Source organism: Microbispora siamensis (genome assembly GCF_016863095.1).
Taxonomy (GTDB): Bacteria; Actinomycetota; Actinomycetes; order Streptosporangiales; family Streptosporangiaceae; genus Microbispora; species Microbispora siamensis.
The window spans coordinates 1-115,343 of the sequence record NZ_BOOF01000009.1 but is presented as its reverse complement, the minus strand read 5'-3'; the positions used below and the strand labels follow the sequence as shown (position 1 = coordinate 115,343).

Genomic DNA, 115,343 nt, shown 5'->3' with positions numbered 1-115,343 from the left:
GCGTCAAATGTGGCTTTTGTAGCGGCGATGCGGTCACTTATCGCCAAATTTCGCCTCGGTCGCGCGAAGAAGCTCACGACCGCGCGTTCCGATCCGCTCTCCCCCGGGCTCGGCCCGTTAACTCGTTGCCGGGTCGCGGGGACGGGCGGCAGGCTGGGCGGATGCTGATCCGACGGGAGAACCCCGGCGACGTCGAGGCCGTCCGCGCGGTCGTCGCCGCCGCCTTCGCGCCCTACGAGGCGGCCCGCAACCCCGACCGGCCGGACGGACTGCCGGTCGAGGTGACGTTGCTCGACGAACTGCGCGCCGACCCCGGCTGGCTGCCGGAGCTGTCGCTCGTCGCACCGGCGCCGGACGGCGGGATCGCGGGGCACGTCGTCTGCACGAGGGCCCACGTGGGGACCGTGCCCGTGCTCGGGCTCGGCCCGCTGGCCGTGCACCCCGCCCACCAGCGGCGGGGCGTGGGCTCGGCGCTCGTGCACGCCGTGCTCGGGGCGGCCGAGGCGCTCGGGGAGCCGCTGGTCGCGCTGGTGGGCAGCCCCGCCTACTACGCGCGCTTCGGCTTCGAGCACTCCGAGACGTACGGCGTGACGGCGCCGGACCCGGGGTGGGGCGAGTTCTTCCAGGTCCGGGTGTTCGAGCGGCCGGTCCCGCCGCCGGCCGGGCCTTTCGCCTACGCGGAGCCCTTTTCCAGGGTTGACGAGGGTTGATCGGTATGACATTCAGCTCTGGTGAAGAAGATCCTGACGTGGCTCGTGCTCGTCGCCATGGTGACCGGCTGCCAGGGCACGGCCGAGTCCGCGGCGCCGCCGCCCGTCCGTTCCCCGGCCGCGGCCACGGTCGTCTCCCAGGAGGCCGTGGACGGACGGACGGACAGACTCGTGATCGACTCCCCGGCCGCGGGCGGGCGGCGCTCGGTGTGGGTGCTGAAGCCTGAGGCGTGGAAGCCGGGTTCCACCGGCTGGCGCGCGCTGTACCTGCTGCACGGCTGCTGCGCCGGCGGCGGCTGGGACTGGCTCAGGACAGGCGAGGTGGCCCGGCTGACCGCCCGCCTCGACGCCGTCGTCATCGTCCCCGAGGGCGGTTCGATGGGCTGGTACGCCGACTGGCGCGACGGCCCCGCCTGGGAGACGTTCCACATGACCGAGGTGCCCCGCCTGGTCGAGCCGCGGTACGGCGTCGGGACGCGCCGCGCGGTCGCCGGTTTCTCCATGGGCGGCCTCGGCGCGTTCGTCTACGCCGCCCGGCATCCGGGTGTGTTCGAGGCCGCGGCGTCGTTCTCCGGGGTGCTCGACACTCGCGAGGACGTCCCCGGATACCGGGCGTTCATGGCGGACAACGGCGTGGACACCGAGGACCTGTGGGGCGACCCGAGCGCCTGGCCGGAGCACAATCCCGCCGACCTCGTCGGGCGGCTGAAGGGCGTGCGCCTCTACGCGTCCTCGGGCGACGGCGAGCCCGGCCCGCTGGACCACGGGGACGGCCCGGCCGATCGCACCGAGGCCGCGATCATGCGGCAGAACCTCGACTTCGCCAAGGCCGCGGAGAAGGCCGGGGTGCCGGTGACGACGGATTTCTACGGAAACGGCACCCACACCTGGCCGTACTGGATACGTTCGTTCGAACGCGCGCTGCCGCTTCTCCTACCCTGAGACCCGTGACTCCTCCGCTCCCTGAAGGGAGCGGCTTCTCGCTGGGCCGCTTCCGCAGCGTCGCGAAGGGCAAGCCCTGCCCTGAGAATGTTCTTGGCCGCGTTCACGTCGGCGTGCGCGGTATGCCCGCACACCATGCAGCGGAAGGCAGCTTGGGTGACACGGTTCTCCTTCGCGACGCGGCCGCATCGGGCGCACGTGCGGGAGGTGTTGACAGGGTTCACCGCGATCAATTCACGACCGGCGCTTTCAGCCTTGTGCGCGAGGACCTGCAGGAACACCCCCCAACCCGCGTCGAGGATGCTTCGGTTGAGGCCGGACTTCTGTGCGACGTTCCGGCCGGGCTGCTCGACCGTGCCGGACGCACTGCGGGTCATGTTCGCGATCCGCAGATCCTCATGCACGATCACGTCGTAGCCGCGGACGAGGCGGCCGGCGGACCCGGCCAGGTGGCGCGGGTTGTCCAGGTGATCGCCGTCACTGGTCGTGGCCAGCGACGCTACGCCCATGTCCAGGCCGACGGCTGCGCCCGTCTGCCGAAGCGGCTCGGCGGGTACGTCGTCACAGGAAAGGATCACATACCAGCGGGCGCCTTCCCGCTTGACGCTGATCGTCTTCACCCGGCCCTTGACGGGGCGGTGCTGATGCACCCGCACGTGGCCGATGCCCTGAAGGCGGACGAACGTCGCCGTGGGGTGCTCGGACTGGGAGTCCCACCGGCAGCCGTCGCCGTCCTTGGGCCATTCCACGGTGTCGAACCAGCCGCGCCCCTTGAAACGGGGGAAACCAGGCACGCGCCCCTCATGGACCCGGGCGAAGAACGCACGGAACGCCTTGTCCAACCGCCGCAGCGTGGCCTGCTGGGAGGAGAACGACCACTGGCCCTGACCCTCGGCGTCATCGGCGCGGATGTGCTTGAGGTCCGCCGACTGGTCGCCGTACCGAACCGTCACACCCGCCTTGCGATAGGCGGTCCGCCGGTGCTCCAAGGCGGCGTTGTAAAGCTGCCGGTGATCTTCCAGGCAGGCGGCGAGCGCGGCAGCCTGCTTGGCCGTGGGGCGCAGCAGGAACTTGTACGACCTACGCACGGCCGCCTCCCTTGGGAAGGCGCTCGTACTGCGTCTGGATGTACCGCTGCACCGTCTCGGCTGGCACCGCGCCGACGGTGGCCACAAAGGAGGACCTCGACCACAACGTGGGCAACTGCGAGCGCAGGCGGGCGAACTCGGCGCGCAGGTGGTGGGAGTTGAAGCCCTTGAACTGGTTGGCCGCGTACGACGGCGAGCTTTTGCGCGACTTGACGAACAACAGCTCGCGGTCGGGCATCACCTCAAGCGCCACGATCTCCCAGCCGTTCGCTCGCCTTGGCGCGCATCAGCTCCTCCAGGCGCGCCTTCACCCGGCCACCGAGGACCGGGCGGCGGTACTTCGGGCACCGCACGACGTGGCACCCGAGGTTGTATCCCGTGCCGGGGTAGGTGCGGACCTGGCGAGTCACACGATCATTATCACAGCACTGTCTGTCCAACCGCAGGTGAAAGGCATCCGCAATGAGCCCAGAGAGAAGAACAGTCAGGGACGGCGTTCCCCCGTCGTCTGAAGGCGCCGGTCCCCTGCAGAGGTTCTGATGGGACGGGCCAATGACGAGGCAGCCGCGGCGCTGCAGGAGTACGCCGAGCTTTTCGCGCTGAACGGCGGAGACGCCTTCCGCGTGCGCAGCTACCAGAAGGCGGCCAAGTCGATCGCGGGATTCCCCGGGGATCTCGGAGAGACCGACGTGCGGTCGATCCCGGGCGTGGGCGAGGCGATCGCCAAGAAGGTCGAGGAGTTCCTCCAGCGCGGCAGCTTCCGCCAGCTCGACGACCTGCGGGGCAAGGTGCCCGAGGGCGTGCGCAGGCTGACCCGGATTCCCTCGCTCGGCCCGAAGAAGGCGCTGTTCCTGTTCCAGGAGCTCGGCATCGACTCCCCCGGCGCGCTGGCCGACGCGATCAGGGCCGGGCGCCTGAAGGGCCTGCGCGGCTTCGGCGCCAAGACCGAGGAGAACCTGCTCAAGGGCATCGAGCACATGGAGCGGTCGGGCGATCGGGTGCACCTCGGCATCGCGACGGATCTCGCGGAGCGAGTCATCGCCTCGCTGCCCGCCGACCGGATCGCCTTCGCCGGGTCGCTGCGCCGGATGAGCGAGACGATCGGCGACATCGACATCCTCGCCGTCGGCGACCCCGCCCTGATGGAGCTGTTCGCGCGGCAGCCGTACGTCACCGAGATCGTCGCGAAGGGCGAGCGCAAGACCTCGGTCAGGACCGACCGCGGCCTCCAGGTCGACCTGCGGCTGATCCCCGCCGAGTCGTGGGGCGCGGCCATGATCTACTTCACCGGAAGCAAGGAGCACAACGTCCGCATCCGGGAGATGGCGGTCAAGAAGGGCTGGAAGCTGTCGGAGTACGGCCTGTTCGACGGCGACCGGCTCATCGCCTCCGAGACCGAGGAGGAGATCTACCAGGCGCTCGGCATGGCGTGGGTGCACCCGGCGCTGCGCGAGGACGGCGGCGAGGTCGAGGCCGCGCTGCGGGGCGAGCTGCCGCGCCTGGTCGAGCTGCACGACCTGCGGGGCGACCTGCACACCCACACCGACCTCACCGACGGGATCGCCTCACTGGAGGACATGGTGGCCGCCGCCGCGATGCGCGGCTACTCCTACTACGCGGTGACCGACCACGCGCCCGACCTGGTCATGCAGCGGATGACCCTCGACAAGGCCCTCGCCCAGCGCGCCCGCATCGCCGAGCTGCAGGCGAGATATCCGGACATGCGGCTGCTGCACGGCAGCGAGCTGAACATCGCCCCGGACGGCTCGGTGGACTGGCCGGCCGAGGTGCTGGCCGGATTCGACGTCTGCGTCGCGTCGGTGCACTCGCACTTCACCCAGTCGCGGGAGGAGATGACCCGCCGTTTCATCGCGGCGTGCGAGAACCCGCACGTCCACGTCATCGGCCACCCCACGACGCGGAAGATCGGCAAGCGGCCGCCGGTGGACGCGGACTGGGACGCGGTGTTCCGCGCCGCCGCCAGGACCGGCACGATCATGGAGATCGACTCCTACCCCGACCGGGCCGACCTGCCCTCCGACCTCGTACGGCTCGCGCGTCACCACGGCGTGAAGTTCTCCATCGACAGCGACTCCCACGCCGTCCCGCATCTGGCCCACCAGAGGTTCGGCGTGGGCATCGCGCAGCGGGCCTGGCTCACCCCGGACGACGTGGTGAACACCTGGCCCCTCGACCGCCTGCTCGCCCACCTGGGCAGGGGCTGACCTCACAGCTCCCCGTCTCATAGATCCCGGAGCATCGCGCGCAGCATGGTCACGGTGTCGCGGGCCGACTCGGCCTGCACGCTGAGGTCGTTCATCACCGCCGTGTAGTCGTCCACGTCCTCCTGCTTGTCGAGGTACAGCGCGCTGCTGAGCTGTTCGAGGTAGACGACGTCGGGCAGGTCGGGCTCGGCGAACCGCAGGATGGTGAACGGACCGCCCACGGCGGGGTGACCACCGGCCCGGAAGGGCAGGATCTGCAGGGTGACGTCCGGACGCGCGGCGGCCTCGATCAGGTGCTCGATCTGGCGGCGCTGCACGGCCCGGCCGCCCAGGGGACGGCGCAGCGCCGACTCGTCCACCACCGACCACAGCCGGGGGCCGTCGGCCTGGTCCAGGAGCCGCTGACGCCGCATGCGCAGGCCGACGCGGCGCTCGACGTCGTGCTCGGGCGTCCCGCGATGCCGCAGCCGGATCGCCGCGCGCGCGTAGTCCTCGGTCTGCAACAGGCTGTGCACGAACTGGACCTCGTACGTGCGGATGGTGGCCGCCGCCTCCTCCAGCCCGACGTAGACCTCGAACCAGCCGGGCAGCAGGTCGTTGTACTGGTGCCACCAGCCGGGGGTGCCGGCCTGCTCGGCGAGCGCCAGCATCGTCTCGCGTTCGCCGCTGTCGACGACGCCGTACAGGGTGAGCAGGTCGGTCACGTCGCGCCGTTTGAAGGGGGTGCGGCCCAGCTCCAGCCGGCAGATCTTGGAGGTGGAGGCGCGGATGGCGTGCCCGGCCTGCTCGCGGGTGATGTTCCTGGCCTCGCGGAGCCGGCGCAGCTGGGCCCCGAGCATCATGCGCACCACCGTCGGCCCGCCCCGCGGCTGAACCGGCAGTCCGTCCGGAGAAGTCGCCGCCTCCGGTCGAGCCGAGATCATCCCTGTCCTCCCCGATACGGGTCTCGCCGGCGCCGGCCGTACGCCGACGCCTCCGGGACGGGATGGTATCGGGGTGAACGCGACCGTAATCGTGCTTTCAACCCAGGCCGATGTGTTGCGTGCCGGGGCTTGATCGGAAAGGATGGGCGCGACGCGCGATCTGCCACGAGCGGAGATCACTGACGCGGGTGCGGTCGTCTCTCCGTTCCGACCACTCCGAGGCCCCCATGAGTGACACCCCTCCCGCCGACGATCCCGGCGTCCGCAGGATCGACAGCAGCGTGCCGCACTCGGCTCGCGTCTGGAACTACTTCCTCGGCGGCAAGGACCACTACCCCGTCGACAGAGAGGCGGGGGAACGGATCCGCGCCGTCTTCCCCGGGATGGTGGACATCGCCCGCCAGTCCCGGCAGATGCTCGTGCGCACCGTCGGATACCTCGCCGGTGAGGCGGGGATCCGCCAGTTCCTGGACATCGGCACGGGTCTGCCCACCGTCGACAACACCCACGAGGTCGCCCAGCGGCTGGCCCCGGCGTCCCGGATCGTCTACGTCGACAACGACCCCCTGGTGCTGGTGCACGCCCAGGCGCTGCTGACCAGCACGCCCGAGGGGGCCACCGACTACATCGAGGCCGACGTGCGCGACCCCGGCCGCATCCTGCGGGAGGCGGCCAGGACGCTCGACTTCGAACGCCCGACCGCGCTGATGCTGATGGGCATCCTCGGCCTGGTGGCGGACTACGACGAGGCGCGGGACATCGTGAGCCGGCTGCTGGCGGCCCTGCCCTCGGGCAGTTATCTCGCGCTCTACGACGGCTCCGACACCGACCCGGCGTACGTCGAGGCGCTCGGCCGCTACAACGCGGGCAGCGGCGCCACCCCCTACACGCCGCGAAGCCCCGAGCAGATCGAGGGCTACTTCACCGGCCTGGAACTGCTCGAACCCGGCATCGTCTCGGTGTCGCGGTGGCGGTCGGAGGACAACCCGTGGGGCGAGCCCCGCGAGGTGGCCTGCTTCGGCGGCGTCGCGCGCAAACTCTAGCCCGGAGGCACCTCTCGGACGACGCCGGTTCCCCCTGCGCCGGTCACGGGCGCGCCTGAACATCCCCCGGCGGCACGTGGGAGAAATGCGGCGGTAACGCGGCGCGGCGATGATGGTCACGGTGCGCAGGCGGGTGATTATCGTGCGCCAGGGATCGCCGCGGGTGTGCGGCTCCCGGCGACGGCTCCCGGCGCCGGGGCCGCATCCCAGGTGGCGGTCCCGGGCGGCGGGACCGGCCGCGGACCGGCGGATCGGGCGGCGTGAGCGGGAGGATGACGAGATGCGCCAGTTGACGGCACTCGACGCGCAGTTCCTGAGCGTGGAGTCGGCGACGACCGCGGCCCATGTGGCGGGTGTCGCCATACTCGACCCGTCGACCTCGCCCTCCGGAGCCCTGACCAGGGAGGCCCTGCTCGCCCTGCTGCGCGAGCGGCTGCACCTCGCCCCACCGCTGCGGATGCGGCTGGCCGACGTGCCCTTTGGGCTCGACCGGCCGTACTGGCTGGACGACCCGGACGTGGACCTCGACGCGCACGTGCACGAGACCACCCTCCCGGCGCCCGGCGGGGAACGGGAACTGGCGGCGTACGTGGCGGGCGTCCACGCGCGGCGGCTCGACCGCGGGCGGCCGCTATGGGAGGCGCACCTCATCCACGGCCTGGAGGGCGGCCGATGCGCCCTCTACACCAAGGTGCACCACTGTGCGATCGACGGCGTGTCGGGCTCGGAGATCCTGACCGCGCTGCTCGACCCGTCACCGCAGCCGCGCCGGGTGGAGGCGCCCCCGGTCCCGGCGTCGCCGCAGCCGCCCGGACTGCTCACGATGCTCGCCGGGGCGATCACCCGGTCGATCGTCCAGCCGGTGGAGACGCTGTGCTCGCTGGCCCGCGCCGCCGCCGACCTGGACACGATCCCGGTGGTGGCGGCGCTGCCCGACGCCCGGCTCGTGGCCCAGGCCGCCCGCGCGCTCGCGGGAGACTCGCGCCCACTGCCCGAGACGCCGCCGCTGGTCGCGCCGCGCACGCCGTTCAACGGCCCGATCTCCGGCACGAGGGAGGTCGCCCTCGGCTCGGCGCCGCTGGCGGAGGTCAGGAGGGTGGCCAGGGCCTTCGGCATGGGCCCGAACGACGTGGTGATGACGCTGTGCGCCTCGGCGCTGCGGCGCTGGCTGCTCGCCCACGACGCGCTGCCCGACCGGCCACTGGTGGCGGCCGTGCCGGTGGCGTTGCGCTCCCCGGGCGCGAGCGGGTCGTCCCGGGACGCCGCGGACGGGCGGGTCGGCAACCGGATCTCGGCGATGATCACGCCGCTTGCCACGGACGTCGCCTCCCCCAGGGAGCGCCTGACGGCCGTCCGCTCGACGCTGGCCGCCGCCAAGCGGCGCTTCGCCGTCTCCCACCGCACCTGGCTGGACGACGTGTGCGCGATGGTGCCGAACGCCTTCGCGGCGCTGGCCACGCCGGTGGTCTTCCGCCTCGCCGGGGTGGCGGGGGCGGGCGTCAACCTCATCGTGTCGAACGTGCCCGGTCCCCGCCTGCCGTTGTACCTGTGCGGCGCCCGGATGCTCGCCTACCACCCTCTGTCGGTGGTCACCGACGCCACCGGGGGGATCAGCATCACCTGCGCGTCGTACGACGGGCGGCTGGACTTCGGCGTCGTCGCCTGCCCGACCCGGTTGCCGGACGTCTGGAGCATGATCGGCCACCTGCGCGAGGCGATGGACGAACTCCTGGCCCTGCTCGACGACTCCCCGCACGATGCGGCCCCGCAGGGCGACGCGGCTGCCGTACGGCCCCTGGAGGAGCGGGAGGAGATGGTCCCCGCCTGACGACCGCCCGGGGTCGCGCCGGAGGCGCGCGAGACAGGCGCGCCGGGAAGGGGTGCGGCCCGCGTCAGTGCAGGGCGTTGGCGATCAGTTCGGCGACCGCGTCGGGGTCGATGTGATGGCCGGTGAGCAGGCAGATGCTCTCCTGGTACAGCAGGACCGCGGCGAAGGTCGCGGCGGCGGCCTCCAGCCGGGCGGCGTCGCCGCGCCCGCCCGGCAGGGCGAGCTCCAGGGCGAACCTGGCCCGGCGGATGATCTCGGTGTTCAGGCGGCCCAGGCGCTCCCGTACGGACAGGTGGGTGTCGGCCTCCCGGAACAGGATGCGCCGCATCGCGGGGGACGCGTGCAGCGGCAGCCTGCGGGCGAGCCGTGACAGCGCGCCGGCCGCGTCGCCGGGGACCGCCTCGACCTCCTCCTCGATCACCACGGTCCGCTCGTCCACCAGCGAGATCAGTACGTCGATCTTGCGGGGGAAGTAGTGGAAGACCAGGCCCTTGGGCACGCCGGCGAGTTCGGCGATGCGCGCGGTCGGCGTGGCCTCGTAGCCGCCGCCCGCGAACAGTTCCTCGGCGGCGTCGAGGATGCGCGTGCGGGCGTCGCCGTCGGGCGGCTGCTTCCTTCTCCGCGAGCGCGACCACGCCTTGGCGGTCTGGAGAGGGCTGTCCACGGACCGAACCATAACCAGAGTGGGTGCCCCAACACCATGACGCGAGGGACAGGGCAGGCATACGCCCGGCCGGCGACCGGGCGTATATGAGTGCGCCGGCTCCCCGGCGGCGGTGGGTGGCACCGCCGGGAAACCGGCGACGTGTGGCCGGGAGCCGGCGTCAGTGACCCGTGGCCCGCTCGGCGCCGAGGCCGGTGAGCGAGCGGACCTCGATCTCGGCGTACTTCGACGCGTTGTACTCCTTGCTCAGGATCGTGCCGAGGTAGCCGCACAGGAAGCCGATCGGGATCGAGAAGATGCCCGGGTTCGACAGCGGGATCAGGTGGAAGTCCATCTCGGGGCGCATCGCCGTCGGCGAGCCGGAGACGACCGGGGAGAAGATCACCAGCACCACGGCGGAGATCAGGCCGCCGTAGATGGCCGAGACCGCGCCCGCCGTGTTGAACCTCTTCCAGAACAGGCTGTAGAGGATCGCCGGCAGGTTGCCCGACGCGGCGACCGCGAAGGCCAGCGACACGAGGAAGGCCACGTTGAGCGACTGGGCGAAGATGCTCAGCGCGATCGCGATCGCGCCGATCACGAACGCGGCGACGCGGGCGACCACGACCTCCTGGCGCTCGGTGGCGGCGCCCCGCTTGAACACGTGGGCGTACAGGTCGTGGGCGAAGCTGGAGGAGGACGCGAGGGTCAGGCCCGCGACCACCGCGAGGATCGTGGCGAACGCGACCGCCGCGATGACCGCCAGCAGGACGGTGCCGCCGACGTCGCCGAAGATGTCCTGGCCCACCTTCTGGGCGAGCAGCGGGGCCGCCGTGTTGCCGGCCTTGTCGGCCGCGGCGATCGTCTTCGACCCCACCAGGGCGGCGGCGCCGAAGCCGAGCACCAGCGTCAGCAGGTAGAACACGCCGATGATGCCGATGCCCCACAGGACCGACTTGCGGGCGTCCCTGGCGGTCGGCACCGTGTAGAAGCGGATGAGGACGTGCGGCAGGCCGGCGGTGCCGAGCACCAGCGCGAGGCCGAGGCTGATCAGGTCGATCTTGCCCCAGGTCCCCTGCGCGGCGGTGCCGTACTTGAGGCCCGCGTTGAGGAAGGCGTCGCCCTTGCCGCTCTGGGTGGCGGCGTCGCCGAGCAGCCCGGACAGGTTGAAGCCGAACTTGCCGAGCACCAGCAGGGTGATCAGCGCGGCCCCGACCATCAGCATGACGGCCTTGACGATCTGCACCCAGGTGGTGCCCTTCATGCCGCCGAACACGACGTAGATGATCATCAGCAGGCCGACCGCGATGATCGTCCAGACCTTGCCCGCCTGGGAGTGGACGCCGAGCAGCAGGCCGACGAGCGCGCCCGCGCCGACCATCTGCGCGAGCAGATAGAAGATGCTGACGACGATCGTGGACACGCCGGCCGCCGTACGGACAGGGCGCGGCGACATCCGGAACGCGAGCACGTCGGCCATCGTGTACTTGCCGGAGTTGCGCATCAGCTCGGCGACGAGCAGCAGCGCGACCAGCCAGGCGACGAGGAAGCCGATCGAGTAGAGGAAGCCGTCGTAGCCCGACAGCGCGATGATGCCGGCGATGCCGAGGAACGACGCGGCCGACATGTAGTCGCCGCCGATCGCCAGGCCGTTCTGCAGGCCGCTGAACGACCGGCCGCCGGCGTAGAAGTCCGCCGCGCTCTTGGTGTTGCGGCTGGCCCAGAACGTGATCGCCAGCGTGAGGGCGACGAAGACCAGGAAGAGGATCGTGGACAGCGTCTCGTGACTCACTTGGCGCCCTCCCCGACCTCGTCGCGGCTCTCGGTCGCGCCGCGCAGTTCGTCGGCGATCGGGTCGAGCTTGGCCGCCGCGTGCCGCGAGTACGCCCACGCGATCAGGAACGTCGACACGAACTGCAGCACACCGAAGACCAGGGCGACGTTGATGTTGCCGAACAACTTGGTGCCCATGAAGTCCCGGGCGAAGCCGGACAACACGACGTAGAGCAGGTACCACACCAGGAAGGCGATGGTCATGGGGAAGGCCCAGGACCGGTAGCGGCGGCGCAGCTCCTGGAACTGCTCACCCGCTTGTATACGCTCGTAGACCGATGGATCGTGCTGGACGGTCACAAGATCTCCTTCGGCAAGTGATCTGGATCACTTCAACGTAGGAGCGCGTCGTGTCCGCCGACGAGTCCCGGGGGCCGCCGAGTCGCCCAGCCGTACCGCCCGCTCGTTCACATGGCGCATCGGTGCGACGAGTGGTCGGTTGTACGCGCCGAGCGGTCACGCACCGCGTTACATGAAACGCGCCGCGCACGCGAACAACAGGACTACATGAAACGCGGTCGCCAGTCGCCCCGGTCGACGTTCAGCGTCTCCGGCGTGTGCAGGCGGACCATCGTGCGCGCCACGCCGCGCGGCACTCTCGACGGCGTCAGCAGCGACACCACCACCATGACCGTGAACGACACGGGCACCGTCCAGGCCGCCGGCTCCGCCAGCAGCGACCCCGCCCACCCGGTGTGCGGGCCGCCGATGATCGTGATCGCCACCGCCGCGCAGGCCAGCCCTCCCCCGGCCAGCAGCCCGGCCATCGCCCCCGCCGTCGTCAGCCTGCGCCACCAGATGCCGAGCACGAGCAGCGGGCAGAACGACGAGGCGGCCACGGCGAACGCCAGCCCCACCACGGTCGCCACCGGCAGCGACCTGGCCACGCCCGCGAGCGCGAACGGCACGAGCACCGCGAGCACGGTCGCGACGCGGAACGCGCGCACCCCGCCGCGCAGGATGTCCTGCGCGATCACCCCGGCGACCGACACCGTCAGGCCCGACGAGGTCGACAGGAACGCCGCGAACGCCCCCGCGGTCACCAGCGCGGTCAGGAACTGGCCCACCGGCCCGCCCACCAGCCGCCCCGGCAGCGCGATGACCACGGTGTCGCTCTCCGGCATGCCGTAGACGTGGCCGAGGTAGCCGTACACCGCGGGCATCAGGTAGAAGGCGCCGAGCAGCGTCAGGACGACGAGCGTGGTGCGGCGGGCGGCCCGGCCGTCCGGGTTGGTGTAGAAGCGGACGAGCACGTGCGGCAGCCCCATCGTCCCGAGGAACGTCGCCAGGATCAGCGAGTACGTCTCGTAGACCGGGTGGTCGCGGCCGTGGAGCGGCAGCACCCACTCGTCGCCCGGGGCGAGCCCCGGCCTTCCGTCGGACCACCAGGCCACCAGCATGAACGCCAGCGGCACCGCCAGCGCGGTCAGCTTCAGCCAGTACTGGAACGCCTGGACGAACGTGATCGACCGCATGCCGCCCGACAGCACGTTGGTCGCGACCACCACCGCCACCAGCAGGCTGCCCGTCCACGGCGGCGCCCCGGTGATCGTACGGAAGACCAGCCCGGCGCTCTGGAACTGCGGCATGAGGTACAGCCAGCCGATCAGCACGACGAGCACGCTCGACAGCCGCCGCACCGCCATCGACTCCAGCCGCGCCTCGGCGAAGTCGGGCAGCGTGTAGGCCCCCGACCGCCGCAGCGGCGCCGACACCAGCACCAGCAGCACGAGGTAGCCGCCCGTCCAGCCGACCGGCAGCCACAGCATGTCCGCGCCGAAGGTGAGGATCAGCCCCGCGATGCCGAGGAAGGAGGCCGCCGACAGGTACTCCCCGCCGATGGCCGAGGCGTTCCACAGAGGCGAGACCGTGCGGGAGGCGACGTAGAAGTCCGACGTCGTGCGGGACACCCGGATGCCGAACGCGCCGATGAGGACGGTCGCCAGCATCACCAGGACGACCGCGGCGATCTGGCTCACCGGCGCACGTCCACGAGGTCGGCGAAGTCGCGCTCGTTGCGCTCGGCCTGCCGCACGTACAGCCAGGCGCCCCCGACGAGCGCGGGGTAGATCAGCCCCGCGAGCACGACCCACGGCAGCGGCAGCCCGAACAGCTCGGCCGCGCGCAGCTCCGGCGCCAGCAGGAACAGCAGCGGCAACCCGCCCACGACGCAGGCCAGCAGGCTGCACACGAACAACGCCAGGCGGAACTGGGTCCGCACCAGGGAGCCCATGTAGACCTCGCCCAGGCGGGTCTGCTCGTCGATCTCCCGGGTGAGCGGGTGCCGTGGCCTGCGGGCCGCCGCCGTGCGCGGGCTGGTCACCACCACCCTGCGGGGCTTTCCGGTCGTCGCCGCCCCCTCGCCCTGTCCGCGCGTGCCGGCCGCCGCCGCCCTGCGGGGCTTGCCGGTCATCGCGCCCTCACCGTCCGCTCATCGGGTCTGGCCCCTGCGGGCCCGGCGGACGAGCAGGTCGCGCAGCTCCCGGGTGTGGCGGCGGCTCACCGGGATCTCGGTGTCCCCCACCCGCACCACGCACTTGCCCGAGTCGATGTGCAGCTCGTCGATGTGCTTGACCGCGACGAGGTGGCTGCGGTGGACGCGCAGGAACCCGGCCGAGGCCCAGCGTTCCTCCAGCGTGGCCAGCGGGATGCGGACCAGGTGGCTGCCGGTCGCCGTGTGCAGCCGCGCGTAGTCGCCCTGCGCCTCGACGTAGCGCACCTCGGTGCTCGCCACGAACCGGGTGACGCCGCCCAGCTCGACCGGGATCGTGTCCGCCTGCGGCCCATCCCCAGGATCGCCCCGGCTGCCGCACACCCGGCGGATCGCCTCGGCCAGCCGCTCCGGCCGTACGGGCTTGAGCAGGTAGTCCTCGGCCTTCAGCTCGAAGGCGTCCACGGCGTGGTCCTCGTACGCCGTCACGAAAACGATCTTCGGGGGGCGGGTGAACTGGGTCAGCAGCCGGCCCAGCACCACCCCGTCGAGCCCGCGCATGCGGATGTCGAGGAAGACCGCGTCCACCGGTTTGCCGTCCGCGATGGCGCGGTCGAGTAGCCGGAGCGCGGCGGCCCCGTCGCGGGCGGTGAGCACGTCGCCGATGCGGGGATCCGCGCGCAGCAGGTAGGCGACGTCCTCCAGCGCGGGCTGCTCGTCGTCCACCGCCAGAACCCGCAGACCGCTCACGATCACCCCTTTCACCGACCGATCCCCTAGAGAGTGATGACCGGAACGTGCGGAAGTCAACGCCTCCCCATCACGACCGCATCACGGCTGGGATCGCGGCGAGCCTGAGGTCAGCCCGAACGGCGGCGGAGCAGCGCCCCCGGATCGAGCGTCACCCGGAACGGCTCGTCGATCGTCACCGGCACACCCACCCGCACGTCGTGCCGCTCGCGATATTCCCCCGCGGCGAGCTCGAAGACGATGAGGCGCGGCTCCGGCTGGTCGAGGCGGACCACCCAGTAGAAGGGAATGCCGATGCTCGCGTAGACCTGACGCTTGGTGATCATGTCACGGGTGATCGCGTCCTTGCCGGTGATCTCGGTGGCGATCAGGACGTCCTTCCCCTTGAGCAGGTCGTGGCCCCCCTCGACCAGCTTGCCCGACACGGTGACGAGGTCGGGGCTGCGGTAGCCGGGCAGCGGACCTGGGACGTCGACGTCGACCGGCCCGATGGTGATCAAGTCCAGCCCGGCGTCCTCGGCCGCGTCATCGAGGATGCGCATGAGCCGGTTGGCGACGTACTGATGCTCGGGTGCGGGGGAGTTCATGACCAGGAGGTTCCCGTCCTCGATCTCGTACCGGAATCCTTCTGGCAGGTCGCGCGTGTCGTCCCGGGTCCACGGGTAAAGCGTCCAGTGCTGGCCGAACTCGATCGTCACGCTCATCAGCTTAGAACCTCCGGGCAATGGGCGGCCTGACCAGTGCGAACACTAGCCGTAATCACATGGATACGCACAGCTTTTCGAAAGGTCAGGAGCGACTCGCCGGGGTGGTGCTCACACCTGGACTCCGGGCTGGTATTTGGGGATCCGCACGGTGACCTTGGTGCCGGCGCCCTCGCCGGTCTCCACCACCAGGCCGTACTCGTCGCCGTAGACCTGGCGCAGCCGCTCGTCCACGTTGGCCACACCGATGCCGCCCGCGCCGGAGCGGTCCTCCCCGGCGAGCACCCGCCGCAGCCGTTCGGGGTCCATGCCGACGCCGTCGTCCTCGACGGTGATGCCGCACTCCGCGCCCGCGTCCTCGGCGACGATCGTGATGCGGCCCACCCCCGGCTTGGCCTCCAGGCCGTGCCGTACGGCGTTCTCCACCAGCGGCTGCAGGCACAGGAACGGCACGGCCACGGGCAGCACCTCCGGCGCGATGCGCAGCGTGACCTGGAGCTGGTCGCCGAACCTGGCCCGCTCGAGCGTGAGGTAGCGGTCGATCGAGCGCAGTTCCTCGGCCAGCGTGGTGAAGTCGCCGTGCCGCCGGAAGGAGTAGCGGGTGAAGTCGGCGAACTCCAGCAGCAGCTCCCTGGCCCGCTCGGGGTCGGTGCGGACGAACGACGCGATGGTAGTCAGCGAGTTGTAGATGAAGTGGGGTGAGATCTGCGCCCGCAGCGCCCGGACCTCCGCCTCCATCAGCATCGTCCGGGAGCGGTCGAGCTCGGCCAGCTCCAGCTGGGAGTCGACCCACCGCGCGACCTCCTGCGCCGCCCGCACGAGCCCGGCCGAGGCGTGGTCGCCGTACGCCGCGAGCGAGCCGACGACGCGGTCGTCGGTGGTGAGCGGCACGACGACGGCATGCCTGACGGGGCACTCGGGCCGCGGGCAGTCGAGCGCGAGCACCTGGGTGCGGCCGTCCTTCAGCGTCTCCGCGGCGTGCTCGAACGCCTCGGCCGCGTGGTGGTCGCCCGCGCCGTCGTAGACGAGCAGCTCCTCGCCGTTGGTGATGGCGATGGCCGGGGAGCCGAGCAGCTCGCGCAGGTGCCGTGACGCCTTGAGTGCCCCGGCCTGGGTCAGCCCGGCGCGCAGCGGCGGCGCGGCCAGCGACGCGGTGTGCAGCGTCTCGAACGTCGCCCGCTCGGCGGGGCTGCTGCCGAGGTCCCGTCGGCCGCGCAGCACCCGCCACAGCACGACGGCCGGCACGGCGACGAGGACGGCGACGACGAGCGCGGTGACGACCGGTTCCACGCCGCCGCAGCCTACTCCCGAGCCGGGTGGGGACGACGCGCCCGGCCCCCAGGGGCGATCGGAGGGAAGGGCGCGGCGGGCCTACCGGTCGGAGGTCAGGTGGACGAAGGCGGCGACGGCCTCGCCCAGCTCGCGGCCCGCGTCCTCCTGCAGGAAGTGGCCGGCGCCGGCGATGACGGGGTGGTCGAGCCCGGCCGCGCCGCGCATGGACTTCTTCAGGATCGGCGCCATCCCGCCGGTGATGGGGTCGCGGTCGGAGAACGCGACGAGGAACGGCATATCGAGGGTGACGAGAGTCTGCCAGGCGGCGCGGTTGGCGGGAGCGGCCGAGTCGTCGGGGGTGATCGGCACAAGGCCCGGCATCGCCCGCGGCCCCGCCTTGAACTCCTCCGAGGGGAACGGCGCGTCGTAGGCCCGCCGTACGGGCTCGGGCAGCGCGGTGACGCAGCCCGACTGGATGAACCGGGCGATGTCGAGCACGGGCGCCTTCTCGACGGCCTCCCGGAAGCGGTGCCACACCTCGGGCATCGGGATGTCGCCGGTCGGCAGGCCGGTGTTGGCGGCGACGACCCGGGCGAAGCGGTCCGGGTGCTCGGCCACGAGCCGCAGCCCGATCAGCCCGCCCCAGTCCTGGCCGACCAGCGTCACGCCGCGCAGGTCGAGCGAGTCGAAGGCGAGCGACCGCGTCCACTCCACGTGCCGGGCGTACGAGTGGTCCTCCGGGCGGGACGGCTTGTCCGACCGGCCGAAGCCCACCAGGTCGGGGGCGACGGCCCGGCAGCCCGCCTCGGCCAGCACGGCCATCACGTGCCGGTAGAGGAACGACCAGCTCGGCTCCCCGTGCAGCAGCAGCACCGGCGGGCCGTCCGCCGGGCCCGCCTCGACGTACGCCATGCGGGCGCCGCCGGTGACCTCGGCGTAGCGGGGTTCGTAGGAGAAGCCGGGCAGATCGGCGAAGCGCTCGTCGGGGGTGCGCAGAAAGTCCATGCCTTGGCCTTTACGTTGTAGATTCGCGGGCGGGAGGCTCGTCCAGGGCGGCGCGGATGCGGGCGGCGTAGTCCCCGATCTCGGCGTCGCCGTCGTACTTGACCCGAGGCCAGAAGAAGCCGCGCAGGCCGTCCTTGCGGTTGCGCGGCACGACGTGGACGTGCAGGTGGGGCACGCTCTGACTGATCCGGTTGTTCATCGCGACGAACGTGCCGGCCGCGCCGGTGCCCGCCTCGACCGCCCGCGCGACGGCCTGGACCCGGGCGAAGAACGGTCCGACCTCCTCCGCCGGAAGGTCCGGCAGGGTCTCGACGTGGCCCCGCGGCACGACGAGCACGTGCCCCTTGAACACCGGCCGGGTGTCGAGGAAAGCCGCCGCCACCTCGTCGTCGAGCACCACGTGGGCGGGCCGCTCCCCCGCCGCGATCTCGCAGAACACGCAGCCGTCCACGGTCACCAGCCGAGCGTGGCGTCGCCCTCGACGAGGGCCTTGGCGATGATCAGCCGCTGCACGTCGTTGGTGCCCTCCCCGATCGCCATGAGCGGCGCGTCCCGATAGAGACGCTCGACCACGAACTCCTGCGAGTAGCCGTATCCGCCGTGGACCCGCATCGCCTCCATCGTCACCCTGAGCGCCACCTCCGAGGCGAAGTACTTCGCCATCGCGGCCTCGCTGCGCACCGGCCCCGCCTCCGACCGCACGGCGGCCCAGTACGTCATGAGCCTGGCCGCCTGGATGTCGGTCGCCATGTCGGCCAGCTTGAGCTGGATCGCCTGGAAGCCGGCGATCGGCTGCCCGAACGCCTGCCGTTCGCGGGCGTAGCCCAGGGCCGCGTCGTAGGCGCACTGGGCGACGCCGACCGCCCGGGCGGCGATGTTGAGACGGCCGAGTTCGAGCGCCGACAACACCTGCTGCATGCCGCGCCCCTCAGTACCGCCGAGCAGCCGCGACGCCGGCACGCGCACGCCGTCGAGGACGACCTCGCACGTCTCGGTGCCCTTGTAGCCCAGCTTGGGCAGGTCGCGGCTGACGGTCAGGCCCTCGCTGCCCGCGTCCACCAGCAGCACCGACATCCCGCGGTGGGCGGGCGTCTCGATCGAGGTCTTCACCAGGACGGGCAGCGGGTCGGCGTGCCGCGCGTTGGTGATCCACGTCTTGGTCCCGGTGACGACGTAGTGGTCGCCGTCGCGGACCGCCCGGGTGGCGATGCCCTGCAGATCGGTGCCCGCGCCCGGCTCGGTCAGCGCGATCCCGGTGCGGCGGGCGCCGGTGGCCAGGTCGGGCAGGTAGTGGCGGCGCTGCTCCTCGGTGCCGTATCTGGCGATCATCCAGGTGGACAGGGAGTGGGAGCCGAGGATCCCCGCCACGCCCATCCAGCCCCTGGCGATCTCCTCGAAGACGAGGGCGAACGACACCCGGTCGAGGTCGAGCCCGCCGTACTCCTCCGGGACGGTCATGCCGAACAGTCCCAGTTGCGCGAACCGCCGGACGATCTCCTCCGGGTAGCGCCCGGTGCGCTCCCACTCGGACGCGACGGGGACGATCTCCTTGTCCACGAACTCCCGCAGCGTCTGCCGGAACAGCCGCTGCTCCTCGTTCAGCTCGAAGTCCACTACGCCTCCATCGGGCCGGTCTTGGCGCGCGGGAAGTACCCCTTGTCGTGCGGCGCGTCGCGCCTGTAGACCATCACCGCGCGCCGCCACGACATCACCTCGTCCCCGTCCTGGTTCAGGCCGCGGGTGCGGCAGGTGACGATGCCGGCGTACGGCCGGGACTTCGACTCGCGCTTGTCCACCACGATCGACTCGGCGTACAGCGTGTCGCCCACGAAGACCGGATGGGTCAGCCGGATCTCGTCCCAGCCGAGGTTCATCATGGCCGTCTGGCTGACGTCGATGACCGACAGCCCGAGCACGATCGCCACCGAGAGCCCCGAGTTCACGATGATCTTTCCGACCGGAGCCCGAGCGGCGAAGTGCGCGTTGAAATGGTTCTGGTTGGTGTTCATCGTCAGCAGCGTGAACCAGGTGTTGTCGGCCTCGCTGATCGTCCGGCCGAGCGGGTGCTGGTAGACGTCGCCGACCACGAAGTCCTCGTAGTAGCGCCCGATGCGGGCTTCATGGACCGTCACACCAGAATACTATTCTGGATCAGCTCGCGGCGGGGTGAGCCCGGTCCGCGCCGTCACGCGTCCTGTTCGCCGTTGTTCCATCCTCGAGATTCGGCAAAACGGCAGCGTTCCGAATTTTTCCGGACATCCGGAAACCTGGCGTCCATAGCCCGCACCTCCAACAGTGGGGATCGCTTCGCGAGGACCTCGCCGGACGCGGCGGAGTCCCGCACCCGCCTCCATCGCAGACCCGAAGAAGGAGCTTCTATGCGCCGCCGCATCGCCGCCGCCGTATTCACCGCCCTCATGTCCATCGGCATCACCGCCGCCATCACCGCGGCATCGTCCACCCCCGCCAGCGCAGACCAAATGCACTGCTGCTGACCGAACCGACACCCCCAGACTCAGACCCGGAAAAGGAGCTTCTATGCGCCGCCGCATCGCCGCCGTACTCACCGCCCTCATGTCCATCGGCATCACCGCCGCCATCACCGCGGCATCGTCCACCCCCGCCAGCGCGGACATGGTGCACTGCTGCTGAGCGGACCCGGCCCCGTCCTTTCTCCTGGTCGAGAAGGCGGGGCCTGCGCCGGCCGGGCCTCTCCCGGGTTCACGGCCGCCGCCAGTGGGCGGCGAACGCCCGGGCCGGATTCTCGACGAAGATCGCCAAGGCGACCCCCGGGCCGAGCTCCCGCTCGATCCGCGGGCGCAGGCCGCCGAGCAGGAACGGCATGCCGGGACCGTCCGCGCCGGACCGGGCCGCCGCGGTGACCGTGTCACCGCCGAGCAGGATCTGGCGGGAGTGTCCCGCGCCGGCCAGCGCCTCGAGGCAGTCCAGCAGGCGCCAGTCGCCGCCGTGATGCGCCCGCGACGGACCGTCGAACGCCAGGAACGCACCGGCCTCGGCGGCCTCCCGGTGGACGCGCGTGTCCGGGAACCGGTGCAGGTGCCCGAGGATCACGCGGCGCGGAGGGACCCCGTGCGTACGGCACAGCAGGTCGAGCACGTCCATGGCCGCGGTTCCGGCTTCCAGGTGGACGCCGATGGGCGCGTCTGTGGCGTGGTGCGCCTCGGCGGCGGCGGCCATGACGTGCCGCGCGTGGTCGTCGAGCCGATGGTAGGCGCCGGCGACCTTGATCAGGCCCGCTCTCACGGGGGCGGCGGTGAGCTCGCGGACGAACAGGCCGGCCAGCCCGCCGCGGACGCGCCGCAGCTCGTCCGGGGCGTAGTGCCTGGCCTGGTGCAGACCGGTGGCGGACACGATGTGCACGCCGGACCGCCGGGACAGGCCCGGCAACTCTTCCGCCCGCGGCCCCAAGCCCCAGGGGGTCCACTGCACCACCGCGCGCCCGCCGAGAGCGGCGAAGGCGTCGAGTTCGGCGAGCGCGGCCCCGGCGTCGTCCAGTTCCTGACCGGGCAGGGCCGGCGAGGCGAAGAACAGATGGTCGTGGGAGTCACAGACCCCCAGGTCCTCGGGCGGTATGTCCCCGAGCACGGTGCGGACGGCCGCCGTCATCGTCCGGACTCCCGCTCCGCGTCGCCGAGCGCCTCGTCGCGCAGGAGACCGAGCAGCCGGCATCCCTCCTCGCGGTCCGGGCGGGTCCGCGTCAGCCGCTCGTGCCGTTCCTGCCTCGTCGTCATGCCCCACTCCTCCTCACCGATGTAACGCTTCGAGCGTTACGTGGAGGACTGTAGTGGATGTAACGGCTGAGGCGTTACGCTGGTCTCGTGACCACGGACGACAAGCTCGCCTTCCGCTTCGACTGCGGCGCCGTCTGGCTGAACCTGCTCGCCACCACAGGCCGCACGTTCAGCGCGGCGCCGGTCGAACGGCTGGCCACTCCCGCCCGCCTGGCGGAATGGCTGGAGCGGTGCGAGCTGTCCCCGGCCCGGCCACCCGGCCAGGACGACCTGCACCGCACGTGGGCGCTGCGGGAGGCGCTGCGTACGCTCGCGCTGGCCACCGTCGAGGAGCGGCCGCCACCGGCGGACGCCGTGGCCCACCTGGCCGCCTTCCTCGGCGAGCACGACGACCCGGTCCGGCTCAGCGCGGACGACCGGCTGCGGCGCGAGCCCCCGGCGACCACGGCGCACGCCCTGGCCCGGATCGCCCGCCAGGCGGTGGACCACATGACCGGCTCCGACCGGCTGGCCCTGAAGAGCTGCCCCGAGCCCGACTGCAGGGGCGTCTTCGTCGACCCGCCGGGGCGCCGGCGCTGGTGCCCGTCCCCCGCGTGCGCGAGCCGGGGCAGGGTCCGCGCGCTGCGCGCCCGCCGCAACGCCGCCCCGGCCACCCCGTCCGCCCCGGCCGGCGCCGACGACGGCCGGACGCCGGAGCCGCGGTCATGAGAAAGGCCCGGCACGGGCCGGGCCTCTCTCAGATATCTCTCGGTCGGGGGCTTCGATACCGCGGGCGCACCGCCTACAGCGCGTCGGTTTCCTGGCGCGCTTCGCGCCGGGGCTCGGGAACCTCGCTCAGCCCTTCCTCGGGCTCGGGGTTCTTCGGGGGATCACGGGGGTCGACGTACGGCTCCGCGGGGGACTCGCCCTCGGCGATCCTCCGGCCGCGCTGGAGCTCGGCGTCGAGTTCCGCGCCGCTGAGGATGACGAGGTTCGACAGCCAGAGCCAGATGAGGAAGACGACCACGGCCGCGAGCGTGCCGTACGTCTTGTTGTAGGAGCCGAACCGCGCGACGTACAGCCCGAAGCCGGCGGACACCACGACCCAGGCCACGACGGCGAACAGGCTGCCGGGGCTGAGCCACCGCACGCCGGGCTGGCGGACGTTGGGCGCGGCGTAGTAGAGCAGGGTGATCATTCCCGCCGCGAGCAGCACGAGGACCGGCCACTTCACGATGCCCCAGACCGTCACCGCGGCGGGCCCGAGGCCGAGCAGGTTCCCCGCGATCTCGGCGAGACGGCCGGTGAAGGTGACGGCGAGCACGGAGGCCGCCATCAGGATCACCAGCAGGAGCGTCAGCCCCACCCGGAGCGGGGTCACCTTCCAGAACGGACGGCCCTCGCGGATGTCGAAGATCGCGTTAGTCGCCCGGATGAACGCTCCCATGTAGCCGGAGGCCGCCCACAGCGCGAGCAGCAGACCCGTGACGGCGAACACCCCGGCGGTGCCCTGGTGCTCCTGGACGTTGGCGAGGCCGGTCTGCAGCATCTGCTGGACCGGCCCCGGCGTCAGCGACTTGATGTTCCCGAGCAGCGGGTCGGTGGCGCTCTGCCCCAGCAGGCCGAGTATCGACACCAGCACGATGAGCCCGGGGAAGATCGAAAGGACGGCGTAGTACGTCAGCGAGGCCGCCCAGTCGGGGACGTTGTCCTCCTTGAACTCCTTGGCCGTGCGCTTGACGACTCCGATCCAGTCGCGGCGCGACAGCCTCTCCAGCGGCCCCTGCTCGTCCTCGGGGTCGGTCATCGGTGCGCGAACCTCCGCATGAGCGTGCGACGTGCCTGCGGGAACATCCGGCGACCGCCGAACATGCCGGACCGGCCGAACATGCCGCGCATGCTCGTCCCACCGAACATGCCCTTGCGGCCGAACACGCTCATGCCACGCGTTCTCTTCCCGCCGAACGTCCCCTTGCCACCGAGCGGGCCGATGCCGCCGAACCTGCTCCTGGCGCCGAACGTGCGGGCACCGCCACGCGGCATGCCGATCTTGCCGGAGGTGCCGAACATCCCCCTGCCCATGCGGGCGCTGCCGAGGCCGCGGATCCCCCGCGTGCCTGCCTTGCCGGAGATGCCCGGCTTCTGGAGCATGCCGGACACGCCGGGCCTCGCCGTACGGCCCTGGCTCCGGGTGATCCGGCGGAGCAGCAGCAGCGCGGTGCCCGCGGCTCCGGCGGCGGCGATCAGGCCGGAACGGCGCTTCGCCTGCTCGCCGACCTTGCCGGCGGCTCCGCGCAGCGGCTCCGGCGTCGCCTCGCGCACGCGGCCGGTGACACCGGCCACCCTGGTCCGCGCGGCCGCGGTCGTCGCGTGCACGCGTTCCTGCACCCGCCCCTTCACGTCGGCCTTGGCGGCCAGGGCCTCGATCGTGTCGCCGAGGTGGTCGCGGGTCCGCTCGATCTCCTGGCGGACCTCGGCGATCTCGTCGTGCCCCTTCTCCTCGTGTTCCCGTCCGGTCTCGGTGTCCCGGGCCGCGGCGACGGGCTCGGGACCGGGCCGCGACTGCCGTACGGCGTTCAGCGACTCCGGCTCGGTGACCGGCTCGGACACGTCCTGTCTGTGCACACCCACGGTCCCGGCGTTCGGCCGGGCCGCTCCGGGGTCGGTCTCGGTCATCTGCGCGCACTCTCCTTCATGACGTCGATGTCTGCTTTGAGGCTGCGCATCGCCTCGTCGGGAGTGGGCGGCGCCGCCCGGGACACCTGCTCCTTGCCCACCAGGGCGATCAGCCCGGCGAGCGCCAGCAGCGCGGCGCCTATGATCAGGGCGCTCGCCCAGGCCGGCAGCACCAGCGCGAGCGCCAGGATCGCCGTGGCCACGAGGGCTCCTCCGCCGTAGAACGCGATCAGACCCGCGGCGCCGAGCAGGCCCGCGCCCATGCCCGCGCGTTTGCCCTTGCGAGTCATTTCCAGCCGCGCCAGCCGCAGTTCGTCGCGGATCAGCCGGGAGACGTCCTCGGACAGCCGGCGGACGAGTTCGCCCGTGGACGGCGACTCCTTCTGGATGGTCATGGCCTGCCTCCCTTCCAGGGTTGGGAAGCGCCTACCCGCAGCCGAGAGCCCTAACCACGGGCCTCGCCGGGGTGAACGGCCAGGCTGTTACAGATGAAAGTTTCAGTTATGAATCAGCGCCACATCCGCCACAGGCGGGCAAAAGGCCAGCAAGGGGCCCCGGCTCACCGCCCGAGGGCGTCACCGCGTGAGGTCTCGGCAACCCGTCATTGACATACCGGGGGCCCAATCCACAATCCTGTGGTGGGAGCGCTCCCATCCTATCCGTTCAGATTCACCCTTGCCCGCATCGGCCACGAAATCCGCCACCTGGCATTTCTTCACCCGATGCTCCCACCCCCAACCCACTTTTGGAGACCCTCCTCAAATGCGAACGAGAGCTCTGAGTACGGGAGCGCTCCCACGATCGCGGAGACGCCTCGCCCTGCTGGCGGCCACCGCCGTGTCCGGCGGCCTCCTCGTCGGGCTGGCGCAGACCCCCGCGTCCGCCGCCGTGGCCTGCGACGTCCAGTACGCGCTCAACTCCTGGGGTTCCGGATCGGGCGGTTTCACGGCCAGCCTGGACATCAAGAACCTGGGCGACTCAATCAGCAGCTGGACCCTCAAGTTCGACTTCCCCAACGGGCAGAAGCTGTCGAACGGCTGGTCGGCGAACTGGAGCCAGAGCGGCGCCACCGTCACGGCCACGAACATGTCGTGGAACGGGAACCTCGGCACCGGCGCCACGACCAACATCGGGTTCCAGGGAACGTGGTCGGGCAGCAACAGCAAGCCCGCCTCGTTCTCCATCAACGGCGTGACCTGTGGGGCGACCGTCAGCCCGTCCCCGAGCCCCTCGGTCAGCCCGTCGGCGTCCCCCTCCGCGTCGCCCTCGGCGTCCCCCTCGGCGTCCCCCTCCGCCTCGCCTTCGGCGTCGCCCTCCGCGTCGCCGTCGACGAGCCCCTCGCCGGGGAACAACCAGTACATCAACAACTTCATGACGATGTACAACAAGATCCACGACCCGGCCAACGGGTACTTCTCGCCGCAGGGCGTGCCGTACCACTCGGTCGAGACGCTGCTCGTGGAGGCTCCCGACCAGGGCCACGAGACGACGTCCGAGGCGTTCAGCTACTACCTGTGGCTGGAGGCGATGTACGGCAAGATCACCGGTGACTGGACGAAGTTCAACACCGCGTGGACGACGATGGAGAAGTACATCATCCCGTCGCACGCCGACCAGCCCACCAACGACAAGTACGACGCCAGCAAGCCGGCGACGTACGCGGGTGAGTGGAACGACATCAGCCAGTACCCGTCGAAGCTGGACAACAGCGTCAGCGTCGGCAGCGACCCGATCGCGGGCGAGCTGAAGTCCGCCTACGGCACCTCCGACATCTACGGCATGCACTGGCTGCTGGACGTCGACAACACCTACGGCTACGGCCGCTGCGGCGACGGCACCACCAAGCCGGCGTACATCAACACCTACCAGCGCGGTCCAGAGGAGTCGGTCTTCGAGACCATCCCGCAGCCGTCGTGCGACACCTTCGCCTTCGGCGGCAAGAACGGGTACCTCGACCTGTTCACCGGCGACAGCAGCTACGCCAAGCAGTGGAAGTACACCAACGCGCCGGACGCCGACGCCCGCGCCGTCCAGGCCGCCTACTGGGCGCTGACCTGGGCGACCGAGCAGGGCAAGCAGTCGCAGATCTCCACCGCGGTGGCCAACGCCGCCAAGATGGGCGACTACCTGCGCTACGCGATGTACGACAAGTACTTCAAGCAGCCAGGCTGCACCAGCACCTCCTGCCCGGCGGGCACCGGCAAGAACGCGTCGAACTACCTGCTGTCCTGGTACTACGCCTGGGGCGGCGCGACCGACACCTCGGCCGGATGGGCCTGGCGCATCGGCTCCAGCCACAACCACGGCGGCTACCAGAACCCGATGGCGGCCTGGGCGCTGTCGAACGTGAACGCCCTGAAGCCCAAGGGCGCGACCGCGGTCACCGACTGGTCGACCAGCCTCACCCGCCAGCTGCAGTTCTACAAGTGGCTGCAGTCGGCCGAGGGCGCCATCGCCGGTGGCGCGACCAACAGCTGGGAGGGCCACTACGCCGCCCCGCCGTCGAACCTGCCGAAGTTCTTCGGCATGGCCTATGACTGGCAGCCGGTCTACCACGACCCGCCGTCCAACCAGTGGTTCGGCTTCCAGGCCTGGTCGATGGAGCGCGTGGCGGAGTACTACTACGCCACCGGCAACGCCGACGCCAAGGCGCTGCTCGACAAGTGGGTGACCTGGGCGCTGTCCGGCACCACCGTCAACTCCGACGGCACCTTCCAGATCCCCTCGACGCTGCGGTGGACCGGCCAGCCGGACGCCAGCTTCAGCGGCACCGGGATGCCGCCGGCCAACACCGGCCTGCACGTGAGCATCCAGGACTACACCAACGACATCGGCGTGGCCGGTTCGTACGCCAAGGTCCTGATGTTCTACGCGGCCAAGTCGGGCAACGCCCAGGCCAAGACCACGGCCAAGGCCCTGCTCGACGGCATCTGGAAGAACAACCAGGACGCCAAGGGCGTGTCGGTGGCCGAGACCCGCACCGACTACAACCGCCTCGACGACCCGATCTACGTCCCGTCCGGCTGGACCGGCAAGATGCCGAACGGCGACCCGATCAACAGCAACTCGACCTTCATCTCCATCCGGTCCTGGTACAAGAACGACCCGGACTGGCCGAAGGTCCAGTCGTACCTGAACGGTGGATCGGCTCCGGTCTTCCACTACCACCGTTTCTGGGCGCAGACCGACGTGGCCACCGCGCTCGGACAGTACGGCCTGCTCTTCCCCAACGGCTGAGCACGCCCCGTAAGCCGGGGTGCGGTGTCGCCTGACCCTTCACCGCACCCCCAGGAAGTGTCCCTCCGGGACACGGCCGAGTAAGCCGGGGCGCGGCGGCGCCTGACCCGCCGCCGCGCCCCCGACCCCCCCACCTATGTGAGGCACACCTTCATGCGGCGTACGTTCCCTGCACTGGCGGCGCTGATCATCTCCACGGCGGTCGTCCCGGCCGCTGTCCCCCAGTCGGCTTCCGCGGCCCCGGCGTTCAACTACGGCGAGGCGTTGCAGAAGTCGCTCTTCTTCTACGAGGCCCAGCAGTCCGGCACGCTGCCGTCCACCAACCGCGTCACCTGGCGCGGCGACTCGGCGCTGAACGACGGCAAGGACGCCGGCCTGGACCTGACCGGCGGCTGGTACGACGCCGGCGACCACGTCAAGTTCGGCCTGCCGATGGCGTTCAGCACGACGATGCTCGCGTGGGGCGCGGTGGACTACCGCGACGCCTACGCCTCGTCAGGGCAGCTCACCTACCTGCTGAACAGCCTGCGCTTCGTCAACGACTACTTCGTCAAGGCGCACCCCTCCCCCAACGTGCTGTACGGCCAGGTCGGCAGCGGCAACGCCGACCACGCCTGGTGGGGGGCGGCCGAGGTGCTGCCGATGAGCAGGCCCTCGTACAAGATCGACTCCTCGTGCGGCGGATCCGACCTGGCCGGTGAGACGGCGGCCGCGATGGCGGCCTCCTCGATCGTCTTCCGGCCCACCGACCCGGCGTACGCCGACAAGCTCCTCACCCACGCCAAGCAGCTGTACACGTTCGCCGACACCGTGCGGGGCAAGTACAGCGACTGCATCACCGACGCGGCCAACTTCTACAAGTCCTGGAGCGGCTACAACGACGAGCTGGTGTGGGGCGCCATCTGGCTCTACCGCGCCACCCAGGACTCCTCCTACCTCGCCAAGGCCGAGTCGTACTACGCCAACCTCGGCACCGAACCGCAGTCGACCACCAAGTCGTACAAGTGGACGATCGCCTGGGACGACAAGTCGTACGGCTGCTACGCCCTGCTGGCCAAGCTGACCGGCAAGCAGCAGTACGCCGACGACGCGAACCGCTGGCTCGACTGGTGGACGGTCGGCGTGAACGGGCAGAGGGTGAACTACTCCCCCGGCGGCCAGGCCGTGCTCGACTCGTGGGGCTCGCTCCGCTACGCCGCCAACACCGCGTTCGTCGCGCTCTACTACAGCGACTGGCTGACCGACGCCACCCGCAAGGCCCGCTACCACGACTTCGCCGTGCGGCAGATCAACTACGCGCTCGGCGACAACCCGCGCAAGTCGTCGTACGAGATCGGCTTCGGCACCAACCCGCCGCGCAACCCGCACCACCGCACCGCGCACGGCACCTGGACCAACAACCTGAACGGCGAGCCGGAGCAGAGCCGGCACATCCTGTACGGCGCGCTGGTCGGCGGCCCCAAGTCGGCCGACGACGCCTACACCGACAGCCGGGCCGACTACACGATGAACGAGGTCGCCACCGACTACAACGCCGGCTTCACCAGCGCGCTGGTGCGGCTGTACAAGGAGTACGGCGGCACGCCGCTGGCGAACTTCCCGGTCGCGGAGACCCCCGACGGCCCGGAGATCTACCTCCAGGCGGCGGTCAACGCCACCGGCCAGAACTTCACCGAGATCAAGACGCTGGTCTACAACCACTCGGCCTGGCCCGCCCGCGCGCTGACCGACGGTTCGTTCCGCTACTACTTCACCCTCGACGGCGACACGACGCCGAGCCAGATCACGCTGACGGCCAACTACAACCAGTGCAAGCCGCCGACCGGGCCCACGCAGTTCTCCGGCAAGGTCTACTACGTCACGATCGACTGCTCCGGCCAGGTCATCGCCCCGCAGGGACAGTCGGAGTCGCGGCGTGAGGTGCAGTTCCGCATCGCCAGCTCGGGTGCGTGGGACCCGTCGAACGACTGGTCGTACACCGGGGTGTCCACTACGCCGTCCACGCCGGTGACGGTGCAGAACATGACGCTGTACTCGGGATCGACCAAGATCTGGGGCAACGCGCCCGGGACCGAGCCATCCCCCTCGCCCAGCCCCTCGGTCTCGCCGTCCGCGTCCCCGTCGCCCTCGGCCAGCCCGTCGGCCTCGCCGTCCCCGTCGCCGTCCCCGTCCCCGTCGCCTTCGCCTTCGCCCAGCCCGTCGGCCTCGCCGTCGCCCAGCCCGTCGCCGGTGACGGGCAAGGCCTGCACCGCGACGTACAAGGTCACCAACTCGTGGCAGGGCGGCTTCCAGGCGGACGTCACCGTACGCAACTCCGGCACCTCGGCCGTCTCCGGCTGGACGGTGGCCTGGTCGTTCCCGAACGGCCAGACCGTCTCCCAGTTGTGGAGCGGCACCGTCAGCCAGAGCGGGTCGAACGTCACGGTGAAGAACCTGTCCTGGAACGGCAGCCTGAGCCCCGGCGCCACCACGAGCTTCGGCTTCACCGGCACCGGCTCGGGCACCGCTCCCTCGGTCATCACCTGCACCCCCGCGTAGCCCGCGCTCCCGGGCTCGCCCGAGTCGCCCGCCTTCCCCGGACGGACCCCTCTCCGGGGAAGGCGGGCATCCACGTCAGCGCCGAGAAAGGGTGAGATCGATGATCAGGAAGACGATCGCCACGGCGGCCCTGGCCCTGGCGGCCGCGGGGCTCACGGCCGCTCCGGCGTCCGCGGACTCGATCGGCTGCACGGCGACCTACACGATCACCACCGTGTGGGGCGGTTCGCAGAGCCACGGCGCGATCGCACAGGTGACCGTGCACAACAGCGGGTCGTCGGCGATCAAGGGCTGGCGCGTGTCGTTGCGATACACCGACGGCACCGTCGTCACCCAGGTAGGGGGAGCCGTGTCGCTTCCTGTGATCGGCCTGCCGGGCATCTACGCGTTCGGCAACGAGAGCTACAACGGCGACATTCCGATGGGCGGCTCGACCGCCTTCGGCCTCATGACCAGCGGGGGCGGCGACAGAGCTCCCAGCATCACCTGCACGCCCGTCTGACGCCCCGCGCGGCGGCAACCAGCCACGCCTACAAGACGATCCCCCGGGACACACTCCCGGGGGATCGTCGTCTTGCGTTATACGAACTGGACGCGACCGGACATGTCACGTCGTGACTTACCGGATCACCACGCCTCGGGAGGCAGGTTCACGTCGCCGACACGGTCGTAGATGACGGTCTCGTCCGCCAGCCTGACGACCACAACGCGGCGGGCGAGTCCCGCTCTCTCCAGTGCCTTCGCCGACTCCACGGCGTTCTTGGCGTAGTGGTAACGGTCACGGCTACCGGTGAACGGGCTCTCCCTGTCGCACCTGACCTCGTAGCGGTCATCCGGCCATGGGTGGGTAAGCCCGTCAGCAGTGCGGCGCTCGGTAGCGGTCGCGGTCATTGCACACCTCTCTTGTCGCGGAGGGACCTCCGCTCAGAAAGACCCCCCTGCCCCCCCAACGACTAAGTATTCCTCATATGCAACATTTGTTTCACAGCACCCCCTCGACAGCACCCTTTGGATTGCGGTCGAGGTCAGGAGCCCGTCCGACGGGGCCGGCGCGCGGGCAGGAACAAGACGGGGACCACGGTGAGCGCGACGACCACCAGCGTCACCCAGAACGCCGGGCGGTATCCCGAACTCCAGGTGCCGGAGACGGCGAACCACCCCAGCACCACCGCCGTCATCGCCGTCCCCGCGGCGCCGCCGGACTGCAGGCCCATGGCGTTCGCCGTCGTCGCCGCCGGAACCTGCGCATCCGGCAGCGACTGGTAGAGACTCGCCATCAGGGGCGTGCCCACGAACGCGAGCCCGACGCCCCGGACGAACAGTGCCACGACCAGCATCAGCGTCAGATCCGAGGGCGCCGGGGCGAGGGCGAAGGGAAGCGTGCCGGCCGCGACCAGGGCGAGGCCGGCGAGGACCGGCAGGCGCGCGTTGCGGGAGACGTCGGCGAGCCAGCCGGCCGGGAGCACCGCGACGAGCGTGCCCACCCCCTGTGCGGCGAAGAACCACCCGGCCTGCAACGCCGACAGGCCGCCTGCGGTCTGGAGGTACAGCGGCACCAAGAACGCCGCGGCGAAGACGAAGTGGTGGAGCAGCGACGCGGCGGCCGAGGCGGCGAACGCGCGGTCGCGGAACAGGCGCACGTCCACCACCCGCGGCCTGGTGGACCTGGCCGCCCACCCCGCGTAGGCCGCGAGCAGCCCCACCCCTGCCGTCAGGGGGAGTGCGACCTGGAGCGTGGCGACCGAGGCGGGCCCGCCGACCTGACTCAATCCGAAGACGACCGCGGTCAGCCCGCCGCTCAGGCAGATCAGCCCGCCCATGTCGATCCGCCCGGCGGCCGCCGGGTCGGGTGCCGAGGAGGGGATCACGGCGGACAGAAGGCTCGTCAGCAGCAGCAGGGGGATGCCGAGCAGGAAGATCCACCGCCACGACAGCACGTCGACGACCACTACCGCGACGACGGGCCCGGCGATGGGCGCCACCTGCACGGCCGCCGCGATCAGGGCCATGGCCCGGCCGAGCCGTTCGCGGCCGGCGACCTCCACGGCGAGGATGCGGCTCAGCGGGAGGATCATTCCGGCGCCGAGTCCCTGCAGCACCCGGAAGGCGATGAGGGCGCCGAGCGACCAGGCCAGACCGCACAGGACCGAGCCGGCCAACGACAGGACGAGCGCGGTGATCCACACCGCCTTCGCCCCGAACCGCTGAGCCAGCCATCCCGTGACGGGAATGATCATCGTCGAGGCCGGCAGGTAGGCGGTGATCACCCATTGCGCGCCCTCGTACGACCCCCCCAAGTCCCTCCAGATCGTGGGCAGGGCCGTTCCCATCATGGTGCCGTCCAGAAGCACCGTGAACCCGCCCAGCGCCAGCACCGCCGCGACGATCATCGGCGGCGCGCCGCGTCCCCGGCCGGCGGCGGCCGGGGGCGGGGAGGACGGCGGCAGCGTGCGCGGCGGCGGGACGTCGGAGGGCCGCGTCCCGTCGTACGGCGGTGAGCCTGCGCCGGGACCGGAGCGGGCGGCGGCGCGGGCGCCTTCTTCGAGCAGGGTGTCGGCGGGATGGCCGGCGCCGAGGAGGCTCAGCAGGATCTGCCGGGCGGAGGGGCGGCGGCCGGGGTCCTTGGCCAGGCAGGCGGTGAGGATCTCGCGCAACGGGCCGATCAGTGCGCCGTCGAGGGGGCCCAGGTCGGGGTCGGCGTGCAGGATGCGGTGCATGACCGCGGGGATGGAGTCCTGCCCGAACGGGGTGGCCCCGTTCGCGGCGTAGGCCATCGTGCAGGCCCAGGCGAAGACGTCGGCGGCAGGACCGACCGCCTGCCCCGCGATCTGCTCGGGCGCCATGTAGGCGGGAGTGCCCACGACCGCGCTGGACATGGTGCCGGTGGCGTCCAGCGCCCGCGCGATCCCGAAGTCGATCACCCGCGGCCCGTCCGCGCCCATGATCACGTTGCCCGGCTTGAAATCCCTGTGCACCACGCCGGCCTCGTGGATCGCCGCCAGCGCGGTCACCGTCGCGATCGCCAGCCGCTCCAGCCCGCTGCCCCGCACCGGCCCGCCCGAGGCGATCACCTCAGCCAGCGACGGCCCCGCCACGAACTCGCTGACGATGTAGGGACGATCCCCCGCCACGTCGGCGTCCAGCACCCGGGCCGTGCAGAACGCCGCGACCCTGCGCGCGTGGTCCAGCTCGGCCGCGAACCGGGCACGCGCCCGGTCGTCGCCGGCGAACCGCGCGTGCAGCAGTTTCACCGCCACCGGCTCACCGCTCGGGGCCAGGCCCTGGTAGACGGTCCCCTGGCCGCCCTCGCCGAGAAGGCCGACCAGCCGGTAGAGGCCCACCTGCCGCGGATCGTCGGTACGAAGCGCCCGTGGCCCCGCCATGTCCCCCTCCCCGTATCGGACGGGGGCGACACTACCGGAACCGATCATCACGGTCCGGATCAATCGAGAAGCTCTTTGCCCGACTCCACAGGGCCGGCGGGCAGCACCACGCGGAACGCCGTACGGCCGGGACGGCTCTCGACGTCGACGGTGCCGCCGTGCGCGGCCACCACCGCCTTGACGATCGCGAGCCCAAGGCCGCTGCCGCCCGAGGCCCGGGTGCGGGCCTTGTCGGCGCGGACGAACCGTTCGAAGATCTCGCCCTGCAGGTCCCCGGGGATGCCGGGGCCGTCGTCGGTCACGGTCAGCTCCGCCTTGTCCGGGCCGGGCACACGCAAGGCCACGGTCACGGTCGTGCCGGGCGGGGTGTGCGCACGGGCGTTGCCCAGCAGGTTGGCCACCACCTGGTGGAGCCGGTCGGGGTCGCCGGGCACGGTGACCGGCTCCTCGGGCAGGTCGAGCCTCCAGCGGTGGTCGGGCCCGTAGGCGCGGGCGTCGCCGGTGGCGTCGATGGCCAGGCGGGTCAGGTCGACCTCCTCGCGCGCCAACGGGCGGCCGGCGTCGAGCCGTGTCAGCAGCAGCAGGTCGTCCACGAGCGTGCCCATGCGGGCCGACTCGGCGTCGATGCGCTCCAGGGCGTGCCGTACGGCGCCGGGGACGGCCTCCTCGTCGCGCCGGGCGAGCTGGACGTGGGCGCGGACGGTGGCGAGCGGGGTGCGCAGTTCGTGGCTGGCGTCGGCGGCGAAGGTGCGCATCCGCTGCTCGCTGGCGTGGCGGTGGGCGAGGGCCCGGCCCACGTGGCCGAGCATGCGGTTGAAGGCCTCCCCCACCTGGCCGATCTCGGTGCGGGGGTCCTCGTCGGGCACCCCCTCGGGCAGCGCCACCTCACCGTCGGCGAGCGGCAGGCGGGCCACGCGCCGGGCCGTGGCCGCGACCCGGTCGAGCGGGCGCAGCGACAGCCTCACCCAGACGGCCCCGGCGATCCCGGTCACGAGCACGACGACGGCGAACACCCCGATCTCGGCGATCTGCAGGCGCCGCACGGTGGCGTGCACGTCGTCCAGCGGCAGGCCGGTGACGAGCAGATCCCCGTCGGGATCGCGGACGCCCGTCACCCGGTAGTCGCCGAGGCCGCCCGAGGACAGTTCCACCGTATGCCCGAGCCCGTCGGCCGGGACGGCGGCCAGCGCCTTCCGGTCCGCGGCCGACAGGACCGGGTCGGCCCGGCCCACCACTGCGGCGCCCACCTCACCGTCCCGGACGAACGCGCCCAGCGTGCCGGTCGCCTGCCCGCGCGAGTCCCCGCGCTCGCCGTACGGATTGCGCGGATATCCGTGCTCGTGCTCCTCGTGGACCAGGCTCGCCGCGAACCGCCCGGCCGTCACGGACAGCTGCTGGTCCAGCCGTTCGACCATGAACCGTTCGAGCAGGAGGGACGAGGCCGCTCCGGCCGCGGCGCAGGCGAGCACGAGCAGCACCAGCGTGCCCACCACCAGGCGGGCCCGCAGCGTCGTGGGCACCAGGCGAAGGAGGCGGCGCCGGCGCGGCGCGGCCCGGCGCGGCGGACCGGTCACGGCCGCAGGACGTATCCCACGCCCCGCACCGTGTGGATCAGCGGCCTGCGGCCGGCGTCGATCTTCTTGCGCAGGTAGCTGATGTACAGCTCGACCACGTGCGCCTGCCCGCCGAAGTCGTACGACCAGACGCGGTCGAGGATCTGCGCCTTGCTCAGCACGCGCCGGGGGTTGCGCATGAGGAAGCGCAGCAACTCGAACTCGGTCGGCGTGAGCTCGACCAGCTCCCCCTCCCGTGTCACCTCGCGGGCGTCCTCGTCCATCATCAGGTCGCCCACCACCAGCCGGTCGCCCTCGGCGCTGCGCGCCATGCCGGCGCGGCGCAGCAGCCCGCGCAGCCGGGCGAGCACCTCCTCCAGGCTGAACGGTTTGGTCACGTAGTCGTCCCCGCCCGCCGTGATGCCCGCGATGCGGTCCTCCACCGCGTCACGCGCGGTCAGGAACAGCACGCACACGTCCGGGGCCTCGGCACGCAGGCGGCGCAGCACCTCCAGCCCGTCGAAGTCGGGCAGCATCACGTCCAGCAGCACCGCGTCGGGCTGGAACTCCCGTGCCTCCTGCACGGCCGACGTCCCGTCGCCCGCCGTGCGCACCTCCCATCCCTCGTACTTCAGCACCGCGGCGAGGACCTCGACGAGGTCCGGTTCGTCGTCGACCACGAGGACGCGTACGGGGTTTCCGTCGGGGCGGACCAGACCGGGCTGGTCGTTCGAAGTCTTACGCATGATGGTTACAGGGTCCTCCCCGCTCACCGGGCCTACCCTGTGAGCCGCCTCAGAGAATCCTATGAATGGTCCGCAATCGTCCCGGTTCATAGGAAAACAAGAGGTTCGGTTGGCACGGTGGGTCGCGTGATGACGACGAGGACATCCGTGACCACCACTTTCCCGGGGACAGCGGTGACGACCGGGCACGCGCATCCGCCGCGACGGAGCGCGCGCGCCCGCCCCGAGGTCGTCCTGGCGCTCATCGCCGCGGGCGTGGTCGCGGTCATCGGCATGTGGTGGGCGAACACGCCCAGCGTCGCCGGCTTCGACGACTGGCTGACGAACGCGGGGCGCGTCACCGGGCTGCTCGCCGGATACGCGATCGCCGTGCTGCTGGCGCTGATGGCCCGGGTCCCGGCGCTGGAACGCGGCGTCGGATCCGACCGGCTCGCCCGGTGGCACTCAATGGGCGGCCGCTACGTCGTAGGCCTGGCGGTGGCGCACATGCTGCTGATCATCTGGGGCTACGCGCTGACCGACCGCACCGACGTGGTGAGCGAGACGGTGACGCTCAACCTCACCTATCCCGACGTGCTGAAGGCCACCGTCGCACTGCTGCTCCTGGTGGGCGTCGGTGTCGTCTCCGCCCGGAGGATCCGCCCGAAGCTGCGCTACGAGACCTGGTTCCACCTGCACTTCTACACCTATCTGGCGGCGTGGCTGGCCTTCGGGCACCAGCTCGCCACGGGCGCGGAGTTCGCCGTGGCCCCGGTCGCCCGCACGTCCTGGTACGTCCTCTACTGGGGGGTCGCGGCGCTGATCGTGTGGTATCGCTTCCTCACGCCCGTGCGGCTGGCCGTACGGCACCGCCTGAGGGTCTCCCGGGTGGTGCCGGAGGCTCCGGGGGTCGTCTCCGTGTACGTCACCGGGCGGCGCCTGGACCGGCTGCGGGCCGAGCCGGGCCAGTTCTTCCGCTGGCGGTTCCTGACCAGGGACCTGTGGTGGTCCCCCAACCCGTACTCGCTGTCCGCCCCGCCCGGCGCGAGCGAGATGCGGATCACGGTGAAGGACCTGGGCGACCAGAGCCGCTCTCTGGCCGGCCTGCGGCCCGGCACCCGGGTGCTCGCCGAGGGGCCGTACGGCGCGTTCACCGCGAGCGGGCGCCGGGCGCGCAAGGTGCTGCTCGTCGCGGGCGGCGTCGGCATCACGCCGCTGCGCGCGCTGTTCGAGTCGGTGCCGGCCGCCCCCGGCGACCTGACCCTCCTCTACCGTGCCCGCGGCGAACGGGACCTGGTGTTCCGCGCCGAGCTCGAGGAGATCGCCACCGCGCGCGGCGCGACCCTGCACTACTGCGTCGGCCCCCGGGCCGTGATCGGCGACCCGTTCACGCCCGCGACGCTCGCCGGGCTGGTGCCCGACCTGCCCGGCCACGAGGCGTACGTCTGCGGGCCGGCCGAGATGACGAGCGCCGTCACCGCCGCCCTGCGGGCCGCCGGGGTGCCGAAGCGCCGTATCCACCACGAATCGTTCGAGTTCTGATCGCCCTGGATGGGAGTTCCATGCGCAGAGCCATTCTGGCCGTGCTCGCGACCGCCGTCGGTCTCGTGCTGCTGCTGTCGTTCAAACCGCACGAGGTGACTCCGCTGGCCGAGCGTCCGGCCGCCGTCACCCAGGGCGGGGACTCCGGCGACAGCGTTCAGGGCGGGCAGGGGCCGGGCGACGGATTCTTCGGCCACGACCACGACGAGTTCGGCGACGGGAATGGGGACCGCTTCGGCGGGGGCTCCCCGGATTCCTCCGGTTCCGGGTCGGCGTGGACCGGGCAGGGCGCCACCGCGGGCGCCACCAGCGGCGAGAAGACCGTCACCGGCGACTCCGCCGACACCCGCTGGGGCCCCGTGCAGGTGCAGATCGTGATCTCCGGCGGGAAGCTGGCCGGGATCAAGGTGCCGGTGGCTCCCGCGAACAACCGCCGCGACCTTGAGATCAACAACGAGGCGCTCCCGATCCTCAACGAGGAGGCGCTGTCGGCGCAGTCCGCCCAGATCGACACGGTCTCCGGCGCCACCTACACCAGCGACGGGTACATCCGCTCCCTGCAGAGCGCGCTCGACAAGGCCGGCCTGTGACCCGCCACGTCGAGCACGTGATGGGCACCGTCTTCTCCTTCGACGTACGTCACCAGGACGACGCCGCACCATGTGTCGCGGAGGCGGTGGCGTGGCTGCACCACGTCGACGAGGTCTTCTCGACCTACAAGCCGGACAGCCCGGTCAGCCGGCTGGGCCGGGGCGAGATCACGCCGGCCGACTGCCCGCCGGAGGTGGCCGACATCCTCCGCATGTGCGAATCGGTGAGCGACCGGTCCCACGGATACTTCACCGCCTACCCCGGAGGCCGGCTCGACCCTTCGGCCATCGTCAAGGGATGGGCGGTCGAACGGGCCTCCGCCATGCTGCGCGAGGCGGGCGTGCCGGACCACTGCGTGAACGGCGGCGGGGACGTGCGGCTGTCCGGCTCGGCGGGCCCCGGCCGCTCCTGGCGGGTCGGCGTCGCCCACCCGCTCCGCCCGGGGCACCTGGCCGCCGTGGTGTCGGGCAACGACCTCGCCGTCGCCACCTCGGGCACGGCGGAGCGCGGGGCGCACATCATCGACCCTCACACCGGCAGGCCCGCGACCGAGCTGGCCTCGGTGACGGTGATCGGGCCGGACCTCGCCCTGGCCGACGCGTACGCCACCGGCGCCTTCGCCATGGGCGGCGCCGCCCGGGAGTGGGTGGAGGAGCTGGACGGCTACGAGGCCTTCGCCGTCACCGCCGCCGGCGCCACCTGGCGGACGTCCGGCCTCTGAGGGGACGACCCGCGGGTTCGGCGCCGGTGGCGGCTGGGCCTGTGTGGCCGGCCGGGCCCGCCGCCGACACCATGCCCTCGCTCACCATGCCCTCGCTCACCATGCCTCCCTCACCACGCCTCGCTCTTGCCCTCGCTCACCATGCGAGAGCGTGCTTGAGCCGCGTGGCGGCGGCCACGGCGGGCCACAGGCGGGTGGCCAGGTTCCGGGCGAGGATGCCGCCTCGCGTCGCGGGGACCAGGAGTGCCGCCGCCTGCGCGACGTTGCGCTGCTTGGGGTCCACCAGGCGCCAGTGCGCGGCCTCGTACGCGCGGAAGGCCGCGCCGGGATCGCCAGGGTGGGCGGCCAGTGCCTCGGCGAGGGTGAACGCCCCCGCCATGGCCAGGGTGGAACCGTCCCCGAACAGCGACACGCAGGAGGCGGCGTCGCCGAGGAGCGCGACACGGCCCTTCCACCACCGCGGCAGGCGCACCTGGCTGACCGAGTCGAAGTAGAGGTCGTCGGCGGTGCGTACGTGGTCGAGCAGTTCCGGCGCCCGCCAGGACACGTCCGCGAAGGCCTCGATCAGCATCCGCTTGTGCTGCTCGCTGTCGCGGTGGTCGAAGCCGGGCTTCTCGGGGCTCCGGTAGAGGAAGAACGCGACCGCGGGCCTGGGATTGACGGCGATCGCCTTGCCGGGCGTGTTGTGCATGACAACGTCCCGGCCCGCTCCGGCCGCCCCGTCTGCCAGCGGCGTGGTCGCGACGTACAGGCCCATGTGGCGCACGAGCCCGCTCTGCGGCGTCCCCGTCTCCCGGCGGAACGTCAGGCGCCGCGTCACCGAGTGCAGGCCGTCGGCTCCGATCACCAGGTCGAAGCGGCGGGGTGCGGCGCGCTCGAAGGTGACGTCCACCCCGTGCTCGTCCTGGCCGAGCGCCGTGATGGAGTCGTCGAAGAGGAACTCGGCGCGGTCGCGGCTCGCCTCGTACAGGATCGACGCGAGGTCGCCGCGCGGCACCTCGACCTCGTCCGGCCGCTGCACGGCGCGCATGTCCATCCGGCCGACCCGCCTGCCCGCCGCGTCGACGAAGCTGACCCCCGTCGTGCCGGTGGCGGCTTGGCGCAGCCGGGGCAGGACGCCCATCCGTTTCACGACCGGGACGGCGGGTCCCCTGACGTCCACCGGGTTGCCGCTGGACCGTGGCTTCCCCCCGCGTTCCACGACCGTGACCCGGAATCCGTGCCCGGCCAGCCAGTAGGCCAGCGTCGGCCCCGCGATCCCGGCCCCCGAGATCAGCACTGTGCTCATGACATACCCCTAACCGGAAGGTTTTCCTCCACATAACGACGGTATCCTAACCGGAGGAAAATCGTCCAGATCCCGTTCGAAGAGAGGTGGCAGTGGAGAAGGGGCTGCGCGCCGACGCGCGCCGCAACCGGGACCTGATCGTCGCCGCGGCCCAGGAACTGTTCCTGGAGCAGGGCGTCGACGTGCCGCTGGAGGAGGTCGCCCGCCGGGCCGGCGTGGGCGTCGGCACGCTCTACCGCCGCTTCCCGGACCGGGACGCGTTGCTCCGGGCGGTCGGCGAGGAGAGCCTGCGCCGCCTGGTGGACCTGGCGGAGACGGCCTGGCGCGAGGAGCCGGACGCCTGGCACGCGCTGTGCCGTTTCCTGCGCGGCTCGGTCGCGCTGCGGCTGGGCGTGCTGCCGGCGAAGCTCGAACCGCACCTGCATCAGCGGATGCGCGTCGGCCCCGACCTGCACGAGATGCGGCAGCGGGTGATCGCCGCCGTCCTGCGGATGATCGAACGGGCGCAGGCGGACGGCGCGCTGCGCGCCGACGTCGGCCCCGGCGACATCGCCGTCCTGATGACCCTGAACGTCTACACGCCACCGGCCCTGCCCGGCGAGCCGGCCATGGCACGCGTGGTGGAGATCATGCTGGACGGCCTGCGCGCCGACCGGCGATCACCCCTCCCCGGAACTCCGCTCGACGGCGACGACCTGCGCCGCTACACCGCCGTACGGGTCCCGCCCACCGAGTGACGCCCGGGCGATGACGAGCCCTCAGGAAGGGGATGCCGGCGCTCTGGACGACCGAGCCTGCAAGCACCCCCGCCGTCGGCGGTAGGGTCCCGGCCTGGACAGTGGTGGCACGGCTGTGAAAGGTGCGAGGTCCAGTGCTGCCAAGCCCTGGCCGCACTCGGTGAGCACGTCCGCGCCTTCGCCCAGATGATGGTGCGACTCACCGGTGACGGCCTGGCGCGCTGCGCGCCATCTGCGGCAACCCGCCCAGGGGACAGAGGACCACGGAATTGACGCCAGAGCCAGTTTCGGGTCTGGCGCGAAGATCGCGAATCCGCGAGATCCTTGTCGGTGCCGAATGAGATCTGAGTGTGGTCCTACCTCGGGGGCCTCCTGCTGAGCTCGCCCACGCCATCGATCCCGAGACCCTCACAGTGGAGGCCCCATGGCAGGCTCTGATGTCGGGGCAGATCGTTATGGGCCGGGAGGGCGGGGCGATGCTCGCACTCGTGCCATCGTGGTTTGAGCGGACCAGGGACCGATGGTGGATAGAGCCTGACAGCACGGCCTGCGCCCAAGCCGCCTATGCCGCGGCCGATGGCCCTTATGAGGAATCTGTCCCACTATCGTCGTATCAGATCAACGACAACAGCCCCAAGAGTACGGTCGTGGAGGATGGCCGTCGGCGTGCCGTACAGACAAGGAAACCGCATGACCACCACCGCACTCATCGTCGGCGACATGCAGGCGGGCATCGTGGACAACTACCCCTTCGCCGCCGCCGTGCTGCCCGTTGCGGAAAAGGTTGTCTCTGCGGCCAGAGCCGCCGGAATCCCAGTGATCTTCATCCGTTTCGGGCTGCGGGCCTCAGGCCTTGATGTGGCAGCGGGAAACCGGTTGATCAGCGACCTGCACGGGGCGGGGACGCTGTTCCACGAAGATTCCCCCGAGACGCTCGTGCACCCGCGTATCAAGCCGTTGCCGGATGAGGCCGTCGTTCTCAAGCGCCGGGCCAGCGCCTTCGCGGCGAGCGACCTCGATCGGCTCCTGCGCGCTCAGCACATCGACTCGATCGTGCTGACCGGTGTCGCCACCGGAGCGATGATCGCCGCCACCCTCTACGACGCCTCCGACCGCGACTACCACGTGACCGTGCTCAGCGACGCTTGCGCCGACGGGGAACCGGACGTGCACGACTTCCTGATCAACCGCGTCTTCCCGGCCAGGGGTGCTGACGTGCTCACGGGCCAGGAGTGGATCGCCCGCCTGTGACCCGGCCGAGTCGCCGGCCGCGTGCGCCAGCTCGCCGCCCAGCTGTTCGCGCCGTACGTCGCGCCGCCCGACGGGGATGGCTTCGTCCACAGGTGCCGACGGGAGCGGATCGGGAGCCCCGTTTCCGCTGCTAGCGTTCCGAATTGGCAGAGGGAGACGGCCTGCTCGTGATTCACGCGGCCGGCGACGGTAGGCGGCTCGCACTCAGAGTGAAGGAAACGGCGTGCTCGTGATCCATGTCGCCTGGAACGGCGGGAGACTCGTGCTCTGGGCGGAGGAGTCGGCCGGCGCGGAGCCGGTGGCCTCCCGCGCCGAGGTGCGCCCCCACCCCTTCGCCGCTCCCGCGAGCACCCTCGCCGCGGAGCTGCCGCGCTGGGGGGACGCCGCGGCAGAGGCGGCGGGCAAGGCCGTGTCCGGCGAGGCGGTGCTGCTGCTGCCGAGTTCGGCGGCGAGCCCCCTTCCCTCGCCGGAGACCGGCCTGCGGATCACCGCGCGCCGCCCGAGGATCAGTCCGTGGCGGGTGCCCGCGTTGCTGGTCGAGCCGGGGCCCGCGCTGCGGCTGCTGACGGGGGCGTTCGAGCCGCCGCCCGCCGCCGGGCCGTCCCTGCGCTATCTCGCGATCGTCGCCGCCCACGCCCGCGACCTGGTGCGGCGCGGCCGGGTGCTGCCCCAGCTCGTCGCCGAGGACGGCGGCTACGCGGCGCGCTGGCGGCCGGTGCTGACCGGCGCGCATGCCGACCGCGTCCGCGAGCTCGCCGCCGCCATGCCGCCGGTCTGCCGGGCCGTGGGCGAGGAGCGGCCGTCCGCCCATGTGCTGATCGAGGCGCTTGCGGGCCTGACCGACGCCGCCGTACGGCAGGCGCTGCCGGAACGCCTGCTCGGCGGGCACCGCCCCGGGCAGCGTAGCCCCCTGGCCGACCGGTGGACGGTGGCGCTCACCGGGGACACGGCGGCCCTTCCCGGCGCACGCCGGGGGGAGGCGGAGGCGCTGGCCCGGCCGCTGGAGGACTGGTTCAGGGCGGCCCACCAGCTCGACGGCCCGGTCAAGGTGTGCTTCCGCCTCGTCGAGCCCCTCCTGGCCGACGAGCAGCCGGGCCGGGAGACGACCCCGAGCCCGGGCGTGGCAGCCGACGCCGCGGCCCGAGCGGATACCGCACCACGCATGGGCGCCGCCGCCGACGCGGGCGCAGGGGCGTGGCGGGTCGAGTTCGCCCTCCAGTCGGCCGAGGACCCGAGCCTCTACGTGCCCGCTCCCCTCGTCTGGGCGGGCGAGACCGTGCCCGGCCTGCCCGGGCGGCCGGACGAGACGCTGCTCGCCGGCCTGGGCCGGGCGGCCCGTCTCTACCCGAGGATCGACGACGCGCTCCGGGAGGCCCGGCCGGCGCACGTCGCCCTCGACGTGGAGGGGGCCTTCCACTTCCTCCGGCACGCCGCGCCCCTCCTCCAGTCGGCCGGGTTCGGCGTGCAGTTGCCCGCGTGGGCGGGCCGCGCCCGGCTCGGCCTGAAGCTCACCGCACGGTCCCGCTCCGGGCCTGGCGCCGCCGCCGACCAGGGGTTCGGGCTGGCGCAGCTCGTGGACTTCCGGGCCGAGCTGGCCGTCGGCGACGAGACGATCAGCGAGGCGGAGCTGGCCGAGCTGGCCCGGCTCAAGGTGCCGCTGGTCCGGCTGCGCGGGCAGTGGGTCGAGCTGGACGCCCGGCAGCTCGGGGCCGCGCTCAAGGCGGTGGAGCGCCGCAGTTCCGGTCAGATGACGATCGGCGAGGTCATCCAGGAGGTGGTCCACGGCGGGGACGACGAGCTTCCGCTCGTGGAGGTGGACGCCGACGGCCTGCTCGGCGACCTGCTGTCCGGCGAGGCCGACCGGCGTCTCGAACCCGTCACGACCCCGGCCGCCTTCCACGGCACGCTGCGGCCCTACCAGGAACGCGGTCTTGCCTGGCTCAGCTTCATGTCCCAAATCGGACTAGGCGGCATTCTTGCCGACGATATGGGGCTTGGTAAGACTCTTCAGACGTTGTCCCTGCTTCTCCGCGAACGCGAGCAGGGAGAGCAGGCAGGGGCGACGCTGCTGGTGTGCCCGATGTCGCTGCTCAGCAACTGGCAGAAGGAGGCGGCCCGCTTCGCGCCCTCGCTGGACGTCTACCTCCATCACGGCACGAGCCGCCTGCGCGGCGAGGAACTGGCCGAGCGGGTCGCCGCGGCCGACCTCGTCCTCACGACGTACGGCACGGCGTTGCGCGACCGCGACGCCCTGGCCGGGTTCACCTGGGGCCGGGTCGTCTGCGACGAGGCCCAGGCCGTCAAGAACGCCGCCGCCCGGCAGGCCCAGGCGGTGCGCTCGCTGCCAGCGCGGACGAGGCTGGCGCTGACCGGCACCCCGGTCGAGAACCATCTGGCCGAGCTGTGGTCGATCATGGAGTTCTGCAATCCCGGCCTGCTCGGATCGGCGAGGGCCTTCCGCGACCGCTATCAGGAGCCGATCGAACGGCGGGGCGACGAGACCGCGACCGCCGCGCTCAAGCGGGCCACGGGCCCGTTCGTGCTCCGGCGCCTCAAGACTGACAAGACGATCATCTCCGACCTGCCGGACAAGATGGAGATGAAGGTCTGGTGCACGCTCACCCCCGAGCAGGCGAGCCTCTACCAGGCGGTGGTCGAGGACATGATGGACAGGATCGCCGGCAGCGAGGGCATCGAGCGGCGGGGGAACGTCCTGGCGGCGATGACCCGGCTCAAGCAGGTCTGCAACCACCCCGCGCACCTGCTCAAGGACGGCTCCCGGCTGACCGGCCGGTCGGGGAAGCTGGCGCGGCTGGAGGAGCTGGCCGAGGAGATCCTCAGCGAGGGCGACAAGGCCCTGGTCTTCACGCAGTACGCCGAGTTCGGCTCGATGCTGCAGCCCTACCTGGCGGCGCGTCTCGACCGCCCGGTGCTGTGGCTGCACGGCGGGCTGCCGAAGAAGACGCGTGACGCGCTGGTGGAGCGGTTCCAGACCGAGGACGAGCCGATGATCTTCCTGCTGTCGCTCAAGGCCGCCGGCACCGGGCTCAACCTCACCGCCGCCGGCCACGTCGTGCACGTGGACCGGTGGTGGAACCCGGCCGTGGAGAACCAGGCCACCGACCGGGCGTTCCGCATCGGGCAGACCCGCAACGTGCAGGTCAGGAAGTTCATCTGCGCGGGGACCCTGGAGGAGCGGATCGACGAGATGATCGAGCGCAAGCAGGCCCTGGCCGAGAGCGTCGTCGGGACGGGCGAGGACTGGATCGCCGGGCTGTCCACGGCGGAGCTGCGCGAGCTGTTCCGCCTGTCCCCCGAGGCGGTGAGCTGAATGCCGGTCGGGCGGGACGGCTGGTTCGAGGCCGCGCGGCCCATCAGGGTCGAGGGCGGCATCAAGGCGCGCTCGAAGCGGGGGTCCATCGGCGAGCGGTGGTGGTCGCGACGCTTCATCGACATCCTGGAGCACGTCTGCGACGCGGGCCGGCTGACCCGGGGGCGCGCGTACGCGCGGCGGGGCCAGGTGCTCGACCTCGACCTCGGTCCCGGCCTGGTGAAGGCCCGGGTGCAGGGCTCGCGCCCGGATCCGTACGACGTGAGCGTGCGGATCATGGCGTACGGCGCGGACGAGTGGGCGGGGCTGGTCGAGGCGCTGGCCGCGCAGGCCCTCCACCGGGCCAAGCTGCTCGCCGGGGAGATGCCGCCGGAGATCGAGGAGGTCTTCTCCGGGTGCGGGCTGCCGCTGTTCCCCGGCGAGCGCGGCCTGGACATGGCCTGCTCCTGCCCCGACTGGGGCTTCCCGTGCAAGCACCTGTCGGCCGTGCTCTACCTGCTGGCCGAGGCGTTCGACGACGATCCGTTCCTGGTGCTGGCCTGGCGGGGCATGGGCAGGGAGGCGCTGCTCGACGCCCTCCGCGCCACCGGCGGCGGGCGGACTCCGGGTGAGCCGGGAGGCGGCGGGATGCCCGGGCTGCTCGACGTGGCCGACGTCCCGTTCGCCGAGCGAACCGGCGACTTCTACGAGTCCGGCGGCTCACCGGCCCGCCTCGGCCCGCCGGCCGATCCCGGGTCGCCTCCCGACCTGCTGCTGCGCGCGCTGGACCCGCCGCCGGTCAAGGCCAGGCACATCCCGCTGCTCGACCTGCTGCGGCCCGCGTACCGGACCCTCGCGGCCCAGGAGAACGAGGAGTCCCGGGAGAACGAGGGGGCCGAGTAGGGATCAGGTGTCCTCGAAGCTCTGCGGAACCATCACGCGGACGCCGTTCGGGATGGTCCTGAGCACGAGCGGCGTGCGCAGCCGCACCTCGCCGTCGATGTCGGCCGCCATCGGCGGGTCGGTCTCCAGCAGCATCTCCTGGCCGGTCACGAACGGCCCGCCCGCGAGGCTGGTCCACCTGCCGGTGGTCGCCCGTACGAGGGTCTCCCCGAGCAGGCGCAGCCGCTTGCCGGAGCCGAGCTGGTAGGCCACCAGCTTGCGGTTGTCGATGCTGACGTCCCTGGCGATCTGCCAGCCGCCGTGGAAGCGGCCGTTGGCGATGTTGAGCTGGTGGGTCAGCAGCTCGTGACGTTTGCCGTCCACCGTGATGTAGGCGCGGAACGGCCGGTGCCTCGGCAGGATCGTGAGCGCGGTCAGCGGGTAGGCCGCCCGGCCGAGCATCCGCTTGAGCCACGGCTTGACGGTGCCCGCCACCTCGACCGAGACGCCGAAGCTCGCGAGGTTGGCGAAGGGCCGGTCGCCGCAGACGCCGAGGTCGATGTCGGCCACCTTGCCCTCGGTGAACACGCCGATCGCCCCGGCCAGGTCGAGCGGCAGCCCGAGGCTGCGGGCGAAGTTGTTGGTGGTGCCGAGCGGCAGCACGCCGAGGGCGACGTCGCGGCCCGCCACATGCTTGACCGAGCTGCTCAGCGTGCCGTCGCCGCCGCCGACCACGAGCAGGTCGGGGCCGGAGTCGAGCGCGCGGGTCAGGATGTCGCGCAGCCGCGAGGGGTCGGTCACCGGGTGGACGCCGGTGAGCCGGAAGTCCCGCTCCTTCAGCAGCCGCAGCACCTCTGCGTAGTGGCGGCGGCCTCGCCGGGACTTCGTGTTCACGACGACGGCGGCCCTCCGCTCCCGGTGGACGGCCGCCGTGTGATCCGCCTTGCTCCGCACGCTCACATGCTAGGGGCCGCCGGGCGCGGGCGCGCAGTCCGCGGAAGGCGGACATGAGTGTGCCCGGCTGCCGTCCGGAGCGGACGGCGGCCGGGCACGGGCACCACCTGAGAGGTGGTTACTTCTTGGCGGGGGTGATCTGGACGATCGCGCCCATGTTGGCCGGCAGCGGGCTGATCAGCTTGATCTGCACGCCGAGCTGCTTGCCCTCGTCGCCGGGGTTGCCGGTGCCGAGGATCGCGCCGCCGATGTCGGTGCCGTACAGCTCCGTCGCCGGGGTGCCGTCCGCGTGGACGATCCGGGTCGAGTACGGCTGGTTGTCCTTGGACGGGACGACGGTCGAGGAGTCACGCTGGCGGTAGTAGAGGCTGCCGTCGCGGACCTCCAGGCCGGGGTACCAGCCCTTGGCGTCCGTGAACGACGTCACCGCGGCCTGCTTGCCGAACGAGGTGCAGTACTCGGTGAACGGCTCGCCCTCGATGCACTCCTTGAACGGGTAGGTGCCGACGAAGTTGAACGCCGCGTTGGACGACTGCGGACGGGACTGCAGGTTCTTCAGCGTGCTCGGGTCGTGCGCCGCCGCCTCGCCCGTACGGCGCAGCGGGTCGAAGTGCGAGTCCACGATGAGCAGCTCGCCCTTCGGGCCCACCGACGGCAGGTCGAACGTGCGGCCCGAGACGTCGTTGTTGGCCACGGAGGTGTCGCGGTACCACACGAGCAGGCCGGGGGCGTTGTACTTGACCTTCTCGACCTTCCAGGCGCCGTCGCGCAGCCAGGTCGTGTCGTAGGCGTACTGCAGGCCCTTGTCGAACCCGTCGAAGTTGCGCCACTCGGCCAGGTAGTACTGCGCCGCCTGCTCCTGACCGGAGTGGATGACCCAGCCGGCGCCGCTGGTGTCGGTGAACGTGCCCTTGGTGGCCGTCCAGCCGTTGGCGCCGCCCTCGACGTCGTCGGTCCACACCGCGGTGGCGCCGTTGTTCAGCGAGAAGTCGTCGTTGAACCAGCCGCGCTGCACGGACGCCGCGTCCGTGGCGTAGCGCAGGCGGATCTGGACGGACTTGCCCGCGAACGGTGCGAGGTCGACGTACAGGTGGTGCCAGCCGCCGCTCTCACCGGTGAGGCCGTACTTCTTGTTGCCGTAGTCCTTCAGGCGGCCGTTGGGGTCGGTGTAGTCGTCGCCGGTGCTGGCGAGGCTGCCGTCCTCGTTGTAGATCTTCTGCTCGGTCCAGGTGGCGCCGCCGTCGGCGGAGATCTCGAAGAAGCCGAAGTCCCAGTCGGCCTCGATGCCCCAGTCGCTCCACCACCAGAACTTCGCGTCCGGTCCGGCCGGGACGTCGACGGTCCTGCTCAGCTTGTTGTCGGCCCAGTCCTGGTCGCTGTTGGACCACCACAGGTTCGACCCGCTGTGCGGGGTGGACATGATGTTCAGCTTGTCCGGCAGGTTGATCCGGACGCCGTCCTCGGTGCCCTTCGGCGTACGCGAGGTCTGGCCGACCGCCACGAGCTGGTTCTTGCCGCCCGGCTCGATGATCTTGGGGTTGGCCCAGCCGAGCACCCACTTGTCCCACAGGCCCATGTGGGTGGGCAGGGACTGGAAGATCGGCCCGGAGTGCGAGCCGCTCGACATCAGGTCCCAGAAGTCGACGTCGGAGTCGCCGCCGCCGGTGGTGTCGTACAGGTCCGGCAGGCCGAGGTCGTGGCCGTACTCGTGGGCGAACACGCCCACCCCGGCGTCCTCGGGCTGGAGGATGTAGTTGGAGATCTTCACGTTCGTGCCCGGCACCGTGTAGCCGCCGGCCACGTCGCTGGAGTGGGCCCACAGGGCCATCGTGCCCTCGGCGCCGCCGCCGCCCGACTTGTCCTCGCCGGCGTGGATCAGCACGAGGTGGTCGACGACGCCGTCGGGCTCGTCGTAGTTGCCGTCGCCGTCGGCGTCGGAGGTGTCCTCCACGTCGTAGTCGGCCCACGGGAAGTTCGGGTTCGACTTCACGAGCGCGTCGACCGCGTCGACCGCGAGCTGGGCGGCGCCGCGCGGGTTGTCCGGGTGGCCGGTCATGTCCTGCGGGTAGGTGTGGCACTTGCCCGCGCCGTACCAGGCCTCGGAGTGCGGGACCTTGATCCAGCCGACGGCCTCACCGGTGACGGTGTAGGCGCCCTTCGACATCTCCTCGTACATGTTCTTCATGGTGGAGCCGGAGATGTCGATGCCCTTCTTGCCGTCCCGGGGGTCGGTCAGGTCCGGGCGGACCCGGGTCGTGATCCCCTTGGAGGTGTAGAGCATGTTGTTGTAGTGAGCCGTGTTGAAGTCGGCCACCCACATGGAGTTGTTGTCCTTGCCCCCACCGCCGGCGGTGGCGGGGTTGGGGATCTTGTTGTGCAGCGGGCCGTTCAGCTTGGTGCCCGGCGGCTCGGTCACGCAGTCGTCGACGTCGTCGATCGTCTTCGGGTGCGACCAGCCGGAGAAGTCGTCGTTGGCCTGGTCGTTGAACTCGACCAGCAGCGTGAGGAGCTTGGCGGTCCTGGTCGTCTTCGCCTTCTTGTAGATGAAGTCGAAGGGGTTCTTCCCGGTCCTGATCGCCTGCTTCTCGTGCTTGGCCAGCACCCGCGCCGCGACCGGGTTGCCGCTCGCGAACTTGTGGTCGACGGCCTGCGCCAGGGCCGCGGTGCGCTTGGCGCCCTTGGCCGGGACCTTCTCCTCGGTCGTGGTGAAGTCGCCCTGCACGCGCGGCGGCGCGTAGTTGATGTAGTGGTCCTTGGCGGAGGGCTGGTAGACCGCCGTGGGAGCCGCAGCCGCACCGGCCGCGGCCAGACCTCCTGCCGCCAGCCCGAGCGCGGGCACGATCGCGGCGAGACGCCGGATTCTTCTGGACAACGAGATCCCTTCCCGTCCGGGTTCCCCGGACACCCATGCACGGCGCGCCGGGATGAGCGCGCATGCGGGACCTTAAACGAGGGGGTAAAGGGCGGGTAAAGAGACATCCGGCATGGTTGTCAAAATGTGATCTGTACCGAAAACCGTTAATAATTCCGGATGGCACCCGATACCGAACCGTGCCGTAAAGTCCAATCGTGACCGAGCTGACCTCCGCGCTCGCCGCGGCGCTGCCGGACGGGCGAGTCCTCACCGATCCCGACGTCGTCGACTCGTACGCCAGGGACCGCACGTTCGTGCCGCCGGGCAGGGCGCTCGGCGTGGTGCTCGCGCAGTCGCGCGACGACGTCGTGGCCACGATGCGCTGGGCGAGCGAGCACCGCGTGCCGGTGGTCCCGCGCGGCGCGGGCACCGGGCTCGCCGGCGGGGCGACGGCCGTGGACGGCTGCGTCGTGCTGTCCCTCGCGCGGATGACCGCGATCCGCGAGCTGTCGCCGCAGGACGAGATCGCGGTCGTGGAGCCCGGCGTCATCACCGCGGACCTCGACCGGGCCGCCCGCGAGCACGGCCTGATGTACGCCCCCGACCCCTCGTCGTACGAGATCTCGACCATCGGCGGCAACCTGGCGACCAACGCGGGCGGCCTGCGGTGCGTGAAGTACGGCGTGACCCGCGACTCGGCGCTGGGCCTGGAGGTCGTGCTGGCCGACGGGCGGGTGCTGAACACCGGCCGCCGCACCATGAAGGGCGTGACCGGCTACGACCTGACCGGCCTGTTCGTCGGCTCGGAGGGCACGCTCGGCGTGATCACGGCCGCGACGGTGCGGCTGCGGAGGGCGCCGCGCGAGATGGCCACGGTCGCCGCCGAGTTCACCTCGCTGCGCGACGCCGCGGCGGCCGTGTCGGCGATCGTCGCCGCGGGCTGCCAGCCGTCGATGCTCGAACTGATGGACCGCACGACCCTGCAGGCCATCGACGACTGGAAGAACATCGGGCTGGAGCCGTCCACCAGGGCGATGCTCATCGCCCAGGCCGAGGGCTCGGCGGACGAGATGGCCGCCTTGTGTGGAGCCGCGTCGTTCGTCGCGGTCTCGTCCACGCCGGAGGAGGCCGCCGAGCTCATCGGCATCAGGCGCCTGGCCTACCAGGCCAAGGAGCGCCTGGGCCAGTGCCTGGTGGAGGACGTGTGCGTGCCCCGCTCGGTCCTCCCCGAGATGATCACCACGATCGAGGAGGTCGCGGCCCGGCACGGCGTGATGATCGCGACGGTCGCCCACGCGGGGGACGGCAACGTGCACCCGGTGTTCGTGTTCGACCGGGGCCTCGCCGAGCCGCCGGAGGAGGTCTGGACCGCGGCCGACGAGGTCTTCCGCGCCGCGCTCGACCTCGGCGGGACGCTCACCGGCGAACACGGTGTCGGCCTGCTGAAGAAGCGCTGGCTCGGCCTGGAGACCGGCCCGGTGGCCGCCGAACTGCACCAGGGCATCAAGCGGGTGTTCGACCCGCTGAACATCCTCAACCCCGGTAAGGCGATCTGACCACTGGTAGCGTTTGGTGCCATTGTCAGGTTGCAGGGGTAATCGGGGGCGATGGTGGCGTTAGAGGCTGGGGATCCCGACCGCCTGGGCCCGTTCACGCTCGTCGACCGGCTCGGTGAGGGCGGCCAGGGGGTCGTCTTCCTCGGGCGCGGCCCGGCGGGCGAGCAGGTCGCGGTCAAGTTGCTGCACACCCGGCTGACGGCCGATCCCGAGGCACGGGAGCGGTTCCTGCGCGAGGTCGCGCTGGCGCAGCGGGTCGCGCCCTTCTGCACGGCCCCCGTCCTGTACGCCGACCTCGCCGGCAACCAGCCGTTCATCGTCAGCGAGTTCGTGCCCGGGCCGTCGCTGCGGCAGCTCGTGGACCGGGAGGGGCCGCGCCGGGGCGCCGCGCTCGAACGGCTCGCCATCAGCACGGCGACGGCGCTGGCCGCCATCCACCGGGCGGGGATCACCCACCGCGACTTCAAGCCGGCCAACGTCCTGATGGGCCCCGAGGGCCCGGTCGTCATCGACTTCGGGGTGGCCAGGGCGCCCGACTCGCCCCAGTCCACCGCGACCGGCGCGTCCATCGGCACGCCCGCCTACCTGGCCCCCGAGGTGCTCTCCGGCGGCACGGCGGGCGCGTCCGCCGACATGTTCGCCTGGGGCGTCACGATGGTGTTCGCCGCCACCGGCAGGCCCGCCTTCGGAGCGGACTCGATCCCCTCGGTGATCACCCGGATCCTGCACGCGCAGCCCGACCTCGGCGACCTCGGTGCGCCCCTGCGGGACATCGTCGCCGCCTGCCTGTCCAAGGACCCCGCGCTGCGTCCCTCGGCAGAGGCGGTGGTCGCGCGGCTCACCGGGCAGCCGACCGTGCCCGTACGGCCCGCCGCCGGAGCGCAGGCACCCGCAGCGCAGGCGCCCGCGCCGCACCCGCCCACGCCGGGACCGCAGGCCCCCGAGCCCGGGCCGCAGGCGCCTCCGGCGGGACCGCAGGGCGCCGCACCGCACGGCCCAATGCCGGGACCTCAGGGTCCCGCACCGCAGGTGTCCCCGGCCGGACCGCACGGGCCCGCACCGGCGCCCGGGCCGCACGCACCGGGATCGCAGCGCCCGCCCGCGCCGCCCGTACGACGCGGGCCCGGCCCCGACCGGTCGAGGCCGCGGCGGCCGGTGCTGACGTGGACGGCGGCCGGGATCGGGGTGTCGGCCCTCGCGGCGGCGGCCTTCCTCGTGCCGACGTGGGTGTCCGCCCGGCAGATCTCCTCCAAGGACGCCCTCGGCCCCACCGCGTCGCCCACCGTGACGGAGTCCCATGACGAGCTGCCCATCCCGCAGCCGTCCGAGCTGATCACCACCCCCGCGCGGCCCAAGCCCAGGAAACCCTCGCCGAGTCCGGCGGCACGGCGGCCCAGCGTCAGCGCGAAACCGGCCGTCTCCCCCACGCACACCCGCAAGGCGCAGCCGTCGCCCTCCCACGCGGTCCCGACCCCGGCCAAGCCCAGTCCCGCCCCCAAGACCACTCCGACCGCGAAGGCCACGACGGCGCCGCCCAAGCCCACCCCGGCGCCGACGAGGACCACCGCGGCGCCCAAGCCCAGCGCGACGGCGAAGGCCACCCCGACGAAGACCGCGGCGCCCAAGCCCAACCCGTACACCGCCAAGGGCGTGTGCGGCAGCGGCTACGCCGTCGTCGACTCGCACTCCTACGGGCAGGCGACGACGTACCTGCTCTACAACTCGTCCAACGGCTACAACTGCGTGATCACCATGTCGAAGTACGTCGTGCCCGGGAAGATCAAGATGAGCGCCGTGCTCAAGGTCCAGAACGGCTCGTCGGCCGGCGACTCCGGCTCCTACACGACCTACGCCGGGCCGCTCCGGCTGCCGGCCAAGGGCAAGTGCGTCATCTGGGGCGGCGGCTACGGCACCGCCGCCTGGAGCAGCGCGTGGTCACACTGCGGCTGATGGAAGACGGTGGCTGATCGAAGACTGTGGCTGATCGGCAAGACGCCGGGGCCGGCTCAGACGGCGCCGGACCCGGCTCGTTGACGTGACGGCGGCTCACCACGGAGGATCATCAGGTGACAGAACTGGGTTCGGTGGTGCCATGACCGTGCTCGTGAGCCGGCTGGACGCCTCCGGCGGCGAATACGGGGCGCGGCGCGAGGCCATGCTGGCGAAGCTCGCCGAGCTCGATGCCGAGCACGCCAAGGCCGTCGCCGGAGGCGGGCCGAAATACGTCGAGCGGCACCGGGAGCGCGGCAAGCTGCTGCCCCGCGAGCGGATCGAACTGCTCGTCGACCCCGACTCGCCGTTCCTGGAGCTGTCCCCGCTGGCGGCCTGGGGCACCGAGTATCCCGTCGGCGCGAGCGTCGTGACCGGCATCGGGGTGATCGAGGGCGTCGAATGCGTCGTCACGGCCAACGACCCGACCGTGCGCGGCGGCGCGTCCAACCCCTGGACGCTGCGCAAGACGCTGCGCGCCGCCGAGATCGCGCTGCGCAACCGCATGCCGTACGTGAACCTGGTGGAGTCGGGCGGCGCGGACCTGCCGTCGCAGAAGGACATCTTCATCCCCGGCGGCCAGGTCTTCCGCGACCTGACCCGGCTGTCGGCCGAGGGCGTCCCGACGATCGCGCTGGTCTTCGGCAACGCCACCGCGGGCGGCGCGTACGTGCCGGGCCTGAGCGACCACGTCGTCATGGTGCGGGAGCGGGCCAAGGTGTTCCTCGGCGGCCCGCCCCTGGTGAAGATGGCGACCGGCGAGGAGTCCGACGACGAGTCGCTGGGCGGCGCGGAGATGCACGCGCGGGCCTCCGGGCTGGCCGACCACCTCGCCGCCGACGAGTACGACGCGCTGCGGATCGGCCGCCGCATCGTGCGGCGGCTCGGCTGGCGCAAGGCCGGGAACGTTCCGGCCGCCGGCTACGCGGCTCCGCTGTACGACGAGGACGAACTGCTGGGGATCGTGCCGGAGGACCTGAAGGTCCCCTTCGACCCCCGCGAGGTCCTGGCCCGGGTGGTGGACGGCAGCGACTTCGACGAGTTCAAGCCGCTCTACGGGCCGAGCCTGGTCACCGGGTGGGCGAGCGTCCACGGCCACCCGGTCGGGGTCCTCGCCAACGCCAGCGGCGTGCTGTTCGGCGCGGAGTCCCAGAAGGCCGCCCAGTTCATCCAGCTCGCGAACCAGTCGCGGACGCCGCTGGTCTTCCTGCAGAACACCACGGGGTACATGGTCGGCAGGGAGTACGAGCAGAGCGGCATCATCAAGCACGGCGCGCTGATGATCAACGCGGTGGCCAACTCGACCGTGCCGCACATCACGATCGTCATGGGCGCCTCCTACGGTGCGGGCAACTACGGCATGTGCGGGCGGGCCTACGACCCCCGCTTCCTGTTCAGCTGGCCGAGCGCCAAGTCGGCCGTCATGGGACCGGCCCAGCTCGCGGGCGTCATGTCGATCGTGGGCCGGGCCGCCGCGCAGGCGCGGGGGCAGGTCTACGACGAGGAGGCCGACGCGGCGATGCGCGCGGCGGTCGAGGCACAGATCGAGTCGGAGTCGGCGGCGTTCTTCCTGTCCGGCCGGCTGTACGACGACGGGGTCATCGACCCCCGCGACACCCGCACGGTGCTCGGGCTGTGCCTGTCGGCGGTCGCGGGAGCGCCGGATCCCGGCCGGGCCGGCTACGGCGTCTTCCGGATGTGACCGGCATGCGCATCGGCACCGTGCTCATCGACACCGTGCTCATCGGCACCGTGTTCACGCAGATCGACGGGGGTGAGGGGTCATGATCGGGCGGCTGCTGGTCGCGAACCGCGGGGAGATCGCCCGCCGGGTCTTCCGCACCTGCCGTGAGCTGGGGATCGAGACCGTCGCCGTCTTCACCGACGCCGACGCGTCCGCCCCGCACGCCGCCGAGGCCGACCAGGCCGTACGGCTGGGCGCCCCCTTGGCGTACCTCGACCCGGAGCGGATCGTCGAGGCGGCCCGCAGGTCGGGAGCCGACGCGGTCCATCCCGGGTACGGCTTCCTGTCGGAGAACGCCGGGTTCGCCCGCGCCGTGCTGGACGCCGGGCTGACCTGGATCGGCCCCTCCCCCGAGGCCGTCGCCGCGATGGGCAAGAAGATCGAGGCGAAGGCGCTGATGGCGGAGGCCGGGGTGCCGGTCCTGCCGACGATCCCGCTCTCCCCCGACGCACCGACCCAGATGACAGAAACGCAGCTCACGGCCCCCGTGCTGGTCAAGGCGTCGGCGGGCGGCGGCGGGCGCGGCATGCGGGTGGTGCGCGACCCGGCCGACCTGGCCGAGGCCGTCGAGTCGGCCCGGCGGGAGGCGCTGTCGGCCTTCGGCGACGGGACGCTGTTCGCCGAGCCGCTGCTGGAGGGTGCCCGCCACATCGAGGTGCAGATCCTCGCCGACGCCCACGGCACGGTCTGGGCGCTCGGCGAGCGCGAGTGCTCCATCCAGCGCCGCCACCAGAAGGTGATCGAGGAGGCACCGTCCCCCGCGGTCACCCCCGAACTGCGCCGCGAGCTGAGCGAGGCGACGATCCGGGCCGCCCGCGCGATCGGTTACCAGGGCGCGGGCACCGTCGAGTTCCTGCTGTCGGACGAGGGCTTCTTCTTCCTGGAGATGAACACCCGCCTCCAGGTGGAGCACCCGGTCACCGAGTGCGTCTACGGGGTCGACCTGGTCCGGCTGCAGATCGAGGTGGCCGAGGGCGCCCAGCTCGCCGCGCTGCCGCCGAGCCCGGTCGGTCACGCCATCGAGGCCCGCCTGTACGCGGAGGACTCCGGCGGCCGCCCGCAGAGCGGCGTGCTGCACCGATTCGAGATCCCCGGCGTGGACGGCGAGTTCGGCCTCGGGGCACGGCTGCGGCTCGACTCCGGGGTGGTCTCCGGCACCGAGATCGGCGTCCACTACGACCCGATGCTCGCCAAGGTCGTCTCGTACGGCCGGGACCGGGCGGAGGCGGCCCGGCGGCTGGCGGACGCGCTCGCGCGGGCGCGGATCCACGGGCTGACGACCAACCGCGACCTGCTCGTGGGAGTGCTGCGGCACCCGGACTTCCTGTCCGGGGCGCTCGACACCGGCTTCCTCGACCGGCATCGCACGGCGGCCCCGCTCGCCGGCCCCGAGGCCGTACGGCTGTCCGCGCTCGCGGCGGCGCTCGCCGGGGCGGCGGCCAACCGCGCAGCCGCCCGGCGCCACGGCGTTCTGGGCGGGCTGCCGAGCGGCTGGCGCAACGTCCCCTCCCAGCCGCAACGCGCGGCGTTCGGCACCGACGACGGCGGACGCCTGGAGGTCGCCTACCGGCTGACCAGGGACGGGCTGCGGGCCGAGGGCTTCGAGGACGTCACGCTCGTGGCGGCGGAACCCGGCCGGGTGGTGCTGGAGACGGCGGGTCTGCGGCGCACCTTCGAGGTGGCCGTCTATCCCGGCACGGGCCCCGGCACGGGCGCCGGCATGGTGCACGTCGACTCTCCGCTCGGTCCGGTGCGGCTCACCCCGGTCGAGCGGCTGCCCGAACCGGCCGCTCGCGTGACGCCGGGTGCGCTGCCCGCCCCGATGCCGGGTACGGTCCTGCGTGTCGAGGTCAAGCCCGGTGACCTGGTCGAGGCCGGGCAGCCGGTGGTCGTGCTGGAGGCGATGAAGATGGAGCATCTGATCGTTTCCCCCGCCTCGGGCACGGTGGCCGCGCTGCACGTGACGCCGGGCGCGCAGGTCGAGGCGGGCCTGCCGCTCGCCGTCATCGAGCCGACGCCGCCGCGGGCACCGGACGGCGGCCCGCACACGGAGGGCGCCGGAACGGAGCCGGGCACGGCGACCGACGCGGTGGCCGGAGCAGAGACAGGTGCGGTGGCCGGCGCGGAGACCGGCCCGGGTCCGGACGCGGGCCGCGGCGAACATCCCGGCGCGGAAGGCCGGCCGGAGACGAGCCCGGAGACGGGCGCGCCGCCGGAAACGGACACGGACGGGCAGCCGGGAACGGCAACCGGCCCGCAGCCGGGCCTGGGGGCCGGCGTTCCTTCCGGCACCGAGGCGGGCGCGGACCCGGGCACGTCAGGCGGCCCAGAGATCGGCAGGGAGATCGGCGGGGAGATCGGCGGGGAGGCGATGCGGCCGTGAGCGAACCCCAGGAGGTGCTGGTCCGCCGGGAGCAGGCGGGCGGCGTGGCCACGATCACGCTCGACTCGCCGCACAACCGCAACGCCCTGTCGTCCCGGCTGCTGCGGCAGCTCGACGACGCCCTGTCGTGGGCGCTGGACGAGCCCGCCGTACGGGTCGTCGTGCTGACCGGAACGGGACCGGTGTTCTGCGCGGGCGCCGACCTGAAGGAGCAGCGCGGCGGAGGGGCGCCGGTCACCGCGTCGTTCCCCGACATCATGCTGCGGATCTGGGAGAGCCCGAAGCCGGTCGTGTGCCGCCTGAACGGCACGGCGCGAGCGGGCGGCCTCGGCCTGGTGGCGGCCTGCGACTTCGCCGTCGCCCCGGTGACCGCGTCGTTCGCCTTCACCGAGGTGCGGCTCGGGGTGGTCCCCGCGATGATCGCGGTCACCTGCCTGCGCCGCCTGGAGCCCCGGGCCGCGGCCGAGTACTTCCTCACCGGAGAGGTCTTCACCGCCGAACGGGCGGTGGAGATCGGCCTGCTGACCCGGGCCGTCCCGGAGGAGGACCTCGACGCGACGGTGGCGCACTACACCGGCATGCTGCTGCGCGGCGGCCCCGAGGCGCTGGCGATCACCAAGCGGCTCGTGCGGGAGGTGCCGCTGCTGCCGGTCGAGGAGGGGTTCCGCGCGATGGCCGCCCTGTCGGCCGACCGCTTCACCTCGGAGGAGGGGCAGGAGGGCATCCGGGCGTTCGCGGAGAAACGGCCCGCCGCCTGGGTTCCCTCCGAGGCCCCGGCCGCGGAAGCCGGGCGATGACGGCGGAGGCCGGGCGGCCGGGACCGGTGCGGGTCGCGAACTGCGGCGGTTTCTACGGCGACCGGCTGTCGGCCGCCCGGGAGATGGTCGAGGGCGGGCCCATCGACGTGCTGACCGGCGACTGGCTGGCCGAGCTGACCATGTCGATCCTCGCCGGCAATCGGCTCAAGGGCCGCCCCGGCTACGCCCGTACGTTCCTCACCCAGATGGAGCAGGTCCTCGGCACCTGTCTCGACCGGGGAATCAGAGTCGTCGCCAACGCGGGCGGCCTCGATCCGGCCGGTTGCGCGGAGGCGGTCTCGGCCCTGGCCCACCGGCTCGGGCTGCGCGCGGCCGTCGCCCACGTCACCGGCGACGACCTCATGCCGCTCGCCGAGCCGCCGGTCAACGCGGACACCGGCGAGACCCTGCGGGCGACCCCGCTCACCGCCAACGCCTACCTCGGCGGCCGGCCGATCGCGGTGGCGCTGGAGCATGGCGCGGACGTCGTCGTGACCGGGCGGGTCACCGACGCGGCGCTGGTCACCGGACCAGGCATGTGGTGGTTCGGCTGGGACCCTGGTGACCTCGACCCGCTGGCCGGTTCCGTCGTCGCCGGGCATGTGATCGAGTGCGGCTGCCAGGCGACCGGCGGCAACTACGCCTTCTTCGAGGAGGTGCCGGACCTCGCCCACTGCGGCTTCCCCATCGCCGAGCTGTACGCCGACGGGTCGAGCGTGATCACCAAGCACCCCGGCACCGGCGGGCTGGTCTCGACCGGCACCGTGACCGCGCAACTGCTGTACGAGATCGCCTCGCCCCGCTACCTCGGGCCGGACGTCACCGCCCGGTTCGACACCATCCGGCTGGAGCAGGAGGGGCCCGACCGGGTCAGGATCACGGGAGTGCGCGGCGAGCCCCCGCCGGACACGCTGAAGGTCGCCGTCACCTACCTCGGCGGCTACCGCAACACGATGACGCTCGTGCTGACCGGCCTCGACATCGCGGCCAAGGCCCGGATCGCGCAGGAGGCGATCTGGGCGCGCGTCCCCCGCGAGTCGTTCGAGCAGGTCCACGTGGAGCTGACCCCCCTCGGCGCGGCCGAAAGCGGCGGGGGTGCGGCCCCGCACGCCGCACCCGCGAGCGGCGGCCGTGCGGAGGTGAACCGCGGGGGCGACGCCGGGACCGCGTTGCTGCGGATCACGGTCATGGACCCCGATCCGAGCAGGGCCGGGCGGGCGTTCTCCTCCGCCGTGGTGGAGACCGGCCTGGCGAGCTACCCCGGCTTCTACGGCCTGACGCCGCCCGGCGACGCCTCCCCCTACGGCGTCTACTGGCCCTCGTCGGCCGACCCGCGGACCGTGCTCCCGGTGGTGACCGTGGACGGAGTCCGCGTCGAGGTGCCGCACCTGCCGCCGCCGGGCCCGGTGCTGGGCGAGCAGGCGGGCGGGCCGCCCCCCGGCGACGCGGCCGGCACCGCGATTCCGCCGTACGCCGGTGATCTCACGGCCGGGCCGGTCGCGCCGCTCGGCACGGTCGTCGGCGCCCGCTCGGGCGACAAGGGCGGCGACGCCAACCTTGGCGTCTGGGCGCGCGACCCCAGCCGGTATCCGTGGCTCGCGGCGTTCCTGACCGTGGACCGGCTCAGGGACCTGCTGCCGGAGGTCGGCGACCTGCCGATCGAGCGGTTCGCGCTGCCGAACCTGCACGCGCTCAACTTCGTCGTCCACGGGCTGCTGGGCAGAGGCGTCGCGGCCAGCCCGCTCCTCGACGCCCAGGCGAAGGCACTCGGCGAGCGTCTCCGCGCCGTGTGCGTGCCCGTTCCCTCCTGACTAGGATTGCGCGCGATCGGTGCGAATTGGGGGGAAGGACATGCGATTGCGCTTTCTCGGCTCCACGTCGGAGGCGGGGGCCTGTCCCTCCCTCTACGAGACCGACCGCGGCACGATCGTCGTCCAGGGCCTGGAGGTCGTGGACCGCGAGGCCCGCGCCGACCTGCGCCACGTGCTCGACGGCGAGACCGCGGTCGAGGTGCCGAGGGAGCTCCTCGTCGAGATCGCCCGGCGGGTCCTGTCCGATCACCGTTGAGAGCTTCCCTCTGGCATGATCCGGCGTGCCGGGTCTACCTTGGACCGCACCACGGCCGGAGGTGGCATTGAGCGGTTTCCATCAGGCCCGCATGGATCTGGGAGCCCAGCTACGCCGGTTGCGGGAGAACGCCCGTCTGTCCGGGAAGGACCTCGCCGAGCGGCTGCGCTGGCAGCCGTCGAAGGTCTCGCGGATCGAGAACGCCCGCCAGACCGCCACCGAGGACGACGTGGCCCTGTGGGGGAAGGCCGTGGACGCCGACCCGCAGACGATCGACGGCCTGATCCGGCAGGCGGCCGGCCTGCTGGAGCGGCATGACTCCTGGCGCCAGCGGCACAGGAACGGCCTCGCCACGCTGCAGGAGGACGTCCGCGACCTGGAGGCGCGCACGCGGCTGTTCCGGGCCTTCGAGCCGGGCGTGGTGATCGGCCTGCTGCAGACCACCGAGTACGCCAGGCACATCTTCGGCAAGGTCAGACGGGTGTACGAGTCCACCGACGACGTGGACGACGCGATCCGCGTCCGCATGCGGCGCCAGGAGATCCTGTACGACCCGTCACGGCGGTTCCGGTTCGTCATGCCGGAGGCGGTGCTGCGTTACCGGCTCGCGCCCCCGGACGTGATGCGCGGCCAGCTCGACCGGCTGATCGCGGTGACCACGCTGCCGAACGTGGAGTTCGGGCTGCTGCCCTTCGAGGCGCAGTTGCCGTCGGCGCTGATGAACTCGTTCTGGATCTACGACGACTGCATGGTCGGGGTGGCGACCAGGACCAGGGACCTGCTGCTGCGCGACGCCGAGGACGTCGCCTTCTACGAGCAGGCGTTCGAGGAGTTCTGTGAGGTGGCGGCCTTCCGCGACGAGGCGAGGGCGCTGATCGTGCGCGCCCTCGACGACTACGCCCGGCCGCGCTGAACTGCGCCACCTGAACTGCGCGCCACCTGAACTGCGCGCCACCTGAACTGCGCGCCACCTGAATTGTGCGCCACCTGAATTGTGCGCCACCTGGACTGTGCCGCCTGAATTGTGCGCCGCGCTGATCCGGCCGCCGTACGCACGCCGCGAGGCGCCGCCGGTGGGCCGGTGGGCCCGGAGGCCACTGAGCCGGTCAGAGCTCGGCGGCGAGCGCGCGAAGCCCGGCGATCACCTCCGCGCCGCTGGGCGCCTGATCCGGATCCACCAGCCATTGCAGCATCAGCCCGGTCAGCAGGGCGAGCGGCACCGAGCCGCCGAGTCCCTCCCGCCCCTCACGCTGCCCCTTGGCGAGGTGTTCGCGTACCTCCGGTGACCGCTCGGCCTGCACCACGGCCTCGAGCTGGGCCACCCACAACGCCCGGTGAGAGGTGAAGCTGTCGATCAGCGCCTGCCAGCCGTCCTCGGGTTTGCCGGATGGCGTACGGGAGGCGAGTTCCTGGGAGAGCTCGTCGACCGCTTCCACCAGGGCCTGGGTGAGCAGGGCGTCCTTGGAGCCGAAGTGGTAGCCGATGGCGGCGTGGCTGACTCCGGCGGCCGAGGCGATGTCGCGGACGGTCGTGTGCGCCCAGCCGCGTTCGATCAGGCACCGCTTGGCCCCGGCCAGCAGATCCTCTCGGTTTCCCATGCCGCGCAGCATACCGGATTGTTTGACCAAATGGTTTATCCAAATGGTTTGACCAAATGGACAAACCCGGGCTACGGTCGTGCCATGACCACGACGAAGGTTCTGATCTCGGGTGCGAGCGTGGCCGGACCCGCCCTTGCCTACTTCCTGCACCGTGACGGCTACGAGGTGACGGTGGTCGAGCGCGCGCCGGACCTGCGCGACAGCGGCTACGCCGTGGACTTCCGCGGCGCGGCGTTCGACGTGCTGGAGGAGATGGGCATCCTTTCCGAGCTCCGCGAACACGACACGAGAATGAGCGGCACCATCCTGATCGACGAGGAGGGGGCGGAGATCGGACGCCTGCCCGCCGAGGCGTTCGCCGGTGAGCTGGAGGTGCCCAAGCGGGAGCTGACCCGCATCCTGCACCGCATCACCGCCGACGACGTGACGTACGTGTTCGACGACTCGATCAGCGCGCTGACCCAGCACGAGCCCGGCGTCCACGGGTCCGGGGTCCACGGGTCTGGAGTGACGGTCGAGTTCGAAAGCGGCGCCACCCGCGAGTTCGACCTGGTGTTCGGCGCCGACGGCGTGTACTCGAAGGTCAGGCGGCTGGCCTTCGGCCCGCACGCCGAGGCGGTTCGGCACCTGGGCCTTTCGGGTGCCGGCTTCAGCACCGCCAACCATCTCGGCCTGCGGCGCAGCGGAATGCTGCAGCACGGCAAGGACAGGGCGATCTTCCTGCTCAGCGCCGGAGACGCCGACCGGCTCACGGTCAGCCTCTCCTTCTCCACCGACTCACCCGCACTCGACAGGCGGCCCCGGCACGAGCAGGAGCAGGCGGTGCGGGCGGCCTTCGCCGGGCGCGGCTGGCTGGTGCCCCGGCTGCTGGAGGCGATGAGCGAGGCCGACGACTTCTACTTCTCCTCTACCTGCCAGGTCCACCTGGACCGCTGGTCGTCGGGCCGGGTCGCCCTGGTCGGCGACGCGGGGTACTGCGCCGCGCCGACCAGCGGCATGGGCACCTCACAGGCGCTGATCGGCGCCCGGACGCTGACACGCGCCCTGGCCTCGGCGGGCGGCGACCACGCGGCCGCCTTCGCCGCGTACGAGGCGGAACTGCGGCCCTACGTGGCGGAGAACCAGGCGTTGGGCCAGGAGACCGCCGCGACGATGTTCGGCGGCGGTGGAAGCGCCCCCGCGGACGTGCACAGCGCGTAGCGCCCCTCGTCCTCCTCGGCACTCCGGGTGCGGGACGGTCGCGGCCCGCCCCGGCCGCGACCGTCCCGCCTCGCTCCCCCGCGGCCGCCCGTCACTTCCCCAGGGCGGTCTGCAGGTCCATGACGTGGTCCTGGGTCTGCTGCAACAGCGGGCGCAGCGCCTCGGCCACGTCGCTCAGGCCGAGCTCCTGGGCCTGTTCCACGCGCTCGCGGTAGCGGCGCAGCTGCTCCTGCTCCAACTCCAGGTCGAGCCTGAGGGCGTCGGCGCCGTCGGTCGCCACCGGCACCTCGGGAACGCGGACGCTCGGGACGCCGCCGAGGAAGTCGATCTGCTCGGCCAGCGTGCTCGCGTGGTTGAGCTCCTGGCCGAGGTGCTGCTTGAGCTCCTCGATGATCGACAGGTACTCCGCGCCCTTGATCGTGGCCGCGTGCTGCACGTACTGCACGATCGAGCGGTACTCGCTCTCCAGGTCCTCGTTGAGCAGGGCGATGAAGCCCTCCGTGTCCATAGGAGTCCTTTCGTCGGTCGGCTCGGAAGGCCCATCACGTACCCGCTGAGGAGGCGGCCGAACGCCGTCAGCCCAGCTTGTAGAGCGAGGAGCCGCTACCGTCCGTGCCCCCGTATTCCGTGGCCTGGACCTGCGTGCCGTGCGCCTTCACCCATGCGGTGACCTCCGAGCTCGCGCCGCGAGAGGGCCCGAAGCCGCCGTCGCCGGTCAGGATGTACGCGAGCTTCCCCTCGGCCACGTACCGCTGCAGCTTCTCGACCGTCATCGCCGGGTCGGACCCGGTGAACCCGCCCATCGCGATGACCGGCTCGCCGGTGGACAGGATCAGCGACGACGCGCTCTGCGCGCTGTCCACCGCCACCAGCCAGGTGGCGCTCCCCTTGTTCCGCTTCAGGTACGCCGCCATCGCCGCGTCCACCTGGCCGCCGGGACCGCGCATGCCGCGTCCGCCCTGCCGGTTCCCCTCCTGCGCGGTCCCGTCCTGCGCGGTCCCGTCCTTCCCCGCCGGCGGGTTCATGCCGCCCACTCCGCCGGGGCCGCCGGGGCCGCCGAAGCCGGCGCGGCCGAAGGGTCCTCCCATGCCCTGCGAAGGCCCCGCCGTGGGGTTGCTGCCGTTCACCGCCGCGCCCAGCGGCGTCACCGCGTACGCGGCCGGACCGGCCAGCCCGGCCGCGACCGCCGCGGCCAGCGCCACCACCGTGATCGCCGTGGCGGCGCGCGCCGCGCCGCCACGGCGATGGACCACCAGGGCGAGCACCGCGACCGCCGTGCCGGCCACGACGGCCCAGGCGAGCCACGGAACGAACTCCGGCGTACGGCGCAGCACGACGAACGACCAGGCCCCGGTCACGGCGACCGCGGCGGCCAGGATCAGCCGCCAGACGGCCGAGGCGCGTGCCGCCCGCCACATCAGCACGCCGCCGATGCCGGTCAGCGCGGCGACCGCGGGAGCCATCGCGGTCGTGTAGTACGGGTGGAAGGTGCCGCTGGAGAAGCTGAAGACGGCGTAGTGGACGACGAGCCAGCCGCCCCACAGCAGCAGCGACGCGCGCACCGCGTCCATCCCCGTGCCCTTCGACGGCCCGGGGCCCGGCCTGGCGACCAGGACGAGGCCGCAGACGAGCGCCACGGCGGCGAACGGGAGCAGCCAGGAGATCTGTCCCGCCATGACATCGTTGAACAGCCTGCCCGCGCCCGAGGCCCCGCCGAAGCCGCCGCCGGCGCCACCACCCGGGCCGCCGCCGAAGGCCCGCGTCACGCCTTCAGGGACATCGGCGGGAAGTCTTCCCGGGCCGCCGCCGTTGCCCTCGCCGCCGAAGATCCGGCCCAGGCCGTTGTACCCGATCACCAGGTCCCAGACGGTGTTGTCCGTGCTGCCGCCGATGTACGGCCGCGCGGACGCGGGCCACCGGTCGACCACGACCATCCACCATCCGCTGGTGACCACGAGGACCGCCCCGGCGGCCAGGAGGCGCCCGATCCGGCGTACGAACGTCCCCGGCGCGGCGTAGAGGTAGGTCAGCGCGAACGCCGGCAGCACGAGGTACGCCTGGAGCATCTTGGTGTTGAAGGCGAGGCCCACCAGCACGGCGGTGACCAGCAGCGTGCGCAGGCGCCCGGTGCGGATCGCCTCCAGGCAGCACCATCCGGCCGCGACCAGCAGCAGCACCAGGACGGTGTCCGGGTTGTTGTCCCTGTTGATGGCCACGGTGATGGGGGTCAGCGTCATGACGAGCGCCGCCAGCAGGGCCGCGGCCCCGGCCGCACGTGCGCCGAGCCCGCGCAGCGCCCGCCGTACGGCGGAGTGGACCAGGGCGACCGACGCCACCCCGGCAGCCGCCTGCGGCAGCAGCATGCTCCACGTGCCGAACCCGAAGATCCGGGCCGGCAGGCCCATCACCCACAGCGCGAAGGGCGGCTTGTCGACCGTGATGTACGACCCGGCGTCCAGCGCGCCGAAGAAGAACGCCTTCCAACTCTTCGTGCCGGAGTAGATCGCGGCGGCGTAGTAGTCGTTGGCGTACCCGTTGCGGCCGAGCGCCCACGTGTAGAGCACGGCGGCCAGGACGAGGACGGCCCACTTCCCCCAGCGCAGGAGCGGGGTCACCCTGTCCGCCGGGCCCCGGTGGCTTATCGGGGTCACGGAGGCGAGGAGGGTCATCGGGAGTCCTTCCGGGGTGCGAAGACCCAGGATCGCAGGAGCAGGAAGCGCAGCAGGGTGGCGAGGCCGTTCGCCACGATGACGGCGGCCAGCTCGGCCGCCCGTGACGCGCCGCCGGGCAGCGCGGCCAGGCCGCCGCTGGTCAGCGCGAGGCCCGCGACGAACGCGACGAGCCCGCCGAGGTGATGCCGCAGGGCCCCGGCCCGGCCCCGTACGCCGAAGGTGAAGCGGCGGTTGGCCGCGGTGTTGGCGACGGCGGTGACGAACAACGCGATGGCGTTGGCCGCCACGGGCGGCAGCACCGAGCGCAGCAGCCAGAACAGCGCCAGGTGCGCCACGGTGCTGATCGCCCCGATCACCGCGAACGTGGGGATCTGCGTGCGCACCGACGTCCGGGACGGCGGCGGGGCGGGGGCCGCGAGGCTCCCCCGGGCGACCCGCCACATGCCCCTGAGGTCGTCCACGGCCGTCCTGACGATGTCCACCCGGCTGTCGGGGTCGTCCACCCAATCGACCGGCACCTCGTGGATGCGCAGCCCGTGCTGCTCGGCCAGCAGCAGCAACTCGGTGTCGAAGAACCACGCCTCGTCCTGCACGGCGGGCAGCAGGGCCTGCACGACCTCGGTGCGGGCCGCCTTGAACCCGCACTGCGCGTCGGAGAAGCGCGCCCCCATGAGCGAGCGCAGCAGCAGGTTGTACGACCTGGAGATGATCTCGCGCTTCGGGCCGCGCACCACGTTGGACCACGGGGACAGACGGGTCCCGATCGCCAGGTCGCTGTGGCCGGTCATCAGCGGCGCGATCAGCGGGAGGAACGCGTCCAGGTCGGTCGACAGGTCCACGTCCATGTAGCCGACCACGTCGGCGTCGCTGGACTCCCACACCCGCCGCAGCGCCCGGCCCCGGCCCTTCTGGTCGAGGTGGACGGCCCGCACCCCCGGCAGCTCCCGGGCCAGCCGCTGGGCGATCGTCCACGTGCCGTCCGTGCTCGCGTTGTCGGCGATCGTCACGCGGAAGCCGTACGGGAAGTCGCCGCTCAGGTAGGCGTGCAGCCGCCCCACGCTCGCGGCCAGGACCCGCTCCTCGTTGTACACGGGAACGACAACCTCGACCAGGCGGGTCCTGCTGGACGCCCCCGCCGCCGGCCCGGAAACCATCGTCATGCTCATGCCGCCTCCTCGCCCGACGGCTCGGAGTGGCGTCGCGCCGGAGGCGCGCCGACGACGCCGGCGCAAATCGCGCTGCGCCTATTGAGTCGCTCGCTTCGCTCGCTCATGGGCCCACGCTCGCGGGCGGGCATGGGACGGCCCTGAGGCGTTCCTTAACCCCGCATGAATTGCGCCCACGGCAGCCTGGCGCGGCGGGGCGCTCTCGACCGGGCGCTCCTCCCAGCCGCCCGGGTTGCCGCCACACGGGCGCGGGCTTCGGCCGGAGCCCTGCCGTGCCGCCGCCCGGACGGCGACGGCACCTCCTCCGATCGGCCGTGGCACCCTCGCTCCATCGGCCGGAGGTGCCTCCTGCTCGCGGAGGAGACCGCCCGGGCCGTGACCAGGGTTTCGTGGGTGATCCCTCTGATGCCGGGGCTCCCTCGTACGTCCGATCGTGGTGCCACGGAACCGGGAGCCCGGACTCCGCGGATCGAAGGAGCAACGTGAAACCACGACACATCCACACCGCCGTCGCCCTGTGCATGATCGTCTCGATGCCGGCGGCGCTCGCCGCGCCCGCCGTCGCGGCCGTCGAGCCGCGTCATAACAGCCGGCCGGGCCTGCAGAAACTGCTGGACCGGATCGTGGCCGGGGGAGCGGTCGCCGCGATCGCCGAGGTCCGCGACGGGAGCACCACCTGGCGGGGAGCCTCAGGCAGGGCGAGGATCGACCGCCCCCAGCCGGCCAGGGCGGACGGCCGCTTCCGTGCGGGAAGCGTGACCAAGTCGTTCACTGCCACCGTGGTGCTCCAGCTCGTGGGAGAAGGGAAGCTGGAGCTGTCCGACAGCGTGGAGCAGTGGCTGCCGGGACTCGTCGGCCAGGGCGGCACGATCACGGTCAGGAACCTCCTCCAGCACACGAGCGGCATTCCGGAGTACGCGACCGGCCTGTTCGACGAGGACGGCGTCCTCAAGGACCGCTACCGCACCTGGACCGCCAGGGAGCTGGTGGAACGGGCGGAGGAACACCCGCACGAGTTCCCTGCGGGAACCAGGTTCGGCTACTCCAACACGAACTACATCGTGCTCGGCATGCTGATCGAGCGGGTCACCGGCAGGCCGTACGCGAGCGAGATCCGGGAGCGGATCCTGCGGCCGCTGGGACTCGGGCACACCCTTCTGCCCGGCACGTCCCCCGAGGTGCCGGGCGCGCACCCGCACGCCTATGTGCGGGTCGTCGAGGGCGGCGAGGTCGTCCCCGTCGACGTCACGCGATTCAACGCGACGGTGGCCGGCGCGGCCGGTTCGATCATCTCCACCACCGCGGACCTCAACCGGTTCTACCGCGCCCTGCTGGGCGGCGAGTTGCTCGGGCCCGCTCTGCTGAAGGAGATGAAGGATCCTGGCGGCGCCATGGAGTACGGGCTGGGACTCGAGGTGGCCTCTCTGCCCTGCGGCGTCGCGTACGGCCACGGCGGTGGCACGAACGGCTATTCGACGGTGGCGTTCAGTTCCCCCGACGGCACGCGCCAGCTCGCACTGTCGATGACCCCGTACTCCGACGATCGGAAGCGAGCGGCCATGGCCCTGCTGACCTCGGCACTCTGCCCTCCGCAGCGATAACGCGCGCGCTCCACGGCCGGGCCGGCGCCCGGCCGATGCCCGGCGCGGCCCCCCACGGATCCGGATCGCCGGTCAGACGATCGGAGGACGGCCCGCGCGGGTGAGCCGCGCCACCGTGGCCCAGGACATGGGGCTGCGCTGCCCGTGCCCGCCCTTCAGGCCCTCGCGCAGCCCCCGGAACCAGACGGCAAGGTTCGCGCGGGAGCGGATCCTGGCGATGCTGACCACGGTCCAGACGGCCAGGTAGACGGGGATGAGCGGGGCGGGGAGCCGGCGGTAGGCGAGCCACACCCGGTTGCGCGCGACGAGGCGGTAGAAGGGGGCGTGCCTGGCGGGGTTCGTCGCGGGGTGGTGGATGACGACGTCCGGCGCGTAGTGGCCGGTGCGCCCGAGGTCCCACAGCCGCCAGCTCAGGTCGACGCCCTCGTGGAAGAGGAAGAAGTGTCCCGGCCATCCGCCGGCCTGCTCGTAGTCGGCGCGGCGGATGAGGACGACGCCTTCGGCCATGACGGTGATGGTGCCCGGCCGGGTGGCCGTGCCGGCGCGCAGGCGGGGCACCCAGCGGCGCAGCGTGACCCCGGTGCCGGGATCGGCGATGCGCGGCTGGATGTACGCCGCCCCGAGGTGGCGGCGGGCGACGGCGATGAGCCGGGCGAGGGTGTCGGTGGCGGGCAGGACGGCGTCGTTGTCGAGGAAGAAGACGAACTCGCCGGCGTCCGGCCCGGCGAGGGCGTCGGCGCCGGCGTTCCGTCCGGCGGGGATGCCCTCGTTGACGGGCAGGACCACCGTACGGACCCCGGCGGGCACGTGATCAGGCTGTACGCCGTTGCCGACGATGACCACGCGCAGGTCGACGTCCCGCTGGGCCAGGAGGGATTCCATGGCCCGTTCGAACGGCTCGGGCCGGTCGTTCATGGTGAGCACCACCACGTCGACGGTGGCCTTCGGGCTGGTCATCCTGTCGCGTCTCCCGGACGGGCTCGGCATGTGGTTGAGCGAGCGGGATCTCGTCATGCGTCGTTCCCGTCGCGTTCACCCCGCCACCCTAGTGGTCGTCACCTGCGTATTCCGGCGAATCGGGGACGCCCGGGCGTGCCCGGCCCGTCACGTGGAGGCGCCCTGACGTCGGTCCCCGGGCCCGGCCCGGCCACGGCGACACCGGTGGCAGAAGCCGAGCCAGGTCAGGCCCTCGGCGGGCCGCCGGGGAGTTCGACCGTGGCGAGTGTGCCGCCTCCGGGCGCGTTCTCGATCGCGACCCGTCCCCCGGCGTCCCGTACGGCCTGTGCCACGATCGACAGGCCGAGACCCGAGCCGGGCAGGCTGCGCGCCGACGGGGAGCGCCAGAACCGCTCGAAGACGTGCGGCAGCTCGTCCTCGGGAATGCCCGGACCCTCGTCGCGCACGGTCAGCACGCCGCCCTTGAGCCGCACGGTCACCAGGCCTCCGGGCGGGCTGAACTTCACGGCGTTGTCGAGCACGTTCACCGCGGCCCGCTGCAGGCCCCGGGCGTCCCCGTGGACCTGCCACGGCTCCAGGTCGACGTCGAAGCGCAGCCCGGGGCCGCGCCGCCTGGCCCGCTCGACCGCCGACGCCACCACCTCGTGCAGGTCGATGTCGGACGACAGCTCGCCGCTCTCCGCGTTCCTCGACAGTTCGAGCAGGTCACCGATGAGGCTCGACATCTCCTCGAACTGCTCCTTGACGTTCGTCAGCAGCCGCCGCTTGGCCGAGGGCTCGATGGCCCGGCCGGTGTTCTCGCTGCGCAACAGCAGGTCGATGTTGGTGCGAAGGCTCGTCAGCGGGGTGCGCAGCTCGTGCCCGGCGTCAGCCACGAGCCGCCGCTGGCGTTCCTGCGAGCTGGACAGGGCAGCGGTCATCGTGTTGAACGACCGGCTGAGGCGGGCGATCTCGTCCTCCCCCTCAACCGGGATCGTCACGCTCAGGTCCTCCGTCCTGGCCACGTGCTCGACCGCGCGGGTCAGCCGCCCTACCGGACGCAGGGCCGTACGGGCCAGCCAGAGGCCGGCCACGGCGGCCCCGAGCACGCCGAGCACGCAGACCGAGCCGAAGACGAGGGCGAGGATGCGGAGCGTCTGGTCCATCTCCGCGGTGGAGCGGAACACGCTGACCGTCACCGGGCCCTGCGGCAGCGGCGGCTCCGCGAACTGCGCGGCGTCCCCGGGCGGGCCGCCGGGGCGCGGCTCGTACCTGAAGGTGTAGACGAGCACGGAGGTGCCGTCGGTGGTGACCGCGTCGCGCAGCACGGGCGTGCCGCCGGAGACGGCCATCGCCCGCTCCCGCGCCGTCGGCGTCACCTGCGCCGAACCGGACGCGACGCACACCGAGCCGTCCGCCAGGACGACCTGCCAGCTGCGCCCGGAGGGGTCCCAGTCGGGCCTCGGGTGGCCCTCCCTGCGTCCCTGACCGGCGCAGTCCCGCAGCGCGAACCCGACCTGCTGCGCCGGTGGCTGCAGGTGCGTGATCGAGCCGACGATCTGGCCGCGCATCTCGCCACGGACGAGCAGCCAGCACACCGCCGCCGCCACCGCGACGGCCAGGGCGACCGCGGCCGCGATCAGCAGCGTGAGCCGGGACCGGAGCGAACGCCGTCTCACGGCGACGACCGGAGCACGTAGCCCACGCCGCGCACGGTGTGGATCAGGCGGGGCAGCCCGCCCGCCTCGGTCTTGCGCCGCAGGTACATCACGTACACGTCGAGGGAGTTCGACGACGGCTCGAAGTCGAAGCCCCACACCTCCCGCAGGATCTGCTCGCGGGTGAGCACCTGGCGGGGGTGGGTGAGGAACAGTTCGAGCAGCAGGTGCTCGGTGCGGGTGAGATCGAGCCTGCGGCCTGCCCTGGTGACCTCCCAGCTCACGGTGTCCATGCGCAGGTCGCCGAAGGCGAGGACGTCGCCGCCGCTGTCGTTCTGCGCGTACTGCCCGCCGCGCCGCAGCAGCGCCCGCACCCGGGCGAGCAGCTCGTCGAGTTCGAACGGCTTCACCAGGTAGTCGTCCGCCCCGGCGTCCAGGCCGGAGACGCGGTCGCCGACGGCGTCGCGCGCGGTCAGCATGAGGACGGGGAGCCGGTTGCCCGAGGCGCGCAGCCGGCGGCAGGCGGTCAGCCCGTCGAGCCGGGGCATCATGACGTCGAGGAGCACCGCGTCGTACGCGCCCCCGTTCTGTGCCCCGCGGTCGAGGAGGTCGAGCGCGGTCAGCCCGTCGGCGGCGGTCTCGACCGTGTAGCCCTCGAACTCCAGGCTGCTGCGCAGCGCCTCCCTGAGGGCGGGCTCGTCGTCCACTACCAGCAGTTTCGCCGATTCCTCACGCACCGGCACAAGCTACCCGAGCGTCATGAAGGTTCCGTTAAGACCGCCATCGCGGCGTTGTGACCGGGGATGCCGCTGACGCCGCCGCCGCGCCGGGCGCCCGCGCCGCACAGCAGCACCCGCTCGTGCGCCGTCTCCACGCCCCATTGAGCAGGCCGAGCACCGTGGTCGCCCTCCTCGCCGTACGGCCAGGACAGGTCGTGGTGGAAGATGTGGCCGCCGGGCAGGCCCGCGTCCCGCTCCAGGTCGAGCGGGGTCTTGACCTCCAGGCAGGGCTCGCCCGAGGGTGCGCGCAGCAGGCAGTCCTCGATGGGCTCGGCGAGCACGGAGTCGATCGAGGCGAGCGTGCGGGCCAGCGCCTCCCGCTTGGCCGCCGGGTCGGCGAACAGGCGCGCCGGCATGTGCAGGCCGAACAGCGTCATCGTGTGCGCCCCCGCCTCCCGCAGCTGCGGGCCGAGGATCGAGGGGTCGGTGAGCGAGTGACAGTAGACCTCCGCGGGCGGCAGGTCCGGTACCTTCCCGGCGGCGGCCTGCGCGTACGCCGCGGCGAGCTGGTCGCGGCTCTCGTTAATGTGGAAGGTGCCGCTGAACGCCTCGGCGGGGTCCACCGCGGGGTCGCGCAGCCGGGGCAGCCGCGACAGCACCATGTTGATCTTCAGCTGGGCGCCCTCGGGCCGCTCGGGCGTCTCCCCGAGCAGCCGGGCGAGCACGGCGGGCGGCAGGTTGGCCAGCACCCTCCCCGCGGTCACCGCGTGCTCCGCGCCGTCGTCGAACGTGACCTCCCCGGTGCCGGGGTCGATCGCCAGCACCTCGGCCCCGGTGCGGATCTCGGCGCCGTGCCGCCGGGCGACCTCGGCGAGCTCGGTGGTCACCGCGCCCATGCCGCCGACCGGCACGGTCCAGTCGCCCGTGCCGTCGCCGATGACGTGGTAGAGGAAGCACCGGTTGGCCAGCAGGTCGGTGGCCGGATCGGCGAAGGTGCCGATCAGGGCGTCGGTGAGGACGACCCCGCGCACCGTGTCGTCGGCGAACCGCTCGTCCACGACCTCGCCGATGGGCCGTTCGAACAGGTCGCGCCACGCCTCGTCGTCCCCCACGACCTCCCGCAGGGCCGTACGGCCGCGCAGCGGTTCGAGCAGCGTCGGCGCGACCCGCATGGCCACGTGGGCGGTCATCCCGTAGAACCGCTCCCAGGCCGCCAGGTCGTGCCGTCCCCCGGTCACCGCCTCGAAGGAGGCGGCGGTGCGCGCGGCGTCCTCGTTGTCCACGAGCAGGCCGGTGTCGCCGGCCGGGGTGTAGGAGGCGAAGCGGCGGCGGCGCAGGTCGAGACGCAGCCCGAGGTCTTTCACGATCTTCGTGGGCAGCAGGCTGACCAGGTAGGAGTAGCGCGACAGCCGCGCGTCCACGCCGGGGAACGCGCGGGCCGACACGGCGAGGCCGCCCACGTGACCGAGGCGTTCCAGGACCAGCACGCTGCGCCCGGCCCTGGCAAGGTAGGCCGCGGCGACGAGGCCGTTGTGCCCGGCGCCGGCGATGACGACGTCGTAGTGCGAGCGTGACATGGAGCGTTCTCCCCGGTCGTACGTGGCTCGGTGTCGCGGTTGTATGCGGGCCGTCGGCGGGTCGTGGCGGCGGGCGTGGGAGGGTCTTGAGGGGTGACGGGAGGATGTGGCGTCGGCGGACCTGAGCGGATGCCCGCAACGTATCGCAAGATCCCCCGCAAGACCCGGGCAGAATATGCCGAAGCGGACAATCCTCCGCCAACGAAAGAACCCCAAGCGGGAAACAAACCGAGCGATCCGGAGGGGCGCGCCGCCGGTCTGGACTGAGGAGCGCGCGGGAGCGAAGCGACCAGAGCGCGACGAGGGAGGCGTTCCATTGCGCGCCTCCGGCACGACCAGGCGGAAGTGAGCGCACCGATGGTGAGCGGGAAACACAGGAGAGACATGCGCGTTTCCGATGAGGTCGCCGAGGCGCTGGCCACCGGCCGTCCGGTCGTCGCCCTGGAGTCCACCATCATCTCCCACGGGCTTCCCCAGCCCCGCAACCTCCAGGTCGCCCTCGAACTGGAGGACCTCGTCCGGCAGGCGGGGGCCGTGCCGGCGACGGTGGCGGTGCTGGACGGCGTCCCTCGGGTGGGCCTGGACAAGGACGGGCTGGACCGGATCGCGACCGAGCCGGGCCTGCGCAAGCTCGGCTTCCGCGACCTCGCCCCGGCCGCCGCGCTCGGGCTGAGCGGAGCCACGACCGTCTCCGGCACCTCGTTCCTGGCAGCCAGGGCGGGTGTGCGGGTGTTCGCCACCGGGGGTCTCGGCGGCGTCCACCGCGGCTGGACCACGGTGCAGGACGAGTCCGCCGACATCGACACGCTCAGCCGCACCAGGATCACGGTCGTGTGCGCCGGGGTGAAGTCGATCCTCGACGTGCCCGCGACGCTCCAGCGGCTGGAGACCAAGCAGGTCACGGTCGTCGGCTACCGGACCGACGAGTTCCCCGGCTTCTACCTGCACAGCTCCGGAGAGCCGGTCGACTGGCGCGTCGAGACGCCGCAGGAGGCCGCCGGCATCATGCGCGCCCAGGACACGCTCGGCGGGCTGGACACGGCGCTGATCGTGGCCAACCCGGTTCCGGCCGATCTCCAGCTCGACCCGGACCTGCACGACCGGGTGCTCGCGGAGGGCCTGCGCGCCGCCGAGGAGCGCGGGGTCACCGGGCAGGCCATCACCCCGTTCCTGCTGGAATACCTGGTCGAGGGCACGGGTGGCGCGTCGCTGGAGGCCAACCTCGCGGCCGTACGCGGCAACACCCGCCTGGCCGGGGAGATCGCGGCCGCCTGGGCGGCCGGGTGAGCGGTCTGCTGGTGATCGGCGACGTGGTCACCGACGTCGTCGCGCTGCACGACGGCCCCGCGGCCACCGGCACCGACACGCCCGCCGACATCGCATTGCGCCCGGGCGGCTCGGGGGCGAACACCGCCTCCTGGGCCGCCCGGCTCGGCGCCGACACCCGCCTGCTGGCGCGGGCCGGGTACGACACCGGCGAGTGGCACGCGGCCCAGCTGACCAAGGCCGGGGTCCGGCCGCACCTGCGGATCGACCCGGAGCGGCCCTCCGCCGTCGTGATCGCCATGGTCGACTCCACCGGGGAGCGGTCCATGCTCACCAACCGCGGGGCGAGCGCCCACATCGGGGTCGGCGACTGGACGCCCGACCTGCTCGACGGGGTCGGGCACCTGCACCTGTCGGCGTACACGATGTTCGCCGAGCCGGGCCTGGAACTCGTACGGCTCGCCATGCGCGAGGCCGCCGGGCGCGGGATCCCCGTCAGCGTCGATCCGGCCTCCTGCGGGCCCCTGCGCACGTTCGGCACCGAGCGGTTCCTCCGCGAGACCGCCCCGGCGAGCGTCGTGATCCCCAACCTGGAGGAGGCGCTACTGCTCGCGGACGCCGCGGATCCCGAGGCGGCGGCCCGCACGCTCAGCGCCCACTACGGCACGGCGGTGGTCAAGCTCGGAGCCGGCGGTGCCCTGCTGGCCCGCGATGGCCGTATAGTCGCCAGAGCGGCCGCGCCCCCGGCGGAGGTGGTCGACTCGACGGGCGCGGGAGACGCGTTCGCCGCCGGGTTCCTGGTCGCCTCGATGGCCGGGAACACGCCCGAGGAAGCCCTGCGCAAGGGATGTGAGGCGGGCGCGGCGGCGGTCGCGCAGGTCGGCGCCCGGCCGGATCCTGGGAACTTTACCCTATTGACACCAATTGCTGGTTTGCGGCGTAAGCTGCACCATTAGCAACATGCGTCACTCTCGGGAGGGTGCGGTCATACCGATGGACGCCGAGTCAACGATCTGCCTGAGCGACCTGGTCCCGGCCCTGCGCTGGAGCCGTCCTCAGCAGGTGGCCGAGATGCTGGCCGACCCGCGCCTGCCCGGCGGCTGGTGGGCCTCCGTCGGGATCGGCCGCGCGATGCGGGCGACCGGCGTTGACTGGCTCTGCGAGCGGCTCGCCCGCCTCGCCGTCGGCCGCTGGGATCACCTGCCCCTCATCGACCTGCTCCCGGCGCTCCAGGTGCACACCGTGGATCCGGCCATGCCCGGCTGGCCCGATCCCGTACGCACGGTGGTCAACCACCTCGGCGGGTGGTATCGGCTGCGCCGCCTGACGCCGTGCGATCTCCAGGCCCCGGCCGCCCCCGCCTCGCCCGAGGTCCTCCTGACCACGGTGTTCCGGGAGGTGTTCGGGCGCCTGGAGAGCGAGCTGGCGTCCGGTCGGCCCGAGCAGGCGCTCGCGGGAGGCAAGCCCGCGACCCCGGCACAGGTCCAGGCACAGGCACAGGCGCCCGCCAGTCCCGCCTCCGAGCCCCTCCCGCAGGCCGCACCCGGGACGACCTCGCAGCCGTTCCCCCAGGCCGGGACCTCCTCCCAGCCCTTCCCGCAGGTCGCCGCCCCGGGGACCACCTCGCAGCCGTTCGCCCGGCCCGCCGCGCCGGCGCCCGGACAGGCCGCCGAGACGCCCACCCGGACGCCCGCTCAGCAGGGGCAGGCACCCGTACGGCCCGGGCAGAGCGCCCCGTCGCCGGCCCCGTCGCCCGCGTCGCAGGCGCCGGTCGCGGAGCCGCCCAAGCCCGCCACGCAGCCCTTCGCCCGGCAGCCGGGGGCCTCGATCCCGCAGCCCGCGGCCGCCCCCGTCCAGCAGCCCGCGGCCGAGGCGGCGCGGGAGCGGCAGCCGGCCGACCTCAGCGCGCACCCGATGGTCGCGGTCGTCGAAGGCCTGTTCCGCGGCTGGGACCCGCTCGCCAGGGCCGTCGCGGCCGAGCGGCTGTTCGCCGCCGAGCCGGTGAGCCTGCGCACGCTGGCGCACAACCTGAACGTGGACCGCGAGCTGCTCTCCCAGGCCCAGCGCGCGGCCGAGGAGCGGGTGCTGCTGTGGCTGCGCTCCCCCGACTCCGCGCCGCTCACCGGCCATCTGTTCGGGCTCACCGAGTGGCTGGGCGCCGCGGCCACCCAGGAGCAGCTCATCGCGGCGGACCCGTCCCACCCCATCGAGGTCCCAGCCCTCGGCACGCCGCTGTGGCGGGTGCTGGTCACGCTGATGCCCGACCGTCGGCTGCAGGACGGCTGGCTCGTGGTCGGCGACCTGGCGGGGCTGCGGGACAAGACCCGCCAGCTGCTGGCGAGCAAGCCCGCGGACGCCGACGTCGTGGAGCTGCTCGGCCAACTCGGCATCCGCGCCCACTCCGCCAAGGCGTGGCTGGACTCGATGCCGCAGGCGGGTTCCCCGTCCGAGCCCGCCCCCCTGCCCACCCGGCACGGCCCCGACCAGACGGCGAAGCCCGCGCCGCTGCCCCGCCGTACGCCCGGCGCGAACGGGCACCACCACGGCCGCGGCGGAGTCCCGATCCCGTCGCAGGCCAACAACGGGCCCGACGCCGCCACCGCGCTCGCCGCGCTCAACGCGCTCACGAACGGCAACCTGAACGGGAACCCGAACGGCAATCTGAACGGGAACCTGGCGGGGGGCGTGCCCCGGCCGCATCTGGTGCCGAACCCCCGCCCGACCTCCAGCCCGGCCTCCGACCCGCGCCGCTGGCAGCGGATCGACGTCACCAGCGGCCACCTGCGCGGCGAGCCGGTGGCGGTCCCCGAGGGGTACGCCGCCCAGCTCGGCATGCGCCCGGGGACGCTGCTGTCGGTCACCGGCCCGGGAGACAACGCCGTCGTGCTTGTGTGGCGCGACCGGCAGCCGGTGTTCGACTCGCTCCAGCCGGTCCTGATGCGGCTGAACGCGCGGCCCGGCGACTCGGTCTACGTGACCGTGGACGGCTACCGCCTGGACGCTCAGCTCACCTCGGCCGTCTGACCGTCCCCGGCCCCGCGTGTACGGTGCGACGCGCGGGGTCGCTTCCGGCAGGCCAGGTCAGGCTTGCTGCCCCGTTGCGACGATGAGCGTGTAGTCGGCGCCGACGCGGAAGCCTCCGGAGGACCCGTGGATGGTCAGCGTGTGGCGTCCCGGCCGCAGCGGTCGAAGACGTGCCCAGAGCCCGCACGCGTAGAACGTCTCCGTTCCCTCCACACCGGTCAGAGGATTGTCCGCAACACCGGTCACGGCGACGTCGTCCTCTTCCATCCGTTCCGGTGTGACCGGCCGGCCGTCGAGGACCGCGCTGCCTTTCGCCGTGGCCATGAAGTCCTCGCAGTCCGCCTGGTCGCCGACCAGATTCACCAGCGGGAACACCAGCGGCCTCCCCGCGGGAAGCGCGCACGTCCGCCGTACGGTGCCGCCGAAGGTCCCGGCGAGGAACCAGACGTCCTCCGGCTGGTTGCGATCACAGAACTCTCCGGTGTCGTCCGCGACGGGGTTGGTGCTCTCGGTCTCGGAGGACGCCCACGTCCACCAGCGTCCCTGGATCGACTCCAGCGCCGAGGCGGACGGCTCCGAAGAGACGACGTCGTCCGTGCTGCTCTTGCGGCCGACCGCGCCACAGCCGACGAGGAGACCGAGAAGCACCAGAAGTGGCAGAACGGATCTTGGAGACATCCGGGAATCATAGACTCGATCGCTGCCGACCTCACGGCGATCAGGAGTTTCCCGATCTCACGGGCCCGGATACCGGGCTCACATCTTCGGTCGGAGCATCTTGCGGTAGTAGGTGGCCGACACCTCGTAGCCGAGGGCGCCGTAGAACTCGGCGGCCCGCCGGGTGGCCAGCGCGACGTATCCGGCCTGCCGTGAGCGGGCCCACGTCTCGAACTCCTCCAGCAGCCGCCGCCCGATGCCGTGGCGGCGGTAGCCGCTCTCGATCATCGCCTCCTCCACCCACGCGACCCTGCCGTTGGCGAACAGCGTGAGGTGGGTGAAGCCCAGCAAATAGCCGCGTACGGTCCCCTCGACCGTGGCGACGATGAGGAATGCGTCCTCGTTCTCCAGGAGTTGCGGCAGCGCCGCGTCGAACGGCGCACGCTCGGGCCGGAACGTCAGCGCGAACTCGCGGGCGAGTGCGAAGATCTCGTCCGCGTCGGTCTTCTCGGCCCTCCGGAGCTGGAGATCACCAGACGTCATGAAAGGGACTCTAGGAGTACCTGGGCACATACGTCCAATCCAAACCCACCCCGCGAGACCGGCGCAGGCGGGACGGCCCCTCAGACGGCGGTGACCGCGAAGGACCGCCGGGCGTGCCGCACGAACTCGCGTACGGCGGGGCCCTGCCCGCCGCGCCACACCAGCGCGAGCAGCGCGGGCGTCTCGACGTCCTCGATGGTGAGCGCGGTGAGCCGGTCGCGGTGGGCCGCGGCCATCGACTCGCTGAGTACGGCGACGCCGAGTCCGCGGGCCGCGAGGCCGGCGACGGCGTCGGCCGCCCCGGCCTGCAGCGCGATCACCGGCTGGAGGCCCCGGGCCGCGCAGGCCCGGTCGAACACCGTGCGCAGGCCGGTGCCGTACGGCATGCAGACGATCGGGTGCGAGCCGAGGTCGCGCAGGGTGACCCCGTCCCGGCCCGCGAGGGGGTGGTCCGGGGGGACGGCGGCGACGAGCCGCTCGCTGATGACGGTCAGCGTCTCCAGGCCGTCCGGGGCGGCGGCGAGCCCGGCGAGGGCCAGGTCGAGGGCGCCGGAGCGCACCCCTTCGACGAGCCGGTCGGAGCCGTCCTCCAGCAGGGAGATCTCGACCCCCGGGTGGGCCCGGTGGAACGCGGCGAGGGCGTCGAACAGCGGCGTGACGGTGCAGCCGACGACCATCCCGACCGTGAGCCGGCCCCGGATGAGGCCGGTCACCTCGCCCACCGCCTGTCCCAGCGCCCCGGCCGCGGCGAGCGCGGCGCGGGCGTGGTCGAGCGCGGCCTTCCCCGCGACGGTCAGCGTGACGCTCCGCGCGGACCGGTCGAACAGCTCGGCGCCGAGTTCGCGTTCGAGCTGCCGGATCTGGGCGCTGACGCCCGACTGGCTGATGTGCACCCGCTCGGCGGCCCGGGTGAAGTTGCGCTCCTCGGCGACCGCGACGAAATACTCCAGCTGGCGCAGTTCCATAACCGCTGATTCTAGTTCCCATCCGATCCATCTGTTGGACTTCTGGCACGCGGCTCGGCAGGCTGGAGGCCGTACGAGAGATCGGGAGGAACCAATGCCGGAGTACGAGAAGGCCATGCGGCCGGAGGACATCACCCGCCTGTTCGTCGAGCGGTCCAACGCCGGGGACGCCGAGGGTGTGGCGGCCCTGTACGAGGAGAACGCCGTGCTGGCCTACCCGCCGGGCGGCGTGACGGTCGGCCGGGAGGCGATCCGCGCCCTCTGGGAGAAGGTGCTGGCGAACCGCCCCCGTTTCGAGCCCGAGGAGCCGCTGCCGACCCTGGTAAGCGGCGACATCGCGCTGACCTCGACCCCGCCGAAGGACGGCGCAGGCGCCCGGGCCCAGGTCGTACGGCGCCAGCCCGACGGAAGCTGGCTGCGGGTGCTGGACCAGCCGGAGTTCGTGCCGCCCGCCCGCTGATCCGGTTACGGGTGAACCGCCGGGGCGGGGGCGCGTCCCGCCTCGGGGGCCGGGGCGGCGGCCTCGTCGTCCACGAACGTCGCCTCGTCGAAGGGGGCCCGGCCGGCCAGCACCTCCTCCGCCCGCGAGCGGTCGAAGTCGCCCACCCACGTGCCGATCAGGACGGTGGCGACCGCGTTCCCCGCGAAGTTGGTCAGCGCCCGGGCCTCCGACATGAACCGGTCGATGCCCACGATCAGGCCGACGCCGTCCACGAGGGCCGGCCGGTGCGACTGCAGGCCCGCCGCCAGCGTGGCGAGGCCCGCGCCGGTGACGCCCGCCGCCCCCTTGGACGCGATGATCATGAAGACCAGCAGGCCGATCTGCTCCCCGGCCGAGAGCGGGAAGCCGGTCGCACGGGCCACGAACAGCGTCGCCATGGTCAGGTAGATGGCGGTGCCGTCGAGGTTGAACGAGTAGCCGGTCGGGACCGTGATGCCGGCGACGGTGCGGCTCACCCCCAGGTGCTCCATCTTGGCGATCAGGCGCGGCAGCGCCGACTCGGAGGAGGACGTGGACAGGATGAGCAGGAACTCCCGGCCGAGGTAGCGCAGCAGGGACAGCAGGTTGATCCGTGCGCCGAGCCACAGCACCGCGCCGAGCACGACCCCCACGAACAGCAGGCACGTCAGATAGAACCCGCCCATCAGCACGGCCAGGCTGCGCAGCGCGTCGAAACCGCCCGCGCCGACCACGGCGGCCATGGCGCCGAACGCGCCGACCGGGGCCGCCCACATGATCATCGCCAGGACGCGGAAGACGAGCCGCTGCAGGTGGCCGATCCCCCGCAGGATGGGCGCCGCACGCTCCCCCATCGCCTGCAGCGCGAAGCCGGTCAGCAGCGCGACCAGCAGGGTCTGCAGCACCTGGCCCTCGGTGAACGCCGAGACGAAGGTCGCCGGGATGATGCCGAGCAGGAACGACGTCGTGTCGCTCTCGCCGCCCTTGGCCGCCTGCTCCTCGGCGGCCTTGCGCAGCTCGTCGGTCAGCTGGAGCCCCTCGCCGGGGTGCAGGACGTTGCCCACGAGCAGGCCGATGGCCAGCGCCACCGTGGACATGACCAGGAAGTAGCCGATGGCCAGCCCGCCCACCTTGCCGACCTTGGCGGCCTGGGCAACCGATCCGACGCCGAGCACGATCGTGCAGAAGATGATCGGGCTGATCATCATCTTGATCAGGGCGACGAAGGCCGTGCCCAGCGGCTTGAGCGCGACCCCGGCGTCCGGTGCCGCCAGCCCGACGGCGATGCCGAGGAGGACCGCGGCGATCACCGCCAGGTACAGGTAATGGGTTCGGTCCCGGGGCGCCCGGTTCATCGTGGTCGTCACACGACCCTCCTCGTGCTCGTGCGGCCCGCGGCGGCGCGGGCGAAGATGCGATCTGGTCGGTGACTATGCGCCGCGGTAGTGACCTGGGTCACTATTGCGTACATTTCGTTCACGGCGGTTTTCACCGGCGCCCGCCGGTGAATCCGCGCAGACCCGCACGTGAGCGAGGACGCTGAGGCCGTGACGACGATGACCGCCAGGCTCGGACGCTGGAGCCTGGCCCGGCAGGTGCTCGTGCTGCAGATCCTGGTGGTCGGGATCACAGTGGCCGGCGCCACCCTGCTCGGCTTCCTGCGTACGCGCGAGCTTCTCGGCGACGAGGCCGCGAGGACGACCAGGGCGGTGGCGATCAGCGTGGCCGACGCGCCCACCGTGCTCGACGCGCTGGACGACCCCGATCCCTCGGCCGTGCTCCAGCCGTACGCGGAGCGGGTGCGCGCGGAGGCCGGGCTCGACTTCATCACGATCATGAGCAGGGACGGCCGCAGGTACACCCATCCCAACCCCCGGCAGATCGGCGGGCGCTTCCTCGGCACCACGGCGCCCGCGCTGGCCGGGCGCACGTTCACCGAGACCTACACCGGCACCCTGGGGCCGTCCGTACGGGCCGTCACCCCCGTGCGGGACGCCACCGGCCGGGTGCGGGCACTGGTCAGCGCCGGCATCACGGTGGCGAAGATCAGTGCCGAGGTGCGCGAGCAGATCGGCGCGGCCCTCCTCACCGGCCTGCTCGGCCTGGCGGCGGGCATCGCGGGCGCCTACCTGGTGGGCGCCCGCCTGCGCCGCCAGACGCACGGGCTGGGCCCGGCGGAGCTGAGCCGCATGTACGAGTACCACAACGCGATCCTGCACGCGGTGCGCGAGGGGCTGCTGCTCGTCGACCGGGACGGCCGGCTGACCCTCGCCAACGACGGCGCCCGCGCGCTGCTCGGCCTGCCCGGCGACGCGGAGGGACGGCATGTGGGCGACCTGGGCCTGTCTCCCTCGCTGGCCGCGATGCTCGGTTCCGGGGAGAGCCGGTCCGACGAGATCCACCTGACCGGGGAGCGCGTGCTGGTGGCGAGCGCCGCCGTGGTCCGTTCCGGCGCGCGCTCGCTCGGCACGGTGGTCACGCTCCGCGACCACACCGAGCTGCAGGCCCTCACCGGGCAGCTCGACGCCGAACGCGGCTTCGCCGAGTCGCTCCGCTCGGCCGCCCACGAGGCCGCGAACCGGCTGCACACGGTCGTCGCGCTGGTGGAGCTGGGCCGAGCCGACCAGGCGGTGGAGTTCGCCACCGCGGAGCTGCGGGCGGCCCAGCGGCTCACCGACCGCGTCGTGGGCGCGGTCCGCGAACCCGTCCTCGCGGCGCTGCTGCTCGGCAAGAGCGCGGCGGCCGCCGAGCGCGGGGTCGACCTCGTGATCAGTCCCGACAGCGAGCTCGACGACGTCGCCCTCGACGCCCGCGACCTCGTGACCATCGTCGGCAACCTGATCGACAACGCGATCGACGCCGCCGTCCAGGGCACGCCGCCCGCCCGGGTCCGCGTCCACCTGCGCGCCGAGGACGGCACGTTCCTGATCCGGGTCGCCGACAGCGGTCCCGGGCTCGACCCCGGCGTCGTACGGGACGCGTTCCGGCGCGGCTGGTCCACCAAGGGCGACGGCCGGGGGCTCGGCCTCGCGATGGCGGGGCAGGCGGCCCGGCGCCTGGGCGGCGGCATCGAGGTGGGCACCGGTGCTCAGGGTGCCGGTGGCCAGGGCGCCGGTGGCCAGGGTGCGGTCTTCACCGTACGGCTCCCGCTGCCGCCCCGGCCGGCCCACGACGGCGTGACACGCGACCCGGCGCGCGAGGAGGTGCGGCCGTGATCTCGGTCCTGATCGTGGAGGACGAGGAGCTCACGGCCGAGGCGAACCGCCTGTACGTCGAGCGGGTGCCGGGCTTCCGGGTCGCCGGCGTGGCCCGGTCCGGCGGCGAGGCCGTCCGCGCGCTGCGCCGCGAACCGGTGGATCTCGTGCTTCTCGACCTCTACCTGCCGGACATGCACGGGCTGGACGTCTGCCGGGCCATGCGGGCCGCGGGCCTCCCCTGTGACGTCATCGCCGTCACCTCCGCGCGGGACCTGTCGGTGGTCAGGTCGGCCGTCTCCGCCGGGGTGGTGCAGTATCTGCTCAAGCCGTTCACCTTCGCCCTGCTGCAGGAGAAGCTCGAACGATACGCGGCGTTCCGCTCGTCGATCAGCGGGCCGGGCGAGGTCAGCGGCCAGGGCGAGGTGGACCGGGCGCTGTCCACCCTGCGCGGGACCGCCCGCCCCCACCTGCCCAAGGGGATGACGGCCGACACCCTGGAGGCGGTGGCGGGCGCGCTGCGGGACGTCGCCGGCGGCCTGTCGGCCCAGGCCGTGGGCACGGCCGTGGGAGTGTCCCGGGTGACGGCCCGGCGCTACCTGGAACACCTCGTCGACACCGGCGTCGCGCGCCGGGTCCCGCAGTACGGCGGCCCCGGCCGCCCGGAACTCCGCTACACCATCGCCTGACCGAGGCACCTGCCCCGAAATGGGCAGGTATACGTCGAGGTGAGGGCCATGGAAGATCGTCGTCGACACGACCGCACCGGGAGCGGAGAGACGGGATGCTCCCGCCGCCGGTTCCTCGCCTACTCGGCCGCGGGACCGCTGGCCCTCGCCGCCGTAGGGCAGGCGCCACCGCGGCGGGCCGCCCCCGGAACCACCCGGCAGGACTTCGTCGTGCAGGAGACCCCGTCTCGCTACTTCTCCCACCGGGGTAACGGCTCGGAGGAGATGAAGTGGGGTCCGGTCGGCGGATATGGGGATCTGATCCCCAACGACCGGTTCTACATCCACAACCGGGCCCGCCCGCCGCACATCGACCGTTCGTCGTGGCGACTGGAGATCACCGGCGACGCGGTCTCGCGTCCCAGGTCGTTCTCGTACGCGGACCTGCTCGCGCTGCCTCAGGTCACCCTGCGCCGCACCCTCGACTGCGGCGCGAACTGCTCGGCCTTCTTCCCCGAGCTCCCGCCGTCGGGCGACGGCCGATGGCTACCCACCGGTTACACCCAATGGCACTTCGGCGCGGTCGGCGCCGCCGAGTGGACCGGCGTACGGGTCAGGGACGTGCTCGCGGCGGCCGGACTCGGCCACGCCGTGGACGTGCGGTTCACCGGCCTGGACGAGATCGCCACCCCGGAGGGGACCGTGCACTACTCGGAGGTCGTCCCCGCCGGCAAGGCCCTGCGGGACGACAGCCTGCTGGTGCACCACATGAACGGGGCCGACCTGCCCGCCGACCACGGCTACCCGCTGCGCGCCCTCATGTCCGGGTGGGGCGCCAACACGGCGGTGAAGTGGCTCGGCACGATCGAGGCGTCCGTACGGCGCCTGCCTCCGCAGGGCCCGCAGCGCAACCAGGTGCTCATCGGCCCGTCCTACCCCACCCCCGTCCGGCCGACCGTCGGCCGGGTCCGCAGCGCCCTCGAACTCGACGACGGCGTCACGCTCCCGCCGGGCGACCACACGCTGCACGGCCGGGCCTGGTCCGGCGCCGGGACGATCGACCGCGTCGACGTCGCGATCGAGCGGCTGATCGCCCCCGGGCGCTGGATGCCGGAGATGCCCTGGCGCGGGGCGACGCTCCTCACCCCGCCCGAGCCGCTGATCTGGGTGCGGTTCGAGGTGCCGTGGCAAGGTGCGCGGCCGGGGCGATACCGCGTGATGTCACGGGCCCGCGACAAGGCGGGCAACGTCCAGCCCCGGCCCGCCGACGTCCCGTGGAACCAGCACGGGCTCGGCTACGACGGCCACGCCCCGCTGTACCTCACCGTCCTCCCGCCCCGGACCATGCCGTAGAGATCCGCATCCGCCCGTGGGGTCCCCCGCCGCGCGCCGCAGGCGCGGTGCACGGCACCGGTCGTGACCATCAGTCGCGGCGGGCGACCTTGTCGGCGATTCTGGCGAGGGGCGAGGAGGTCACCCGTCCGGCGACCACTTCCTGACGATCGGCCTCGCGGTAGGCCATGTACATCCCTTGCACGCCCAGCCAGCGCAACGGCTCGGGCTCCCACTTCCTGACCTTCCTGCCCACCCAGGGCAGCCTGGTCAGCGTCGTGTCGGCGCCCAGAACGAGGTCGCGGAGCGTGCGGCCGGCGAGATTCGCCGTGGCCACACCGTGTCCCACATAGCCTCCCGCCCAGCCGAGTCCCGTGCGCCGGTCCAGCCCGACGGTGGAGCACCAGTCACGGGGCACGCCGAGCACGCCGGACCAGGCATGCGCGATCTCGGCGTCGGCGGTGGACGGGAACAGCCTGACGAGCGCGTCCCGCAACTGCCGTACGGTCGCCGCCCGGGTGCGGCCGTCGTTGTCCGTCCTCGATCCGAATCTGTAGGGCCAGCCCCGCCCGCCGATCGCGATCCTGTCGTCCGCGGTCCGCTGCGCGTAGATGTACGCATGGGACACGTCGCCGAGCAGTTCCCTGCCCGTCCAGCCGATCCGCGCCCAGAACCGCTCCCCGAGCGGTTCTGTGACGATCAGCGAGGAGTTCATCGGCAGCCAGGTGCGCCGCTCACCCGGCAGTCCGGCGGTGAATCCCTCGGTCGCCCTGATCACGAACCGGGCCTTGACGGTCCCGTACGGCGTCTCGGCCATGTGGGGGGCGATTCCGGTCGCCGGGGTGGACTCGTAGATCTCGACGCCCAGCCCCTCCACGGCCCGTGCCAGCCCTTGGACCAGCTTGGCCGGCTGGACCCGGGCGCAGTGCGGGGTGTAGGACGCGCCGAGCGCACCGGCGACGCCGATCCTGGCGACCGTCTCCTCCGCGTCGAGCAGCACCACGTCGTCGTCCCACTCCTGGGCGGTGACGACCTGCCGACGCAGCCTGGGCAGCTGGGCGGGCGCGTGCGCCACGCGCAGCATGCCGTTCTTCACGATGTCGGCCTCGATCCCCTCGGCGGCGGCCACCGCGACGATCTCGTCGACGCTGCCGTTCATCTCCCGCTGAAGGTCGAGAACGGCCTGCCGGCCGTGCGTGGCGGCGAAGCGCCGCCGTGACCCGGCGAGGGCCGCCGTGATCCAGCCGCCGTTGCGACCGGAGGCGCCGTAGCCGGCGAAGCTGCGCTCGAGGACCGCGATCCGGAGGGCCGGATCGCCTTTCTTCAGGTAGTACGCGGTCCACAGGCCGGTGTAGCCGCCGCCGACGATGCACACGTCGACGTCGAGGGACCGGTCGAGCGGCCGGCGACGACTGGGCAGGCCGATCTCGCGATACCAGAACGACACGCCTCCGTTGACGGTCACCGCGCCACCCCCACGGCAGGAGCGGGCACGGCCACGCCCTCGCGGACGCGCCCGATGCGCAGGCAGACCAGCGTGAACGCGTAGAACAGCACGGTTGTCAGGGCGACCGGCCAGTAGTGGCCGCCGGTCCACTCCAGCGACGCGGTGGAGAACAGCGGCACGACGCCTCCGCCGATGGCCCCGGCGAGCTGGTAGGACAGCGACATGCCGGTGTAGCGGACGCGCGGCGCGAACAACTGGGCCACGTACGCCGCGCCCACCGAGTAGGTGGCGGTCACGCCGATGAGCCCGACGCCGACGCCCACGCAGAGCCAGAAGGCGCTGCCGGTCCCGAATAGCCAAAACGGCGGCACCGCCCAGAGGAGCCCCGCCACGGCGCCCCAGCCGATCACCTTGGCCTTGCCGTGCTTGTCGCCCATGGCGGCGAAGACGAACATGAGCGCCGCCTCGACCACCGCTGCCACGATCTGCCCGGCCAGTGCGGTGGATTTGGGCAGGCCCAGCTGAGTCGTGGTGTAGGCGAGCATGAACGTGGTGAGCAGGTAGTAGGCGACGAAGCCGCCCGCGAAGATGCCCAGGCCCACCACGATCTGCCGCCATGAGGTGCGCAGGCACTCGACGATGGGCAGCGCGTCCGATCGCTTGGACTTCTGGAAGTCGGGGGTCTCCTCGATCCTCAGACGCACCACGAAGCCCACCACGACCAGCACGATGGAGACGAGGAACGGGAGACGCCAGCCCCAGCTCTCGAACTGCTCGGCGGTCAGCAGGCCGTTGAGCACCGTGAACATGACGGTGGCGAGGAGCAGCCCGACCGGCGAGCCGATCTGCGCGAACGCACCGAAGAACGAGCGCCGCCGCGCAGGCGCGTGCTCGACGGAGATGAGCGCCGCGCCGCCCCACTCACCACCGACCGCCAGGCCCTGAACGAAGCGCAGGACGACGAGCAGCAGAGGTGCGAGCGCGCCGATGCCGCTGTATGTGGGCACGCAGCCGACCAGGAAGGTCGCGGTGCCCATCATGAGCAGCGTCCAGACAAGCGACTTCTTACGCCCGATCCGGTCCCCGAAGTGACCGAACACGATGGCGCCGAGTGGCCTGGCGACGTAGCCGACGGCATACGTGGCGAATGCCGACAGCACGCCCGCGATCGGAGACAGCGTGGGGAAGAACAGCTTGTTGAAGACCAGCGCGGACGCGGTCGTGTAGATGAAGAAGTCGTACCATTCGATGCTCGTGCCGAGCGCGGACGCGAGTGCCACACGGCGCATCTGCGGTTTCGTCATTGGGGGGTCTCCTTCACGATCAAGCCGTCCCTCAGGTCGGCCTCGCGGTCTGCCACCGGCCTCTCGGCGGGCGGGCCGTAGCCTCCGCCTCCGCCGGTGCGCAGGCTGATCCGTTCACCGGCGGCGAGCTTGACCGCGTCGATGTGGGACAGCCGCTGGATGGTCCCGTCGGACCTGGTCACCTCGAGCCCGCCGGTGGCGCCGTCGCCGCCGCCGAAGAGGCCGCGGGCGCCGTAGCGGTGCCGGTCGGAATAGGCGGAGAAGGTGACGCCGTCCCTGGTCGCCTCGTAGGTGCGCACGAAGCCGAGGCCGCCGCGGTTGCGGCCGTCTCCTCCCGAGCCGGGGATGAGGGCGAACTCCGTCACCCTGAAGTGCGAGTAGTCGATCTCCAGCGCCTCGACGGGGGCGCTGGCGCAGTTGGAGATCGGATTGTCGAGCCCGTCCGCGCCGTCCTGTCCGGGACCCGCGCCCCAGCCGCCGCCGAGCACCTCCAGGACCACCTGGTATTCGTGGCTGTCGGGGTCGAGGTAGCTGAGCGCCGCGGCGCTGGTCGTGTCGTAGCCCGTGGCCACGACACGGTCGGGCAGCGCGTCGGCGAGCGCCCGGATCACCGCGTCGAACGCACGGCTGGCCGGGGTGAGCCTGGCCCGGACGGCGGCCGGCGCGGCCGGGTTGAGGATCGAGCCGTAAGGGGCCTTCACCGTGATGGGCCGGTTGCAGCCCTCGTTGAACGGGATGTCCTTGTCCCTGAGCAGGCCGCGGATCGCACTCTGCACGGAGGAGACCGTCGAGGCGAACGGGCAGTTGAGGTTGGCGCCGACCTGAGGGTCGGTGCCGGTGAAGTCGACCTCGATGTCGGAGCCCCGCACGCGGACGGAGACCCTGACGTGGTGCCGATCGCCTCCCCAGGACGACGCGTCGATGATCTCTTCGGCGGAGTAGTCGCCGTCCGGGATCTCGGAGATGGAGTCACGCAGCCGCCGCTCGGCGTAGTTCTGCAGTTCCTCCATCACCGCGAAGGTGAGCTCGGCCCCATATCTGGAGACCAGCTCACGCAGCCGTTCCGCGGCGACGCTGTTGGCCGCGAACTGCGCGTTCAGATCGCCCACCACGAGGTCGGGAACCCGGACGTTGAGCCGGAACAGCTGCTCGACGAAGCCGCCGTGCCAGTCACGGGAGACCGAGAACGGCCGGCCGGGCAGGCGCAGCCCCTCCTGGAAGACCTCCTTGGCGTTGATGGTCAGTCCCGGCTCGCCGCCCCCGATGTCCACGTGGTGCGCGACACTGGCCGCGAACCCGACGAGCAGGTCCTCATGGAAGACGGGTGTGAACAGATAGATGTCCTGCAGGTGCTGACCGCCGTTGAAGGGATCGTTGTAAAGGATCGCGTCGTCGGCCGTGAGAGTGCGCGGGTCATTGCCGGCCAGCACGGCGGCGATCGCGTGCGAGATGCCGGCGGTCATGATGGGGATGGCCTCGGCCTGGCTGACCACGTTGCCGTGTGGATCGACGAGCGCCACCGCGTAGTCCCGTGCCTCCCGCACGACCGAGGAGAACGCGGCACGCCGCAGGTTCGCCGCCATCTCCCGGGGGATCGCCGCCAGCGCGGTGCCGACGATGTTCAGGGTGACCGGATCGACCGTCATGTCAGGCTCCTCGCGTCAGCAGCAGGTTGGTGGCGTCGTCCACGGCGGCTGTCCAGCCGGGCGGCACATAGGTGGTGGCGGAGTCCTCCTCGATCACCGCGGGTCCGTTGATCGCGAAGCCGGGCGGCAACCCCGCCCTCCACAGGAACGCGCAGGTCTGTTCCCTCCCGTCGATCACGACGGGCAGGTCCTCGCGGCGCGCAGAGCCTTCCACCTGTACGGCGGGCAACGCCGTGTCGCGCCGGGGCAGCCGGAGGGTGAGCCGGTAGGTGACGACCTGAACCGGCTTGCCCCGAGTGGCATGGCCATACCTGAGGGTGTGGGCATCGTGGAACAGCCCGGCGGCCTCGGCCGGCCCCGCTCCCCTCGGCACCGGGACCGTCAGCTCGAAGCCCTGGCCCCGGTAACGCAGATCCAGCTCGTGTTCGACGAGCATGTCGTCCGGGTTCATGTCCTGGGCGGCGATCTCGGCGCGGGCGTCGGCGAGCAACTCGGCGAAGACGTCGTCGAGCTCGCCCGGCGCCAGCTCGTGCAGGTCCGCCACCCGGGTGACCGCGAAGCGGCGCTGGAAGTCGGAGCTGAGCAGGCCGTACGCGGACATGAGGCCGGCGTGCGGCGGGACCAGCACGGTCCTTATGCCCAGCTCGCCGGCGACCGCGGCGGCGTGCAGCGGGCCGGCGCCGCCATAGGCGACGAGCGTGTGATCGCGGGGGTCGTGACCGCGCTCGGTGGAGACCAGCCTGATCGCTCCCGCCATCGCGACGTTCGCGATGCGGAAGACGTCCTCGGCGAGCTGGGCGGGTGTACGTCCCAGCGGACCGGCGAGCACGTCGAGCGCCTGCACGGCGGCCGGCCGGTCGAGCGCGTGCCTGCCGCCGAGGAAATGACCCGGACGGATCAGTCCGCGGGTGACGTTCGCGTCCGTCACGGTCGGGACCGTTCCCCCTCGGCCGTAGCACGCGGGACCCGGATCGGCGCCGGCGCTCCGCGGGCCGACCTGGAGCATGCCGCCCGGATCGAGCTGGACGATGCTGCCGCCGCCCGCACCCACGGTGGCGATGTCCACCATGGAGAGCTTGACCGGAATCCTGTCGATCATGGACTCGTTGGTGATCTGGGGCCGGCCTCCCGTCACCAGGCAGACGTCGGTGCTGGTTCCGCCCATGTCCATGGTGACGATGTCGCCGATGCCCGCCGCGGCGGCGACCGCGACGGCGCCGGCAACCCCGGCGGCCGGGCCCGACAGCAGCACGTGGATCGGCCGCCGCCGTACGTAGGCGGCGGGCACCACACCGCCGTTCGACTGCATCATCGACACCGCGCCCATGCCACGCCCGGCGAGGGAACGCTCCAGGCGGCTCAGGTAGCCGTCCACCGTCGGCTTGACGAAGGCGTCGATGGTGGTGCTGCTGGCCCGCTCGTACTCGCGGAACTCCGCCACGACCTCGCTGGACAGCGAGACGTCGAGGGCGGGCGCGACCTCGGCGGCGAGCTCACGGACCCGCTGCTCGTGGGCGGGGTTGCGGTAACTGTGCAGGAAGCACACGGCGATCGAGGTGACGCCGAGCCCGGCCAGCTCGGACACCGCTTCACGGACGGCCTGTTCGTCGAGCGCGACCAGCGGCTTGCCGTTCGCGTCGAGCCGCTCCGGCACCTCGCGCACCAGCTCGCGCCGCACGAGTGGCCGCGGCTTGCGGTAATGCAGGTCGTACATCACGTCGCGGTCGTGCCGTTGCAGCTCAAGGACGTCGCGGAAGCCCTGGGTGACGATGAGGCCGAGCTTCGGTCCCTTCCGCTCGAGGACGGCGTTCGTGGCGACCGTGGAACCATGCAGGAGCGGCGTACCGGACAGGTCGACCGTCTCCAGACGGGAGATGGCCTCCAGTACGGCGAGGGACGGGTCGGCCGGGGTGGAGAACACCTTCCCAGTGGCGACAAGCCGTCCGACGTCATCGAGCAACACCAGGTCGGTGAAGGTTCCGCCGCACTCCACGCCGAGTCTCATCGCAGTCCTCTCTGTCGATTGGAGAAACGGTCACATGGCCTACTATCTGCGGCAATACGTCGATTACCCTATGGACAACCCTTGCCGGGACCGCACCGCCTGAAGTACGAGGAGACGCCCGTGGATGTGTCCTCCCTGCCGGGGATGGCACGCGTCTCCGCCGACGGCACGGTGATGCGGCTGGACGACATCGGGGTCGACCTCTCCGGCAGGCCGATGCTGATAAGGGCGGCGATCGCGCTGTTGCGGGCGGGACGCGACGCCCTCACCTTCCTGGAGGTCGAGCGGGACGAGCGCTGGACGCACGTCTCGATGACGGTCGCGCGCGAGACGGACGACGTGGTGGTGTCCGCGGTCGAGGTGCCGCCGCCGTACGGGCTCACCCCGCGCGAGCTCGACGTGCTGACCCTCCTGGCCGGAGGGCTCACCAACACCGACGTGGCGCATTATCTGGGCACCAGTCCGCGCACGGTTTCCAAGCAGGTGGAGAGTGTGCTGGCCAAGCTCGGCCAGGCGACCCGCAGCGGCGCCGCCGCCTTCGCGGTCGACCACGGCCTTCTCCGGCTGCCGCTCCCCGGCCGCTGTCCGGAACTGGCCGCCCTCGCGGTGGGCGCCGTGGACAAGCTGATGCACACCGCGGGGCCCCTGCCCGCGTTCGCGACCTTCGGGGTGGTGCCACGCCGGCCGGTCGCGGTCGCGCCGCACGAAGTCGGGCTGTTGCTGCCGCTGCTGGGCGCCTCGGGGGACGACGGCGAGCAGATGCGCCGCGGAGCCGAGCTGGCCGTTGAGGAACTCAACGCGCGCGGCGGCGTGGCGGGCAGGCTTGTGCGCACCTATGTCACCGCTGTGGACGCGCTCGACGCCGAGTCGGTCTCGGCGGGCCTGGCGGAGCTCGCGGCCAGGGAGGTGTCGGCCATCGTCGGCGGCTATCTGCTGACCGACGAGCGGGCCTCGTACGAGATCGTGGCCGACTATGGCGCGCCCTACCTCAACATCGCCACCAGCGATCTGCAGGCCGCGTGGGTGCGGCAGGAGCCGGACAGGTTCGGCCGGATCTTCCAGACCGGCCCCACTCGCGGCAACTACGGCAAGGGCTTCGCCCGTTTCCTGCACGAGCTCAGACCGCGTCGGCGGAGTGTCGGCTTCGTCGAGACCACGATGCCGGACACGCAGGCGTTCAACGAGGAGACTTCGCGGCTGATCGAACAGGCGGGGCTGACCATCGACTTCGTCGTCAGGCTCACCCCGCCGTACGACGACTGGAACGAGGCGCTGCGCGCCATCCGCACCCACACGCCGGGCGCGGTGATGATCACGCATCACCTGGCAGAGGAGGCGGCCGCGTTCCAACGGGAGTTCGTGCGCGAGCCGTCGCCGACGCTGGTCTACATGGTCTACACGCCGGCCGTACCGCAGTTCCTGCGGCTGGCCGGGCAAGCGGCGGAAGGCGTCGTGTGGGCGACCGTCACCGGCCTCTACGGCGACAGCCGGGGTCGCGCCTTCGTCGACCGCTTCACCAGGAAGTACGGCGCCGCGCCGGGCAGGGCCGTGGCGAGCGCGGCCTACGACCAGATCAACCTGCTGGCCCTGGCCTGGGCATCGTGCGGGCGCCCCCAAGACTTCGACGCCGTCGCCCGCGACCTGCGCGCACTCGTCTACCGCGGCGTCAACGGGGTCTACGACCTCGACCGAGGCGGGCAGACCAGCGTGGCCTTCCCCGACGAGATCGCCGACCCCTCGCTCGGTCAGGCGCACCTCATCTTCCAGGTCCAAGGCGGCGCACACCGGATCATCAGCCCCACGCCCTATGCGGAGGCGACGTTCCGTCAACCGCCGTGGATCGGCCCTTCGACCGGCTTAGGCGGCACGGGGATCGGGTAGCGACGCGCAGCGGACGACGTCGGCGGCGCCCGCACCGAGGGGAAGGTCAGTCTCCGGACCCGCGCCAGCCGAACGCAACGTCGATGCCCTTCTCGACTGCGGGCTCTCGAGGCCACCTGGGGGGATAGCGCAACGGCCGCCGTATTACGGTGACCAGAGGAGAACGCAGCCAGGCGGATGTCTGGCGGTCGTTGGCGGCGGTGGCTGCCGGTTGCCGATCTGGACTGGGCCTGCCCCGATAGACCCGGACCTGCTGCAGTTGAGTTGGATAGCCGTTCGCGGTGCGTAGGCTCGCGATGAGGGTGCCGAGGCGGTGAGGATCGACGTGGCCTTCTGCCGGGTGTGTGCCACGAGGCCAAGGCACGCAAGGCCGAGCCATGAACGTTCTGGTAGTCCAGGAAAGTACGAGGCGTGCGGGGGTCAATACTCTCTGATACCAGGTTTCGCTACACCGCACAGAAAAAATCCCCGCCAGTCCCTTGGGACGACGGGGAGGAATCGAAGTCAGTTTACAACGGGCACACGGCCGAGGGCGAGCGATCCGGGCCAGACGGAACCGGCTCAGGCGGGCAGGCCGAGTTCGCGGGCGATGAGCATGCGCTGCACCTCGCTGGTGCCCTCGCCGATCTCCAGGATCTTCGCGTCCCGGTAGAAGCGGCCGACGGGGAACTCGTTCATGAAGCCGTAGCCGCCGAAGATCTGGGTGGCGTCGCGGGCGTTGTCCATCGCGGCGTTGGACGACACGAGCTTGGCGATCGCCGCCTCCTTCTTGAACGGCAGACCGGCCAGCATCCGCTCGGCGGCGTGGTAGTAGGCCAGCCGGGCCGTGTGCACCCTGGCCTCCATGTCGGCGATCTTGAACTGCATGGCCTGGTAGCGGCCGATCTCCTGACCGAAGGCCCGGCGCTCCCGCACGTACCGCAGCGACTCGTCCACGCAGCCCTGGGCGAGGCCCACCGACAGCGCGGCGATGGCCACCCGGCCCTCGTCCAGCGTCTGGAGGAACTGCGCGTAGCCCCGGCCGCGCTCGCCCAGCAGGTTCTCCTCCGGGACGCGGCAGTCCGCGAACGACAGCTCCCGGGTGTCGGAGGCCGACCAGCCGACCTTGGAGTACTTCTTCGACACCGTGAAGCCCGGCGTGCCCGACGGCACGAGGATCGTGGAGATCTCCGGCCTGCCGTCCTCCCTTCGGCCGGTGATCGCCGCCACCGCGACGACGCCGGTGATGTCGGTGCCCGAGTTGGTGATGAACGCCTTCGAGCCGTTGATCACCCATTCGCCGCCGTCGAGGACGGCCGTGGTGCGCATGCCACCCGGCACGTCCGACCCGCCGCCGGGCTCGGTCAGCCCGAACGCCCCGAGGACCTCCCCCGCCGCCATCTTCGGCAGCCACCGCTGCTTCTGGGCGTCCGTGCCGAACCGCAGGATCGGCATCTCGCCCAGCGAGACCGCCGCCTCCAGGGTGATCGCCACCGAGGAGTCGACCCTGGCCAGCTCCTCCAGGGCCAGGCACAGCGCGAAGTAGTCGCCGCCCATGCCGCCGTACTCCTCAGGGACGGGCAGGCCGAACAGGCCCATCGCGCCCATCTTGCGGACGATGTCGTACGGGAACTCGCACCGCTCGTAGTAGTCCCCGATGACGGGGGCCACCACCTCGCGGGCGAACTCCTCGACCGACTTGCGCAGTTCGACGTGCTCGTCGTTGAGCATCTAGATCTCCTTGGCGAGAGCCTGGACGACGCGGGAGGGGCTCGGCCGGCCCAGGATTTCGGCGAGCCAGAGGCTGGTGGCGGCCAGCGACCTGACGTCCACCCCGGTCTCGACGCCGAGACCGTCGAGCATCCAGACCAGGTCCTCGGTCGCGAGGTTGCCGGTGGCGCTCTTGGCGTACGGGCAGCCGCCGATGCCGCCGGCGGAGGAGTCCACGACCGTGATCCCCCGCTTGATCGCGGTGAGCGTGTTGGCGAGGGCCTGTCCGTACGTGTCGTGGAAGTGGACGGCCAGCCGGTCGGGCCCGACGCCGGCCTCGGCGAAGGCGTCGAGCAGCGCCTCGACGTGCCGGGGCGTGCCGACGCCGATCGTGTCGCCGAGCGACAGCTCGTAGCAGCCGAGGTCGAGCAGCCTGCGCCCGACCCGGGCGACCTGCTCGGGCGCGACCGGTCCTTCCCATGGGTCGGCGAAGCACATCGACACGTACGCCCTGACCCGCATGCCGTGGGCGAGGGCCCGTTCGACGACGGGGGCGAACATCTCGAACTGCGACTCGACGGTCCGGTTCAGGTTGCGCTGGGCGAACGACTCGGTGGCGCTGCCGAAGATCGCGATGTCGGTCACTCCCTGCTCCAGCGCGCGGTCGAGGCCCCGCTCGTTGGGGACGAGCACCGGGTAGCGGACTCCGGGCACCCGGGGCAGGCTCTCCAGCAGTTCCCCGGCGTCGGCGAGCTGCGGCACCCACTTGGGGTGGACGAAGCTCGTCGCCTCGATGGTCGTCAGCCCGGCCTCGGCCAGCCGCCCGATGAACTCACGCTTGACCTCGACGGGCACGACGGCCGACTCGTTCTGCAGGCCGTCGCGCGGGCCGACCTCGTAGATCGTCACTCGCACGGCGTCACCCTCGCCAGGACCGCGTCCAGCTCCACCGTCTGCCCCGGCCGGGCCCGCAGCTCGGCGAGCACGCCGTCGGCCGGCGCCGTCAGGGTGTGTTCCATCTTCATCGCCTCCACCACGACCAGCGGCTGCCCCGCGGTGACCCGGTCGCCCTCCGCCGCCTTCACGAGCAGCACCGTTCCCGGCATCGGGCTGCGTACGACCCCGTCGCCGGCGAGCGCCCCGCCCTGCCGGTCCTTCGGGTCGCCGGGATCGTGCCGGGTGACGGGCCATGCGCGACCACCCTCGGCGAGCCACACCGTGTCGCGGTTCCGGGCCACCGCGTACCGCCGGGTGACGCCGCCGAGGGTGACCGCCGCCTCGTCGGTGCCGCTCCACTCCAGCCGCGCACGGCCGAGTGAACGATCGTTAACTTCGATCTCCGCGTCATCGGCGGCGCCCCGGACCCGTACGGGCACGCCGAGCCGGTGCACGGTCCAAGCGGGCTCCCCGACGCGCCAGCCGTCCGCGACGTCCCACGGGTCGTCCGTCGTACGCCCGGAGACGTGGAACCCGGTGTGGAACCCCGCGTGGAAGACGAGCGCGGCCGCCGCCAGCACCTCGTCCGGCACCCCGCCGGTCACCAGGTCGCCGAGCCGCCGCTCCACCAGCCCGGTGTCGAGCCGCCCGGCCGCGACCTCGGGGTCGGCCAGCAGCGCGCGCAGGAACCCGATGTTCGTGGTGACCCCGAGGATCACGGTCGAGGCCAGCGCCCGGTCGAGGGCCGCGAGCGCGCCCGCCCGGTCGGGGGCCCAGGCCACCGCCTTGGCCAGCATGGGGTCGTAGTCGCTGCCCACGGCCATCCCTCCGGTCAGCCCGGAGTCGAACCGCACGCCCTCGCCCGCGGGCTCGCGCAGTGCGAGGATCCGGCCGCCGGTCGGCAAGAAGTCGCGGGCCGGATCCTCGGCGTAGACGCGGGCCTCGACGGCGTGGCCGCGCAGGCGCACCTCGTCCTGCCCGAACGGCAGCAGCTCCCCCGCCGCGATCCGCAGTTGCAGTTCGACCAGGTCGAGGCCCGTGACCATCTCGGTGACCGGATGCTCGACCTGCAGCCGCGTGTTCATCTCCATGAAGAAGAAGTCGCCGGGATGGGAGCCGGGGACGATGAACTCGACCGTCCCGGCGCCGACATAACCGACCGACCGGGCGGCCTGCACCGCCGCCGCCCCCATGCGGGCCCGCGTCTCGTCGTCGAGCAGCGGCGAGGGCGCCTCCTCGACGATCTTCTGGTGGCGCCGCTGCAGGCTGCACTCACGCTCGCCGAGGTGGACGACGTTCCCGTGGCCGTCGGCCATGATCTGGATCTCGATGTGCCGGGGCCGGTCCACGAACCGCTCGATCAGCAGGGTGCCGTCCCCGAAGGCGGCCGTCGCCGTACGGCGGGCCGACTCGACGGCCGCGGCCAGGGCGTCGGCGGACTCGACCCGCAGCATGCCCTTGCCGCCCCCGCCGGCGGACGGCTTGATCAGCACGGGGAAGCCGATGCGCTCGGCGACCTCGGCCAGGTCGTCGTGCGGTTCCGCGCCGCCGGGCACGACCGGCACACCCGCGCGGGCGACCGTCTCCTTGGCCCGGATCTTGTCGCCCATGGCCTCGATGGCCCCGGCCGGCGGGCCGACGAACACCAGGCCGTCGGCCGCGCAGCGCTGGGCGAACTCGGCGTTCTCGGAGAGGAAGCCGTACCCGGGGTGGATCGCCTCGGCGCCGCTCGCCCGGGCGGCCTCGACGATCGCGTCGATGTCGAGGTAACCGCGCGGGAGCCGTACGGCGAGGTCGGCCTCGCGTACGTGGCGGGCGTCGCGGTCGGCGTCGCTGTGCACGGCGACCGCGCGGATCCCCATCGCGCGCAGCGTACGGATGATCCGGACGGCGATCTCGCCCCGGTTGGCGATCAGGACACTGGAGAACATCACGAGAGAACCCGACGCAGTGAGCGGAGTGAGCGGTGAGGAACGAGCCGCTCGCGAAGCGAACGAGGAGCCGGTGAACGAGTCATCAACACTGCCTCACATCCGGAAGACGCCGTAGCCGACGGGTTCGAGGGGGGCGTTCGCGGCGGCACCGAGCGCCAGGCCGAGGACGGTCCTGGTGTCCACCGGGTCGATCACCCCGTCGTCCCACAGGCGGGCGGTCGAGTAGTAGGGGTTGCCCTGGTGCTCGTACTGCGCCCGGATCTCGTCGGCGTCGGCGTCGCCGACCATGGTGAGCACGGTGGCCGCCTGCTCGCCGCCCATGACGGAGATGCGGGCGTTCGGCCACATCCACAGGAAGCGGGGCGAGTAGGCGCGGCCGGCCATGGCGTAGTTGCCGGCGCCGAAAGAGCCGCCGATGATCACGGTGAACTTCGGCACCCGGGCGCAGGCGACCGCCGTCACCATCTTCGCGCCGTGCTTGGCGATGCCCCCGGCCTCGTACGCCTTGCCGACCATGAAGCCGCTGATGTTCTGCAGGAACACCAGCGGGATCGACCGCCGGTCGCACAGTTCGATGAAGTGCGCGCCCTTGAGCGCCGACTCGCCGAACAGGATGCCGTTGTTGGCCACGATGCCCACGGGGTGCCCGTGGATCCTGGCGAACCCGGTGACCAGGGTCGGGCCGTACTCGGCCTTGAACTCCAGGAACCGGCTGCCGTCGACCACCCGGGCGATCACCTCGCGCACGTCGTACGGCTGGCGGGTGTCCTGGGGGACGATGCCGTACAGGTCACGCGGGTCCCACAGCGGCGGCTCGGCGGGGGCGACCTCCCAGGGGCGGGGGCCTCTCGGGGCGAGCGTCGACACGATGTCCCGCACGATCTTCAGGGCGTGCGCGTCGTCCTCGGCGAGGTGGTCGGTGACGCCGCTGACGCGGGCGTGGACGTCGCCGCCGCCCAGTTCCTCGGCGGTGACGGTCTCGCCGGTGGCGGCCTTCACCAGCGGCGGCCCGCCCAGGAAGATCGTGCCCTGGTTGCGGACGATCACGGCCTCGTCGCTCATCGCCGGGACGTACGCCCCGCCCGCGGTGCAGGAGCCGAGCACGGCCGCGATCTGCGGGATGCCCCGCGCCGACATGGTGGCCTGGTTGTAGAAGATGCGCCCGAAGTGCTCGCGGTCGGGGAAGACCTCGTCCTGCTTGGGCAGGAACGCGCCGCCCGAGTCGACCAGGTACACGCACGGCAGGTTGTTGTGGAGGGCGACCTCCTGGGCGCGCAGGTGCTTCTTGACCGTGATCGGGTAGTACGTGCCGCCCTTGACGGTGGCGTCGTTGGCCACGATCACGACCTCGCGTCCGGCCACCCGTCCCACCCCGGTGATGATCCCGGCGGCCGGGGCCTGGTCGTCGTACATGCCGGTGGCCGCGAGCGGGGACAGCTCCAGGAAGCGCCCGCCGGGGTCGAGGAGCGTGTCGACGCGGTCCCTGGGCAGCAGCTTGCCGCGCTGGACGTGCCTGGCCCTGGCCCGCTCGGGGCCGCCGCGAGCCGCCGCCGCGAGCCGTTCCCGCAGGTCCGCCACCAGGCGTTCGTTCGCCTCCGCGTTGCGCTTGTACGGCTCGCCGCCCGGGTCGCACCGGCTCTCCAGCACCGGCCAGTCACTCGTGCTCATGCTCGGATGTTAATCATCATTAACAGACTCCGTCTACCATGGTGCCGTGCAGACTGGGAGGACCGTGAAGACCCCTACCCGCAATCGGCGGGCCGAGATCCTCGAAGCGGCCGCGGACCTCTTCGCGGCGCGCGGCTTCCACGGCGTGTCCATCGAGGACATCGGCACGGCCGTGGGCGTGTCGGGGCCGGCGCTCTACCGGCACTTCAACGGCAAGGAGGCCCTGCTCACCGAGATGCTGCTGGACATCAGCGAGCGGCTGCACGAGCAGGGGGCGCGGCTGGCCACCACCGCCGACCCGGACACCGCGGAGGCCGCGCTCGACGCGCTGCTGTCCGGGCACATCGAGTTCGCGCTGACCCACCCCGCGCTCATCCGCGTGCACGAGCGCGAGCTGGACAACGTGCCGGAGCAGGCCCGCCGGGCCATCCGGCGGCTGCAGCGGCTGTACGTCGAGGAGTGGGTGACCGTGCTGTCCGAACTGCACCCCGCGTGCCCGCCCGCGCGGCTGCGCGCCGCCACACACGCGGTCTTCGGCCTGCTCAACTCCACCCCGCGCAGCGCCGGGGAGCTCGCCCCCGAGGCCATGGCCGGCCTGCTCCACACCATGGCCCGCGCCGCGCTGTCCCGGTTGTAGGAGTCCGCCGCGCTCATCGGGACGTCACGACGCGCGTGCCGGCACGACTGTAGGTGTTGTCCGCGGCGTACTCGTACACCCCGAAGGTCCCCTCCGTGACGTCCCCGTTGCTGTCGAACTCGATCCGCCCGCTCAACCCGTCGTAGTCGATGTCCAGACCGGAGCGGACGAGGGCCGAGCACTCCCGGTAGGACGTGCATCGCCGCCCACCCGAGCTGACGTCCCTCAGCCGCGCGGCCACGGACTGGCCGAGATCCCCCCTGGCCGCTTCCGCTGCGAGGGCTCCCAGGATCACCGCGTCATAGGCCTCCGGGCCGTAGCCGAGATCGCCGAGGCTCGGATCCATCGCACGCATCCGCCGGGCGAACTCTTCGCCGGCGTCCGCGCCGGCCAGCGTCCCCCTGGCACCGAGCAACGTCCCCCTGGGCAGATCCGCAGAGTAGTCGGAGAGATTGCCGTCCACGAGATACCAGTGCTGGGTGCCGGCCGTGACCCCACGCCGCCTCAATTCCTTGACGATCTCGGCCGTCTCCTCGAAGCCGATGAGTACGAGCGCGTCCGCCTTCCCCCGGACGACGGTGTTCACCGCCTTCGCGAAGCGCGTTTCGTCCTCGTCGTACGTGACCTTCCTGACCACGCGGCTCCCGGTCCGGGTGATCGCCGACTCGATTCCCCCTATCACGCTCTCCGAGTAGGGGTCGTCGAGGGCCATGATCGCGACGGTGCGGTCGTGGTTCTCCGCGATCAGCCGGCCGATCGCACGTCCTTGCAGGTCGTCCCCCGGGGCCGTACGGAAGTAGAGGCCGCGGTCGTAGGCGGAGGTGAGCAGCGACGAGGTGTTGGAGGGCGAGATGATCGCCGCACCCGCCTCGGTGACCTGGTCGAGGATGGTCAGGGACACGGTGTTGGACACCGCGCCCACGATGAGATCCGCCTTCCGGGCGAGCAGATCCGCAACGGCGGACGACGCGATGTCCCGTGCCGGGTCGCCCGAGTCCGACCGGACGAGGCGCACGGGCCGCCCGAGCACGCCACCCGCGGCGTTGACGTCCTGGACCGCCAGGTCGGCTCCCGCGGCCGTCGCGGCCCCGAGGAAGTAGAGGGAACCCGTAACCGGCAGCAGGGTCCCGACGGTCAGGACGCCGTCCCCCACCGCCCCCTTCGCCATCTCGACCCGTGGGGGTGTGGGCGGGCTCCCCTCCGGCGAGGAGCCCCGCAGCCCCAGCGCCGCCGTCACCGCCACCAGCACGCCGAGACCCGCGACGAGGATCGGCCTGACCCGGCCGCGTACCCGCCGGGGCGAGGGCACCACCACCGCCGGCGACCGCGTGGACCCCGGGCCGGTCGGAGCCGGAGAGACGCCCATCGGCTCGCCGGCCAGGATCGCCGACTCGATCGCGCGCAGTTCGGGCCCGGGATCGAGCCCGAGTTCCTCGACGAGGATGCGCCGCGCGTTCCGGTATGCCTCCAGGGCCTCGGCCTGGCGGCCGGAGCGGTACAAGGCCAGCATGAGCTGTCCGTGCAGCCGTTCCCGCAGTGGATGCGCGGCGACCAGGCCACGCAGCTCTCCGATCAGCGGGCTGTGGCGTCCCAGGGCCAGTTCGACGTCGATCCGCTCCTCGACCGCGGCGGCGCGTTCCTCTTCCAGCCTGACCGCGTACTCGTGGGCCCTCCCGCTCAGGTCCGCACCGCCGAAGACCGGGCCGCGCCACAGTGCCAGTGCGTCCCGGTACGCCGCGGCGGCGGACTGGAGGTCCCCCGTCCGCCGCCGGCGGGCCTCCGCGAGAAGATCCTCGAATCTCCGCGCGTCCAGCTCATCGGAGTCGAGGGTCAGGGCGTAGCCCCGGTTGACGGAGGCGATGCGCGCGCCGTCCCCCAGGACACGGCGTAACTGGGCGACGTACACCCGAAGGTTGTCCGCGGCGGACGGCGGCGGGTCGGACGGCCACACCGCATCGACCAAGCCGTCCAGGACGACCGGCTCGTTCGGACAGGTGACCAGCGCGGCGAGCAGCGCACACGTCTTCGGTGCGGTCAGCCGTACGGCCTCGCCGTTCTGCCGGATCTCGATCGGTCCCAGGATGCGAAGCAGCATCACGCCCCTTGCTGGTCAATGCTCTTATACGGGCGGTTATACGCGATTCGCAACGCCTCTTTGCCACGCTGCGGGAAACGCCGCGATCTCCGTGGAGGCATCGTGATCCGATCCGTCGCACCGCTCCTGGCCGCCCTGTCCGTGACCGCCGCCGCGCAACCACCGGGCTCCGGCCCGGCCGCGAGCGAGCTGAAGGCCGCGCTCGTCGGCTCGAAGGCCGGCTACACGAAGGTGCACACCGTCGCCGCCCGCGCATCGAGATTCGCCTCCGGCGGTACGGCCGTCGCCGACTGGGCCTTCAGCGCTCTTCCGGCGCGATGCAGGACCGCGGCCACCACAGGGCTGCTCTGGGATCCGAAGGTCGTCGCCCGTTTCCCCAAGAGCCCCGCCGCGGTGGTGGAGTTCAGCGGCAGGCACGCGCTCGGCGAGTCACTGATCTCCGTCCCGGAGTCGCTGCCGGACTCGCTGTTCCACGTCCGGGTGCCCAGGGGGTGTGCGAGCGTGCGGGTCGCTTACCAAGGCAGACGCGTCAAAGTGAAGATTGCCCCGCTGACCTCCGCCGAACTGCCCGACATTCCCGGCGCTTCCGTCAGCGGGGTGAAGACCACCCTCCCGCCCGGCCTGTGGGGACACGACAAGGGCGCGCAAAAGGTATTGATCGTCGTGCGGGACGGGAATCTCGTGCTGGAGACCTACGCGGATGCCTTCGGACCCGTGGGGGACGTGTCGCGCGACTGGACGACCGCGTCGTGGGCCAGGGCGAGGGCCCGGCTGACGTGATACATGGTTGAGGGCACGGCTTCCGGCCCGGAACGGCCTGGGCGCGCACCAACCGCCCCCCGCCCGGGTCAGACGAGCAGTTTGCGGGCGGCGCGTTCGATGTCGGACTCCGACAGCAGGACGGTGTCGGCGGCCGGGCCGAGCGGCACGAAGCTGTCCTGTGAGGTCACCCGGGAGATCGGGCCGCGGAAGCCGTTGTCGACGAGCGCCGCGATCACGCTCTCGGAGACGCCGCCGCTGTGGCGGGTCTCGTCGGCGATCAGCACGCGGCCGGTCAGTTCGGCGGCGCGCATGAGGTCGTCGACCGGCAGCGGCGACAGCCACCGCAGGTCGAGCACCCGGCAGCCCAGGTCCTCAGCCGTGAGCCTGACCGCCGCCCGCAGGCTCATCCGCAGGCCATTGCCGTACGTGACGATGGTCAGGTCGCGGCCGTCGCCGTAGGAGCGGGCGCGGCCGACCGGGACGTGCGTCTCGGCCCAACGCGCCGGCGGCGTGTACGGCGCGAGCCAGCCGCCGTCGCCCTCCTCGAAGAGATCACGCGTGTGGTACAGCGCGATGGGCTCGAGGAACACGCAGACGCTGCCGTCCGCGCGGGCGGCGGCCAGGCAGGTGCGCAGCATCGCGGCGGCGTCGTCGGGCCGCGCCGGAGACGCGACGATCACGCCGGGAATATCGCGCAATGCGGCAATTGAGTTGTCATTATGGAAATGTCCCCCAAAGCCCTTTTGATAGGCATATGAGGCGACTCGTACGACCAGTGGATTGCGATACGCGCCCTGCGAGAAGAACTGCATGGTCGACGCCTCGCCGCGAATCTGATCAAGCGCGTTGTGCAGGTAGGCGAGGTATTGGATCTCCGGCACCGGCAGCAGCCCCGACACCCCCGCCCCGAGGGCGAGGCCGAGGATGGCCTGCTCGTCCAGCAGCATGTCGAAGACCCGCTCGGCCCCGAACCTGCGCAGCAGCCCGCGCGTCACGCCGTACACGCCGCCCTTGCGGGCCACGTCCTCGCCGAACACCAGGACCCCGGGGTCCAACGCCATCGCGTCGGCCAGTGCCCGGTTGACCGCCTGGGCGACGGTCAGCCTGCCCTCCTGCTCCGGCGGGGTGGCGAAGGCGCGCTCGCGCGCCTCGGCGGGCGCGGACCGTATGGCCTCGGCGGCCACGGCCTCGGGACGGCGCGGCGCGAGCGGGGCCATCACTTCCGCCGCCGTCGCGAGCCGGGGCCGCCGCGCGCACTCCGACGCCAGCTTCAGCACGTGGTCGCGCTCGGCCTCGTAGCGTGCGAGCAGCTCGTCGGGCTCGGCCAGGCCCGCCTCCACGAGCAGCCGCGCCGTACGGACGAGGGGGTCGCGGTCCAGGTCGGCGGCGATCTCCCGGCGGGTGCGGTAGCCGACCTCCACGTCGGAGCCGGCGTGGCCCATCAGCCGCACGGTGCGCAGGTGCAGGAACGCCGGGGCGCGGTTGGCACGCACGTGCTCGACGGCGCGCAGCGCCACGTCGTAGGTCTCGGCCAGGTCGCAGCCGTCGGCCTGGAAGTACTCCAGCAGGGGGTGCCTGGCCTGCGCGATCCACTCCGGCGGCGTCTTCACGCTGATGCCGAGGCCGTTGTCCTCGCACACGAACAGCACCGGGATCTGCAGCCCGCGGAAGCGGCCGTACGCGGCGGTGTTCAGCCCGGTCAGCGCGGAGGCGTGGTTCATCGACGCGTCGCCGAAGCTGCAGACGGCGACGGCGTCCCCGGGCCAGGGTGAGGGCAGCCCGAGCATGCGCGCCCGCTCGATCGCGAAGCCGACGCCGACGGCGCGCGGCAGGTGGCTGGCGATCGTGGAGGTCTGCGGGATGACCGCGAGGCGGGGGTGGCCGAACACCTTGTGCCGGCCGCCCGCGATCGGCTCCTCGGCCGACGCCGCGATCCCCAGCAGCACGTCGCGCAGCCCCTCCTCGGCCAGCCGCCCCGCCTGAGCGGAACGGGTCAGGTAGAAGGCGCCGGACCGGTAGTGCAGGAGCGCGGGGTCGTCCACGCGGAGCGCGGCGGCCACGGCGGCGTTGCCCTCGTGCCCCGACGACCCGATCGTGTAGAAGCCTTCGTCGCGCTCACGCATGACGCGGGCGGCGACGTCGAGGAGCCGGCTGCCGAGTTGCACGGCGAACAGTTCACGGCACCGCGTCCCCGTCAGGCCCGTGCCCGGCCGCACCGGCAGGTCCGGATCCCGGGAGGGTCCGGGGGTCAGCGCCCCGACGGCCTCGGCGAAATGCGTCTCCACAGCGTCCCGCACCACAGGGCCGATTATGTCGCACGATGCACGCTCCGTCCCGCACAGCGTCAACTCCGTGCACGAGCGGTTATGGATCATTCCTTTTGACACAAATCGATGACGATAAGTCAGAGCACTAAACCATCGCCGGTGTTCGCCCGTCTACTCGTAATGAATGACGTGGCACCCTCAGGCCGCGTTCAACCACCGGGAAGGATGGTTCACCGGAATGTTGAAACGCATCCATGCCGCGATCGCGGCAGTGGCTCTGGGAGGGGCGGCCCTCGTCGCGCTCCCGGCCACCGCCGGCGCGGCGACGGCAGCGGGTCCCAGTGACCTGACCGTCTCCCCCAGTCCGGTCGTCGTCGCCGGCGGCGCGGGCACGACGGCGACCTTCACCTACAAGGCGTCCGAGAAGGGCGCGGCGAGGCTGGTCGACCGCGACGGCCGGATCGTGACGCTGGACCCGGCCCCCGCGACGTCGGGCCCCGCGGGCTCCGGCGCCTACACGGCCAGGTACGGTTTCACCTTCAGGGACGAGCCGGGCGTCTGGAAGCTGCAGGTGCGCGCCGACGGCGGCGTCGCGACCAAGGAGTTCCAGGTCCACTGGACCACCGACCTCGACTTCGACGCGGCACCGGACGTCGTCGACCGGGGCGACCGGATCAGGCTGACCGGCGCGCTGACCTACCGGGACGGCGGCGGCCGGCAGGCGTACGACGGGCAGCGGGTGTACCTCGCCTTCAAGCCGGTCGGCGGCTCCTACAGCCGGGTCGGCTCGGTGACGACCGACCGGAACGGCCGGTTCTCCGTCGACGAGAGAGCGGTCAGGAGCGGCTGGTGGCGCGCCGAGTTCGAAGGTGCCTCCGACGCCGAGCCCGCGACGAGCGACAGCGACCGGGTCGACGTCAGGGTCCAGGACAGCCGCACCCGGATCACCGGATTCGACGCCTCCCCCGAGCCCGTCGACGCCGGTGACGCGCTGCGCCTGCGCGGCCGGCTGGAGATCTCCGGCTTTGCCGGCTGGAGCGGCTACCCGGGCCGGCAGGTGAAGATCCTGTTCAAGCCGGCCGGCGGCTACCGCTGGCAGTACGTCACCTCCGACTGGACCGACTCCGCCGGCCGCTTCTGGGCGGACGTCACGGCCAGGACCTCCGGCTGGTGGCGGGCCGAGTTCGACGGCGCCGGCGGAGCGGGATACTCGGCGAGCGCGACCGACTACGTGACGGTCCGCGTGCCCCGGCCGACGCCTCCGCCCACGCCCAAGGCCGACACCCGGGTCGTCCAGTTCAACGCCGCACCGGAGCCGGTCAGGTATCACAGGTACCTCACCTTCCGGGGCCAGCTCCAGGCCTGGGACGACGGCTGGGAGGGCTACGGCCACCAGCGGGTGACCGTGTGGTTCAAGAAGGCCGGCGGTTCCTGGCACTACGTCAAGACGCTGTGGACGAACAGCACCGGCAGGTTCTGGGGCAAGACCAAGGCGTCCGCGTCCGGCTACTGGAAGGTCGTCTTCGCCGGGAACGGCGAGGCCGATCGCTCCACCAGCCGGAGCGACTGGGTGCGCGTGAAGCGCTGAACACTCACTGAGCCGGCCCGGGGCGTGGCCCACGCCCCGGGCCGGTTCGCTCTACAACCAGTCGCGGCGTTTGAACACCAGATAGAGCGTGAGGCAGACGACGCCCATGAGCATGATCGCGACGGGGTATCCGAGCACCCAGTGCAGCTCGGGCATGTGGTCGAAGTTCATCCCGTAGATCGTGCCGACCAGCGTCGGGGCGAACAGGATGGCCGCCCACGCCGAGATCTTCTTGACCTCGTCGCCCTGGGCGATGCTCGCGGCGGTGAGCTTGGTCATCTCCTCGTTCTGCTGCTGGCTGACGAGTGTGGAGTTGACGACGAGGATGTCCTGGAGCATCTGCCGGAAGCCCGCCACCCGCTCGGTGACCGTGATCGCGTGGTCGGACACGTCGCGCAGGTAGCGCTGCAGCTCCTCGTTCACGCCGTACTTCGGCGAGCCCGCGATGAAGCCGTCGAGCATCGGGACCAGCGGGCTGGCCGCCCGCTGGAACTCGATGACCTCACGCGACAGGGAGTAGATGCGCCGGGGCGCGGCCGGGTCGCCGCCGAAGACCTGCACCTCGATCTCGTCGATGTCGTTCTGCAGCCCGGCGACCACCGGCGCGTAGCCGTCCACCACCGCGTCGAGGATCGCGTACAGCACGGCCTGCGGCCCCTGGCGGAGCAGGTCGGGGTCCGACTCCATGCGCCGGCGCACCTTGGAAAGGTCCGGCGCCTCGCTGTGCCGTACGGTCAGCACGAAGTCGGGACCGACGAAGACGTGCAGCTCGCCGAAGGCGACCTTCTCCGGCTTGTCGAGGTACTGCGCCGCCCGCAGCACCACGAACAGCGTGTCGCCGTACCGGTCGGCCTTGGGCCGCTGGTGGGCGACGATGGCGTCCTCGATGGCGAGCTCGTGCAGGCCGAACTCCTCGGCCGCCTTGATCAGCTCGGCCTCCTCAGGCCGGTACAGGCCGATCCACGCCATCGCCCTCGGCCGCGAGCGCAGCGAGGCGATCGCGTCGCCCAGCGACAGCGGCGAGTCCACGCGCTCGCCGTCCACGTACACCGCGTTGTCGATCACGCTCTGCCTGAACGTCTCCCCCTCGTCCGCACGGGGGTCCATGGAATGCTCGGGAGCCTGCTCCGGTTTCGCCCTCATCAGCCCACTCAACCCGCTCAATCCGCGCAGTCCACGCATACGCCGCTCAGTCACACGTAGAAGGTAACCGCCATCGTCACGCTTACTCGGTTTCTGCCCGGACAGACCGTACGGACCGAGGGCGGAAGCACGGGGAGCGCGGGCCGGGGCGGCGGGCCGTACGATTCCGGGGGTGAACCCCCTGAAGGCCCTGTGGAACCACCTGACCCACACGCAGATCGCGCCCCCGCTCTGGCTGGTCGTCCTGTCCGGGTTCGCCGCCCTCGCCGTCGTCGCCTATCCGGCGTCGTGGCACATCTCACGCGGCCTGATCACGATCGCGCACGAGGGGGGCCACGCGCTGGTCGCGGTGCTGACCCGGCGCAAGCTGCGGGGCATCCGCCTCCATTCGGACACCTCGGGCGTGACGCTCACCAGGGGGAGGCCCACGGGACCCGGCATGATCGCCACGGCCGCGGCGGGATACGTCGCGCCCTCCCTGATCGGGCTCGGGTCGGCCTGGCTGGTCTCCGGCGGGCGGATCACGATGCTGCTGTGGGCCGTGCTCGCGCTGCTGACGTGCATGCTGCTGATGATCAGGAACTTCTTCGGCGCCGTGTCGCTGCTCGCCGTGGGCGGCGCGGTCTTCGCGCTGTCGTGGTTCGCCCCGCCCCACGTCCAGTCGGCCTGTGCGTACGCCGCCGCGTGGTTCCTGCTGCTCGGCGGCGTGCGGCCGATCCTTGAGCTGCAGACCAAGCGCCGCCTCGGCCGCGCCCCGGACTCCGACGCCGACCAGCTCGCCCGGCTGACCCGCGTGCCCGGCACGCTCTGGGTGCTGCTGTTCCTGCTCGTCTCCACCGCCGCGCTCGTCTACGGCGGCTATCTCCTCACCGCCCACTGGCTGCCTCTGTAGCCCGGCTGACCGAGCTGGGCCTGTCGCTGGACGAGGTGCGCGACGTGCTGGCCGGAGACTCCACCCGGGAACTGCGGGAGATCCTGCTGGAGCTGGACGCCGACGACGAGAAGAGACTCGTGCGCCTCTCGGGCGGCGAGCTCGCCCTCGCGGTCTCGTCCCAGACCAACATCGCGGTCGACCTGCGCGAACCGATGGAGGTGCCTCGCCCACGCCGCCCTTGGACCGCCGTACGCCCTGCGGCGACCGTCCGGCGGGTGCGGTTCTTCGCCGGCGACCCGGCGGCGGCGCTGCGGGCCGTCGTCGCGCTCACCACGACGACCGCGGGCGAGCGCGCTCCCTGACCCGTCGTCCGGCGGGACACCCCCGGCGTACGGCACCACCTTCGACCTGATCGACACGACATCACCTATAGGAGGCAAGCTCCGCCAGGTGGTGCAGCGAGTTGATGAGATGCTCAGGGCCGAACGGCGGGAACTGGATGCCTCGCTCCCGGATGAACTGCGGCACCGCCGACCAGTCGTAGGTGAGCGTGACCTGAGTCTCGGACGGACCGAGCGGCGCGAGGTCGTAACGCCAGATCCAGCCGCCGAACTCCAGCTGACCGTCGCCCTTCTCCTGCCCCGTCAGCCAGCCGATGGCGCGCGGCGAATCGAACACCACGACCTTGTTGACCACCTGGTAGTCACCGTTCGGATGGCCGGCGTGATGCATGTCCATCCGGAAGATCTGCCCTGCCTCGGTCAGCGGCGCCTGGTTGACGGCTTCCTGAACCCAGCCGGTGCCGTCGATCGCGGAGTGGGTCGTCGGGTCGGCCAGCACCGCGAACACCCTCGCGGCGGGCGCGGCGACAGTCAGGGCGGCGCTCACTTTCTCGCTTTCGTCGAGCTGGACGGCGAGCAGGTACTTCTTCACGGCGAACTCCTTCGAAGGATCAGGCGGACAGGCGGCGTGCGGCGGCCGTCACCGGCCTCTCACCTTGGCTACGAACCGGCTCGACGCCATTCGACACCGCCCGGGAAAAATCGGAGGACGTGTTCCCCTGACCGGGTCTTGCCATCGCGAACACCGACTGTGCCCTTTACGTTGTAGATTCGTCCGCTGCGTCGTGGATGAGGGCGATGTCGGCGGGGTCGGCGGGCCGGCCGTTCTCGGCGGCGGCCTGGGCCACGAGGAGTTCGCCGGTGTGGGTCACGTGGGCACGCATCGCCACGGCGGCGGCGTCCGGGTCGCCCCCGAGGAGGGCGGCGAGGATCGGCTCGTGCTCCGCGGCGACGTCCGCGAGCGAGCGGGAGCGGTCGACCGTGGAGGCGCCCAGTGTCACCGTGGCGTCCCTGAGCCCGGCGACGACCTCGGCGAGCCGCCGGTTGGCCCCCGCGGCGAGGATCGCGTCGTGGAACGCCCGGTCGTGCCGTATGAACCGGGGCTCGTCGTGGTCGGCCGCCGCGGCGCGCATGGCCTCCAGTTCCTCGCGCAGCGCGCGGGCCAGGCCGGGACCGGCGTGGCGGGCCGCCCGCCTGGTCGCCGGCACCTCGAGCAGCAGCCTCAGGTGGAACACCTCGGCGATCTCCCTGGGATCGCGGCGCAGCACCCGGAAGCCCCGGCTCCGCTCGAACCGCACCAGGCCGGCCTCCGCCAGCCGGAGCATCGCCTCGCGTACGGGGGTGCGGGAGACGTTGAGCTGCTCGGCCAGCCGGTACACCGAATACAGCTCTCCGGGCCGCAGCTCCCCCGAGTGGATGGCCTCTCTGACCGCCTCGATGACCTGCTCGGTGAGACTGGACGTGCCGGCGACCGCTCGCACCGTCTGACCACCCTCCGGAGGGTCGTGGGCCCGCCCGCGTACGGCGGCACATTGACATGCAGCATGCTACATGTCAGGTTGCCCATCGGACATGCCGCGCGCCGCGCAGGCCCCACGGGCCTGCGCCCCCATGACCCCGCGAGTGAAAGGCCCACGGATCGTGATCGTCCCGAGCAACCCCGAGTCCGTCTTCACGTACGGCGCGCCCGCCCTGAAGTTCGGGTCCGGCGCGTCCGCCGAGATCGGTTTCGACCTCGGGCAGTACGGCGTACGCCGCGTGCTGGTGCTGACCGACGCCGGGGTGGCGGCGACGGGCGCTCCGGCGCGCATCGCCGAACAGATCGCCGGGTTCGGCATGCACGCGGAGGTGTACGACGGCGTGCACGTCGAGCCCACCGACGAGAGTCTGCTCGCGGCGATCGGGCACGCCCGCGCGAGCGGGCCGTGGGACGCCTTCGTGGCGGTCGGCGGTGGGTCGAGCATCGACACGGCCAAGGCCGTCAACCTGCTGTCGACGAATCCCGGCGAGCTGATGGACTACATCAACGCGCCGATCGGCGCCGGGCGCGCCCCCTCTCACCCGCTCAAGCCGCTGGTCGCGGTGCCCACGACCACGGGCACCGGCTCGGAGAGCACCACGATCTGCGTGCTCGACGTGCTCGGCCTGAAGGTCAAGACGGGGATCAGCCACGCCCGCCTCCGCCCGGTGCTGGCCGTCGTGGACCCGGATCTCACGATGACGCAGCCGCCCGAGGTGACCGCCGCGGCGGGGATGGACATCCTCTGTCACGCCCTGGAGAGCTACACGGCCCGGCCGTACACCTCGTACGAGCGCAGGCGGCCGGAGGAGCGCGTGCCGTACTGCGGGTCGAACCCGGTGGCGGACATGTGGTCGGAGCAGGCGATCCGGCTGCTCGCGGGCTCGTTCCGCACGGCCGTACGGCGCGGCGACGACGCGGAGGCGAGGGGCGCGATGGCGCTGGCGGCGACGTTCGCGGGGCTGGGCTTCGGCAACGCGGGCGTGCACATCCCGCAGCCAACGCCTATCCGATCGCGGGGCGGGTGAAGGACTTCCACCCGCACGGTTATCCCGGCGGCGAGCCGATGGTGCCGCACGGCATGGCCGTGGCGCTGACCGCGCCGGAGGCGTTCCGGTTCACCTTCGAGGCGGATCCGGCGCGGCACCTGCGCGCGGCCGAGCTGCTCGATCCCTCGGCGGCGACGCCGGACGAGCCGGCGGAGTTCCTGCCCGGCGTGCTGACCGCGCTCATGCGCGACGTCGGCATCCCGAACGGCATCGGCGGCGTGGGATACGCGGAGGCCGACGTGCCGGCGCTGGTGGAGGGGGCGATGAAGCAGCAGCGGCTGCTCACCACCTCCCCCAGGCCCGTGCGGGAGGAGGACATCGCCGGTATCCTGACCCGTTCGCTCGCCCTCTGGTGAGCGCGGCCCGTCCGGCCCTCGCTCCTCGCCTCCGGCGGGTCCTCGGCGGTGGCGGACGCTCAGCAGTGCTTGCTCAGCGACATACTCTTGATCAGGGGGTACAGGCTGGGGTCGAACCGGCCTTCGGCCAGCCATCGATACTTCCGCGGCCAGGCGAGGGGCAGGTTCTTGACGAACTTGGTGCTGGTGCTGCCGGGTATGCGTATGTCGGCGAGCAGTGCGCCGTTCTCGTCCTTGAGATGTGCCCACATCAGCCAGGCGTCGTCACCCGACATGCTGGTGAGCGTGGCGTCGAACGAGGCCGTGCCGTCCGGATAGAGAGTCCACGTCGGGGCCGTCCGGTCGGCACCGCCGCTGTACATCGTGCAGTCACCCGCGGTGGAGCCGTGCTTCCAGGTGAACGTCTTGTAGGCGGGGGATGCGCTGGCCGGGCCCGTGGGGAGCGCCAGGCCGAGGGCAAGGGCGCCCACGGCGACGACCATGACCGTGCTCCTGCGGATGCTCTTCATCACGTCTCACCTCTCGTCGGCGGCTGTGCCGCTCGGGCTGTCAGGCGGAGCCCCGTCGTGGGTTCCGCAGGCCTTGCACGCCATTGATAGGGCCGAACGCTTGCAGAGCGCTTGACCCTCTCTTGCCCGTGACCGCTCCTGCCCCTGAGCCGGGCCGTCGGACTGCGGGAGCGCGGGCGGGGAGGTCAGCAACCGCCGGAGCGGCGGGAGAAGCGGGGAAGGTCAGCGGTGCGACAGGGTGGAGCCGGAACGGCCCTTCACCACGCGGAGCTGGGCGGGGATGCGCACCCGAAGCTCGGCGACGTGGCTGACCACGCCGACGGCCCGGCCCCCCTCGCGCAGGCCGTCGAGGATGTCGAGCACGTCGTCGAGCGTCTCGTCGTCGAGGGTGCCGAAGCCCTCGTCCACGAAGAGGCTGCCGATCTCCGCGCCGCCCGCCTCGGCGGTCACCACGTCGGCCAGGCCCAGCGCCAGGGCGAGCGAGGTGATGAAGCTCTCGCCGCCGGAGAGCGTGGCCGGATCGCGTTCCACGCCGGTCCAGGCGTCGAGCACGCGCAGACCCAGCCCGCCGCCCGACCTGCCCCGGTCGCCCGCGGACCGGTTCAGGTCGTGCCGCAGCAGGTAGCGCCCGCTCGACATGCGGTCGAGGCGCTCGTTCGCCGCGTCGACGACCTGGCAGAGGCGCTCGCCCAGCACGTACGCCGACAGCCTCATGTGCCACCGGTTGTCGCCGGAGGTGCCGGTCGCCAGCTCGGCGAGCCGGCGCGCCAGGCGGTGCCGTTCCTCGGCGGGCCGGTAGGCGCGCAGCGCGGCGTCCAGTTCTCCGGCGAGCGCCGTGAGCTGGTCGAGCCTGCCCTTCGCCCGGTCGCGCGCCGAGGTACGGGCGGCGTGGTCCCGCTCGGCCCGCTCGTGGCCGGCCTCCAGCTCCGGCAGGTCGGCGGCGGGCTCGGCCGCCGCCGCGACCAGTTCGGGATCGGCGAGCAGTCCCTCGACCGTGGCCCGCTCGGCGTCCAGGTGTCCCAGCCGCTCGGACATCGCCTCCCGGTCCTCCGGCGTGCGCACGGCGGCCGCCGCGTGCTCCACACTGGCGAACCCCTCGCCGGTGGCGGCCCTGGCCGCCTCGGCCAGCGCCGTCTCGCTCTCGCGGTCGGCCGCGGCCGCCGCGACCGCCGCCTCGGCGGCCTCCCTGAGCAGGTCCGCCTCCTCGGCCAGCCGGTCGAGGCGGGCGGCGAGCGAAGGGTCCCCGCCGCGGGCGGCGTCGATCACCTCGGCCAGCCTGCGCTCGTCTGCCGCCAGCCGGTCCCGATGCGCGCGCGCCTCGGCGAGCGCCGCGCCGGTGCGCACGGCCCGCGCGCCCAGCTCCTCCAGCTCGGCCGCGAGCCGGGTGGCGCGGGCGGCCAGTCCCTCCTCCGCCGCGGCCAGGGACCGGGCGCGTTCCAGGTCCGCCTCCGCCGTCGCGAGGTCGCCCTCCAGACCGGCGGCGAGCCGCTCGCCCTCCGCGAGCAGCGCGTCCCGCCTGGTCCTGGTCTCGGTCAGCAGCCCGGTCAGCTCCGCGGCCCGGTCGCGGGCCGACTCCAGCTCCGCCGCGAGCCGCCCGGCCTCCGCCTCGGCCGCCTCGACCGCCGTCTCGGCCGCGCGCAGCCGCGACAGCTCCTCGCGGGCGTCCGCGAGGGCGGCGGACGCGTCCTCCTGGGACAGGTCCGCCGCACGCGCCGTCGCGTCGCCGAGCCTCGACGAGAGCGCGGCGACGGCCGTCTCCGCCTCCTCGCGGGCCCACTGCGCGGCCTCGAACGCCTCCTGCGCCGCCTGCTCGTCGTCCGCGGTCGCCGCCCGTCCGGCGGGTGCGGCGGGACGGGGGTGTTCGGTGGCGCCGCAGACGGCGCAGGGCGCTCCGGCCACGAGCCCGGCCGCCAGTTCGGCGGCCATGCCGTCGATCCTGGCCTGGCGGACCTCCTGGAGCCGGTCGCGGCACTCCTGGGCCAGGTCGACGGCCGCGCGCCGGTCGTGCTCGGCCGTCTCCAGCTCGGCCGTCAGCGCGTCGCGCAGCCGCGCGGCCTCCAGCCGCTCGCCCGCCAGGTGAGCGGCGGCTTCCAATGCGGGGACGCGCGCGGCCATGTCGCGCAAGCCCCTGAGCCGCTCCTCGGCGGCGGCCAGCAGCTCCGGCAGCTCCGCCTGCGCGGCCCGTGCCCGCGCCTCGTCCTCGGCGAGCCGCGTCAGTTCGCCGTCCAGCAGCGCGGCCTGCCCGGTGACCTCCCGCAGCCGCAGCGCGGCGTCCCTGGCGGCCGTCAGGCCCGGCAGGCTCGCCGCCGCCGTACGCGCGCGGGCGAGCCGTTCCTCGACGTCGAGCCGCTCGGCGGGCAGGGCCGCCAGCCGCCGCGTCAGCTCCGACTCCTCCTCGGTCAGCTCCGCCAGCCCGCGTTCGGCGTCCGCGCGCTCGCTTCGCACCTGCCGCAGGCGCGCCTCCTCCGGGAGGATCTGGCGCACCCGGGCGACCTCGTCGCGCCGCTCCCGCTCCAGCACGGCCAGCCGCTCCGGGTCCGGCCGCTCT

Annotated in this window: 96 protein-coding genes; 41 read left to right on the top strand and 55 right to left on the bottom strand. The window is 72.2% G+C overall.

Translation table 11 applies throughout. The features are described from left to right. The first annotated feature begins 161 nt into the window (after positions 1–161). Together Msi02_RS10440 and Msi02_RS10435 are read left to right on the top strand one after the other, a co-directional pair. Positions 162–710, top strand: a complete 549-nt coding sequence (locus Msi02_RS10440; RefSeq protein ID WP_204048150.1) for a GNAT family N-acetyltransferase — start codon at positions 162–164, stop codon at positions 708–710. Positions 711–731: 21 nt separating this feature from the next. Further along, complete coding sequence (locus Msi02_RS10435) at positions 732–1,652, top strand: alpha/beta hydrolase (RefSeq protein ID WP_204048149.1); 921 nt, start codon at positions 732–734, stop codon at positions 1,650–1,652. On the opposite strand, the gene Msi02_RS10430 is transcribed toward Msi02_RS10435, so the two are convergent. From Msi02_RS10430 to Msi02_RS44480, 3 genes are read right to left on the bottom strand one after another with little or no spacing between them, the layout of a single operon-like run. After that, on the bottom strand, positions 1,577–2,740 hold the full coding sequence (locus Msi02_RS10430) for an RNA-guided endonuclease InsQ/TnpB family protein (protein ID WP_239108280.1): 1,164 nt from the start codon (positions 2,738–2,740) through the stop codon (positions 1,577–1,579). The genes Msi02_RS10435 and Msi02_RS10430 overlap by 76 nt on opposite strands. Continuing rightward, a complete protein-coding gene (locus tag Msi02_RS44485) occupies positions 2,733–2,993 on the bottom strand; it encodes a transposase (protein ID WP_373308258.1) in 261 nt (86 codons plus the stop codon). Before Msi02_RS44485 ends, Msi02_RS10430 begins: the two co-directional genes overlap by 8 nt. Then, entirely contained in the window at positions 2,983–3,150 is a 168-nt protein-coding gene (locus tag Msi02_RS44480; protein WP_373308257.1) for a transposase, read from the bottom strand. Before Msi02_RS44480 ends, Msi02_RS44485 begins: the two co-directional genes overlap by 11 nt. 129 nt (positions 3,151–3,279) lie before the next feature. Here Msi02_RS44480 and polX point away from each other — a divergent pair, with 129 nt between their 5' ends. Continuing rightward, the gene (gene polX, locus Msi02_RS10420; protein WP_204048148.1) at positions 3,280–4,965 is read left to right on the top strand and encodes a DNA polymerase/3'-5' exonuclease PolX; all 1,686 of its coding nucleotides are present in this window, start codon (positions 3,280–3,282) and stop codon (positions 4,963–4,965) included. A gap of 17 nt (positions 4,966–4,982) precedes the next feature. Here the strand turns inward: polX and Msi02_RS10415 are convergent, their stop codons facing one another. Beyond that, positions 4,983–5,888 (bottom strand): Sco1979 family transcriptional regulator, encoded by a 906-nt coding sequence (locus Msi02_RS10415; protein ID WP_204048147.1) that lies wholly within the window; start codon positions 5,886–5,888, stop codon positions 4,983–4,985. Positions 5,889–6,115: 227 nt separating this feature from the next. Here Msi02_RS10415 and Msi02_RS10410 point away from each other — a divergent pair, with 227 nt between their 5' ends. Continuing rightward, positions 6,116–6,931: an SAM-dependent methyltransferase gene (locus tag Msi02_RS10410; RefSeq protein WP_204048146.1), complete on the top strand. Its 816-nt coding sequence runs from the start codon at positions 6,116–6,118 to the stop codon at positions 6,929–6,931. Between the two features lie 280 nt (positions 6,932–7,211). Continuing rightward, positions 7,212–8,759 (top strand): wax ester/triacylglycerol synthase family O-acyltransferase, encoded by a 1,548-nt coding sequence (locus tag Msi02_RS10405; protein ID WP_204048145.1) that lies wholly within the window; start codon positions 7,212–7,214, stop codon positions 8,757–8,759. A gap of 64 nt (positions 8,760–8,823) precedes the next feature. Here Msi02_RS10405 and Msi02_RS10400 read toward each other — a convergent pair whose 3' ends face one another. The 14 genes from Msi02_RS10400 to Msi02_RS43910 form a co-directional block, all read right to left on the bottom strand. Next, positions 8,824–9,423 carry a TetR/AcrR family transcriptional regulator gene (locus Msi02_RS10400; protein ID WP_239108279.1) on the bottom strand — a complete coding sequence of 200 codons (600 nt, stop codon included), beginning with the start codon at positions 9,421–9,423 and terminating at the stop codon, positions 8,824–8,826. Positions 9,424–9,583: 160 nt separating this feature from the next. After that, a complete protein-coding gene (locus Msi02_RS10395) occupies positions 9,584–11,194 on the bottom strand; it encodes a monocarboxylic acid transporter (protein WP_204048143.1) in 1,611 nt (536 codons plus the stop codon). Further along, the gene (locus tag Msi02_RS10390; RefSeq protein ID WP_079317598.1) at positions 11,191–11,535 is read right to left on the bottom strand and encodes a DUF485 domain-containing protein; all 345 of its coding nucleotides are present in this window, start codon (positions 11,533–11,535) and stop codon (positions 11,191–11,193) included. The genes Msi02_RS10395 and Msi02_RS10390 overlap by 4 nt, the downstream gene beginning before the upstream one ends. A gap of 203 nt (positions 11,536–11,738) precedes the next feature. Further along, positions 11,739–13,214: a sodium/solute symporter gene (locus tag Msi02_RS10385; protein WP_239108278.1), complete on the bottom strand. Its 1,476-nt coding sequence runs from the start codon at positions 13,212–13,214 to the stop codon at positions 11,739–11,741. Next, positions 13,211–13,648 carry a hypothetical protein gene (locus tag Msi02_RS10380; protein ID WP_204048142.1) on the bottom strand — a complete coding sequence of 146 codons (438 nt, stop codon included), beginning with the start codon at positions 13,646–13,648 and terminating at the stop codon, positions 13,211–13,213. The genes Msi02_RS10385 and Msi02_RS10380 overlap by 4 nt, the downstream gene beginning before the upstream one ends. 18 nt (positions 13,649–13,666) lie before the next feature. Continuing rightward, complete coding sequence (locus Msi02_RS10375; protein WP_204048141.1) at positions 13,667–14,416, bottom strand: LytR/AlgR family response regulator transcription factor; 750 nt, start codon at positions 14,414–14,416, stop codon at positions 13,667–13,669. Positions 14,417–14,526: 110 nt separating this feature from the next. Continuing rightward, complete coding sequence (locus tag Msi02_RS10370) at positions 14,527–15,120, bottom strand: Uma2 family endonuclease (RefSeq protein WP_204048140.1); 594 nt, start codon at positions 15,118–15,120, stop codon at positions 14,527–14,529. Between the two features lie 111 nt (positions 15,121–15,231). Continuing rightward, the gene (locus tag Msi02_RS10365) at positions 15,232–16,410 is read right to left on the bottom strand and encodes a sensor histidine kinase (RefSeq protein ID WP_204048139.1); all 1,179 of its coding nucleotides are present in this window, start codon (positions 16,408–16,410) and stop codon (positions 15,232–15,234) included. Between the two features lie 81 nt (positions 16,411–16,491). Further along, positions 16,492–17,397 (bottom strand): haloalkane dehalogenase, encoded by a 906-nt coding sequence (locus Msi02_RS10360; protein WP_204048138.1) that lies wholly within the window; start codon positions 17,395–17,397, stop codon positions 16,492–16,494. Positions 17,398–17,407: 10 nt separating this feature from the next. Then, positions 17,408–17,854, bottom strand: a complete 447-nt coding sequence (locus Msi02_RS10355) for an HIT family protein (RefSeq protein WP_306291720.1) — start codon at positions 17,852–17,854, stop codon at positions 17,408–17,410. After that, complete coding sequence (locus Msi02_RS10350) at positions 17,851–19,011, bottom strand: acyl-CoA dehydrogenase family protein (RefSeq protein WP_204048137.1); 1,161 nt, start codon at positions 19,009–19,011, stop codon at positions 17,851–17,853. The genes Msi02_RS10355 and Msi02_RS10350 overlap by 4 nt, the downstream gene beginning before the upstream one ends. Continuing rightward, a complete protein-coding gene (locus tag Msi02_RS10345; RefSeq protein WP_079317590.1) occupies positions 19,011–19,529 on the bottom strand; it encodes a MaoC family dehydratase in 519 nt (172 codons plus the stop codon). Before Msi02_RS10345 ends, Msi02_RS10350 begins: the two co-directional genes overlap by 1 nt. Before the next feature lie 589 nt (positions 19,530–20,118). Beyond that, positions 20,119–21,024 (bottom strand): phosphotriesterase family protein, encoded by a 906-nt coding sequence (locus Msi02_RS10340; protein WP_204048136.1) that lies wholly within the window; start codon positions 21,022–21,024, stop codon positions 20,119–20,121. Next, the gene (locus tag Msi02_RS43910; RefSeq protein ID WP_275414115.1) at positions 21,021–21,149 is read right to left on the bottom strand and encodes a hypothetical protein; all 129 of its coding nucleotides are present in this window, start codon (positions 21,147–21,149) and stop codon (positions 21,021–21,023) included. Before Msi02_RS43910 ends, Msi02_RS10340 begins: the two co-directional genes overlap by 4 nt. A gap of 87 nt (positions 21,150–21,236) precedes the next feature. Between Msi02_RS43910 and Msi02_RS10335 the strand changes: the two genes are divergently transcribed. Continuing rightward, positions 21,237–21,857, top strand: a complete 621-nt coding sequence (locus Msi02_RS10335; protein WP_204048135.1) for a CGNR zinc finger domain-containing protein — start codon at positions 21,237–21,239, stop codon at positions 21,855–21,857. 73 nt (positions 21,858–21,930) lie between these two features. On the opposite strand, the gene Msi02_RS10330 is transcribed toward Msi02_RS10335, so the two are convergent. Genes Msi02_RS10330 through Msi02_RS10320 form a run of 3 tightly spaced genes read right to left on the bottom strand, consistent with a single transcriptional unit; the run spans position 21,931 to position 24,199 of the window. Beyond that, positions 21,931–22,935, bottom strand: a complete 1,005-nt coding sequence (locus Msi02_RS10330; RefSeq protein ID WP_204048134.1) for a YihY/virulence factor BrkB family protein — start codon at positions 22,933–22,935, stop codon at positions 21,931–21,933. Continuing rightward, complete coding sequence (locus tag Msi02_RS10325) at positions 22,932–23,804, bottom strand: DUF3618 domain-containing protein (RefSeq protein WP_204048133.1); 873 nt, start codon at positions 23,802–23,804, stop codon at positions 22,932–22,934. Before Msi02_RS10325 ends, Msi02_RS10330 begins: the two co-directional genes overlap by 4 nt. Next, positions 23,801–24,199 (bottom strand): phage holin family protein, encoded by a 399-nt coding sequence (locus tag Msi02_RS10320; RefSeq protein WP_204048132.1) that lies wholly within the window; start codon positions 24,197–24,199, stop codon positions 23,801–23,803. Before Msi02_RS10320 ends, Msi02_RS10325 begins: the two co-directional genes overlap by 4 nt. Before the next feature lie 367 nt (positions 24,200–24,566). On the opposite strand from Msi02_RS10320, the gene Msi02_RS10315 reads away from it, so the two are divergent. The 3 genes from Msi02_RS10315 (at position 24,567) to Msi02_RS10305 (ending at position 30,081) form a co-directional block, all read left to right on the top strand. Then, a complete protein-coding gene (locus Msi02_RS10315) occupies positions 24,567–27,041 on the top strand; it encodes a glycoside hydrolase family 48 protein (protein ID WP_204048131.1) in 2,475 nt (824 codons plus the stop codon). 153 nt (positions 27,042–27,194) lie between these two features. Beyond that, on the top strand, positions 27,195–29,579 hold the full coding sequence (locus Msi02_RS10310; protein WP_204048130.1) for a glycoside hydrolase family 9 protein: 2,385 nt from the start codon (positions 27,195–27,197) through the stop codon (positions 29,577–29,579). Between the two features lie 100 nt (positions 29,580–29,679). After that, on the top strand, positions 29,680–30,081 hold the full coding sequence (locus tag Msi02_RS10305; RefSeq protein ID WP_204048129.1) for a cellulose binding domain-containing protein: 402 nt from the start codon (positions 29,680–29,682) through the stop codon (positions 30,079–30,081). A gap of 125 nt (positions 30,082–30,206) precedes the next feature. On the opposite strand, the gene Msi02_RS10300 is transcribed toward Msi02_RS10305, so the two are convergent. From Msi02_RS10300 to Msi02_RS10285, 4 genes are all read right to left on the bottom strand, one after another. Then, a complete protein-coding gene (locus tag Msi02_RS10300; protein ID WP_079317574.1) occupies positions 30,207–30,470 on the bottom strand; it encodes a hypothetical protein in 264 nt (87 codons plus the stop codon). A 134-nt stretch (positions 30,471–30,604) separates the two neighbouring features. Then, positions 30,605–32,962, bottom strand: a complete 2,358-nt coding sequence (locus Msi02_RS10295) for a bifunctional serine/threonine protein kinase/MFS transporter (protein ID WP_204048128.1) — start codon at positions 32,960–32,962, stop codon at positions 30,605–30,607. A gap of 59 nt (positions 32,963–33,021) precedes the next feature. Continuing rightward, entirely contained in the window at positions 33,022–34,482 is a 1,461-nt protein-coding gene (locus Msi02_RS10290; protein ID WP_239108277.1) for a sensor histidine kinase, read from the bottom strand. Positions 34,483–34,532: 50 nt separating this feature from the next. Continuing rightward, positions 34,533–35,261 carry a response regulator transcription factor gene (locus tag Msi02_RS10285; RefSeq protein WP_275414114.1) on the bottom strand — a complete coding sequence of 243 codons (729 nt, stop codon included), beginning with the start codon at positions 35,259–35,261 and terminating at the stop codon, positions 34,533–34,535. 147 nt (positions 35,262–35,408) lie between these two features. Between Msi02_RS10285 and Msi02_RS10280 the strand changes: the two genes are divergently transcribed. The 3 genes from Msi02_RS10280 to Msi02_RS10270 are packed head-to-tail and all read left to right on the top strand — an operon-like array spanning position 35,409 to position 38,094. Next, positions 35,409–36,782: a ferredoxin reductase family protein gene (locus Msi02_RS10280; protein ID WP_239108276.1), complete on the top strand. Its 1,374-nt coding sequence runs from the start codon at positions 35,409–35,411 to the stop codon at positions 36,780–36,782. A 20-nt stretch (positions 36,783–36,802) separates the two neighbouring features. Further along, positions 36,803–37,372 (top strand): FMN-binding protein, encoded by a 570-nt coding sequence (locus tag Msi02_RS10275; RefSeq protein ID WP_079317562.1) that lies wholly within the window; start codon positions 36,803–36,805, stop codon positions 37,370–37,372. Further along, complete coding sequence (locus Msi02_RS10270) at positions 37,369–38,094, top strand: FAD:protein FMN transferase (protein ID WP_239108275.1); 726 nt, start codon at positions 37,369–37,371, stop codon at positions 38,092–38,094. Before Msi02_RS10275 ends, Msi02_RS10270 begins: the two co-directional genes overlap by 4 nt. Before the next feature lie 136 nt (positions 38,095–38,230). On the opposite strand, the gene Msi02_RS10265 is transcribed toward Msi02_RS10270, so the two are convergent. Continuing rightward, positions 38,231–39,382 carry an FAD-dependent monooxygenase gene (locus tag Msi02_RS10265; RefSeq protein WP_204048126.1) on the bottom strand — a complete coding sequence of 384 codons (1,152 nt, stop codon included), beginning with the start codon at positions 39,380–39,382 and terminating at the stop codon, positions 38,231–38,233. A gap of 86 nt (positions 39,383–39,468) precedes the next feature. On the opposite strand from Msi02_RS10265, the gene Msi02_RS10260 reads away from it, so the two are divergent. From Msi02_RS10260 to Msi02_RS10245, 4 genes are all read left to right on the top strand, one after another. Beyond that, a complete protein-coding gene (locus Msi02_RS10260; protein WP_204048125.1) occupies positions 39,469–40,119 on the top strand; it encodes a TetR/AcrR family transcriptional regulator in 651 nt (216 codons plus the stop codon). Between the two features lie 654 nt (positions 40,120–40,773). Then, the gene (locus Msi02_RS10255; RefSeq protein ID WP_239108274.1) at positions 40,774–41,370 is read left to right on the top strand and encodes a cysteine hydrolase family protein; all 597 of its coding nucleotides are present in this window, start codon (positions 40,774–40,776) and stop codon (positions 41,368–41,370) included. Positions 41,371–41,593: 223 nt separating this feature from the next. Further along, complete coding sequence (locus tag Msi02_RS10250) at positions 41,594–44,701, top strand: DEAD/DEAH box helicase (protein ID WP_204048124.1); 3,108 nt, start codon at positions 41,594–41,596, stop codon at positions 44,699–44,701. Then, positions 44,702–45,583, top strand: a complete 882-nt coding sequence (locus Msi02_RS10245; protein ID WP_204048123.1) for an SWIM zinc finger family protein — start codon at positions 44,702–44,704, stop codon at positions 45,581–45,583. 3 nt (positions 45,584–45,586) lie between these two features. Here the strand turns inward: Msi02_RS10245 and Msi02_RS10240 are convergent, their stop codons facing one another. Further along, positions 45,587–46,516, bottom strand: a complete 930-nt coding sequence (locus Msi02_RS10240) for a diacylglycerol/lipid kinase family protein (RefSeq protein ID WP_204048122.1) — start codon at positions 46,514–46,516, stop codon at positions 45,587–45,589. A 118-nt stretch (positions 46,517–46,634) separates the two neighbouring features. Then, on the bottom strand, positions 46,635–49,388 hold the full coding sequence (locus Msi02_RS10235; RefSeq protein ID WP_239108273.1) for an immune inhibitor A domain-containing protein: 2,754 nt from the start codon (positions 49,386–49,388) through the stop codon (positions 46,635–46,637). A 197-nt stretch (positions 49,389–49,585) separates the two neighbouring features. Here Msi02_RS10235 and Msi02_RS10230 point away from each other — a divergent pair, with 197 nt between their 5' ends. The 8 genes from Msi02_RS10230 (at position 49,586) to Msi02_RS10195 (ending at position 60,819) form a co-directional block, all read left to right on the top strand. Continuing rightward, the gene (locus Msi02_RS10230; RefSeq protein WP_239108272.1) at positions 49,586–50,926 is read left to right on the top strand and encodes an FAD-binding oxidoreductase; all 1,341 of its coding nucleotides are present in this window, start codon (positions 49,586–49,588) and stop codon (positions 50,924–50,926) included. 51 nt (positions 50,927–50,977) lie between these two features. Next, positions 50,978–52,876: a serine/threonine-protein kinase gene (locus Msi02_RS10225; RefSeq protein WP_204048121.1), complete on the top strand. Its 1,899-nt coding sequence runs from the start codon at positions 50,978–50,980 to the stop codon at positions 52,874–52,876. Positions 52,877–53,018: 142 nt separating this feature from the next. Then, positions 53,019–54,617, top strand: a complete 1,599-nt coding sequence (locus Msi02_RS10220; RefSeq protein WP_204048120.1) for an acyl-CoA carboxylase subunit beta — start codon at positions 53,019–53,021, stop codon at positions 54,615–54,617. An 82-nt stretch (positions 54,618–54,699) separates the two neighbouring features. Continuing rightward, entirely contained in the window at positions 54,700–57,042 is a 2,343-nt protein-coding gene (locus Msi02_RS10215) for an ATP-binding protein (RefSeq protein WP_204048119.1), read from the top strand. Beyond that, on the top strand, positions 57,039–57,839 hold the full coding sequence (locus Msi02_RS10210) for an enoyl-CoA hydratase-related protein (protein WP_204048118.1): 801 nt from the start codon (positions 57,039–57,041) through the stop codon (positions 57,837–57,839). The genes Msi02_RS10215 and Msi02_RS10210 overlap by 4 nt, the downstream gene beginning before the upstream one ends. Then, positions 57,836–59,650 (top strand): acyclic terpene utilization AtuA family protein, encoded by a 1,815-nt coding sequence (locus Msi02_RS10205; RefSeq protein ID WP_204048117.1) that lies wholly within the window; start codon positions 57,836–57,838, stop codon positions 59,648–59,650. The genes Msi02_RS10210 and Msi02_RS10205 overlap by 4 nt, the downstream gene beginning before the upstream one ends. A 40-nt stretch (positions 59,651–59,690) precedes the next feature. Further along, positions 59,691–59,906, top strand: a complete 216-nt coding sequence (locus Msi02_RS10200) for a hypothetical protein (protein WP_204048116.1) — start codon at positions 59,691–59,693, stop codon at positions 59,904–59,906. Positions 59,907–59,997: 91 nt separating this feature from the next. Further along, positions 59,998–60,819 (top strand): helix-turn-helix domain-containing protein, encoded by an 822-nt coding sequence (locus Msi02_RS10195; RefSeq protein ID WP_239108271.1) that lies wholly within the window; start codon positions 59,998–60,000, stop codon positions 60,817–60,819. Positions 60,820–61,012: 193 nt separating this feature from the next. Here the strand turns inward: Msi02_RS10195 and Msi02_RS10190 are convergent, their stop codons facing one another. Continuing rightward, entirely contained in the window at positions 61,013–61,504 is a 492-nt protein-coding gene (locus Msi02_RS10190; RefSeq protein ID WP_204048114.1) for a TetR/AcrR family transcriptional regulator, read from the bottom strand. Positions 61,505–61,588: 84 nt separating this feature from the next. On the opposite strand from Msi02_RS10190, the gene Msi02_RS10185 reads away from it, so the two are divergent. Next, a complete protein-coding gene (locus tag Msi02_RS10185; RefSeq protein ID WP_204048113.1) occupies positions 61,589–62,707 on the top strand; it encodes an FAD-dependent monooxygenase in 1,119 nt (372 codons plus the stop codon). A gap of 91 nt (positions 62,708–62,798) precedes the next feature. Here the strand turns inward: Msi02_RS10185 and Msi02_RS10180 are convergent, their stop codons facing one another. From Msi02_RS10180 to Msi02_RS10170, 3 genes are all read right to left on the bottom strand, one after another. Then, entirely contained in the window at positions 62,799–63,215 is a 417-nt protein-coding gene (locus Msi02_RS10180) for a ferritin-like domain-containing protein (protein WP_079320438.1), read from the bottom strand. 67 nt (positions 63,216–63,282) lie between these two features. Then, positions 63,283–65,376 carry an ArnT family glycosyltransferase gene (locus Msi02_RS43905; protein ID WP_204048112.1) on the bottom strand — a complete coding sequence of 698 codons (2,094 nt, stop codon included), beginning with the start codon at positions 65,374–65,376 and terminating at the stop codon, positions 63,283–63,285. After that, on the bottom strand, positions 65,373–66,545 hold the full coding sequence (locus Msi02_RS10170; RefSeq protein WP_239108269.1) for a bifunctional glycosyltransferase family 2/GtrA family protein: 1,173 nt from the start codon (positions 66,543–66,545) through the stop codon (positions 65,373–65,375). The genes Msi02_RS43905 and Msi02_RS10170 overlap by 4 nt, the downstream gene beginning before the upstream one ends. 482 nt (positions 66,546–67,027) lie before the next feature. Between Msi02_RS10170 and Msi02_RS10165 the strand changes: the two genes are divergently transcribed. Then, entirely contained in the window at positions 67,028–68,146 is a 1,119-nt protein-coding gene (locus Msi02_RS10165; protein ID WP_204048111.1) for a serine hydrolase domain-containing protein, read from the top strand. A 72-nt stretch (positions 68,147–68,218) separates the two neighbouring features. On the opposite strand, the gene Msi02_RS10160 is transcribed toward Msi02_RS10165, so the two are convergent. The 4 genes from Msi02_RS10160 to Msi02_RS10145 form a co-directional block, all read right to left on the bottom strand. Then, a complete protein-coding gene (locus tag Msi02_RS10160) occupies positions 68,219–69,160 on the bottom strand; it encodes a glycosyltransferase family 2 protein (protein WP_204048110.1) in 942 nt (313 codons plus the stop codon). A 167-nt stretch (positions 69,161–69,327) separates the two neighbouring features. Beyond that, the gene (locus Msi02_RS10155) at positions 69,328–70,761 is read right to left on the bottom strand and encodes a sensor histidine kinase (protein ID WP_204048109.1); all 1,434 of its coding nucleotides are present in this window, start codon (positions 70,759–70,761) and stop codon (positions 69,328–69,330) included. Continuing rightward, entirely contained in the window at positions 70,758–71,477 is a 720-nt protein-coding gene (locus Msi02_RS10150) for a response regulator transcription factor (RefSeq protein WP_179155542.1), read from the bottom strand. Before Msi02_RS10150 ends, Msi02_RS10155 begins: the two co-directional genes overlap by 4 nt. 20 nt (positions 71,478–71,497) lie before the next feature. Further along, the gene (locus Msi02_RS10145) at positions 71,498–73,036 is read right to left on the bottom strand and encodes a phytoene desaturase family protein (RefSeq protein WP_204048108.1); all 1,539 of its coding nucleotides are present in this window, start codon (positions 73,034–73,036) and stop codon (positions 71,498–71,500) included. Between the two features lie 384 nt (positions 73,037–73,420). Between Msi02_RS10145 and Msi02_RS10140 the strand changes: the two genes are divergently transcribed. Genes Msi02_RS10140 through Msi02_RS10130 form a run of 3 tightly spaced genes read left to right on the top strand, consistent with a single transcriptional unit; the run spans position 73,421 to position 77,326 of the window. Continuing rightward, positions 73,421–74,323, top strand: coding sequence for a pseudouridine-5'-phosphate glycosidase (locus Msi02_RS10140; RefSeq protein WP_239108268.1), 903 nt, complete (start codon positions 73,421–73,423; stop codon positions 74,321–74,323). Then, a complete protein-coding gene (locus Msi02_RS10135) occupies positions 74,320–75,258 on the top strand; it encodes a carbohydrate kinase family protein (RefSeq protein ID WP_204048106.1) in 939 nt (312 codons plus the stop codon). The genes Msi02_RS10140 and Msi02_RS10135 overlap by 4 nt, the downstream gene beginning before the upstream one ends. A 37-nt stretch (positions 75,259–75,295) precedes the next feature. Then, the gene (locus Msi02_RS10130) at positions 75,296–77,326 is read left to right on the top strand and encodes a hypothetical protein (RefSeq protein WP_204048105.1); all 2,031 of its coding nucleotides are present in this window, start codon (positions 75,296–75,298) and stop codon (positions 77,324–77,326) included. Positions 77,327–77,383: 57 nt separating this feature from the next. On the opposite strand, the gene Msi02_RS10125 is transcribed toward Msi02_RS10130, so the two are convergent. From Msi02_RS10125 to Msi02_RS10115, 3 genes are all read right to left on the bottom strand, one after another. After that, entirely contained in the window at positions 77,384–78,004 is a 621-nt protein-coding gene (locus Msi02_RS10125; protein ID WP_204048104.1) for a signal protein, read from the bottom strand. Between the two features lie 78 nt (positions 78,005–78,082). Then, positions 78,083–78,526, bottom strand: a complete 444-nt coding sequence (locus Msi02_RS10120; RefSeq protein WP_193203245.1) for a GNAT family N-acetyltransferase — start codon at positions 78,524–78,526, stop codon at positions 78,083–78,085. A gap of 80 nt (positions 78,527–78,606) precedes the next feature. Further along, entirely contained in the window at positions 78,607–79,491 is an 885-nt protein-coding gene (locus tag Msi02_RS10115) for a LysR family transcriptional regulator (protein ID WP_204048103.1), read from the bottom strand. A 94-nt stretch (positions 79,492–79,585) separates the two neighbouring features. Between Msi02_RS10115 and Msi02_RS10110 the strand changes: the two genes are divergently transcribed. Further along, positions 79,586–79,951, top strand: a complete 366-nt coding sequence (locus tag Msi02_RS10110; RefSeq protein ID WP_079317934.1) for a YybH family protein — start codon at positions 79,586–79,588, stop codon at positions 79,949–79,951. A 5-nt stretch (positions 79,952–79,956) separates the two neighbouring features. Here the strand turns inward: Msi02_RS10110 and Msi02_RS10105 are convergent, their stop codons facing one another. Then, positions 79,957–81,318, bottom strand: a complete 1,362-nt coding sequence (locus tag Msi02_RS10105) for a cation:dicarboxylate symporter family transporter (RefSeq protein WP_239108267.1) — start codon at positions 81,316–81,318, stop codon at positions 79,957–79,959. A 189-nt stretch (positions 81,319–81,507) separates the two neighbouring features. On the opposite strand from Msi02_RS10105, the gene Msi02_RS10100 reads away from it, so the two are divergent. Genes Msi02_RS10100 through Msi02_RS10090 form a run of 3 tightly spaced genes read left to right on the top strand, consistent with a single transcriptional unit; the run spans position 81,508 to position 85,166 of the window. Continuing rightward, complete coding sequence (locus tag Msi02_RS10100) at positions 81,508–83,166, top strand: ATP-binding protein (RefSeq protein WP_204048268.1); 1,659 nt, start codon at positions 81,508–81,510, stop codon at positions 83,164–83,166. Beyond that, entirely contained in the window at positions 83,163–83,834 is a 672-nt protein-coding gene (locus Msi02_RS10095) for a response regulator (RefSeq protein ID WP_204048102.1), read from the top strand. The genes Msi02_RS10100 and Msi02_RS10095 overlap by 4 nt, the downstream gene beginning before the upstream one ends. A 48-nt stretch (positions 83,835–83,882) precedes the next feature. Next, entirely contained in the window at positions 83,883–85,166 is a 1,284-nt protein-coding gene (locus Msi02_RS10090) for a molybdopterin-dependent oxidoreductase (RefSeq protein WP_204048101.1), read from the top strand. A 70-nt stretch (positions 85,167–85,236) separates the two neighbouring features. Here the strand turns inward: Msi02_RS10090 and Msi02_RS10085 are convergent, their stop codons facing one another. From Msi02_RS10085 to Msi02_RS10070, 4 genes are read right to left on the bottom strand one after another with little or no spacing between them, the layout of a single operon-like run. Further along, the gene (locus tag Msi02_RS10085; protein ID WP_204048100.1) at positions 85,237–86,610 is read right to left on the bottom strand and encodes an NAD(P)/FAD-dependent oxidoreductase; all 1,374 of its coding nucleotides are present in this window, start codon (positions 86,608–86,610) and stop codon (positions 85,237–85,239) included. Beyond that, entirely contained in the window at positions 86,607–87,896 is a 1,290-nt protein-coding gene (locus Msi02_RS10080; protein WP_204048099.1) for an MFS transporter, read from the bottom strand. The genes Msi02_RS10085 and Msi02_RS10080 overlap by 4 nt, the downstream gene beginning before the upstream one ends. Then, the gene (locus Msi02_RS10075) at positions 87,893–89,542 is read right to left on the bottom strand and encodes a hydantoinase B/oxoprolinase family protein (protein ID WP_204048098.1); all 1,650 of its coding nucleotides are present in this window, start codon (positions 89,540–89,542) and stop codon (positions 87,893–87,895) included. Before Msi02_RS10075 ends, Msi02_RS10080 begins: the two co-directional genes overlap by 4 nt. Before the next feature lies 1 nt (position 89,543). Beyond that, on the bottom strand, positions 89,544–91,547 hold the full coding sequence (locus tag Msi02_RS10070) for a hydantoinase/oxoprolinase family protein (RefSeq protein WP_204048097.1): 2,004 nt from the start codon (positions 91,545–91,547) through the stop codon (positions 89,544–89,546). A gap of 120 nt (positions 91,548–91,667) precedes the next feature. Here Msi02_RS10070 and Msi02_RS10065 point away from each other — a divergent pair, with 120 nt between their 5' ends. Continuing rightward, entirely contained in the window at positions 91,668–93,428 is a 1,761-nt protein-coding gene (locus Msi02_RS10065) for an ABC transporter substrate-binding protein (protein WP_204048096.1), read from the top strand. A gap of 561 nt (positions 93,429–93,989) precedes the next feature. On the opposite strand, the gene Msi02_RS10060 is transcribed toward Msi02_RS10065, so the two are convergent. From Msi02_RS10060 to Msi02_RS10045, 4 genes are all read right to left on the bottom strand, one after another. Beyond that, positions 93,990–95,138, bottom strand: coding sequence for an acyl-CoA dehydrogenase family protein (locus tag Msi02_RS10060; RefSeq protein ID WP_204048095.1), 1,149 nt, complete (start codon positions 95,136–95,138; stop codon positions 93,990–93,992). Beyond that, the gene (locus Msi02_RS10055; RefSeq protein ID WP_204048094.1) at positions 95,139–96,032 is read right to left on the bottom strand and encodes a hydroxymethylglutaryl-CoA lyase; all 894 of its coding nucleotides are present in this window, start codon (positions 96,030–96,032) and stop codon (positions 95,139–95,141) included. Beyond that, entirely contained in the window at positions 96,023–97,984 is a 1,962-nt protein-coding gene (locus Msi02_RS10050) for an acetyl/propionyl/methylcrotonyl-CoA carboxylase subunit alpha (RefSeq protein WP_204048267.1), read from the bottom strand. Before Msi02_RS10050 ends, Msi02_RS10055 begins: the two co-directional genes overlap by 10 nt. A gap of 96 nt (positions 97,985–98,080) precedes the next feature. Then, the gene (locus Msi02_RS10045; protein ID WP_079317922.1) at positions 98,081–99,655 is read right to left on the bottom strand and encodes a carboxyl transferase domain-containing protein; all 1,575 of its coding nucleotides are present in this window, start codon (positions 99,653–99,655) and stop codon (positions 98,081–98,083) included. A gap of 64 nt (positions 99,656–99,719) precedes the next feature. On the opposite strand from Msi02_RS10045, the gene Msi02_RS10040 reads away from it, so the two are divergent. Continuing rightward, on the top strand, positions 99,720–100,292 hold the full coding sequence (locus Msi02_RS10040; RefSeq protein WP_204048093.1) for an SACE_7040 family transcriptional regulator: 573 nt from the start codon (positions 99,720–99,722) through the stop codon (positions 100,290–100,292). 13 nt (positions 100,293–100,305) lie between these two features. Here the strand turns inward: Msi02_RS10040 and Msi02_RS10035 are convergent, their stop codons facing one another. Beyond that, positions 100,306–102,387 carry a BTAD domain-containing putative transcriptional regulator gene (locus Msi02_RS10035; protein WP_204048092.1) on the bottom strand — a complete coding sequence of 694 codons (2,082 nt, stop codon included), beginning with the start codon at positions 102,385–102,387 and terminating at the stop codon, positions 100,306–100,308. 102 nt (positions 102,388–102,489) lie between these two features. On the opposite strand from Msi02_RS10035, the gene Msi02_RS10030 reads away from it, so the two are divergent. After that, positions 102,490–103,167: a cupin domain-containing protein gene (locus tag Msi02_RS10030; protein ID WP_204048091.1), complete on the top strand. Its 678-nt coding sequence runs from the start codon at positions 102,490–102,492 to the stop codon at positions 103,165–103,167. Between the two features lie 68 nt (positions 103,168–103,235). On the opposite strand, the gene Msi02_RS10025 is transcribed toward Msi02_RS10030, so the two are convergent. Continuing rightward, positions 103,236–105,449, bottom strand: coding sequence for a thiamine pyrophosphate-dependent enzyme (locus Msi02_RS10025; protein ID WP_204048090.1), 2,214 nt, complete (start codon positions 105,447–105,449; stop codon positions 103,236–103,238). Positions 105,450–105,654: 205 nt separating this feature from the next. On the opposite strand from Msi02_RS10025, the gene Msi02_RS10020 reads away from it, so the two are divergent. Then, a complete protein-coding gene (locus Msi02_RS10020; RefSeq protein WP_204048089.1) occupies positions 105,655–107,004 on the top strand; it encodes a hypothetical protein in 1,350 nt (449 codons plus the stop codon). 51 nt (positions 107,005–107,055) lie between these two features. Here Msi02_RS10020 and Msi02_RS10015 read toward each other — a convergent pair whose 3' ends face one another. Then, positions 107,056–108,147: a magnesium and cobalt transport protein CorA gene (locus tag Msi02_RS10015; RefSeq protein ID WP_239108266.1), complete on the bottom strand. Its 1,092-nt coding sequence runs from the start codon at positions 108,145–108,147 to the stop codon at positions 107,056–107,058. Between the two features lie 172 nt (positions 108,148–108,319). On the opposite strand from Msi02_RS10015, the gene Msi02_RS10010 reads away from it, so the two are divergent. Together Msi02_RS10010 and Msi02_RS10005 are read left to right on the top strand one after the other, a co-directional pair. Further along, positions 108,320–109,039, top strand: a complete 720-nt coding sequence (locus Msi02_RS10010; RefSeq protein ID WP_239108265.1) for a M50 family metallopeptidase — start codon at positions 108,320–108,322, stop codon at positions 109,037–109,039. A gap of 44 nt (positions 109,040–109,083) precedes the next feature. Continuing rightward, positions 109,084–109,383: a hypothetical protein gene (locus tag Msi02_RS10005; RefSeq protein ID WP_204048088.1), complete on the top strand. Its 300-nt coding sequence runs from the start codon at positions 109,084–109,086 to the stop codon at positions 109,381–109,383. Between the two features lie 61 nt (positions 109,384–109,444). On the opposite strand, the gene Msi02_RS10000 is transcribed toward Msi02_RS10005, so the two are convergent. Continuing rightward, positions 109,445–109,954 (bottom strand): SRPBCC family protein, encoded by a 510-nt coding sequence (locus Msi02_RS10000; protein WP_204048087.1) that lies wholly within the window; start codon positions 109,952–109,954, stop codon positions 109,445–109,447. A gap of 166 nt (positions 109,955–110,120) precedes the next feature. Beyond that, positions 110,121–110,843, bottom strand: coding sequence for a GntR family transcriptional regulator (locus Msi02_RS09995; protein ID WP_204048086.1), 723 nt, complete (start codon positions 110,841–110,843; stop codon positions 110,121–110,123). A gap of 142 nt (positions 110,844–110,985) precedes the next feature. Here Msi02_RS09995 and Msi02_RS09990 point away from each other — a divergent pair, with 142 nt between their 5' ends. Both Msi02_RS09990 and Msi02_RS43900 read left to right on the top strand, forming a co-directional pair. Further along, positions 110,986–111,909 carry a hydroxyacid-oxoacid transhydrogenase gene (locus Msi02_RS09990; RefSeq protein WP_275414113.1) on the top strand — a complete coding sequence of 308 codons (924 nt, stop codon included), beginning with the start codon at positions 110,986–110,988 and terminating at the stop codon, positions 111,907–111,909. Continuing rightward, a complete protein-coding gene (locus Msi02_RS43900) occupies positions 111,906–112,286 on the top strand; it encodes a dehydroquinate synthase/iron-containing alcohol dehydrogenase family protein (RefSeq protein WP_275414112.1) in 381 nt (126 codons plus the stop codon). Before Msi02_RS09990 ends, Msi02_RS43900 begins: the two co-directional genes overlap by 4 nt. 59 nt (positions 112,287–112,345) lie before the next feature. On the opposite strand, the gene Msi02_RS09985 is transcribed toward Msi02_RS43900, so the two are convergent. Next, positions 112,346–112,795 (bottom strand): DUF6294 family protein, encoded by a 450-nt coding sequence (locus tag Msi02_RS09985; RefSeq protein WP_204048085.1) that lies wholly within the window; start codon positions 112,793–112,795, stop codon positions 112,346–112,348. A 222-nt stretch (positions 112,796–113,017) separates the two neighbouring features. After that, positions 113,018–115,343: SbcC/MukB-like Walker B domain-containing protein (locus Msi02_RS09980; protein WP_275414111.1), on the bottom strand; the 2,326-nt coding region annotated here is incomplete at its 5' end.

Excerpts from the sequence above, each read along its gene's own strand:
- Msi02_RS10265 (WP_204048126.1), bottom strand. The coding sequence starts at position 39,382 with ATGAGCACAGTGCTGATCTCGGGGGCCGGGATCGCGGGGCCGACGCTG.
- Msi02_RS10075 (WP_204048098.1), bottom strand. The coding sequence starts at position 89,542 with ATGACGGTCGATCCGGTCACCCTGAACATCGTCGGCACCGCGCTGGCG.
- polX (WP_204048148.1), top strand. The coding sequence starts at position 3,280 with ATGGGACGGGCCAATGACGAGGCAGCCGCGGCGCTGCAGGAGTACGCC.
- Msi02_RS10035 (WP_204048092.1), bottom strand. The coding sequence starts at position 102,387 with ATGCTGCTTCGCATCCTGGGACCGATCGAGATCCGGCAGAACGGCGAG.
- Msi02_RS10195 (WP_239108271.1), top strand. The coding sequence starts at position 59,998 with ATGGATCTGGGAGCCCAGCTACGCCGGTTGCGGGAGAACGCCCGTCTG.
- Msi02_RS10180 (WP_079320438.1), bottom strand. The coding sequence starts at position 63,215 with ATGGACACGGAGGGCTTCATCGCCCTGCTCAACGAGGACCTGGAGAGC.
- Msi02_RS10045 (WP_079317922.1), bottom strand. The coding sequence starts at position 99,655 with ATGAGCACGAGTGACTGGCCGGTGCTGGAGAGCCGGTGCGACCCGGGC.
- Msi02_RS10325 (WP_204048133.1), bottom strand. The coding sequence starts at position 23,804 with ATGACCGAGACCGACCCCGGAGCGGCCCGGCCGAACGCCGGGACCGTG.
- Msi02_RS10110 (WP_079317934.1), top strand. The coding sequence starts at position 79,586 with ATGCCGGAGTACGAGAAGGCCATGCGGCCGGAGGACATCACCCGCCTG.
- Msi02_RS10185 (WP_204048113.1), top strand. The coding sequence starts at position 61,589 with ATGACCACGACGAAGGTTCTGATCTCGGGTGCGAGCGTGGCCGGACCC.
- Msi02_RS10410 (WP_204048146.1), top strand. The coding sequence starts at position 6,116 with ATGAGTGACACCCCTCCCGCCGACGATCCCGGCGTCCGCAGGATCGAC.
- Msi02_RS10050 (WP_204048267.1), bottom strand. The coding sequence starts at position 97,984 with ATGTTCTCCAGTGTCCTGATCGCCAACCGGGGCGAGATCGCCGTCCGG.
- Msi02_RS10215 (WP_204048119.1), top strand. The coding sequence starts at position 54,700 with ATGATCGGGCGGCTGCTGGTCGCGAACCGCGGGGAGATCGCCCGCCGG.
- Msi02_RS10315 (WP_204048131.1), top strand. The coding sequence starts at position 24,567 with ATGCGAACGAGAGCTCTGAGTACGGGAGCGCTCCCACGATCGCGGAGA.
- Msi02_RS10115 (WP_204048103.1), bottom strand. The coding sequence starts at position 79,491 with ATGGAACTGCGCCAGCTGGAGTATTTCGTCGCGGTCGCCGAGGAGCGC.
- Msi02_RS10205 (WP_204048117.1), top strand. The coding sequence starts at position 57,836 with ATGACGGCGGAGGCCGGGCGGCCGGGACCGGTGCGGGTCGCGAACTGC.
- Msi02_RS10310 (WP_204048130.1), top strand. The coding sequence starts at position 27,195 with ATGCGGCGTACGTTCCCTGCACTGGCGGCGCTGATCATCTCCACGGCG.
- Msi02_RS10060 (WP_204048095.1), bottom strand. The coding sequence starts at position 95,138 with ATGCTCAACGACGAGCACGTCGAACTGCGCAAGTCGGTCGAGGAGTTC.
- Msi02_RS10255 (WP_239108274.1), top strand. The coding sequence starts at position 40,774 with ATGGCCGTCGGCGTGCCGTACAGACAAGGAAACCGCATGACCACCACC.
- Msi02_RS10090 (WP_204048101.1), top strand. The coding sequence starts at position 83,883 with ATGGAAGATCGTCGTCGACACGACCGCACCGGGAGCGGAGAGACGGGA.
- Msi02_RS10275 (WP_079317562.1), top strand. The coding sequence starts at position 36,803 with ATGCGCAGAGCCATTCTGGCCGTGCTCGCGACCGCCGTCGGTCTCGTG.
- Msi02_RS10405 (WP_204048145.1), top strand. The coding sequence starts at position 7,212 with ATGCGCCAGTTGACGGCACTCGACGCGCAGTTCCTGAGCGTGGAGTCG.
- Msi02_RS10330 (WP_204048134.1), bottom strand. The coding sequence starts at position 22,935 with ATGACCGACCCCGAGGACGAGCAGGGGCCGCTGGAGAGGCTGTCGCGC.
- Msi02_RS43910 (WP_275414115.1), bottom strand. The coding sequence starts at position 21,149 with ATGACGACGAGGCAGGAACGGCACGAGCGGCTGACGCGGACCCGCCCG.
- Msi02_RS10285 (WP_275414114.1), bottom strand. The coding sequence starts at position 35,261 with ATGCGTAAGACTTCGAACGACCAGCCCGGTCTGGTCCGCCCCGACGGA.
- Msi02_RS10020 (WP_204048089.1), top strand. The coding sequence starts at position 105,655 with ATGTTGAAACGCATCCATGCCGCGATCGCGGCAGTGGCTCTGGGAGGG.
- Msi02_RS10070 (WP_204048097.1), bottom strand. The coding sequence starts at position 91,547 with ATGAGACTCGGCGTGGAGTGCGGCGGAACCTTCACCGACCTGGTGTTG.
- Msi02_RS10295 (WP_204048128.1), bottom strand. The coding sequence starts at position 32,962 with ATGGCGGGGCCACGGGCGCTTCGTACCGACGATCCGCGGCAGGTGGGC.
- Msi02_RS10340 (WP_204048136.1), bottom strand. The coding sequence starts at position 21,024 with ATGACGGCGGCCGTCCGCACCGTGCTCGGGGACATACCGCCCGAGGAC.
- Msi02_RS10015 (WP_239108266.1), bottom strand. The coding sequence starts at position 108,147 with ATGAGGGCGAAACCGGAGCAGGCTCCCGAGCATTCCATGGACCCCCGT.
- Msi02_RS10225 (WP_204048121.1), top strand. The coding sequence starts at position 50,978 with ATGGTGGCGTTAGAGGCTGGGGATCCCGACCGCCTGGGCCCGTTCACG.
- Msi02_RS10160 (WP_204048110.1), bottom strand. The coding sequence starts at position 69,160 with ATGACGAGATCCCGCTCGCTCAACCACATGCCGAGCCCGTCCGGGAGA.
- Msi02_RS10305 (WP_204048129.1), top strand. The coding sequence starts at position 29,680 with ATGATCAGGAAGACGATCGCCACGGCGGCCCTGGCCCTGGCGGCCGCG.
- Msi02_RS10130 (WP_204048105.1), top strand. The coding sequence starts at position 75,296 with ATGGACGCCGAGTCAACGATCTGCCTGAGCGACCTGGTCCCGGCCCTG.
- Msi02_RS10415 (WP_204048147.1), bottom strand. The coding sequence starts at position 5,888 with ATGATCTCGGCTCGACCGGAGGCGGCGACTTCTCCGGACGGACTGCCG.
- Msi02_RS10100 (WP_204048268.1), top strand. The coding sequence starts at position 81,508 with ATGACCGCCAGGCTCGGACGCTGGAGCCTGGCCCGGCAGGTGCTCGTG.
- Msi02_RS10370 (WP_204048140.1), bottom strand. The coding sequence starts at position 15,120 with ATGAGCGTGACGATCGAGTTCGGCCAGCACTGGACGCTTTACCCGTGG.
- Msi02_RS10245 (WP_204048123.1), top strand. The coding sequence starts at position 44,702 with ATGCCGGTCGGGCGGGACGGCTGGTTCGAGGCCGCGCGGCCCATCAGG.
- Msi02_RS10125 (WP_204048104.1), bottom strand. The coding sequence starts at position 78,004 with ATGTCTCCAAGATCCGTTCTGCCACTTCTGGTGCTTCTCGGTCTCCTC.
- Msi02_RS10320 (WP_204048132.1), bottom strand. The coding sequence starts at position 24,199 with ATGACCATCCAGAAGGAGTCGCCGTCCACGGGCGAACTCGTCCGCCGG.
- Msi02_RS10145 (WP_204048108.1), bottom strand. The coding sequence starts at position 73,036 with ATGTCACGCTCGCACTACGACGTCGTCATCGCCGGCGCCGGGCACAAC.
- Msi02_RS10440 (WP_204048150.1), top strand. The coding sequence starts at position 162 with ATGCTGATCCGACGGGAGAACCCCGGCGACGTCGAGGCCGTCCGCGCG.
- Msi02_RS10120 (WP_193203245.1), bottom strand. The coding sequence starts at position 78,526 with ATGACGTCTGGTGATCTCCAGCTCCGGAGGGCCGAGAAGACCGACGCG.
- Msi02_RS10380 (WP_204048142.1), bottom strand. The coding sequence starts at position 13,648 with ATGACCGGCAAGCCCCGCAGGGCGGCGGCGGCCGGCACGCGCGGACAG.
- Msi02_RS10080 (WP_204048099.1), bottom strand. The coding sequence starts at position 87,896 with ATGACGAAACCGCAGATGCGCCGTGTGGCACTCGCGTCCGCGCTCGGC.
- Msi02_RS10220 (WP_204048120.1), top strand. The coding sequence starts at position 53,019 with ATGACCGTGCTCGTGAGCCGGCTGGACGCCTCCGGCGGCGAATACGGG.
- Msi02_RS10300 (WP_079317574.1), bottom strand. The coding sequence starts at position 30,470 with ATGACCGCGACCGCTACCGAGCGCCGCACTGCTGACGGGCTTACCCAC.
- Msi02_RS10200 (WP_204048116.1), top strand. The coding sequence starts at position 59,691 with ATGCGATTGCGCTTTCTCGGCTCCACGTCGGAGGCGGGGGCCTGTCCC.
- Msi02_RS09985 (WP_204048085.1), bottom strand. The coding sequence starts at position 112,795 with ATGAAGAGCATCCGCAGGAGCACGGTCATGGTCGTCGCCGTGGGCGCC.
- Msi02_RS10170 (WP_239108269.1), bottom strand. The coding sequence starts at position 66,545 with ATGAGCATGACGATGGTTTCCGGGCCGGCGGCGGGGGCGTCCAGCAGG.
- Msi02_RS10140 (WP_239108268.1), top strand. The coding sequence starts at position 73,421 with ATGCGCGTTTCCGATGAGGTCGCCGAGGCGCTGGCCACCGGCCGTCCG.
- Msi02_RS10190 (WP_204048114.1), bottom strand. The coding sequence starts at position 61,504 with ATGGGAAACCGAGAGGATCTGCTGGCCGGGGCCAAGCGGTGCCTGATC.
- Msi02_RS10360 (WP_204048138.1), bottom strand. The coding sequence starts at position 17,397 with ATGGACTTTCTGCGCACCCCCGACGAGCGCTTCGCCGATCTGCCCGGC.
- Msi02_RS43905 (WP_204048112.1), bottom strand. The coding sequence starts at position 65,376 with ATGACCCTCCTCGCCTCCGTGACCCCGATAAGCCACCGGGGCCCGGCG.